79 protein-coding genes and 2 pseudogenes (1 of these 81 running past the window's edge) are annotated in these 91786 nt (G+C 71.7%); 38 read left to right on the top strand and 43 right to left on the bottom strand.

The genetic code is table 11. The features are described from left to right. Nucleotides 1–202: pseudogene (locus ACFXKG_RS27115) on the top strand (hypothetical protein); the annotation flags it as partial. Here the strand turns inward: ACFXKG_RS27115 and ACFXKG_RS27110 are convergent. Continuing rightward, nucleotides 128–2995 carry a twin-arginine translocation signal domain-containing protein gene (locus ACFXKG_RS27110; RefSeq protein WP_384844252.1) on the bottom strand — a complete coding sequence of 956 codons (2868 nt, stop codon included), beginning with the start codon at nt 2993–2995 and terminating at the stop codon, nt 128–130. The pseudogene ACFXKG_RS27115 and the gene ACFXKG_RS27110 sit on opposite strands and share 75 nt — an antisense overlap. A 189-nt stretch (nt 2996–3184) precedes the next feature. Here ACFXKG_RS27110 and ACFXKG_RS27105 point away from each other — a divergent pair, with 189 nt between their 5' ends. Next, nucleotides 3185–5089, top strand: coding sequence for a glycoside hydrolase family 97 catalytic domain-containing protein (locus ACFXKG_RS27105; protein ID WP_384844249.1), 1905 nt, complete (start codon nt 3185–3187; stop codon nt 5087–5089). 127 nt (nt 5090–5216) lie between these two features. Here ACFXKG_RS27105 and ACFXKG_RS27100 read toward each other — a convergent pair whose 3' ends face one another. Both ACFXKG_RS27100 and ACFXKG_RS27095 read right to left on the bottom strand, forming a co-directional pair. Then, nucleotides 5217–6224 carry a glycoside hydrolase family 43 protein gene (locus tag ACFXKG_RS27100; protein WP_384844285.1) on the bottom strand — a complete coding sequence of 336 codons (1008 nt, stop codon included), beginning with the start codon at nt 6222–6224 and terminating at the stop codon, nt 5217–5219. Between the two features lie 234 nt (nt 6225–6458). Next, nucleotides 6459–8873, bottom strand: a complete 2415-nt coding sequence (locus ACFXKG_RS27095) for a HelD family protein (protein ID WP_384844246.1) — start codon at nt 8871–8873, stop codon at nt 6459–6461. 280 nt (nt 8874–9153) lie between these two features. Between ACFXKG_RS27095 and ACFXKG_RS27090 the strand changes: the two genes are divergently transcribed. Further along, nucleotides 9154–9672: a hypothetical protein gene (locus tag ACFXKG_RS27090; RefSeq protein ID WP_384844243.1), complete on the top strand. Its 519-nt coding sequence runs from the start codon at nt 9154–9156 to the stop codon at nt 9670–9672. Nucleotides 9673–9692: 20 nt separating this feature from the next. Here the strand turns inward: ACFXKG_RS27090 and ACFXKG_RS27085 are convergent, their stop codons facing one another. The 7 genes from ACFXKG_RS27085 to ACFXKG_RS27055 form a co-directional block, all read right to left on the bottom strand. Continuing rightward, nucleotides 9693–11063 carry an NAD(P)/FAD-dependent oxidoreductase gene (locus ACFXKG_RS27085; RefSeq protein ID WP_384844240.1) on the bottom strand — a complete coding sequence of 457 codons (1371 nt, stop codon included), beginning with the start codon at nt 11061–11063 and terminating at the stop codon, nt 9693–9695. Continuing rightward, entirely contained in the window at nt 11060–12556 is a 1497-nt protein-coding gene (locus ACFXKG_RS27080; RefSeq protein ID WP_384844237.1) for an NAD(P)/FAD-dependent oxidoreductase, read from the bottom strand. Before ACFXKG_RS27080 ends, ACFXKG_RS27085 begins: the two co-directional genes overlap by 4 nt. Further along, complete coding sequence (locus ACFXKG_RS27075; RefSeq protein ID WP_384844234.1) at nt 12553–13998, bottom strand: FGGY family carbohydrate kinase; 1446 nt, start codon at nt 13996–13998, stop codon at nt 12553–12555. The genes ACFXKG_RS27080 and ACFXKG_RS27075 overlap by 4 nt, the downstream gene beginning before the upstream one ends. Further along, on the bottom strand, nt 13995–15635 hold the full coding sequence (locus ACFXKG_RS27070) for an amino acid permease (RefSeq protein WP_384844231.1): 1641 nt from the start codon (nt 15633–15635) through the stop codon (nt 13995–13997). The genes ACFXKG_RS27075 and ACFXKG_RS27070 overlap by 4 nt, the downstream gene beginning before the upstream one ends. A gap of 136 nt (nt 15636–15771) precedes the next feature. Further along, on the bottom strand, nt 15772–16536 hold the full coding sequence (locus ACFXKG_RS27065) for a DeoR/GlpR family DNA-binding transcription regulator (RefSeq protein ID WP_384844228.1): 765 nt from the start codon (nt 16534–16536) through the stop codon (nt 15772–15774). Nucleotides 16537–16776: 240 nt separating this feature from the next. Continuing rightward, the gene (locus ACFXKG_RS27060; RefSeq protein ID WP_384844225.1) at nt 16777–17127 is read right to left on the bottom strand and encodes a thioredoxin family protein; all 351 of its coding nucleotides are present in this window, start codon (nt 17125–17127) and stop codon (nt 16777–16779) included. Further along, nucleotides 17124–17585, bottom strand: coding sequence for a MerR family transcriptional regulator (locus ACFXKG_RS27055; RefSeq protein WP_384844222.1), 462 nt, complete (start codon nt 17583–17585; stop codon nt 17124–17126). Before ACFXKG_RS27055 ends, ACFXKG_RS27060 begins: the two co-directional genes overlap by 4 nt. Before the next feature lie 220 nt (nt 17586–17805). Here ACFXKG_RS27055 and ACFXKG_RS27050 point away from each other — a divergent pair, with 220 nt between their 5' ends. Beyond that, nucleotides 17806–19281: a glycoside hydrolase family 16 protein gene (locus ACFXKG_RS27050; protein ID WP_384844220.1), complete on the top strand. Its 1476-nt coding sequence runs from the start codon at nt 17806–17808 to the stop codon at nt 19279–19281. 181 nt (nt 19282–19462) lie between these two features. Here the strand turns inward: ACFXKG_RS27050 and ACFXKG_RS27045 are convergent, their stop codons facing one another. Next, nucleotides 19463–21127 carry a serine/threonine-protein kinase gene (locus tag ACFXKG_RS27045; protein WP_384844217.1) on the bottom strand — a complete coding sequence of 555 codons (1665 nt, stop codon included), beginning with the start codon at nt 21125–21127 and terminating at the stop codon, nt 19463–19465. Nucleotides 21128–21370: 243 nt separating this feature from the next. Between ACFXKG_RS27045 and ACFXKG_RS27040 the strand changes: the two genes are divergently transcribed. The 4 genes and pseudogenes from ACFXKG_RS27040 to ACFXKG_RS27025 all read left to right on the top strand — a co-directional run. Then, nucleotides 21371–21766 carry a VOC family protein gene (locus tag ACFXKG_RS27040; protein WP_384844214.1) on the top strand — a complete coding sequence of 132 codons (396 nt, stop codon included), beginning with the start codon at nt 21371–21373 and terminating at the stop codon, nt 21764–21766. Between the two features lie 136 nt (nt 21767–21902). Then, the gene (locus ACFXKG_RS27035) at nt 21903–22376 is read left to right on the top strand and encodes a hypothetical protein (protein WP_384844211.1); all 474 of its coding nucleotides are present in this window, start codon (nt 21903–21905) and stop codon (nt 22374–22376) included. A 54-nt stretch (nt 22377–22430) separates the two neighbouring features. Next, nucleotides 22431–22625 carry a hypothetical protein gene (locus tag ACFXKG_RS27030; RefSeq protein WP_384844208.1) on the top strand — a complete coding sequence of 65 codons (195 nt, stop codon included), beginning with the start codon at nt 22431–22433 and terminating at the stop codon, nt 22623–22625. Nucleotides 22626–22640: 15 nt separating this feature from the next. Beyond that, nucleotides 22641–22829, top strand: a pseudogene (locus ACFXKG_RS27025) (TetR/AcrR family transcriptional regulator); the annotation flags it as partial. Between the two features lie 41 nt (nt 22830–22870). Here ACFXKG_RS27025 and ACFXKG_RS27020 read toward each other — a convergent pair. Next, a complete protein-coding gene (locus tag ACFXKG_RS27020; RefSeq protein ID WP_384844282.1) occupies nt 22871–23917 on the bottom strand; it encodes a zinc-binding dehydrogenase in 1047 nt (348 codons plus the stop codon). A gap of 329 nt (nt 23918–24246) precedes the next feature. Here ACFXKG_RS27020 and ACFXKG_RS27015 point away from each other — a divergent pair, with 329 nt between their 5' ends. Beyond that, on the top strand, nt 24247–25443 hold the full coding sequence (locus ACFXKG_RS27015) for a Cmx/CmrA family chloramphenicol efflux MFS transporter (protein ID WP_384844205.1): 1197 nt from the start codon (nt 24247–24249) through the stop codon (nt 25441–25443). A gap of 104 nt (nt 25444–25547) precedes the next feature. On the opposite strand, the gene ACFXKG_RS27010 is transcribed toward ACFXKG_RS27015, so the two are convergent. Continuing rightward, a complete protein-coding gene (locus tag ACFXKG_RS27010; protein ID WP_384844202.1) occupies nt 25548–26186 on the bottom strand; it encodes an SAM-dependent methyltransferase in 639 nt (212 codons plus the stop codon). Next, nucleotides 26183–27274, bottom strand: a complete 1092-nt coding sequence (locus tag ACFXKG_RS27005; protein ID WP_384844199.1) for an NAD(P)/FAD-dependent oxidoreductase — start codon at nt 27272–27274, stop codon at nt 26183–26185. Before ACFXKG_RS27005 ends, ACFXKG_RS27010 begins: the two co-directional genes overlap by 4 nt. Nucleotides 27275–27492: 218 nt before the next feature. On the opposite strand from ACFXKG_RS27005, the gene ACFXKG_RS27000 reads away from it, so the two are divergent. Then, nucleotides 27493–28698 (top strand): cytochrome P450, encoded by a 1206-nt coding sequence (locus ACFXKG_RS27000; RefSeq protein WP_384844279.1) that lies wholly within the window; start codon nt 27493–27495, stop codon nt 28696–28698. Between the two features lie 64 nt (nt 28699–28762). Here ACFXKG_RS27000 and ACFXKG_RS26995 read toward each other — a convergent pair whose 3' ends face one another. Next, a complete protein-coding gene (locus ACFXKG_RS26995; protein WP_384844196.1) occupies nt 28763–29395 on the bottom strand; it encodes a TetR/AcrR family transcriptional regulator C-terminal domain-containing protein in 633 nt (210 codons plus the stop codon). Between the two features lie 57 nt (nt 29396–29452). Here ACFXKG_RS26995 and ACFXKG_RS26990 point away from each other — a divergent pair, with 57 nt between their 5' ends. Beyond that, nucleotides 29453–31054 carry an FAD-dependent monooxygenase gene (locus tag ACFXKG_RS26990; protein ID WP_384844193.1) on the top strand — a complete coding sequence of 534 codons (1602 nt, stop codon included), beginning with the start codon at nt 29453–29455 and terminating at the stop codon, nt 31052–31054. 130 nt (nt 31055–31184) lie between these two features. Here the strand turns inward: ACFXKG_RS26990 and ACFXKG_RS26985 are convergent, their stop codons facing one another. Then, nucleotides 31185–32570 (bottom strand): cation:dicarboxylate symporter family transporter, encoded by a 1386-nt coding sequence (locus ACFXKG_RS26985; RefSeq protein ID WP_384844190.1) that lies wholly within the window; start codon nt 32568–32570, stop codon nt 31185–31187. Nucleotides 32571–32701: 131 nt separating this feature from the next. Between ACFXKG_RS26985 and ACFXKG_RS26980 the strand changes: the two genes are divergently transcribed. From ACFXKG_RS26980 to ACFXKG_RS26960, 5 genes are all read left to right on the top strand, one after another. After that, nucleotides 32702–34393, top strand: a complete 1692-nt coding sequence (locus ACFXKG_RS26980) for an ATP-binding protein (RefSeq protein ID WP_384844187.1) — start codon at nt 32702–32704, stop codon at nt 34391–34393. 5 nt (nt 34394–34398) lie between these two features. Continuing rightward, entirely contained in the window at nt 34399–35100 is a 702-nt protein-coding gene (locus ACFXKG_RS26975; protein WP_382892952.1) for a response regulator, read from the top strand. Nucleotides 35101–35319: 219 nt separating this feature from the next. Further along, a complete protein-coding gene (locus ACFXKG_RS26970) occupies nt 35320–36699 on the top strand; it encodes an extracellular solute-binding protein (protein ID WP_384844184.1) in 1380 nt (459 codons plus the stop codon). Between the two features lie 11 nt (nt 36700–36710). After that, nucleotides 36711–37646: a carbohydrate ABC transporter permease gene (locus tag ACFXKG_RS26965; RefSeq protein ID WP_384844274.1), complete on the top strand. Its 936-nt coding sequence runs from the start codon at nt 36711–36713 to the stop codon at nt 37644–37646. After that, entirely contained in the window at nt 37646–38557 is a 912-nt protein-coding gene (locus ACFXKG_RS26960; RefSeq protein ID WP_384844181.1) for a carbohydrate ABC transporter permease, read from the top strand. Before ACFXKG_RS26965 ends, ACFXKG_RS26960 begins: the two co-directional genes overlap by 1 nt. Before the next feature lie 66 nt (nt 38558–38623). Here ACFXKG_RS26960 and ACFXKG_RS26955 read toward each other — a convergent pair whose 3' ends face one another. Continuing rightward, nucleotides 38624–39997, bottom strand: a complete 1374-nt coding sequence (locus ACFXKG_RS26955) for an aspartate aminotransferase family protein (protein ID WP_384844178.1) — start codon at nt 39995–39997, stop codon at nt 38624–38626. Nucleotides 39998–40084: 87 nt separating this feature from the next. On the opposite strand from ACFXKG_RS26955, the gene ACFXKG_RS26950 reads away from it, so the two are divergent. After that, a complete protein-coding gene (locus ACFXKG_RS26950; protein ID WP_384844175.1) occupies nt 40085–41041 on the top strand; it encodes a LysR family transcriptional regulator in 957 nt (318 codons plus the stop codon). A gap of 74 nt (nt 41042–41115) precedes the next feature. Here the strand turns inward: ACFXKG_RS26950 and ACFXKG_RS26945 are convergent, their stop codons facing one another. Then, the gene (locus ACFXKG_RS26945) at nt 41116–42141 is read right to left on the bottom strand and encodes an ATP-dependent 6-phosphofructokinase (RefSeq protein ID WP_384844172.1); all 1026 of its coding nucleotides are present in this window, start codon (nt 42139–42141) and stop codon (nt 41116–41118) included. Nucleotides 42142–42664: 523 nt separating this feature from the next. On the opposite strand from ACFXKG_RS26945, the gene pta reads away from it, so the two are divergent. The 3 genes from pta (at nt 42665) to pyk (ending at nt 47602) form a co-directional block, all read left to right on the top strand. After that, nucleotides 42665–44740 carry a phosphate acetyltransferase gene (gene pta, locus ACFXKG_RS26940; protein ID WP_384844169.1) on the top strand — a complete coding sequence of 692 codons (2076 nt, stop codon included), beginning with the start codon at nt 42665–42667 and terminating at the stop codon, nt 44738–44740. A 91-nt stretch (nt 44741–44831) separates the two neighbouring features. Continuing rightward, nucleotides 44832–46100: an acetate kinase gene (locus tag ACFXKG_RS26935; protein ID WP_384844166.1), complete on the top strand. Its 1269-nt coding sequence runs from the start codon at nt 44832–44834 to the stop codon at nt 46098–46100. Between the two features lie 74 nt (nt 46101–46174). Further along, a complete protein-coding gene (pyk, locus tag ACFXKG_RS26930) occupies nt 46175–47602 on the top strand; it encodes a pyruvate kinase (protein ID WP_384844163.1) in 1428 nt (475 codons plus the stop codon). Between the two features lie 90 nt (nt 47603–47692). On the opposite strand, the gene ACFXKG_RS26925 is transcribed toward pyk, so the two are convergent. The 4 genes from ACFXKG_RS26925 to ACFXKG_RS26910 all read right to left on the bottom strand — a co-directional run bounded on the left by ACFXKG_RS26925 (nt 47693) and on the right by ACFXKG_RS26910 (nt 52085). Next, nucleotides 47693–49117: a hypothetical protein gene (locus ACFXKG_RS26925; protein WP_384844161.1), complete on the bottom strand. Its 1425-nt coding sequence runs from the start codon at nt 49115–49117 to the stop codon at nt 47693–47695. After that, nucleotides 49107–49685: a DUF6114 domain-containing protein gene (locus ACFXKG_RS26920; RefSeq protein WP_384844158.1), complete on the bottom strand. Its 579-nt coding sequence runs from the start codon at nt 49683–49685 to the stop codon at nt 49107–49109. Before ACFXKG_RS26920 ends, ACFXKG_RS26925 begins: the two co-directional genes overlap by 11 nt. A gap of 97 nt (nt 49686–49782) precedes the next feature. Then, nucleotides 49783–50421: a DUF6230 family protein gene (locus ACFXKG_RS26915; protein WP_384844155.1), complete on the bottom strand. Its 639-nt coding sequence runs from the start codon at nt 50419–50421 to the stop codon at nt 49783–49785. 680 nt (nt 50422–51101) lie between these two features. Beyond that, nucleotides 51102–52085, bottom strand: coding sequence for a tetratricopeptide repeat protein (locus tag ACFXKG_RS26910; RefSeq protein WP_384844153.1), 984 nt, complete (start codon nt 52083–52085; stop codon nt 51102–51104). A gap of 229 nt (nt 52086–52314) precedes the next feature. Between ACFXKG_RS26910 and ACFXKG_RS26905 the strand changes: the two genes are divergently transcribed. Next, nucleotides 52315–53004 (top strand): TetR/AcrR family transcriptional regulator, encoded by a 690-nt coding sequence (locus ACFXKG_RS26905; RefSeq protein ID WP_384844150.1) that lies wholly within the window; start codon nt 52315–52317, stop codon nt 53002–53004. Here the strand turns inward: ACFXKG_RS26905 and ACFXKG_RS26900 are convergent. The 7 genes from ACFXKG_RS26900 to ACFXKG_RS26870 form a co-directional block, all read right to left on the bottom strand. Then, complete coding sequence (locus ACFXKG_RS26900) at nt 52978–53871, bottom strand: ABC transporter permease (protein WP_384844147.1); 894 nt, start codon at nt 53869–53871, stop codon at nt 52978–52980. The two genes, ACFXKG_RS26905 and ACFXKG_RS26900, sit on opposite strands and share 27 nt — an antisense overlap. Beyond that, nucleotides 53831–54694, bottom strand: a complete 864-nt coding sequence (locus ACFXKG_RS26895; RefSeq protein ID WP_384844144.1) for an ABC transporter ATP-binding protein — start codon at nt 54692–54694, stop codon at nt 53831–53833. Before ACFXKG_RS26895 ends, ACFXKG_RS26900 begins: the two co-directional genes overlap by 41 nt. Beyond that, the gene (locus tag ACFXKG_RS26890) at nt 54691–55203 is read right to left on the bottom strand and encodes a MarR family winged helix-turn-helix transcriptional regulator (protein ID WP_384844141.1); all 513 of its coding nucleotides are present in this window, start codon (nt 55201–55203) and stop codon (nt 54691–54693) included. The genes ACFXKG_RS26895 and ACFXKG_RS26890 overlap by 4 nt, the downstream gene beginning before the upstream one ends. Before the next feature lie 112 nt (nt 55204–55315). Further along, nucleotides 55316–57016 carry a methylmalonyl-CoA mutase gene (locus ACFXKG_RS26885; protein WP_384844138.1) on the bottom strand — a complete coding sequence of 567 codons (1701 nt, stop codon included), beginning with the start codon at nt 57014–57016 and terminating at the stop codon, nt 55316–55318. A 220-nt stretch (nt 57017–57236) separates the two neighbouring features. Then, entirely contained in the window at nt 57237–57563 is a 327-nt protein-coding gene (locus tag ACFXKG_RS26880; RefSeq protein ID WP_384844135.1) for a DUF3817 domain-containing protein, read from the bottom strand. A gap of 55 nt (nt 57564–57618) precedes the next feature. Continuing rightward, entirely contained in the window at nt 57619–58125 is a 507-nt protein-coding gene (locus tag ACFXKG_RS26875) for a MarR family transcriptional regulator (protein WP_365811456.1), read from the bottom strand. Nucleotides 58126–58146: 21 nt separating this feature from the next. Further along, complete coding sequence (locus ACFXKG_RS26870) at nt 58147–59502, bottom strand: MFS transporter (RefSeq protein ID WP_384844131.1); 1356 nt, start codon at nt 59500–59502, stop codon at nt 58147–58149. 182 nt (nt 59503–59684) lie between these two features. Between ACFXKG_RS26870 and ACFXKG_RS26865 the strand changes: the two genes are divergently transcribed. Then, nucleotides 59685–60725 (top strand): DUF5937 family protein, encoded by a 1041-nt coding sequence (locus ACFXKG_RS26865; protein WP_384844128.1) that lies wholly within the window; start codon nt 59685–59687, stop codon nt 60723–60725. Nucleotides 60726–60792: 67 nt separating this feature from the next. Beyond that, entirely contained in the window at nt 60793–61911 is a 1119-nt protein-coding gene (locus ACFXKG_RS26860) for a glycoside hydrolase family 6 protein (protein WP_384844125.1), read from the top strand. Nucleotides 61912–62065: 154 nt separating this feature from the next. Here ACFXKG_RS26860 and ACFXKG_RS26855 read toward each other — a convergent pair whose 3' ends face one another. Then, nucleotides 62066–63082: a GlxA family transcriptional regulator gene (locus tag ACFXKG_RS26855; protein ID WP_384844122.1), complete on the bottom strand. Its 1017-nt coding sequence runs from the start codon at nt 63080–63082 to the stop codon at nt 62066–62068. A gap of 178 nt (nt 63083–63260) precedes the next feature. On the opposite strand from ACFXKG_RS26855, the gene ACFXKG_RS26850 reads away from it, so the two are divergent. Further along, the gene (locus ACFXKG_RS26850; RefSeq protein WP_384844119.1) at nt 63261–63698 is read left to right on the top strand and encodes a Rid family hydrolase; all 438 of its coding nucleotides are present in this window, start codon (nt 63261–63263) and stop codon (nt 63696–63698) included. Between the two features lie 25 nt (nt 63699–63723). Here the strand turns inward: ACFXKG_RS26850 and ACFXKG_RS26845 are convergent, their stop codons facing one another. The 6 genes from ACFXKG_RS26845 to ACFXKG_RS26820 form a co-directional block, all read right to left on the bottom strand. Then, nucleotides 63724–64269, bottom strand: a complete 546-nt coding sequence (locus ACFXKG_RS26845) for a TetR-like C-terminal domain-containing protein (protein ID WP_384844271.1) — start codon at nt 64267–64269, stop codon at nt 63724–63726. Between the two features lie 22 nt (nt 64270–64291). Continuing rightward, entirely contained in the window at nt 64292–65137 is an 846-nt protein-coding gene (locus tag ACFXKG_RS26840; RefSeq protein ID WP_384844116.1) for an alpha/beta fold hydrolase, read from the bottom strand. Between the two features lie 122 nt (nt 65138–65259). Next, on the bottom strand, nt 65260–67239 hold the full coding sequence (locus ACFXKG_RS26835; protein WP_384844113.1) for a galactose oxidase-like domain-containing protein: 1980 nt from the start codon (nt 67237–67239) through the stop codon (nt 65260–65262). Nucleotides 67240–67242: 3 nt separating this feature from the next. Then, nucleotides 67243–68994 (bottom strand): glycosyltransferase family 2 protein, encoded by a 1752-nt coding sequence (locus ACFXKG_RS26830; protein ID WP_384844268.1) that lies wholly within the window; start codon nt 68992–68994, stop codon nt 67243–67245. Between the two features lie 236 nt (nt 68995–69230). Next, nucleotides 69231–69524, bottom strand: a complete 294-nt coding sequence (locus tag ACFXKG_RS26825) for an MTH1187 family thiamine-binding protein (protein WP_365811444.1) — start codon at nt 69522–69524, stop codon at nt 69231–69233. Beyond that, nucleotides 69521–69865: a DUF3817 domain-containing protein gene (locus tag ACFXKG_RS26820; RefSeq protein ID WP_382892855.1), complete on the bottom strand. Its 345-nt coding sequence runs from the start codon at nt 69863–69865 to the stop codon at nt 69521–69523. Before ACFXKG_RS26820 ends, ACFXKG_RS26825 begins: the two co-directional genes overlap by 4 nt. A 294-nt stretch (nt 69866–70159) precedes the next feature. Here ACFXKG_RS26820 and ACFXKG_RS26815 point away from each other — a divergent pair, with 294 nt between their 5' ends. The 4 genes from ACFXKG_RS26815 (at nt 70160) to ACFXKG_RS26800 (ending at nt 72857) form a co-directional block, all read left to right on the top strand. After that, nucleotides 70160–70798 (top strand): AIM24 family protein, encoded by a 639-nt coding sequence (locus ACFXKG_RS26815; RefSeq protein WP_384844109.1) that lies wholly within the window; start codon nt 70160–70162, stop codon nt 70796–70798. Then, nucleotides 70798–71448 (top strand): AIM24 family protein, encoded by a 651-nt coding sequence (locus tag ACFXKG_RS26810; protein ID WP_384844106.1) that lies wholly within the window; start codon nt 70798–70800, stop codon nt 71446–71448. Before ACFXKG_RS26815 ends, ACFXKG_RS26810 begins: the two co-directional genes overlap by 1 nt. A 29-nt stretch (nt 71449–71477) precedes the next feature. Then, nucleotides 71478–72239, top strand: coding sequence for an AIM24 family protein (locus ACFXKG_RS26805; protein ID WP_384844265.1), 762 nt, complete (start codon nt 71478–71480; stop codon nt 72237–72239). A 141-nt stretch (nt 72240–72380) separates the two neighbouring features. Further along, nucleotides 72381–72857 carry a MarR family winged helix-turn-helix transcriptional regulator gene (locus ACFXKG_RS26800; protein WP_384844103.1) on the top strand — a complete coding sequence of 159 codons (477 nt, stop codon included), beginning with the start codon at nt 72381–72383 and terminating at the stop codon, nt 72855–72857. 65 nt (nt 72858–72922) lie between these two features. Here the strand turns inward: ACFXKG_RS26800 and ACFXKG_RS26795 are convergent, their stop codons facing one another. Continuing rightward, nucleotides 72923–74449, bottom strand: a complete 1527-nt coding sequence (locus ACFXKG_RS26795; protein WP_384844099.1) for a sensor histidine kinase — start codon at nt 74447–74449, stop codon at nt 72923–72925. Beyond that, nucleotides 74446–75108 (bottom strand): response regulator transcription factor, encoded by a 663-nt coding sequence (locus ACFXKG_RS26790; RefSeq protein WP_365811433.1) that lies wholly within the window; start codon nt 75106–75108, stop codon nt 74446–74448. The genes ACFXKG_RS26795 and ACFXKG_RS26790 overlap by 4 nt, the downstream gene beginning before the upstream one ends. A 116-nt stretch (nt 75109–75224) precedes the next feature. On the opposite strand from ACFXKG_RS26790, the gene ACFXKG_RS26785 reads away from it, so the two are divergent. Beyond that, on the top strand, nt 75225–75953 hold the full coding sequence (locus ACFXKG_RS26785; RefSeq protein WP_384844095.1) for a PepSY domain-containing protein: 729 nt from the start codon (nt 75225–75227) through the stop codon (nt 75951–75953). A 173-nt stretch (nt 75954–76126) separates the two neighbouring features. On the opposite strand, the gene meaB is transcribed toward ACFXKG_RS26785, so the two are convergent. Beyond that, nucleotides 76127–77080 (bottom strand): methylmalonyl Co-A mutase-associated GTPase MeaB, encoded by a 954-nt coding sequence (meaB, locus tag ACFXKG_RS26780; RefSeq protein WP_382892845.1) that lies wholly within the window; start codon nt 77078–77080, stop codon nt 76127–76129. A gap of 148 nt (nt 77081–77228) precedes the next feature. Beyond that, complete coding sequence (locus ACFXKG_RS26775; protein ID WP_384844090.1) at nt 77229–78431, bottom strand: acetyl-CoA C-acetyltransferase; 1203 nt, start codon at nt 78429–78431, stop codon at nt 77229–77231. Nucleotides 78432–78641: 210 nt separating this feature from the next. Between ACFXKG_RS26775 and mce the strand changes: the two genes are divergently transcribed. The 7 genes from mce to ACFXKG_RS26740 all read left to right on the top strand — a co-directional run bounded on the left by mce (nt 78642) and on the right by ACFXKG_RS26740 (nt 88030). Next, nucleotides 78642–79070: a methylmalonyl-CoA epimerase gene (gene mce, locus ACFXKG_RS26770; protein ID WP_365811426.1), complete on the top strand. Its 429-nt coding sequence runs from the start codon at nt 78642–78644 to the stop codon at nt 79068–79070. A gap of 159 nt (nt 79071–79229) precedes the next feature. Next, complete coding sequence (gene scy, locus ACFXKG_RS26765) at nt 79230–82952, top strand: polarized growth protein Scy (protein ID WP_384844086.1); 3723 nt, start codon at nt 79230–79232, stop codon at nt 82950–82952. A 134-nt stretch (nt 82953–83086) separates the two neighbouring features. Continuing rightward, a complete protein-coding gene (locus ACFXKG_RS26760; protein ID WP_384844083.1) occupies nt 83087–84025 on the top strand; it encodes a cellulose-binding protein in 939 nt (312 codons plus the stop codon). Nucleotides 84026–84115: 90 nt separating this feature from the next. After that, nucleotides 84116–85036: an ABC transporter ATP-binding protein gene (locus ACFXKG_RS26755; protein ID WP_384844080.1), complete on the top strand. Its 921-nt coding sequence runs from the start codon at nt 84116–84118 to the stop codon at nt 85034–85036. Nucleotides 85037–85038: 2 nt separating this feature from the next. Continuing rightward, complete coding sequence (locus tag ACFXKG_RS26750; RefSeq protein ID WP_384844077.1) at nt 85039–85818, top strand: ABC transporter permease subunit; 780 nt, start codon at nt 85039–85041, stop codon at nt 85816–85818. A gap of 158 nt (nt 85819–85976) precedes the next feature. Beyond that, nucleotides 85977–87131, top strand: a complete 1155-nt coding sequence (locus ACFXKG_RS26745; protein WP_384844074.1) for an ABC transporter ATP-binding protein — start codon at nt 85977–85979, stop codon at nt 87129–87131. After that, complete coding sequence (locus tag ACFXKG_RS26740) at nt 87128–88030, top strand: ABC transporter permease subunit (protein WP_384844072.1); 903 nt, start codon at nt 87128–87130, stop codon at nt 88028–88030. Before ACFXKG_RS26745 ends, ACFXKG_RS26740 begins: the two co-directional genes overlap by 4 nt. Nucleotides 88031–88049: 19 nt before the next feature. On the opposite strand, the gene ACFXKG_RS26735 is transcribed toward ACFXKG_RS26740, so the two are convergent. Beyond that, nucleotides 88050–88379 carry an ATP/GTP-binding protein gene (locus ACFXKG_RS26735; RefSeq protein WP_365811414.1) on the bottom strand — a complete coding sequence of 110 codons (330 nt, stop codon included), beginning with the start codon at nt 88377–88379 and terminating at the stop codon, nt 88050–88052. Between the two features lie 210 nt (nt 88380–88589). Here ACFXKG_RS26735 and ACFXKG_RS26730 point away from each other — a divergent pair, with 210 nt between their 5' ends. After that, the gene (locus tag ACFXKG_RS26730; RefSeq protein WP_384844069.1) at nt 88590–89618 is read left to right on the top strand and encodes an LLM class flavin-dependent oxidoreductase; all 1029 of its coding nucleotides are present in this window, start codon (nt 88590–88592) and stop codon (nt 89616–89618) included. 161 nt (nt 89619–89779) lie between these two features. On the opposite strand, the gene ACFXKG_RS26725 is transcribed toward ACFXKG_RS26730, so the two are convergent. Next, the gene (locus tag ACFXKG_RS26725) at nt 89780–90172 is read right to left on the bottom strand and encodes an SCO5389 family protein (RefSeq protein ID WP_384844066.1); all 393 of its coding nucleotides are present in this window, start codon (nt 90170–90172) and stop codon (nt 89780–89782) included. A 214-nt stretch (nt 90173–90386) separates the two neighbouring features. Here ACFXKG_RS26725 and nucS point away from each other — a divergent pair, with 214 nt between their 5' ends. Next, nucleotides 90387–91058, top strand: coding sequence for an endonuclease NucS (gene nucS / locus ACFXKG_RS26720; RefSeq protein ID WP_384844063.1), 672 nt, complete (start codon nt 90387–90389; stop codon nt 91056–91058). A 148-nt stretch (nt 91059–91206) separates the two neighbouring features. On the opposite strand, the gene ACFXKG_RS26715 is transcribed toward nucS, so the two are convergent. After that, on the bottom strand, nt 91207–91786 hold the 3' portion of the coding sequence (locus tag ACFXKG_RS26715; RefSeq protein ID WP_384844060.1) for an ATP-binding protein. It continues 2297 nt past the right edge of the window; the window shows 580 of its 2877 coding nt (coding positions 2298–2877); the start codon falls outside the window, past its right edge; the stop codon is at nt 91207–91209.

The following is a 91786-nucleotide window of genomic DNA, read 5'->3' as shown; positions in this document are numbered from 1 at the left end:
GCGTCTGCGCCAGGACGGCACGGTCGAACCGGCAGCGGAACCACAGCCGTTGCTGGGCGTCATGGAGGACCTGGAGCTGTACGAACAGGTGATCGGTCCGGGGCGGCCGCCGCTCTCTCCGGGTCCGTCACTCCTGTTCCAGAGAGAGGGCGAAGACATGCGCCCGTGCCGTCCCGGCGGGAGCGGTCAGGGTGAGCGCGGTCAGCCGCCTCGCCGGGTCGAGGGCGCTCACCTGGTGGAAGATGGCGGCCTTGGTGTCCAGCGGACCGGCGGGGGTGTGGATCTGACCGGTCGCCACGGCCGTCGTCTCCTCGTACGCCGGTCCGGAGGCCAGCCAGTTCGTCAGCCCGACGGTGACGGTCGCGGTCGTCCCGTCGGCGTAGTGGGCCACCGCCGGGACGGTGACGTTGCCGGTGTCCCCCGCGCCCAGCACGTGCAGCCGCGCGTAGCCGCCCGGCGGGACGGCGATCTCCTGGCCCGCGGCGACGACGTTGTTGGCGGAGCCCTCGCTGCCGTTGGTGAAGGAGAACATGATCCCGTCGTCCACCGTCCGCCCCGTCTGGGGCAGTTGGGCCATGGGGTAGGTGCGCCCGGCGCCGTCGAAGTCGCCGTCCTCGTAGTACATCTCCGTGGTGATGGCGTCGTTGTCGAAGTGCGGGACCAGGTCGACCTGGGTGACCGTGCCCGCGTCCGGCAGGGCGGGCAGCCCCCAGGGCTCCGCGGGCCCGTTCGTCCGCACGGGGGCGATCCGGAAGTCGGGCCGGGAGCCCGCCGGGTGGATCACCGCCTCCTGGTCCCGGCCGAGTTCGAGCTCCACCACCCCGTCGCCGAGGTCGCGCCACCGCGGCGCCGGGCCGCCGACCCCGGAGACGGTGAGCCGCCCGGCCAGCGAGTGCCGCACCCGGCACGGCTCCCCGGCCAGGCTGCGCACCCGTACCCAGCGGGTGACGCCTCCCCGGCGGACCGCGCTGACCAGGAACGCGCCCTGGGTACGGAAGTCGTGGAGCGTCACGTCCCGCCACTCCGCCGGCACCCCGGGGAAGATCCTGATGAGGTCGCCCCAGCTCTGGCAGAGCATGTCGTGCAGGGTCTGCGCGCCGGACAGCGGTGTCTCGACGACCGGACCGGCCTCGTAGTACATGGTGTTGGGCTGCACGAACCGCGCGACCAGCTCGCGCAGGTACGTCAGCGCCTCGTCACCGCGGCCCATCTGGGTGCAGATCGAGGCGGCGCCGGTGAAGCTGTAGCCGCGCAGGGCGCCCTCGAAGCTGATCCAGTGGTCGAGCGAACGCTCGATCAGCTCGCGGTTCTCCGGCTGTTCCCAGTTGACGAGGTACAGCGGGTAGACGGCGAGCAGGTGCGAGTAGTGGCGGTGGGACTTGGCGAAGGGCACCCCGGCGCCGATCATGAAGCCGTTGGCGTCCACCGGCGGGTCCACCAGCCGCTCCAGCACCTCCCGCCACTTCGGCTCCAGGGTGTCCTGGACACCGAGCAGCCGGACCGTCTCCAGCAGCGTGGCGCAGCTCCAGCGCAGCAGCGCCAGGTCGTAGTTGCAGTCGGGGGCGCTGCCGTACTCCGGGGAGAAGGTCTTGGGCAGGTGCAGTCTGCCGTCCGCCTGCTCGTGGAGGAAGTGCAGGTAGTAGTTGGTGGAGCGGCGCAGCAGCGGGTAGAGGACGTCCTCCAGCACACCCCGGTCCATGGTGTGCCGGTAGGTGAGCCACACGTTGTGGAGGGTCCAGGGCAGGTCGCCGACCTCGGGGTCGCCGATGCCGGGCACGCCGACCGAGCCCGCGTCGTCGCACTGGGCGTCGGTGCTGCGGCGCAGTCCGGCGGAGTCGTGCCGGTAGGCGGGTTTGAGGGCATCGACGAGGATGTCCGTGTTCTCGGCGAGGGTGCGGGGGATCGCGTCGAGTTCCAGGTGGTTGGAGCCGTGGACGGGCCAGTATTCGAGCTGGACGTTGAGGTTCCACCACACCGAGGGCCACGGGGTCGGTTCGAGCCAGGGCCCGGTGGTCGCCATGACGGGGGCGTGCTCGCGGGCGCCGCAGGCCAGTTTGTAGAGCTGGATCCAGTAGAAGCTCTGGAGCATCGGGTCCGGGACGGACAGGAAGCTCTTGCGGTAGAAGCGGTGCCACCAGTCGCGGTGGGTGCGCAGCAGGCTGGAGACGGGCAGCGCGGAGGCCTTGCGTACGGTGGAGAGGGCGCGGCCCTCGGCGTCGGTGCCGGGATAGGAGTGGGCGACGGCGAGGTGGTACACACGCTGCCCGGCGTGGGTGCGTTCGCGGTACGCGGTGGCCGTCTGCCCGCCGGCGACGAGCGGCTGGACGACGAGGCCGATTCCGCCGGACTCGCGGGTGACGGGGGCGGGGTTGGGGGCGAAGCCGGCGGGCGGGGGTTCGCGGACGATGCGGGGGCTGACGGCGGGCGAGGGGCGGAACTCCCAGCGGAAGCCCTTCTCCCCCGCGCTCGCGTCGACGGTGACGAGCAGCATGGTGCGGTCGTTGTGGACGAGGGCGCGCAGTGCGAGGCGGCCGGCGTCGGTGGTGACGGTGCCGCTGATCTCGGCGTTCCACAGGTCGAGCCGCAGGTCGACAGCGGTGATCTCGCCGACCGGGTGGAGCAGGAGGTTGCCGACGGGGAGCCGGGCCACGCCCCATTCGTTGCCGAAGTCGGGCCGGTGGTCCTGGACTCCGCTGTGGTGCACGGTGAACCGCAGGGCGTTCAGGCCGGGTTCCTGGTAGACGATCGAGCCGAGCAGGCCGTTGCCGAGGAAGGGGCCCTCGTACCAGGTGCGCGGCATGCGTTTCCAGTGGAGATCCTGGTCGGCGAGGAAGGACTGCCATGCGCGGTCGGTGCGCATGCCCGTGAGGGAGACCGGCGGGGCGGCGCCCGGCGGTCGTGCGGCGGCGGGTTCGGCGAACGGGACGCCCGCGGCGGCTCCGGCGGCGGCGCCCGACGCCACCTTTCCCAGGAACCCGCGTCTGCTGACTCTCATCGTCGATGTCCTGTCTGCTCGTCTCGGTGAACTCAGCTCTGATCCGGTGAAGCGCAGATTGATCCGATGAATAAGCTGGACAGGAGCGTAAAAAATCGTCAATCTTGCGTCAACACCCCTGACATATCCGATGACTTGACGCATGGCATTGGCGCACGACATGGCGAGCCGACTTCACCGGGAGGCACGATGCGCTTCGCACGATCCACCGTCACACGAGCCCTGACGGGGGCGGCCTGTCTGGCCGCGTTACTCGTCCCGGGGTCGCCAGGGGCCGCCTCGCAGGAGCGGGACGACTCGGCGGGACAGGCCCGTTCCTGGCGGCTCGAAGCGCCCGGCGGCGGCCAGGACCAGATCGGGGCCGACCTGGCGCTCACCACCTCGGGCGGGCTGACGCTGACGGCCCGGCACGGCCGTACGACCGTCCTGCGCCCCTCCGCGCTGGGCATCCGCACGGCGGAGACCGACTTCACGGGCGGGCTGCGCTACGAGAGCCGGCGCGACCGGCGGATCCACGAGACGTACACGACGACCACCGGCAGCCGGACCCGGCACACCGTGGACGCCACCGAGTCCGTCTTCACCTTCACCAAGCGCGGCCGCGAACTCCGCGTCACCCTGCGGATCTCCGCCGACGGGGTGGCCTACCGCTACGCCCTGCCCGGCAGCGGCACGGTCACCGTGCTCGGCGAGGCCTCGGAGTACGCCGTCCCCGGCACCGCCGACGCCTATCTGCTGCCGTACGACAACGGCCGCCAGGACTACGAGTCGGCGCACCAGCGCAGCACGGTCGCCGCCGCGAAGCCCGCCGACTACGGCTACCCGTCGCTGTTCCGGGTGGGGAGCAGCTGGCTGCTGATCGGCGAGGCCGGTCTCGACAGCTCCTACGGCGGCTCCCGGCTGACCCTCGGCGCCGGTGAGGACCGCTTCCGGCTCACCCTCCCCGATCCGGCGGAGGTGAGCACGGCCCCCTTCGCCACGCCGTGGCGCACGATGGTCATCGGCGACCTCGCCACCGTCACCGAGAGCGATCTGACCACGGACCTCGCCGCGCCCTCGAAGGTCGCCGACACCTCGTGGATCAAGCCCGGCCGGGCCGCCTGGTCCTGGTGGTCCGACGGCAGCAGCCCGGGCAGCCTCGACAAGCAGAAGAAGTTCGTGGACTTCGCCGCCCGCGAGGGATGGGAGTACGTCCTCGTCGACTCGGGCTGGAGCAACGACTGGATGCCCGAACTGACCGCCTACGCGAAGGAAAAGGGCGTCGGCATCTGGCTGTGGGTGCGCTGGCAGACCATCGACGCGCAGAGTGAACTCGACCGGCTGCTCCCGCTGTGGAAGTCCTGGGGCGTCGTGGGCATGAAGATCGACTTCATGGAGTCGGACGGCCAGGACCGCATGCGCTGGTACGACGCGGTCTACCGGGCGACGGCGGAGAACCGGCTGATGCTCAACTTCCACGGCGGCACCATCCCGCGCGGCCAGCAGCGCACCTGGCCCCAGCTGATGAGCGTCGAGGCCGTCAAGGGCGCCGAGGGCACCCGGCCCAGGCCCGGCCGCCAGCCCTTCCCCGCCGCGCACTACACCACCCTGCCGTTCACCCGTAACCTCATCGGCCCGATGGACTTCACCCCCGTCACCTTCACCGGGGTGCGCCCCACCAGCGACGCCGCCGAACTGGCGCTGTCGGTGGTGTACGAGTCCGGGGTGCAGCACTTCGCCGACAGCGTGGAGTCGTACGACGAGAAGCCCCTCGCCCGGCGCTTCCTGCGCGGCGTGCCCACCGTCTGGGACGACACCCGGCTGGTCGACGGCGCCCCCGGGGACCGGGCGGTCCTGGCCCGCGCGGCGGACGGCGAGTGGTTCATGGGCGCGATCACCTCCGGCGGGGCACGCTCCCTGGACGAGCCCCTGCGCTTCCTGGGCCCGGGGAGCTGGCTCGTCGACCTCTACACCGACGCGCCCGGCGGCGGACTGGCGGTCGAGACCCGCAAGGTGACCGCCGGCTCCCGGCTGACGGTCGACGTCCCCGGGAACGGCGGCTTCGCCGCCCGGATCTGCCGCGCCGAGGAGGGGCGCGCGGACTGCGGTTCGTAAGGCGGGCACCGGAGTAGGACCGGTACCGGAGCAGGGCGTCGGAGTACGGCCGTACCGGAGTAGGGCCGTCCCGGAGTGCGGACCGGTGGCTGCCGTGGGGCGCGTTCCCCCACGGCAGCCACCGGGATCACTCGAAGAACTTCAGGCCGAAGCCGGTGTTGCTCGGGTCACCGGGGACGTTGGCCCGGGTGTAGGTGCTGCTCCCCCACCACACGGCCCGGCCGATCATCCAGTCCCGGTTGGACCAGCTGTACGGCGTGCCCTTGGGGACCGCGTGGTACATGATCGGGAAGGTGTTCCCGGACGGCGGGCTGTTCGCGATGTCACCGTTGACCAGCGCGAACGTGTGACTGCCGGGGCCGTCGACGAAGAGGGTGGGGTCCCAGCCCTTCATCATGGTGTCGCGGTGGGAGCCGAACTGGCAGCCGTTGGACTTGTACCAGTCCCATACGTAGGTGGGGTCACCGCCGGAGCGCAGCCGCAGGTCGGCGATGCAGTACCGGTCGCTCCAGGAGCCGTTGGCCGAATAGGCGATGTGCAGCTGGCCGTTGGGGTCCTTGATCGGTATGGGGGCCTCGTTGATGTACGGGTTGCCCACCACCCGCTCCCAGCTCTCCCGGGGCTGGGAGATGATGTGCCGGGAGCCGGTCGGGGTGGTGGGGTCGCTCATCCTGGCGATGTAGAGGTTCTGCTCCACATTGGTGTCGCCGGACCAGCCGGACCAGACGAACCACAGCTGGTTGCCGAAGGTGAAGGCGCTGCCGTCGATCGCCCATTTGTCGTTCGGGAGCGCCAGTTTCCGCTCGGCCCCGTAGCCGCTGTCCGGCGAGTCGGAGCTGATCACATACATCCGGTGGTCCGCGCTCCGCCCGGCCGAGAAGTACACGTGGTAACGGCCGTTGATCCTGGTGATCTTCGGGGCCCAGATCTCGCCCATCCCCGGGTCGAGCCAGATCTGCTTCGGGGGCACGTCCACGAAACCGGCCAGGGTCGCGGAGGCACGGACGGAGATGCCGCCGCCGGTCACCTTCGCCGCGTAGTACGTGCCGCCCACCCGGATGATGCTCGGGTCGGCGCCGGGGAGCGAGGGCGTGGCGGCGGCGAGGCCGAAGTCCGATCCCGTCGCCGACGACATGGCCGCAGGCGGCGCGCCGCCGTCACCGACGCCACCGCCACCGCCATCACCGACGCCGACGCCGACGCCGATGGTCGCGGGTATCGCCGTGGCCAGCAGGAGGCAGGTCATCAGGAGAGCCCTGCGGAGCGATCTCGATAACGCGTTCGCCTTGGTCATATTCCCACCCGACAGTTGTGGATCGACACGGTTGACGAAGGTGCTCCGGGAATCCGCCCTACCACCGGCAGCGGGTCAACGGTCCTCCGTACCTCCGCGTATGTCCAGGGACTTGAGCCGTGAAGGGACCGCCGCGTCGCGGACGATCCCGAGCCGCTGGGTGGCCCGGGTCAGGGCCACGTAGAGGTCGTTGACGCCGCGCGGCGAGCCCTCCAGGACGGCCTCCGGATCGACGACGATCACCGTGTCGAACTCCAGGCCCTTCGCCTGGCGCGGGTCGAGGAGGACCACCGGACGGGTGAGGTCCGGGGTGATCCCCCAGGAGGCGTCCGGGAGTTCTGCCGCCAGCGCGGGCAGCAGGGCGGCCGGTGCGATGACCGCCAGGCGCCCCTCGCCCGGCCGGCCGGTGGTCAGCCCGGCCGCCGTACGGGCCAGCTCGGCGCGGTCCACGGCGCGTACGACCGGGCCCTCACCCGTCGATCGTACGGACCTGGGCGGCTCGAAGAGCGGGTCCGTCAGCCGCCGGACCTCGGCCGCGACCTCCATGATCTCGGTGGGCGTACGGTAGTTGACGCCGAGCTTCGTCAGCTCCCAGCGCTGCTGGACGTACGGCTCCAGGATCTGGTCCCAGGAGTCGCACCCGGCCGCGTCGCCCGTCTGCGCCGGGTCGCCGACCAGGGTCATGGAGCGGCTCGGGCAGCGGCGCATCAGCAGCCGCCAGGCCATCGCGGAGAGTTCCTGCGCCTCGTCCACCACGATGTGGCCGAAGGCCCAGGTGCGGTCGGCCGCGGCCCGCTCGGCGGCGCTGCGGGTGTCGGTCTCCTCGTGGCGGTCCGCGAACCGCTCGGCGTCGATGATGTCGTGCGCGGCGAGGACCTCCGACTCGTCGTCGCCCCGGTCCTCGAACTCCTGGGTACGGGAGCCGTACGACAGCTCCAGCACGCCCTGCGCGTAGGCGACGCGCTCCTGGCGCTCCCGCGCGGCGGCGGCGCGGGCCGCCGCGTCGTCCTCGCCGAGGAGTTCGGCCGCCTCGTCGAGCAGCGGCACATCGGCGGGCGTCCAGTCGACCCGCGCGTCGGCGCCGGTCCTGGGGCGCGGGCGGCGTACGGCGGCGGCGTCCCGCGAGTCGAGCCGTACGGGCGCCGCGAGGACGTCCGCGACGAACTGTTCCGGCGTCAGGCTCGGCCAGAGCGCGTCGATCGCGGCCTGGACATCACGGCTGGCGGCGATCTCCTTGCCGAGCTGGGCGACGTCCGCCGGGTCGAGGAGGTTGTCACCGCCGAGCGGATCGGCGCCGATCCGCTCCGCGAGCTGGGCCGTCAGCGCGTCGATGATCCGGAAGGCGAAGGCCGGCCGGGCCAGGTTGTGCGGCAGGCCGGTGTCCCGGGCGCGCTGCCTGGCCTCGTACGCCGTGTCCCGGTCGAGCGGCAGCGTGCCGTACTCCTCGTGCGGGATCTCCAGCACCGGGTCCGGCAGGGTCTGCCGGTCGCGCAGTTCCTCGGCCAGGATCCGCGCCATCCCGGCCCGGCCCTTGACCTCGGCCGCCTCCGGGGTGTCCGTACCGGTGGCGCGCACGCCGGGGAACAGCTCCCCGGTCGTCGCCAGCAGCACACCGGTCTCGCCGAGCGAGGGCAGCACCTCGCCGATGTAGCCGAGGAAGGCCGGGTTCGGGCCGACGATCAGCACCGCGCGCCGGGCGAGCTGCTCGCGGTGCGCGTAGAGGAGGTACGCGGCGCGGTGCAGCGCGACGGCGGTCTTGCCGGTGCCGGGACCGCCCTCCACCACGAGGACGCCGCGGTGCGGGGCGCGGATGACGCGGTCCTGCTCGGCCTGGATGGTCTGGACGATGTCGCTCATCCGGCCCGTCCGCGCGGAGTTGAGCGCGGAGAGGAGGACGGCGTCGCCGTCCGGGTCCTCGTATCCGGTGCGGGTGGTGTCGTTGAGATCCATGATCTCGTCGTGGAGCGCGGTGACCGTGCGCCCCTGGGTGGTGATGTGGCGTCGCCGGCGCAGCCCCATCGGGGTGTGTCCGGTGGCGAGATAGAAGGGGCGCGCCACGGGGGCCCGCCAGTCGATCAGCAGCGGCGTCCGCTCGGCGTCGTCACGGCGCATTCCGATGCGTCCGATGTGGTGGGTCACGGTGGACGCGGCCGGGGAATTCCCGGTCGCGGTGGACCCGGCGGACGCCTCGTCGTGGAGGTCGGTCTCGTCGCGACGGTCGGCCTCGTCGCGGAGATCGGCTTCGTCGTGGAGGTCGATCCGGCCGAAGCACAGACCGGACTCGACCGCATTCAGGGTGGACAGCCGGCCGGAGTGCTCCGCGACGCGTACGTCCCGCTCGACCCTGGCCTGCCGTACGGTGCTGACCTGGCCGATCGACGCGTCCATGGCCGACTCGGCCTGCTCCCTCAGAGTGTCGAGCCGGTCGTAGAGGAGGGAGACGAATTGCTGCTCGTTCCGCAATTCCTCGGATGATTCGTCGGTTGACAATTCAGCCCCTGTTCGATACTGTGATTCTTGTGCATGTGAATTGATCTGTGAATGTCGTGGATGTTGATCCGCGACTCCAGTTCCTACGCAAGACACGGAAACAATCAATATACGCAGACTCGCACCCCGGCCGTCAATTCGGTTCCGGGGTATTTTTGTGCGCGCACTCCGGGCCGGTTGGAGCGCCTGACGGATCACCGGCGCCGCGTGCGGTTACATCTCTCGAAGCGGATGATCTCCCTCTTCTCCCGGTCCCGCGATCCCTTCGAGAGGCGGCCCCTTGTCCACCAGAGCCCCCGGACCGCTCCCGCCCCGGCGCCGCGGGGAGCCTCTGCAGCGGCTGCTGTTCGGCGGTGTGTACGGGACCGTGCTCGCCAGCGTGCTGGTGGCGGCCCTGGGCCACGACACCGGGCCGACGAGCCCCGGGTACGACGCGGTATGGGTGCTGCTGGCGGCGCTCGCCTCTGCGGCGGCGCACGGTTACGCGCACGCCATCGCGCACCGGGTGCCCGACGGGACCACGGTCACCGCCGGCACCGCGCGGTCGGTGCTGACCGAGTGGCCGCTGGTGGCCGCCGTGGTCCCGACGGTGGCCCTCCTGCTCGGCGCGTACGCCGCGTGGTGGAGCGAGAGCACCGCGATCGATGTGGCGCTGCTCCTCAACACGGGCGCCCTGTTCGGGTGGGGGCTGTGGGGAGCGCGGGCGGCGGGGCGCGGGTGGGCGTCGTCCTGCCGGGCCGGCGGGGTGGACATGCTGCTCGGCTTCCTCATCGTGGGCGCGAACGTACTGATCAAGTAGCGCGTCGCCTCCCCTCCCCCTCAGAGTCCGATCCGTACGGGACCGTTCCGGGGGTCGATGCCGCGCAGCAGGCTCCACGGCACCCGGAACACCCGTCCCGGTGACGCGGGCCAGGGCACCAGCCGCTGGTTGAGGACACGGGAGCCCTGCCGGACCGTCACCCGGGGCGCCCGCACCAGCCGGTCCGTCCAGAGCAGCAGACGGCCGCGCGGCGGCGCCGGGTCGCCGACCCGCAGCAGTCCGGGCGCCACCCAGCGGAACGGTTCGTCGGCGACGATCGGCACGGTGACCGCGGCCGGCACGAGCCCGTCCAGCCAGAGCCGTACCTGCCGGGCGACATGGCGCCCGTCGAGCGCGGCGATGTCGGCGGTGTCGACCGCGTGCAGCAGGTTCCCGGCGGCGAACACCCCCGGGCGGCTGGTCCGCAGCGCGGTGTCCACCAGCGGCCCCTTCGTCCCCGGGTCGAGGTCGAGCCCGGCGGAGCGGGCGAGTTCGTGGTCGGGGATCCAGTCACCGGTGAGGACCAGGGTGTCGCAGGCGACGGTACGGCGCCGGCCGGTGGCGATCTCCTCGATCTCGACCGCCCGCAGCCTGCCGTGCCCGATGATCCGGGTGACCCGGGTGCCGGTCGCCACCGGCACCCCCAGCAGCGCACGTCCCGGCAGGTGGAACGCCGCGTACGAGTCGGGCGTCGGGTACGTGGTGGTCATCAGCTCCGTACGGCAGCCCGCCTCGCGCAGCGTGAGCACGGCGGACCAGCTCACCGGCTCCGCGCCGACGACGACGGCCCGCCGGCCGACCTCGCGGTGGTGCAGGTGGACGAGGTTCTGGAGCTGCCCCGTGGTGTACACACCGGCGGGCCGGTCCCCGGGGATGAGCCGCGCGGAGCGGGGCCGTTCCCGGGCGCCGGTGGCGAGGACGACCGCGCGCGCGTCGACCCGTACCCGCCCCTGAGGCGTGGTCACGTCGAGCGAGCGGTCCCCCGCCCAGCCCGTGACGGTGGCCTCGGTACGGATCTCCGCGCCGGCCAGTTGGGCACGGCCGACGAGCGTACGGGCGTACGCGGGGCCGGTGAGGCACCGCTTGAGGTCACGGATGCCGTAACCGGTGTGGTCGCTGTGGCGGGGGACTCCACCGGCGGACGGTTCGCGGTCCAGGACGAGTACGCCGCCGTGGAGGTGCGGGGCGAGACCGGCGGCGGCGGTGAGCCCGGCCGGGCCCGCGCCGACGATGACGACGTCGGGGGTGAGCACCTCGGGCGCCACCGGCGAGGCCGCGAGCGCGTCGGACGTGTGGGGCGTGTGGCGTGCGTGGGGCGTACCGGACGCATCGGATGTACCGGAGGAGCCGGGCGTACCGGAGGAGCCGGCGCCGGGAAGGGACGTGGTCATGCGGATGTCTCCTGGTCCTGCGTCGGCAGCGGGGTGCCGCGCTCGGCGAGCAGGGCTTCCGTGCGCGCCCCGCAGTAGAAGCCCTGACAGCGCCCGTTCATCACGCGGGTGCGGCGCCGCAGCCCGTCGAGTCCGGCGGGCGGCAGCGGGGAGAGGAAGGCGTCCCTGATCTCGCCCTCGGTCACCCGCTCGCAGAAGCACACGACGCGTCCGTACGCGCTGTCCTTGGCGATGAGCGCGACGTCCTGGTACGGCCGGGTGAACGCCTCGCCCAGGTTGGGCATCGCGGGCGGCCCCGGCAGGTCGGCGCGCGGCTCCAGGGCGAGACCGGCCTCGGCGAGGACCTCCCGTACGTACTCCGCGATGGCGAGCGACGCCGTGAGGCCGGTGGAGCGGATGCCGCCGACCAGCAGATAGCGCTGCCCCGGGTCGGGCTCGATCAGGTAGTCGCCGTGGTCGGCGGCGGCGCGCAGCCCCGCGTACGAGGCGGTCACCTCCTCCTCCAGGAGCGTGGGCATCAGCCGGCCGCCCTTGTCGAGGAGGAACGCGAAGCCGGACTCGGAGGTGCCGGTGTCGGTACGGTCGGTCAGGTCCTCGGCGGTCGGGCCGAGCATGACGTTGCCGTAGATGGTGGGGCTGATCAGCACGCCCTTGCCGACCTTGCTGGGCACCGGCAGCACGATGCGGTCGGCGAGCGGGCGGGCCTGCTTGTCGTAGACGAGGAGTTCGCCGCGGCGCGGGGTGACGGTGAACCGGCGGTGGCCGAAGAGCCCGTCCAGGACATCGGCGCCGAGCCCCGCCGCGTTGACCACCCAGCGGGCGGTGACGGGGCCGCGGGAGGTGAGCAGCGTGGTCGTCGGGCCCGTACCGCCGTGCGCGTCGTCGTCGGCGGCGTTCGCCTCGTACGGATCCCGCCGCACGGACGGGTCCCGCCGTACGGACTCCACCCGGTGGCCGAGGAGCACCCGGGCGCCGCGTGCCTGGGCGTCGGTGGCGAGCGCGAGGGTGGTCGTCCACGTGCAGATGATCGACTCGTCGGGGACGGTGAGGCCGCCCAGCGCGCCGGGGCCGAGCGCCGGGACCTGGCGGTAGACCTCCTCGGCGGTGACGGGTTCGCAGTGCTCGTAACCGTTGGCGACGGCCTTCTCGCGCAGCCCCGGGAGGGCGTCCAGTTCCTCCCGCGTCCAGGCGACGAGGAGCGCGCCGGTGCGTTCGACGGGGATGCCGGTGGCTCCGGCGTACGCGGAGAGCAGGGTGTAGCCGCGCCGGACCAGACGGGATTCGAGGGTGCCGGGCTTGGCGTCGAACCCCGTGTGCAGGATGGCGGTGTTGGCCTTGCTGGTGCCGTCGCCGACGTCGTCGCGGGCGTCGAGCAGCGCGACGGAGAGGGCGTGGCCCGCCAGTTCGCGGGCGATGGCGGAGCCCACGACCCCGGCGCCGATGACGGCGACGTCGTAGAGGGTTTCGGCCGGTGTTCTGCTGTCGTCGGTCATACGGTTCCTCCTGCGGGCCGCGGCGGCGCTGTCGCGTCCACCGCCGCCAGCCAGCGGGCGCGGAAGTCCTGCGCCCGGTCCTCGGACCAGCGGGGTTCGTAGGTGGTGCCGGGCGTCCACTCCGGTACCGCCTGTTCGAGGGTGAGTCCGGGCTCGATCGCCAGCCGCGCCATCGCCGCCGCGCCGAGCGCCGTGGCGTGCGGCGACGAGTAGACGTCGACCGGCATCCGGGCGAGGTCCGCCTGCGCCTGCATCAGTGTGGCGCACCGGGTGAGTCCGCCGTCCGCGCGCAGCCGGGTCAGCGGGGCGCCCAGGTCGGCGGCGACCAGCCCGGTCACCTCCGCGACCTGGGCGGCGATGCCCTGGAGCACGGCGGTGACGAGGTGTTCCCGCCGGGTCGAGAGTGTCATACCGGTGAGCGACGCCGTGGCATCGGGGCGCCACCAGGGCGCGGCGAGCCCGGCGAGGGCCGGTATGCACAGGACGCCCGCCGCGTCGCTCGCCGCCACCTGGTCGAGATCGGCCGCGTCGGCGACGAAGCCCAGGTCCTGGAGCCAGCGCACCGCGGAAGCCGCGGTGTAGACCTGCCCGTCCACGCAGTACGGGGTCCCGCCGCGCGCCCGCCACGCCACGGACGAGGTGAGTCCCGAGGCGGACCGGAGCGCGGTGTCGCCGGTGTGGGCGAGGAGGAAGGCGCCGGTGCCGTACGTGCACTTGGCGGTGCCCGGGGTGAGGCAGCCCTCCGCGAAGAGCGCGGCCTGCTGGTCGACGATCAGCCCGGCCAGCGGCAGCCGCTGCCCGCCGAACGCGTCCGTCGTACCGACGGTCTCGTCGCACGCGACGATACGGGGCAGTTCCTCCCCGTCGAGCCCGAACAGCGCGGTCAGCTCGGGGTCCCAGTCGACGGCGTCGATGCCGAGCAGCAGCGAGCGGCTCGCGGTCGACGCGTCGGTGACGAAGGCCCCGGTGAGCTGGTGCACCAGCCAGGTGTCGGTGGTGGTGACCACCCCGTCGCGGGTGACGTTCTCGCGCAGCCAGGTCATCTTGGGCGCGGAGAAGTACGGGTCGAGGACCAGCCCCGTACGCCGCGCCACCCACTCCTTGGCGTCGGCGCGCTCCGCGCAGAGCGCCTCCGACCTGCGGTCCTGCCAGACGACGGCCTGCGAGAGGGGCCGGCCGGTGCGCCGGTCCCAGGCGAGGACCGTCTCGCCCTGGTTGGCGAGGGCGACGGCCCGCAGGGGGCGGCCCCCGGCCTGGTCGACGGCGCGCCGGCCGGCTTCCAGGACGGAGGCCAGCAACTGCTCGGGGTCCTGCTCCACGCCGCCACCGGGCAGGTGGACGGGGGTGACGGGCACCTCGGCGACGGCGACGACACCGTCCGCCGGGTCGACGACGAGGGCCTTGGTCCCCGACGTTCCCTGATCGATGGCGAGCACGGTCACAGCGCGTCGGCCTCCGGACGGGGCTCGGTTCCGGCGGCGGGCGCGGCCTTGGTGTCCGGACCGGCGGCCGGCGCGGCCTTGGTGTCCGCGGGCAGTTCGTCGCCGATCAGGCCCTCGCCGTCGAGGCTGGGCTGCTGCACCAGCTTCTCGCGGCGGGTGAACCAGACGGACGCGAAGAGCAGGCCGCCGACGACCAGGGTGGCCAGCGCGTACTGCTGGGCGCCGCGGAAGTCGGACGGGATCATGAAGATGCACAGTTCCAGCACGAGCCAGATCGCCGCGCCCGCCACGACGGGCTTCTCCCACTTGCCGAGCTGGAAGTCGTCGGGGCCGGGCGTGTACGTGCGGCGGGTGAGGATGAAGAGCGTGACCGTCCCCGCGTACAGGATGGCGGGCATCAGCGTGCCCGCGCCGAGGAGTTGCGGCAGCGCGTCGGCGTTGCCGGAGAAGACCGCGACGATGGCGACGGACGCGAGGGCGACCGTCAGCGTGGCCCACGTCGGGCCGCCGGTGGGGCGCGGCACCTGGCTGAGCGTCTCGGAGAACGGCAGCCGTCCGTCACGGGCCATGGAGTGCACGAGGCGGCTGTTGCTCACCATGATGACCAGGCCGCAGGCGAAGATGGCGATGCAGACGACGACCAGCATGGCGGTGGCCACGGCGCTGCCGACGGTCGACTCGATGATGGAGGCGACGGGTGCCGAGTCGGCGGTGAGCGCGGCGACGTTGTCGCCGACGCCCGCGGTGATCACGATGAGGAAGAGCATGCCGATGCCGCCGCTGAGCAGGATGGCGCGGACCATGGCCTGCGGGACGACCTTCTTCGGGTTGTGCGTCTCCTCGGCGAGGTTGGCCGCGGACTCCCAGCCGACGAGGGTGAAGGCGCCGAGCAGCGCGGAGAGCATGAACGGGCCGAGGAAGCCGTAGTAGCCGTCGGCCGGGATCGTGCCGTACGAGCCGAGGTTGCTCCAGTCGCCCTTGCCGAAGAAGAGGACGGCGCCCGCGATCAGCACGGTCAGGCCGACCATGGCGATCACCTCGGCGCCCACCGCCATGTTGTTGACCTTGGTGGTGATGGGCGTGGACCAGATGATCAGCGACATCTGGAGGAGCAGCACGATCACGGTGCCGACGGCGCCGCCGGTCGCGGTGTACGTGATGTCGAGCAGCGGGAAGAGCGCGACCTGGGTGAGCCCGTAGTCGACGGCGACGACGACGATCGCGAGGAACGCGAACGACACCCAGCCGAACCACCAGCCCAGCACGGGCGAGGCGAGCCGGCTGGCCCACTGGTAGCTGTAGCCGGAGATCGGGATACGGCTGGCGAGCATGCCGTACACGAGGGCCACGAGGACCGTGCCGAGGGTGACCAGCGGCCAGGTCCAGATGCCGGCGGGACCGGCCGAGCCCAACACGGTGCCGTACGTCGTGAAGAGGCCGGTGGTGATGGAGATGAAGGAGAAGGCGACGGCGAACGACTCGAAGCGGCTGAGCGTACGGGCGAACTGCGGCTTGTAGCCGGTGGCGTGGCCCGTATCCGGTCCCGGGGCGGTCTCTTTTCCGTCATTTCTTGTGGATGTGCCAGGGGCGGACGGGGAAACCGCCGCGTTTTCCGCCGGTGTGGAAGACTGGGGCACGATCGACTCCTTTGCGTTGATAGGTAGGGATTTCGGTCATGGCCGGATGACGTAGCCGCGTCATCCGGCCACCTTTTCGTTTCCGCTGTCGCGCGTCTCCGCTGTCCCGCGTCGCGAGGCGTTGCGCGTCCCGCGACTACGCGACGACGACCACACCACCCGAGCGTTCCATCCCCGACTCCAGCGTCGAGGAGGGGCGGGCGTCCGTGATCAGGCCGTCGACGTCCTCAAGACCGCAGACACGGTGCGGCGCGACGCGGCCGAACTTGCTGGAGTCCGCGAGGATGTACGAGCGGACGGTGTTGGCGAGCATCAGCCGCCGCGTGGCCACCTCGTCGAGGTGGAAGTCGGTCAGACCGGCCGACGCGTCCACCCCGCCGGAGCCGAGGAACGCCACATCGGCGCGGAGGTCCGCGAAGAACGCCAGCGCCTGCGCGTTCGAGCAGGCGAGATCGCCCGACCGCAGACGGCCGCCGCTGACCAGGACCTCGACATGCGGGCGGCCGGCCAGTTCGGCGGCGACCAGCAGCGAGCAGGTGGCGACGGTGCCACGGTGATCGACGGGGAGGGCGCGGGCGACCTCCACCGCGGTCGTACCGATGTCGATCACCACGGTCTGGCCCGGACGCACCAGCGCCGCCGCGGCGGCGCCGATGGCGGCCTTGGCCTGCCGCTCCATCCCGGACCGTTCGTCGAACGGCGCTTCCTCGCCGAACCCGCCCGCGGTATTGGTCGCCCCGCCGTGCACCCGCACCAGCAGGCCCCGGCGTTCGAGGGTGACCAGGTCCCGCCGGACGGTCTCCTGGGAGACGTCCAGCATGCGGGAGAAGTCCTCCGTGGAGACGATCCGCTGTGCGCGCAACGCCTCACAGATACGGCGATGCCGCTCAGCGGGCAGCACGGCGGATGACCGTTTCTGTGGATTGCTGACCGTTCATGAGGAGGAGTGTGGAGGCTCATATCGGGGCACGTCAAGGGCCGTTCCGCCCAACTGGAGCCTCGTAACCATCACTTAATCAGGCGGCCGCCCAACACGCCCGAACCCACCGGGGGAACGTATCCGGTGGACCGCATAAGACGCACAAGGGGCCGACGGCACAATACCGTCGGCCCCGCCCGAAGTCCCGCCCCGTGCCGGGCTTCAGAGCAGCGCGTCCGCGATCTCCTCCAGCAGCCGGCGCTTCGGGCGGGCGCCGACCATCGACCGTACGGGCTCGCCCGCGCGGAACAGGATGAGCGTCGGCATGGCGAGCACGCCGTACCGGGCCGTGATCACCGGGTTGATGTCCACATCGATCTGTACGACCCTGAGCCGGTCCCGCTCCTCCTCGGCCACGGCGCTCAGCACGGGCGCGAGCTGCCGGCACGGCGGGCACCAGTCGGCCGTGAACTCCACCAGAACGGGCCGGGCGGCGCCCAGCACCTCCGTGTCGAAGTCCGCGTCGGTCACTTCGTCGACCCCTGCGGCCCTGGCACCTGAAGCCTTGATCATTTCCCTGCCCCTTCGTGAGGTGTCCGTCCGTGGTTCAGCGCGTGCGTCAGCTCGCACCCCGGCTCCGGCCCGCCCGGCAGCTCCGCCTCGGCGGCGAGCCCGGCCCGCGCCGCCTCGGCGCGGTCGAGCTGCTCCCCGACCCTGGCCCGTACGGACACGAGCTGGTCGATCAGTCCGTCCAGCTCGGTGAGCTTGCGCCGGTACACGGCGAGCGAGGCGGGGCAGGAGTCCCCGGCCGGATGCCCGGCGCGCAGGCACTCGACGAACGGCCGGGTCTCCTCCAGGTCGAACCCGACGTCCTGGAGCGTCCTGATCTGCCGCAGGAGGCGTAGGTCGGCCTCGTCGTACGCGCGGTAACCGTTCACCGCGCGCCGGGCGGGCAGCAGCCCGCGCGACTCGTAGTACCGCAGGGCCCGGGTGGTCGTCCCGGCCCGCTTCGCCAGCTCACCGATGCGCATGTCGTCGACGGTAATCCTTGACGCCGGCGTCAAGGCAAAGCCCGGAAGGGGCGCCGGAAGGGGCGAAGGGCCCCGAACAATTGACGATCCGCCGGTGTCCCGTTACAAGACGTACTGAGGGCGGACTGAGAGCGCTCTCATTCTGCTCTCGGCCTGCCCTCGATCCCTCGATTCCCTCTCGCGATCTTTCCCCGGCACCATCCGCACCGGAGGTGTTTCCTTGAGAACGAGCCGTACGACCACGACCCCAGGCAGACGCGGGCACCGCACCCCCGTCCTCGCCGCACTCGTCGCCCTCACCCTCGCCCTCGCGGGCTTCGTCGGCGTCACCGGCGCCGGCACCGCGCAGGGCGCCATCCCGCCCGCTCCCGGCTGGAACCTCCAGTGGAGCGACGACTTCGACGGCGCGGCCGGCGCCCCGCCCGCCGCCGCCAACTGGCAGATCGACACCGGCCACAGCTACCCCGGCGGCCCCGCCAACTGGGGCACCGGCGAAGTCCAGAACTACACCGCGAACGCCGGCAACCTCGGCCTCGACGGCAACGGCAACCTCCGCATCACCCCCCTCCGGGACGGCGCGGGCAACTGGACCTCGGCCCGGATCGAGACGCAGCGCGCCGACTTCAAGGCTCCGGCGGGCGGCACGCTCCGCATGGAGGGCCGCATCCAGATGCCGAACGTCACGGGCAACGCCGCGCTCGGCTACTGGCCCGCGTTCTGGGCGCTCGGTTCCCCGTACCGGGGCAACTACTGGAACTGGCCGGGCACCGGCGAGTTCGACATCATGGAGAACGTCAACGGCCTCAACTCGGTCTGGGGCGTGCTGCACTGCGGGGTGAACCCCGGCGGTCCCTGCAACGAGACGACCGGCCTCGGCGCCAACCGGGCCTGCCCCGGGTCGAGCTGCCAGTCCGCGTTCCACACCTACCGCTTCGAGTGGGACCGCTCGGTCACCCCGAACCAGCTGCGCTGGTACGTGGACGACCAGCTCTTCCACTCCGTGGGCCAGAACCAGATGGACGCCGCGACCTGGTCCAGCATGACCGACCACGCGGGGTACTTCATCCTCCTCAACGTGGCCATCGGCGGCGCCTTCCCCAACGCGCTCGGCGGCCAGACACCGACCGCCGCGACCGTCCCCGGCCACCCGATGCTCGTCGACTACGTGGCCGTCTGGACGCGGGGCGGCGGCTCGACCACGCCGCCGCCCACGGACCCGCCGTCCGGCTCCGCCACGCTGTACGCGCGTACGGGCGGCGGCCTGGGCGACTCCACCGGCTCGGCCGCGACGGCCACGATCGCCTCGGCGGGCGGCGCCAACCACGACGGCACGGTGACCGATCCGCAGGTCTTCACCTCCGGCGCCATCACCCGGGCGTACAACGGCGGCGCCACCCAGTTCGACCTCTTCGTGGACGCGGGCACGTCGGTCGCCAACGGCCAGCAGGTCCGGGTGAGTTACGACCGTACGGGCGACGGCACCTGGGACCGCACCGAGACGTACCAGTACTTCGCCACCGATCCCGTCGCGGGGTACGAGCACTACACCCAGGCGAGAGGACTCAAGTCGGCCACCGGAAGCCACGGCGACCTCGTCAACGGCAAGGTCCGCGTCGAGGTCTGGAACGCCATCGGCAACGGAACGAGCACCCTCGGCATCGGCAACCAGTCAGTGGTACGGATCCCGTTCGGCTGAGCCCGGGGCCGCGTACGCCGAGGCGGTGAGCTGCCCCCTGTACAGCTCACTCCCCCGGCGTCCGCCGCCCCTCCGCCCGGCGGGCCGCCGGGGCATGACATCGAGGATGCCCGGCCGCAGCCCTGCTGTGTTCGCATTCCGTGCACGGTTCTTTGACACTGCGTCTACCGGCGTCCTCATCTCAGGACGCCGCCGGGTACACCCGCGTGACCTTGCCCTTGCTGTCCGCCTCCAGCCGCCCGCCGCCGTACGCGTTCGACAGGTAGAGCGTCAGACCGGTGGAGGAGCCGAGGAGCGCGTTCGGCGGCTTGGCCAGGAGATAGCGCGAGGTCGGCTGCTCCACGTTCAGGTCCTTCTCCGCCCTCTTCAGCAGCGCGGGGATCGCGTCCCAGTCGAACGCGTCCATGCTGAACGGCAGTTGACCGCCTATGAGCGTCCCACCGGCCGGGCCCTTGGTCACGCCCTCGCCCGCGCGGTACGTGTACATGTCGTACCGCTTGTCGCTGCCCTTGACCATGCCCTGCACGGTGATGAAGTCCGGGTACACGGAGAAGCTGCCCACCTGATCGGTGCCCATCTCCGCCTTGAACGCCTTGACCGCCGCACGGACACCGGCCGGGGTCAGCAGGTCCTTCGCCTTCTCCGGTTTCTCCCCCCGCGCGGAACCCGCCGAAGCGGACGCGTCCGCCGACCGCGAGGCCCCGGGCTCCCCGGACGAGCCGGGTGCGTTCCACAACCTGGAGACGTCGTCGATGCCGGGCAGCTGCGTCCAGAGCAGCACGCCCGCCAGCGCCGTACCGAGGAGCGAGGCGCCGACCGCGACCCGCCGCCCCGCCCGCGACCGCACACCGCCGGGAGCGGTCCCCGGCGGAACGGCGTCCTGGGGCGTGGTCCGGGGCGGGCTCAGGTGGTACGACGTGGTGGCGGACGCCCCGGAACCGGCTCCCCCCGGCACCGCCGACGCCTCGGCCGGGGCGGGGGCCGGTGCCGGAGCCGGTGGCGCCGTCCCGCCCGCCACGGCGGCGAGCATGCCGTCCACGGTCTCCGCGTCCGGCCGCTCGGCCGGATCCCGTACGAGCACGGCGTTGAGCACGCCGGTCAGCGGCCCGGCCTTGGCGGGCGGGGGCAGGGGCTCGCTGAGCACGGCGGCGAGCGTGGCCAGCGTCGAGCCCCTCCGCAGCGGATGCCGGCCCTCCACGGCCACGTACAGCATCATCGCCAGCGACCACAGGTCGGAGCCGGGACCGCCGTCGTCCCCGCTGATCCGCTCGGGGGCCATGTAGTCGGGTGTGCCGATGATGGACCCGGTCGGGGTCAGCGCGGTCGCCTCACGGATGGCGGCGATACCGAAGTCGGTGAGGACGGGGCGCCCGTCCGGCCGCAGCAGTACGTTCGGGGGCTTCACGTCCCGGTGCTGGATGCCCGCACCGTGCGCCGCCCGCAGCGCGGCCAGCACCTCCCGCCCCAGCCCGGCCGCCTCGACGGGGTCCATCGGCCCCCGGGCCAGCCGATCGTGCAGCGTCCCGCCGGTCACCAGCTCCATCACGAGCCACGGGTAGGGGTGTTCGGCGCCGTCCACGACATGGTGGATGGTCACGACGTTGGGATGGTCGACCCGCGCCAGGGCACGCGCCTCCCGCAACACCCGGGCCCGCAGCAGCCGCGCGGCCTCCGGGTCGTACTCGGCGAGATCCGGATCGAGCGGCCGCACCTCCTTCAGCGCGACGGCCCGGTCCAGCACCAGATCCCGCGCCCGCCACACCGTCCCCATCCCGCCCCCACCGAGCCGCGCCTCCAACTCGAACCGCCCGTCGATGACCCGTCTGCCGCTCACCCCGTCGCTCATGGCGGGGAGCATACGAGACACGGGTGTCCGGCCGGGTGGGGGTTGCAGGGTTGGACGAACGCGGGGCCGTGGGGGTCCTTGGAGTCGCGTACGGCCATGGCGCCACCGGGGAGGCGGGCGCCTTCGACGGGCGGTTTCCTGTTCCTGCAGACCAAGCCCGTGTGATGTCCCTGGTCAAAAAGATCTCGGATCTGTCGGGCAGGCGACCTACGCTGGGCCCCGTCCGCACTATCGGGGAGAAGCATGACAAGCAGGTTCACCGAGTTGACCGTTGACTGCCATGACCCGGAGAGGCTCGCGGCCTTCTGGTGCGAGGTCCTGGACTTCACGGTGATCGACCGGAGCGAGGGCAAGGTCGAGATCAGCTCCTGGGTGCCGACCGTCGAGGATGTCCGGGCCCGCCAGATGCCGCCCACCCTGGTGTTCATCCGCGTGCCCGAGGGCAAGACCGTCAAGAACCGGCTTCATCTCGACATCAGCCCGATCGACGGCAGCACCGAGGACGAGGTGACCAGATTGCTCGGTCTCGGCGCTCTCAAGGTGGACGTGGGTCAAGGCCCGGAACGGAGCTGGGTGGTCATGGCCGACCCCGAGGGCAACGAGTTCGACGTCCTGCGCACCTTGGCAGCGCAGAAGTAGGGCCTGTCGTCCGGATCATGTCGGGCTCGTCGCCGACGAGCTACGGCCCTCGGGGCGGGCCGTGGTGTTTTCGGCATGCTCGCGACACCGTCCGCGACGGAACGTTCGGCGGCCGGTGAGCGTCTCATCGGGTGTGATGGATCTTCCTGTGAACACACCCCCCGTCGACACCCAGGACGAGCACGAGGACGAGCGAGTGCGGTCCGGCCCGCTGTGGCGCCATGCGCTGTGGGCGACGCTCGTCACCGCCGCCGGAGTGACGCTGGGGTGGTTGGGCGCCCTGTTCCGCATTGGCCCGGAGGAGTACGGCCTGCCGCCCGCCGCGCCAGGAGCGCTCTGGCCCTATCTGCTCGCCTGGGCCGTCATCGGCCTGGGGCTGGGCGCCATCCTGCGGTTCGTGGCGGCCAAGGTGCCGGTCTACTCCCCGTCGGAGGTCCTCCTCGGCACCGTCATGATCGGCACCCGGCTGTCCCTGGGCTGGCGGCCGGAGCCCCTCGAAGTCGCGGGCCTGGCCGCGGCCGCGCTGCTCCTGGTGGCCTTCTGGTGCGCCGTCGCACTGCGCGGGGCGGCCGTCGTGCGACGGTCCCAGGACGCTTCCGGGGACGCCTAGGCCGGTTCGCTCGGATCACTTCCGCCGGCCGAGGTTGTCGTTGATGATGTCCATGTGACTCACCGCATCAGCGCCCTGATCTCGGCCTTTGGCGTCCTTGCCAGCGTGATGCTGCTCGTTCTCGCCGTTCGTGAGTACCGCTCCGGGGCCTCGTTTCTCTGGCTCGTGGCTGGATCCGTGATCTTCCTCGGCGCTACGTACACGCTCATGCGGGACGCGCGGCGGCTCCGCACCGGGCCGACCGCCTGACGGGCGTTCGGCGAGGCGCAGCGCGGCGGCTTCGTCACCGCCTCGATCGACCCGCAGGATGTGCTCGGGCTGGTCATCTCCATGGTGCTGACCTGGTCGTCCGTCGGCCTGTCCGGCGCCGCCACGGAGGACGCGACACCCGCCGAGCACGCACGCCGCCGGGAGGCGCCGGCCTCGGTGGTGTCGCGGGCCATTCTCGTGTGACGGCGCGGAAGGAAGACAGCGCGGCGGTACGCGTAAGCCGGTCAGCCGGTCTCGCCGTGCGGGGTGATGACCGTCATGCCCGTGGTCGAGGCGTCGCTCAGCGCCGCGAGGGCGGCCGGGGCCGCGTCCAGCGGGATGGTGGTGGACACCAGCAGGTCGGGGCGGAGCGTGCCCGCGGCGATCTGGCGCATCATCTCGGGGTAGGCGTGGGCGGCCATGCCGTGGCTGCCGAGGAGTTCGAGTTCGCGGGCGACGACGCGGGCCATCGGTACGGGCGTACGGTCCGCCGCGAGCAGGCCGACCTGGACGTGCCGGCCCCGGGTCCGCAGGCTCTCGACGGACGCCGCGCAGGTCACCGGTGAGCCGAGCGTGTCGAGGGAGAGGTGTGCGCCGCCGCCCGTGGCCGCCCGTACCGCCGCCGCGGCGTCGGGCTCCGTACCGGCGTCCACGCACACGGCCGCGCCGAGGCTCCTGGCCAGTTCCAGCGCGCCCGGGGCGACATCGACCGCGACGACGCGGGCGCCCGCCGCCACCGCGATCATGACGGCGGAGAGGCCGACGCCACCGCAGCCGTGGACCGCGACCCACTCGCCGGGGCGGGCGCGGCCCTGCGGGACGACGGCGCGGTAGGCGGTGGCGAAGCGGCAGCCCAGGGCGGCGGCCGTGGTGAACGGCATGGTGTCGGGAACGGCGACGAGGTTGGTGTCCGCGCGGGGCACGGCGACGTACTCCGCGAACGACCCCCGATAGGTGAACCCCGGCTGCTCCTGGCGTTCGCAGACCTGCTGGTCACCGGCGGCGCACGCGGCGCACGTACCGCAGGCGCAGACGAAGGGGACGGTGACCCGGTCCCCCACCCGCCAGTTCGTGACGCCCCGGCCCACGGCCGCCACCCGCCCGGCCAGCTCATGGCCGGGTACGTGGGGCAGGGCGATCCCGTCGTCGTGGCCCATCCAGCCGTGCCAGTCGCTGCGGCACAGGCCGGTCGCCTCGACCCGTACGACCACCCCGGCGGGGGCGGGCTCCGGGTCGGGTACGTCCCGTACCTCCGGCAGCCGCCCGAACTCCTCGAACACCACGGCCCGCACGCGCACCACTCACCTTTCCTGTCTCGTCTCACGTCGGGCGCCCAGTGGACGGCACTCGCCCGCGCTGTCTAAGGTGCCCGTATGTCCAGCCCCGAGGCGTCAAGACTCTAGCCACCGGCCGTCCGGTGGCGAGTTCGCGGGTGACCGGCCGTGGTGCCGGCACTTCTCCATGTACCCACGCGTACAGGCGCTTTCGCGACTCCCGCACCTTCACACTTCACCGGATCCGCCGGGCCCATGCGCATCTGCCGTTCGTCGGCCGGTGCGCCATGACGCGCGTCATTTCCGCGCATTCCATGCATTCCATGATGTGGTGACGGAGTCCTGCTGTGCCTTTTGCTCTTCATCTGCTCGGACTGGCGGTCTTCGCCCAGGGCACGTCCGAGTTCATGCTCGCCGGCCTCGGGCCGGACATCGCGCGCGACCTACAGGTGTCCATTCCGGCCGCCGGGGCCCTGACCTCGGCGTTCGCCGTGGGCATGGTGGTCGGCGCGCCGTTGATGGCGCTGGCGGGCCGGCGCTGGTCGCAGCGTCGCGCGCTGCTGCTCTTCCTGGTGACGTTCCTCGTGGTCCATGTCGTCGGGGCGGTCACCACGAGCTACCCGGTGCTGCTCGGCACGCGCTTCGTCGGGGCGCTGGCCAATGCCGGGTTTCTGGCGGTGGCGTTGGTGACGGCGGTCGGGATGGTCGACCGTACGGCGAAGGGCCGGGCCACCTCCACGCTGCTCGGGGGTGTGACCATGGCGTGTGTCGTGGGCGTGCCCGCGGGCGCGGTGCTGGGGCAGGTCTGGGGGTGGCGTTCGGCGTTCTGGGCGGTGGCCCTGGTGTCGGTGCCCGCCGTCTTCGCGATCCTGCGGGCCGTACCGGCCGGTGCGGGTACGGGCGTTGGTGCGGGTACGGGCGTTGGTGCCGGTACGGGGGTCGGTGCGGCGGATGAGCTGCGGTCGCTGCGCGCACCGCGGCTGCTGGTGACCCTCGTGCTGGGCGCCCTGGTGAACGGGGCGACCTTCTGCACGTTCACCTATCTGTCGCCCCTGGTCACCACCGTGACCGGGCTCGGCGCGGGGTGGGTGCCCGTGGTGCTGGCACTGTTCGGGGTGGGCTCGTTCGCCGGGGTCACCGCCGGGGGCCGGATCGCCGACGTACGCCCCGTCCCGCTGCTGGTGTACGGGGGCCTCGCGCTGGCGCTCGGCTGGATGCTCCTCGCGGTGACGGCGGGGAGCCCGGTGGCGGCGACGGTGCTCGTCCTCGTCCAGGGTGCCCTGTCGTTCGCGGTCGGCTCCACCCTGATCTCGCAGGTGATGTACGCCGCGACGGGTGCGCCCACCCTGGCGGGCGGGTTCGCGACCGCGGCCCTCAACGTGGGTGCCGCCGCGGGTCCTTGGTGCGGCGGGCTCGCCATCGCGGCGGGGCACGGGTTCCGCGCGCCGGTGTGGGTGAGCGCGGCGCTGGTGGTCCTGGCGCTCGCCACCGCGGGAGTGGCGGCGACCGCGGCAACGGTCATGGCGCGCCGGGAGTATGTCTGACGTCCCCCGCGTGCCGGGTGGCGGGTGCCGTGCCGTACCGCCGAGCGTGGTGGTACGGCACGGCGCTCCCGCCCCACCCCGCCCCGCCCCGCCTCGCCGGACCGTCAGACGGGCAGGCGGCGGACCTTGAGGGCGTTGTCCGTGCGGGTGATCTGCCGGCCGTCACGGTCGGTCTGGTGGCGTTCGTGTTCCTCGCTCAGCAGCACCTCCCAGTCGCCCTCCGGGAGTTCGAGGGAGGCCAGGACCTCCTCGGTGGTGGGGAGTCGCAGGTCCGTCGGCTCGTGATGGCCCGCGTGGCCGACGATCAGGAGGGTGCCGCCCGGGACCACGGCCGCCGCGGCGGTCCGCAGGATCCGTTCGCGCGGGAAGCTCTCGGTGGGCGCGTGCAGGAAGTGGGCCGAGACGAGGTCGAAGCCGCCCGTCGGGAACGTCGCCGTGAGGTCGTGCCACTGGCAGTCGACCCGGTCGGCCACCCCCGCCTCCCGCGCGTGCCGGGCCGCGCGGCCCAGGGCGACGCGGGAGATGTCGGTGGCCGTGACCCGCCAGCCGCGTTCGGCGAGCCAGACCGCGTCGGCCCCCTCGCCGCAGCCCAGGTCGAGAGCGCGGCCGGGCGTCAGGCCGGTGGTTTCGCGGACCAGGACGGTGTTGGGCTCACCGCTCCAGATCCGCTCGCTCATCTCGTAACGTTCGTCCCAGAACTCCTCGTGCGACGCGCCCGGGGCGATGGTCCGGTGATCGCTCATGCGACAACTCCCTTGGTTACCTGGCGGGCGGCCACCGCGCGGGCCGTCTCTTCTTCGATCAGGTCGGCGTTGATCATCGACGCGGCGCGTACGCCCGCCGCCGCGGCCCCGATGACGACCTCCGCCAGGTTGGTGACGTTGCCCGCCACCCACACCCCGGGAACCGCGGTCGCGCCGGACGGGTCGGCCGGTACGGCGCTGCCGACGACGTGTCCGGCCATCTCCTGGTCGACGGCTTCCAGGCCGAGCCCCGCGAGGAAGTCCGCGCGGGCGGTGAAGCGCGGCCCGGCGACGAGGGCGTGGCGGGGGATCACCCGGCCGCCGGCCAGGGTCACGCCGGTGAGCCGGTCGGCGGTCACCTCCACGCCCGTCACCTCGCCCTCCACCACGGCGATGCCCCGGGCCGCGAGCTTCTCGTACTCCTCGTCGGAGGGCTCGGGCCCCGTGTGGGTGAACAGGGTCACGTCGTCGCTCCACTGACGCCACATCAGCGCCTGGTGCACGGCGAGCGGGCCGGTCGCCAGGATGCCGATCGGCTCGTCGCGGACCTCCCAGCCGTGGCAGTACGGACAGTGCAGGACCTCGCGCCCCCAGCGCTCGGCGAGCCCCGGTACCGGCGGCAGTTCGTCCACCAGGCCGGTGGTCACCAGCAGCCGGTCCGCCTCGACCGCGGTGCCGTCGGTGAGGACGACGCGGAAGCCTCCGACGGAGGACGGGGTGGCCTGCGACGTGGCGGCCGACGGAGCCGGAGCCGGCAGGCGTTCCGCCGTGGCCACCTCGCCGGTCAGGATCTCGGCGCCGTACCCCGTCGCCTCCTCGCGGCCCAGTGCCAGCAGCCGCGCCGGGTCCGTCCCCTCCCGGCCCAGGTAGTTGTGGATGTGGGCCGCCGGTGCGTTGCGCGGGTGCCCCGAGTCGATCACCAGCACCGAGCGGCGGGCCCGGGCCAGGGTCAGCGCGCCGCTGAGGCCCGCGGCGCCGCCGCCGATGATCACGACCTCGTACCGTCGCGCCCGCCCGGGCCGTTCGGGCCTGCCCGTCCGTCCTTGCGGCTCGGTCACTTCCGGCTCGGTCACTTGTGGCTCAGTCATGTGCAGTACCTCCGTTCACCGGAGATGGTCCGACCGTACCGGAGCATTCGGCAAACACTCTTGCCGATAGCGCAAAAACCGACGAAACCGCCGTGGCCATTTCCCCCATAGCAGGCATATACGCGAAACGGGGAGGTACGTATCCCTCGTTGATCTTCCGCCCCGCATCCTCCGTCCCGCGGAGCATGCCACCGACCGACCCCGCGCTGGAGTACGTGATGACCGAGACCGGTACGACCCCCACCTGCCCGTTCGACTTCAGCGAGGGCCTGGAGTTCGATCCGTCGCTCGCGGAGCTGATGAGCCGGGGATCCGTCACCCGGATCCGGCTGCCGTACGGCGACGACGACGCCTGGCTCGTCACCGACTTCGACGGGGTACGGCGGGTGACGACCGACCAGCGGTTCAGCCGCGCGGGCATCATGGAGCACGACTACCCGCGGATGACCCCGGAGCCGATCGTCTCCGCCGAGTCGATCAACGTGCTGGACCCGCCGCGTTCCACCCGGTTGCGCCGACTGGCCTCGCAGGCGTTCACCAAGGGGCATGTGGACCGGATGCGGCCCGCCGTCGAGGGCGTCGTGGCCGGACTGCTCGACGCCATGGCCGAGCAGGGTCCGCCCGCCGATCTGGTGAGCCATCTGTCGGACCGGCTTCCGCAGGAGACCATCTGCGCCCTGCTCGGCATCGCGCCGCCCGACCGGCCGGCCATGCAGCGTTACGCCCATCAGCTGCTGTCGACGGCCCCGGAGGCGCGGCAGGCCGCCGCCACCGCCAAGAAGGAGCTGCGCGCGTACTTCGGCGGCCTGGTCGCCGAGCGGCGGCGCGCCCCGGGGGACGACCTGATCAGCACACTGGCCGCAGCGAAGGAGGGCGAGGACGTCTTCGACGACCAGGATCTGGCGGTCATGTCACTCACCCTGATGCTGAGCGGACACGACACGGCGACCTGCCAGATCAGCGACATCGCGTTCCTGCTGCTCACCCGCCCCGAGCTGATGGAGCGGGCGCGCGGCGGCGCGGAGAGCCTGTCCCGGCTGCTGGACGAGCTGCTGCGCTACATCCCGTTCCGCAAGGGCGTCGGCATTCCGCGCGTCGCGCTGGAGGACGTGGAACTGGGCGGGGTGACGATCCGGGCGGGCGACTTCGTCCATGTCTCGTACCTGACGGCGAACCGCGATCCGGAGCGGTTCGCGGAGCCGGACGTCATCGACCCGGACCGCCCGGCGACCCCGCACATGACGTTCGGCTGGGGCGGCCACCGGTGTATCGCCGCTCCCCTGGCCACGGCCGAGCTGGAGGCGGCGTTCGGCGGGCTGCTGGCGCGCTTCCCGGAGCTGCGGCTGGCCGTGCCGGCCGAGGACCTGACCTGGGACACGGACACCATCCGGCGCTTCCCGCACGCGCTGCCGGTGGCCTGGTAGCGGACGCCGGGGTAGCCCGGCCCCGGGGCAGCGGACCCCTGGGGCAGCGGACGCCGGGGCCGGGCTACCCGCGCTCCCTGAGTGAACGAAGGATCAACTCCAGCCCGTAGTCGAAGCGTTCGTCGAACGTCGCGGCGGCCAGATGGACCGCCGAACGGCTCAGCTCCGGGTACGCGCCGGTGGCGAGCGCCCGCGCGAGACCGGCGGTGGACGCGTCCGCCGCCGCCTGCTCCTCCTGCGTCAGCCCGAGCACGTAGTAGACGAGGGTGAAGCAGGCCCACGCCGCGTCACGCTCCGCGAGCCCGCCCGCGCGCAGAGCCTCGACCAGCGCCTCCGCACAGCTCAGCGTCGCGGGCTCGGCGGCGTACGTGCCCGCCACGATCGCGGCCCCGTCGCGGTGGGCGAGCAGCGCGCGGCGGTAGCGGACGGCCAGCTCGCGGGCCTGGTCGTCCCAGGCTTCCGGCAGCCCGTCCAGGGACATCCCGCCGACGATCGCGTCGGCCATCAGCTCCAGCAGCCCGGCCTTGGTCTTGACGTGCCAGAGCACGGTGTTCATCCGGACGCCCAGCCGGTCGGCGACGGCGCGTACCGACACGGCGTCCGCGCCCCGCTCCGCCAGCAGATCCAGCGCCGCGCGCGCCACGGCGGCGCGGTCGAGCCGGGTCCCGCAGGGGCGGTCCGCTTGCTTTTTGGTCACTGACCAAGTCTACTCATCCGAGAGGCATTGGTCAGTGACCAAGAGAGGAACGGAATCATGGAACAGGTCATCGTCGTCGGCGGCGGCCCGGTCGGGCTCTGGCTGGCGGCGGAACTGCGGCTCGGCGGCGTGTCCGTCACCGTCCTGGAGGCGCGGGCGGCCAGGGGGCCGCACTCCAGGGCGCTCACCGTCCATCCGCGCACCATCGAGAACCTGGCCTTCCGCGGGGCGGCGGAGCCGTTTCTCGCGGAGGGCTTACGGATCCCCCGCGGACACTTCGCCGGGCTGAGGGAGCTGATGGACTTCGCGGTGCTGGACACGCCGTTCCCGTTCACCCTCGCCCTCCCCCAGACCCGTACGGAGGAACTGCTGGAGGCACACGCACAGGCGGCCGGCGTACGGATCCTGCGCGGGCACCGGGTGACCGGGCTCTCCCAGGACGCGGACGCGGACGCAGACGCGGGCGCGGACGCAGGAGACGGGGCCGGGGCCGACTCCGGGTCCGGGTCCGGCCCGGTGACGGTGCGGGTCGAGGGGCCCGACGGCCCCTACGTCCTGGAGGCCGCGTACGTCGTCGGCTGCGACGGAACCCGCAGCGCGGTGCGCGCGGCCGCGGGCATCGGCTTCCCCGGCACCGACGCGACCGTCCGGGCGTGGCTCGGCGACGTCGTGGTCGACGACCCGCCCGCCGAGCCCGCGCTGAGCGCGTCGGGCCCCCGGGGCGCCCTGCTCGCCGTTCGGCTCCCCGGTGGCCTGTACCGCTTCGTCGGCACCACCCCGGAGGACGTCGGGACCGGGCCGGCCGGGGCGCCGACCCTGGCGGAGCTGCGCGCCAAGGTCACGCGGATCACCGGCCGGGACTTCGGCATGCGCGACCCGGTCTGGCTCTCGCGGTTCGACAACGCGACCCGGCAGGCCGCGCGCTACCGCTCGGGACGGGTACTGCTCGCGGGCGACGCCGCGCACATGCACTTCCCGGCCGGCGGCGTCGGGCTCAACGTGGGCATCCAGGACGCCACCAACCTGGGGTGGAAGCTGGCCGTGGTCGTCCGGGGCGCGGCGCCCGCGACCCTGCTGGACAGTTACCACGACGAGCGCCATCCGGTCGGGGCCGAACTGCTGGAGAGCACACGGGCGCAGACCGCCCTCATGACGGCCTTCTCGACCGAGGGACAGGCGCTGCGCGCGTTCCTGGGCGGGCGGATCGCGTCCGTACCGGCCTTCTCCAAGGATCTCGCCGAGCGGCTGTCCGGGCTGGCCGTGGCCTATCCGCCCGCGCCGGGCGAGGCCGTACACCCGCTGACCGGGCGGCGCGCCCCCGACCTCGAACTGGAACTGGAGGTGGAGGTGGAGGTGGAGGTGGAGGTGGACCGTACAGACGCAGACGCCGACGGCCAGTCCAGCCTGTTCCGTCTGCTGCGCGACGGCCGGCATGTCCTGCTCGACCTCGCGGGCACGGGCCCCGGCACCAACCCCGGCACCGGCTCACTCGCCGCGTACGGCCCGGCCCTGCCGCCCGGCACCGCCGTGTACCGCGCCCGGCTCACCTCCGGCCGCCCCGGCTGGTCCGGGCTGCGCGCCGTGCTCGTCCGCCCCGACGGCCATGTGGCCTGGGCGGCCGACGCCGACGCAGACACCACCCCGGTCACGGCCGGGTGAACAGCCGACCGGCCCGTACGGAAGGCGTCTCCGTACGGGCCGGTCATTCGCTCGGCCGGGGTCGGTGGGGCGTGGGGGGTGCCCCCGGCCGTGGTACCTCGCGGCTCCTCGTGGTGCTACCGGGCGGGGGTCAGACGCCCGCCTTCTCGCCGTCGCGCGGCGCCGCCGGAGCGGACTTCTCCGGCGCGGTGTCGGCCGGAGCGTCGTCCCCGTGGCCGCCGCCGTGGCCGTCGTCCACCAGGGTCTTCTCGTCGAAGGGCCGGTTGCCCGCCAGTACCTGGGCGACCTGCTCCTGGTCGATCTCCTTCGTCCACGTACCGATCAGTACCGTGGCGACCGCGTTGCCCGCGAAGTTCGTCATCGCGCGCGCCTCGCTCATGAAGCGGTCGATGCCGACGATCAGGCCGACACCGTCGACCAGCTCGGGGCGGTGCGACTGGAGCCCGCCGGCCAGCGTCGCCAGACCCGCTCCGGTGACGCCCGCCGCGCCCTTCGACGCGATGATCATGAAGAGCAGGAGTGAGACCTGCTCCCCGATCGACAGCGGGTTGCCCATCGCCTCGGCGATGAAGAGCGAGGACATCGTCAGGTAGATGGCGGTGCCGTCGAGGTTGAAGGAGTAGCCGGTCGGCACGGTGATACCGACGACGGGCTTGCTGACACCCAGGTGCTCCATCTTCGCGATGAGGCGCGGCAGCGCCGACTCGGAGGAGGAGGTGGAGAGGATCAGCAGGAACTCGCGGCCCAGGTACTTCAGCAGCGAGAAGATGTTCATGCCCGCGACCAGGCGCAGCAGCGCGCCGAGGACCAGGAAGACGAAGAGCGCGCAGGTGACGTAGAAGCCGATCATGATCATCGCGAGCGACTTCAGGGCGTCCAGGCCCGTCTCGCCGACCACGGCGGCGATGGCGCCGAAGGCACCGACCGGCGCGGCCCACATGATCATGGCGAGGATCCGGAAGACCAGGCGCTGGATGTGCCCGATCCCGCGCAGGATCGGCTCGCCCGACTTGCCCATCGCCTGGATCGCGAAGCCCGCGAGCAGGGCGATCAGCAGGGTCTGGAGGACGGAGCCCTCCGTGAAGGACGAGACCATCGTCTTCGGGATGATCCCGAGGAGGAAGTCCACCGTGGACTCGCTGGCGCCTTCGGCCTGCGCGGCGCCCGCGCCCTTGTTGGCCTCCGTGATGTGCAGGCCCGCACCGGGCTGCAGGATGTTGCCGACGATCAGGCCGATGGCGAGCGCGGCGGTCGACATCACCATGAAGTAGCCGAGGGCGAGCCCGCCGACCGCGCCGACCTTGGCGGCCTTCCTGACCGATCCGACCCCCAGCACGATGGTGCAGAAGATGACCGGCGAGATCATCATCTTGATGAGGTTGACGAAACCGGTTCCGAGCGGCTTCAGCTCGACGGCCACCCCGGGAGCCGCGAAGCCCACCGTGATACCGAGCAGTACGGCTGCGATCACCGCTATGTACAGATAGTGGGTACGGTCCCGCTTTGCTGCGGCCACGGGTCCTCCTTGACTCGTCCCTGCGCCCCCGTCCCTGTCCCGGGGGTCCCGGTGACTATCCACCACCGTGTGACACCGGTCACCCTTACGTTCATTTCGTTCATATGAATCAGGCCAGGCATTCTTGTTTCATGCATCTGCCCCGCCCCCGCAGTCTCGCCGCGCAGCTCTTCGCGATGCAGGTCGTCCTGGTCGCGGCCGTCGTCGTGGGGTGCTCGTTCTTCGCGTACGTGACCAGCCGTACCCACGCGGACGAGACCGCACGCAAGCAGGTTCTGGCCACCGCGCACGCGCTGGCCGACTCGCCGTCCGTGCGGGAGGCCATCCGTACGCCGGATCCGAGCACCGCGCTCCAGCCGTACGCGGAGCGGGTCCGGCGCGACACCGGCATCGACTTCATCACGATCATGAACCCGCAGGGCATCCGCTGGACGCACCCCGACCCGGGCCAGATCGGCCAGCGCTTCCTGGGCCGTACGGCGCCCGCGCTGCGCGGCCGGGCGTTCACGGAGACCTACACGGGCACGCTGGGCCCCTCCATGCGGGCGGTGGTCCCGGTCCGGGACGGCGGACGGATCACCGGCCTGGTCAGCGTCGGGATCACCGTGCAGCGGATCTCCAGCGAGGTGACCCAGCAGGTCAAGGTGCTGGCGCTGGCGGCGGGCGCGGCGCTGGCGCTGGGCGGGCTCGGTACGTACGTGATCAACGCGCGGCTGCGGCGGCACACCCATGGCATGAACGCGGCGGAACTGAGCGCGATGCACGACTACCACCAGGCGGCGCTGCACGCGGTGCGCGAGGGGCTGCTGATGCTGGACGGCGCGCGCCGGATCGCATTGGTGAACGACGGCGGGCGGGAGCTGCTGGGGCTCGACGAGTCCGCCGTGGGGCGCCCCGTCGCGGAGCTGGGGCTGCCCGCGCCGCTGACGGGCGCGCTGCTCGCCTCGGAGCCGCGGGTGGACGAGGTGCACATGACCGCCGACCGGATCGTGGTCGTCAACACGCGTCCGGTGGTCGGCGGGGAGCAGCGCGGTACGGTGATCACCTTGCGCGATCACACGGAACTCCAGGCGCTGTCGGGTGAGCTGGACTCGGAGCGCGGGTTCACCCAGGCACTGCGCTCGCAGGCGCACGAGGCGGCCAACCGGCTGCACACGGTGGTCTCGCTGATCGAGCTGGGACGGGTGGAGCAGGCGGTGGAGTTCGCCACGGCGGAGCTGGAGCTGGCTCAGGAGCTGACGGACAAGGTGGTGGGCGCGGTCGCCGAGCCGGTGCTCGCCGCGCTGCTGCTGGGCAAGGCCGCGCAGGCCAACGAGCGGGGCGTGGAGCTGGTGCTCGCCGAGGACAGCCGGATCGACGACGGGGTGCTGCCGCCGACGCTGCCGGCCCGTGACCTGGTGACCATCCTGGGCAATCTGATCGACAACGCGGTGGACGCGGCGCAGGGCGCCGAGGGCGCACGGGTGACGGTGACGGCACTGGTCGACGCGGCGGCCGGCGAGCTGCTGCTCGGGGTGCGCGACACCGGGGCGGGGGTCGATCCGGACGACCGGGACGAGGTGTTCCTGCGCGGCTGGTCCACGCGCGGCCCCGGGCGCGGGCTGGGGCTCGGCCTCGTACGGCAGGCGGTGCACCGCGCGCGCGGGACGGTGGAGCTGACGCGGGGCGCGGAGGGCGGCGCGGAGTTCACCGTACGGCTGCCGCTGGGGCCGCGGCCGGACCGTACGGGCGCGTCGAAGGCAGCCCCTTCCGCCGCTCCCGGCGGGCCCGGAGCCCCCGGCGCCCCCGCCGCTCCCGGCGCCCCCACGGAGGTGCCCCGGTGAGTGCCATGAGCCCCCCGGGTGCGGCGGGCCCGCTGATCCGGGTGCTGGTCGTCGAGGACGACCCGGTCGCCGCCGACGCGCACCAGCTCTACGTGGGCCGCGTACCCGGCTTCTCCGTCGCGGGCGTCGCCCACTCGCGCTCCGAGGCGGGCCGGCTGCTGGACCGTACGGAGATCGATCTGATCCTGCTGGATCTGTACCTCCCCGACGGGCACGGCCTCCAGCTGCTGCGCAGCCTGCGCGCCGCCGGGCACCACGCGGATGTCATCGCGGTCACCTCGGCCCGCGATCTCACGGTGGTGCGGGAGGGCGTCTCCCTCGGTGTCGTCCAGTACGTCCTGAAGCCCTTCACGTTCGCGACGCTGCGTGACCGGCTGACCCGTTACGCCGAGTTCCGCGCGGCGGCGGGCGAGGCCAGCGGCCAGGAGGAGGTGGACCGGGCGCTGGGCGCGCTGCGGGCGCCGCAGCCGTCCTCGCTGCCGAAGGGTCTGAGCGCGCCGACGCTGGAGGCGGTGACCCGTACGCTCCGCGCCTCCGCGACCGGTCTGACCGCCAGCGAGATGGGCACCGAGGTGGGCATCTCGCGGATCACCGCGCGCCGCTATCTGGAACACCTGGTGACCAACGGGCGGGCGGTGCGCAGCCCGCAGTACGGACAGGTCGGGCGGCCCGAACTCCAGTACCGCTGGCTGTCCGCGGCCCACTGAGCGGGAGGTCACACCGAGCGTCACGCCGGGGGCCGCGCGGGAGGTCACACCGGGGGCCGCTCCGGGCATCACGCCGGGTGTCACGCCGGGGGGAGCCAACTAATGGCCCCTGCACGGGGATTGACCTTGCGATTGGGCCGGTCCTACGGTCGCCGGGCAGCCCCCCGCGGCTTGGACCGACCGGCAGACGGGGGGCGGTCTCCTGAGGAGGTCGTGCCCGTGCGCCCCACCGCCCCGCTCATCCTCGCCTCTGTCCTCGCCACCGTCCTCGCGGCCGGATCGCTCACCGCGTGCGGCAGCGGTTCCGGCAGTGATCCGGACACCGTGAAGGTGGCGTACAACCGCTCCACCGACAACAAGATCCGCTTCAAGGACCAGCATCTGGAAGCCGTGAAGCGGCAGTTCGAGAAGGCCCACCCGGGCAAGAAGGTCAAACTGATCCCGATCCAGGCGCCGGACAACGACTACGCGACCAAGGCGCAGCAGATGATGCGCTCCGCGAAGACCGCCCCGGACCTGGTCTACGAGGACACCTTCCTGATCAACGCCGACATCAAGGCGGGGTATCTGCGTCCGCTGGACGCGTACGTGGCGGAGTGGGACGCCTGGGACCAGTTCGTCGACACGGCGAAGGCGGCGGCCAAGGCCGAGGACGGCAAGACGTACGGCATCCCGGACGGCACCGACACCCGGGGCCTCTGGTTCAACAAGAAGATCTTCGCGCGGGCCGGGCTGCCCGCCGACTGGGCGCCGAAGAGCTGGGCGGAGGTCCTGGACGCGGCGCGCACGGTCAAGGAGAAGGTCCCCGGGGTCGTCCCGCTCAACGTCTACACGGGCAAGGGCCCCGGCGAGGCGGCGGTGATGCAGGGCTTCGAGATGCTGCTGTACGGGACGGGCGCGGACCCGCTCTACGATCCGGCCGCGAAGAAGTGGGTGACGGGCGGCCAGGGGTTCCGGGACGCGCTGGGCTTCGTCCGTACCGTCTACGCGGAGAAGCTGGGCCCGGACATCTCGGACGCGCTGGACCCGAACATCACGACGCGGGTCGCCACGGAACTCCTCCCGGAGGGGAAGCTGGCGATCTCCCTGGACGGCTCCTGGATGGGCCAGAACTGGATCAACAAGGGGCCCAAGGAGTGGCCGGAGTGGTCACAGGAGCTGGCGCAGACACCGATGCCCACGCAGCGCGGGCAGGCTCCGGGCGCGGTGTCGATGTCCGGCGGATGGACGTGGGCGATCCCCCAGAAGTCCAACAACCCTGATCTGGCCTGGGAGTTCATCAAAACCCTGCAGACCGCGGAGAACGCCGTCACCTGGGATGTCGCCGCCGCGCAGATCGCCGTACGGAAGGATGTGGCGGCCGACCCGCGCTATCTGAAGTCCATGCCGGGCATCCGGTTCTTCACCGGGCTGGTGGAGTTCACCCACTACCGGCCCGCGCTGCCCGTCTATCCGCAGGTGTCGACGGCGATCGGCGAGGCGATGGAGACGGTGACGACGGGCGGCACCCCCGACGAGGCGGCGAAGGCGTACGACGAGCAGGTGCGGACCATCGTCGACGGCGCGGTCACCGGCGGCGGCGCGGTGACCGGCGAGTGAGTACGGCGGAGCTGCGGGCCGGTGCGCCGGAAGGGCCCGGCGCGCCGGCCGGAGCCGCCGGCCGGCCGCCCGGCCTCCGTGCGGAGCGGCCGCGGGGCAGGGGGTGGCGGTGGCTGCCGCTCGCCCCGGCCACCGTCCTGCTGCTGCTCTTCCTGGCCGGACCGATCGGCTACTGCGTCTGGATCGCCTTCACCGACACGCAGTTGACCGGCTCGTCCTCCTCGGACTTCGTCGGTCTCGCAAACTTCCGCCGGGCCTTCGCCGACGACGCGTTCCGCAACGCGGTGTGGCTCACGCTCGTCTTCACGGTCGTCTCGGCCGTCCTCGGCCAGAACACCCTGGGGCTGGCGCTCGCGGGGCTGATGCGCGCCGCCTCACGCCCGGTCCGTACCCTCACCGGAGCGCTGGTGATCGCGGCGTGGGTGCTGCCCGAGATCGTGGCCGCGTTCCTGCTCTACGCCTTCTTCCGGCGCGAGGGCACCCTGAACGCGATCCTGGACACCCTCCATCTGCCGTCCCAGAACTGGCTGTTCACCCTGCCGATCCTGGCGGTGTCGTTCGCCAACGTCTGGCGCGGCACGGCGTTCTCGATGCTGATCTACTCGGCGGCGCTCGCCGAGATCCCGCAGGACGTGACGGAGGCGGCGCAGGTCGACGGCGCGAGCGGGGTGCGGCGGCTGTGGCACATCACGCTGCCGATGATCCGCCGCTCCATCGGCACGAACCTGATGCTCAACACCCTCTCCACGCTCTCCGTCTTCGGGCTGATCTGGGCGATGACCCGCGGCGGCCCGGGCAACCGCAGCCAGACCCTGCCGGTGTTCATGTACGACCAGGCGTTCCTGAAGAGCCTGATCGGCTACGGCACGGCGGTCGCGCTGCTCCTGCTGCTGGTCGGGGCGGTCTTCTCGGTGGTCTATCTGAAGCTGCTGAAGGTGGAGGTCTGATGCGCCCACGGTCCCGCGGCCCGGGGCTTACGAAGGGGTCCCGCGGCCCGGGGCTTACGAAGCGTCCCGGGCCGGCGCGGCTCGCGCTCCCGCGCCGTACGCGGGGCCGGCTGGCCGCGGACGCGGCGCTGCTGCTGACGGCGGCGGCCTTCGCGCTCCCCCTCGTCTGGCTGCTCCTGGCCTCCGTCGACGCGGAGGCCGACCTGCGGGTACGGGTCCCCGCCGCGCCGACGGCGGAGAACTTCGACGCGGTCCTCACCGACGAGATCACCTTCACACCGATGATCAACAGTGTGCTGCTGTGCGGGAGCGCGACGCTGCTGACGGTGGTCTGCGCGGCGCTCGCGGCGTATCCGCTCTCCCGCTACCGCTCCCGCCTCAACCGCCCGTACCTGCTGACGATCCTCTTCACGACGTGTCTGCCGATCACCGCGATCATGGTCCCGGTCTACGGGCTCTTCGTGCAGGTCGACCTGATCGACACCATGCAGGGCACCTCGCTCTTCCTCGCCACCTCGCAACTGCCCTTCTCCATCTGGCTGATGAAGAACTTCATGGACGGTGTCCCGGTCGTCCTGGAGGAGGCCGCGTGGACGGACGGGGCGTCGAGCCTCCAGACGCTGACCCGGGTGGTGCTGCCGCTGATGGGCCCAGGGCTGACCGTGGTGACGGTCTACACGTTCATCCAGCTCTGGGGGAACTTCTTCGTCCCGTTCATGCTGCTGCTCACCCCGGAGCAACTGCCCGCCTCCGTCTCGGTCTTCACCTTCTTCGGCAACTACGGCTCGGTGATCTACGGGCAGCTCGCGGCCTTCTCGATCCTCTACTCGCTGCCGGTGCTCGCCCTGTACATCCTGATCTCGCGCAGGCTGGGCGCCGGCTTCACCCTCGGCGGCGCCGTGAAGGGATGAGCGCCGGTACGGTGCTGGACGGGGCGGTACGGCGCCGCCCGGCCCCGCCCGGCACCGTACGGCCGCTCAGAGAGCCCCGCCGACGTCGGCGATCGCCTGGTCCAGCATCGCCAGACCGAGCGACAGCTCGTTCTCGGTGGAGGTCAGCGGCGGCGCGATCCGCAGGACTCCGCCCATGCCGGGGAGCTGGACGATGTTCATGTGCAGGCCGAGTTCGAGGCAGCGCCCGGTGACCCGCGCGCCCAGCTCGTCCGAGCCCTGCCCCGTCCCCCGGTCCACGACGAATTCGAGCCCGGCGAGCAGCCCCCGGCCGCGGACGTCGCCGACGACCGCGTGGCGCGCGGCGAGGTCCTCCAGCCCCTGGCGGAGGAACACGCCGAGCGACGCCGCCCGTTCGTCGAGCTTCTCCGCGATCAGGACGTCGAGGACGGTGTTGCCGACCGCGGCCACCAGCGGGTCGGACACATGCGTGGTGAAGAAGAGGAACCCGCGCTCGTGCGCCTCCTGCTCGATCTCCGCACTGGTCACCACCGCCGCGAGGGGCAGCCCGGCGCCGAGCGTCTTGGACAGCGTGAGGATGTCGGGGACGACGCCGTCGCGCTCGAAGGCGTACCAGGTCCCGGTGCGGCACAGCCCGGTCTGGGCCTCGTCGAGGATCAGCAGCATCCCGCGTTCCCGGCACTTCTGCCGGAGCGCCGCGAAATACCCCTCCGGCGGCTCGATGACGCCGCCCGAACTGAGGATCGGCTCGACCAGGCACGCGGCGAGGCTGCCGGTGGACTGGGCGTCGATCAGGTCGAAGGCGAGGTCCAGCTGGCGCCGCCAGTCCAGGGAGCCGTCGGCCGCGGTGATGTCGGGCCGGTACGGGTTCGGCACCGGGATCGCGAAGTTGCCGGGCGCGGACGGACCGTACCCCTTGCGCCCCGCGCTGTAGGTGGCGGACGCCGCGGCCTGGGTCATCCCGTGCCAGGAACGCGCGAACGAGACGACCTCGTGCCCGCCGGTGACGAGCTTGGCCATCCGGAGGGCGGCCTCGTTCGACTCGGCACCGGTCGTCAGCAGCAGCACCTTCTCCAGCGGCGCGGGCAGCGAGTCGGCGAGCCGCGTGGCGAGGTCGACGACGGGCCGGCTGAGCATTCCGCTGTAGAGGTGGTCGAGCGTGCCGACCTGACGCCGGACGGTGGCGACGATCTCCGGGTGGGAGTGGCCGAGGATGGCGCTCATCTGGCCGGAGGTGAAATCGAGGATCTTCCGGCCGTCCGCGGTGAACAGGAAGCTCCCGGCGGCCCGGTCGATGATCTCGCGGGTGAAGGCGGGCCCGTAGCGCGTCAGATGACGCTCGGCGTCGGCCCAGAAGGACGCGGAGGACGACGGAGTGGACGGCGGAGTGGACGGCACGGAGGACAGCGGAGTGGACGGCGGGGTGGTCGCATCAGCCATGCGGCCGACGGTAGGCCGCAGCCGAGGCACGCGTCCATCTCACGCTTCCGGACGTGCTGTTCGGCGAATCCGCACAACAATGGCGGCGTGATGAATCCGTGGAGGCTGCGACTGCTCAGCCAGCTGGACACCCTGGGCACCGTCAGAGCCGTGGCGCGGGCCGCCAACCTGAGCCCGTCGAGCGTGTCCCAGCAGCTCGCCGTGCTGGAGGCCGAGACGCGGACGCAGCTGCTGGAACGGACCGGGCGGCGGGTGCGGCTGACCTCGGCCGGGCTGATCCTCGCGCGCCGGGCACGGGCCCTCCTCGACCACATGAGCAGCGTCGAGGCGGAGTTGCGCGGGTTCGGCGAGGAACCGGCGGGGCTGGTGCGGCTGGGCGCGTTCCAGAGCGCGATCCACACCCTGGCCGTCCCGGCGGTGCGCGGGCTGGCGCGCGACCATCCGCAGCTCGACGTCGAGCTGCTCCAGTTGGAACCGCACGAGAGCATGCCCGCGCTGCGGGTGGGCGACGTGGACGTCATCATCACCACGACGGACTTCGGCGAACTGCCGCTCGGCCCTGACCTCGACCTCGTCCCGCTGGCCACGGACCCGATCGTGCTGGTGGTCCCGCCCGGGCATCCGGCGTCCGGCCGCGGGGCCGTGGATCTCGCGGCCCTGGCGGACGAAGCCTGGGCGTTCGACATGCCCCAGTCGTACATGGCCGATCTCGCGCTGCGCCTGTGCCGCCGGTCGGGGTTCGAACCGCGCGTGGTCTGCCGGTTCAGCAACTACATGATGACGCTGGAGCATGTCGAGGCCGGGCTGTCGATCGCGCTGCTGCCCGGACTCGCGGTCGGCCGCACCCGCTACGACATCGCCATCGGGGAGCTGGCGGCCCCGGTGACCCGGAACATCACGGCGGCGATCCGCCGCGGCACACCGCCCCGCGCGGCACTGCGCACGGTGCTGGACGCCCTCCGCGACCGGGGCGGCGACGGCGCCGACTGTCGCTGGAAGACCGACTACCCCCAGGAGACCGACCACCGCCAGGAGACCGCCTGACGCCAGGAGACCGCCTGGTGCCAAGAGACCGCCTGGTGCCAAGAGACCGCCTGGTGCCAGGAAACCGACTCCCCCTAGAAGACCGACTCCGCCTCGAACATCCGGTCCTCCGGCACGGTCTTCAGCCGCGTGACCGCCTCCGCCAGCGGCACCATCTCGATCGCCGTGCCGCGCAGCGCCGTCATCCGGCCGAACTCGCCCCGGTGCGCCGCCTCCACCGCGTGCCAGCCGAACCGCGTCGCCAGGACCCGGTCGTACGCCGTCGGGGTGCCGCCGCGCTGGACATGGCCGAGGATGACCGGCCGGGCCTCCTTGCCGAGCCGGCGCTCCAGCTCCGAGGCGAGGACGTTGCCGATGCCGCGGAACCGCTCGTGCCCGAACTGGTCGATCTCGCCCTTGCCGTACTCCATCGAGCCCTCGGCCGGGTGCGCGCCCTCGGCGACACAGATCACCGCGAACTTCTTGCCCCGCGAGAAGCGCTCCTCGACCATCTTCACCAGGCTGTCGACCTCGAAGGGGCGCTCCGGCAGACAGATCCCGTGCGCGCCGCCCGCCATCCCGGACTCCAGCGCGATCCAGCCCGCGTGCCGGCCCATGACCTCGACGACCATCACCCGCTGGTGGGACTCGGCGGTGGTCTTGAGACGGTCGATGGCCTCGGTGGCGACCGTGACGGCGGTGTCGAAGCCGAAGGTGCGGTCGGTGGAGTAAATGTCGTTGTCGATGGTCTTCGGTACGCCGACGACCGGCATGCCCGCGTCGGAGAGCAGCCGGGCCGCGGTCAGCGTGCCCTCGCCGCCGATCGGGATGAGGGCGTCTATGCCGTACCGGCGGGCCAGCTCGGCACAGTTCTCGGCGGCCTCGCGCAGCCGGCCGCGCTCCAGCCGGGCCGAGCCGAGGATCGTGCCGCCGCGCGCCAGGATGCCGCTGACCGCGTTGAGGTCGAGGGGGCGGAAGTGGCCGTCGAGCAGCCCCTTGAAGCCGTCCTCGAAGCCGATGACCTCGTCGCCGTGGCCGGTCATGGCGCGGTGCACGACCGAACGGATCACCGCGTTCAGGCCGGGGCAGTCGCCGCCTGCCGTGAGAACTCCGATACGCATCGTGCTGTGTCTCCCGCTCGCTCGTGTCGCCGTGTGCCGCGCCCTCGCTCCGTACCGCTCGTGGCGCCGCGTACCGCGTCGTGTCCGTCACGTCGCGCGCACTCCTTCGTGCGCGCCCCCGGACGCGTCCTCCTGCGCCTCCGATCCTCCCACGGGTGATCGGGGCCACGTACCGGCCATCCGCCTTGTTGACCGCGTCACTGTTCGTTTCGCCCCCGGGCTCCGGGGTAGTCGTCCCAGGCACCTCAAGCAGTCGGCAGAAACGCTCCGACCTGGGCTTTCTTCCGCCCCGTGGCCCACCGTACGCCCCGGGGATCCCCGGGCGCACTATCCATCGCCGCAGGTATTGTCAAGAGGGAATGGCCACCCCAACGGGATCGCGCCATCCACGCTCCATTCACCGGGGGGCGTGAACTCCCCCGGTGCTTCACACGAACCGGGACCCGTCACCCGCGGGCCCACGGGGACGATCCCCTCACCACGCGCCGCGGGGCGGACCACGAACAGGAACGGGAGAGCACGCGTGACGCGCAGCGTGTACGTGACCGGGACCGACCGGGGCGACGGCCGCCAGGTCGTCGAGCTGGGAGTCATGGAGCTCCTGACCCGCCAGGTGGACCGGGTGGGGGTCTTCCGCCCCCTGGTCCACGACGGCCCCGACCGCCTCTTCGACCTGCTGCGCGCCCGCTACCGGCTGTCGCAGGACGCGTCCTCCGTGTACGGGCTCGACTACCACGAGGCCGCCGCGCTCCAGGCCGAGCGGGGCACCGACGAGCTGGTGTCGCGCCTGGTCGAGCGCTTCCACGCGGTGGCGCGGGGGTACGAGGTCGTCCTCGTCCTGGGCACGGACTTCGCGGCGACCCAGCTCCCCGACGAGCTGTCGCTCAACGCCCGGCTGGCCAACGAGTTCGGCGCCTCCGTGATCACCGTCGTCGGCGGCAAGGGCCAGAGCGCCGAGTCCGTACGCGCCGAGGCGCGCAACGCGTACCGCGCCTACGAGGTGCTCGGCTGCGACGTGCTGACCATGGTCGTCAACCGGGTCGCCGCCGAGGACCGGGCGCCCATCGCCGAGGCCCTGTCCGCGCAGCTCCCGGTCCCCTGCCACGTCCTGCCGGACGAGCCGGCGCTCGCCGCCCCGACCGTCGCGCAGATCACCCAGGCGCTCGGCGGCACGGTGCTGCTCGGCGACGACTCCGGGCTGGCCAGGGACGCGCTGGACTTCGTCTTCGGCGGTGCGATGCTGCCGAACTTCCTGGGCGCGCTCACCCCCGGCTGCATGGTGGTCACCCCCGGCGACCGGGCCGATCTGGTGGTCGGCGCGCTGGCCGCGCACTCGGCCGGCACCCCGCCCATCGCGGGCGTCCTGCTCACCCTCGACGAGCGGCCCGACGACACGGTCCTCACCCTGGCCGCCCGGCTCGCCCCCGGCACGCCGGTGGTCTCCGTCCCCGGCCGCTCCTTTCCCACCGCCACCGAACTCTTCGGCCTGGAGGGGAAGCTGAACGCGGCGACGCCCCGCAAGGCGGAGACCGCGCTCGGCCTCTTCGAGCGCCATGTGGACACCGCCGATCTGCTGGCGCGGATGTCGGTGGCGCGCAGCGGGCACGTGACGCCGATGATGTTCGAACACGATCTGCTGGAGCAGGCGCGCGCCCACCGCCGCCGCGTCGTCCTGCCCGAGGGCGCCGAGGAGCGCGTGCTGCGCGCCGCCGATGTGCTGCTGCGCCGCGACGTGTGCGACCTGACGCTGCTCGGCGATGTCGACGTGATCCGCAAAAAGGCCGCCGACCTGGGCATCGACCTGTCCCCCGCCCAGCTCGTCGACCCGGCCACCTCGGACCTGCGCCAGGACTTCGCGGAGCGGTACGCGCAGTTGCGCGCGCACAAGGGCGTCACGGTGGAGCTGGCGTACGACGTGGTGTCCGACCCGAACTACTTCGGCACGCTCATGGTCCAGCAGGGCCTCGCGGACGGCATGGTCTCGGGCTCGGTCCACTCGACGGCGGCGACGATCCGCCCGGCCTTCGAGATCATCAAGACCAAGCCGGAGGCGTCGATCGTCTCGTCCGTCTTCTTCATGTGCCTCGCCGACAAGGTGCTGGTGTACGGCGACTGCGCGGTCAACCCGGACCCGAACGCGGAGCAGCTCGCGGACATCGCCGTCCAGTCGGCCGTCACGGCCGCCCGGTTCGGGGTCGAGCCGCGGATCGCGATGCTCTCGTACTCGACGGGCACCTCGGGCTCCGGCGCGGACGTCGACAAGGTGCGCGAGGCGACGAAGCTGGTCCGCGAGGCCCGGCCGGAGCTGCGGATCGAGGGCCCGATCCAGTACGACGCGGCGGTCGAGCCCTCCGTCGCCGCGACGAAGCTGCCGGACTCGGAGGTGGCCGGGCAGGCGACGGTGCTGATCTTCCCGGACCTGAACACCGGCAACAACACCTACAAGGCCGTGCAGCGCTCGGCGGGCGCCGTGGCCGTCGGGCCGGTGCTCCAGGGGCTGCGCAAGCCGGTCAACGACCTGTCGCGCGGCGCCCTCGTCCAGGACATCGTGAACACCGTCGCGATCACGGCGATACAGGCGCAGGACGCCCCGGCATGACCACGCCGCCCCGCACTCCCCGCACCGCCCCCCTCCGCGTAACCGTCCGCGTACCCATCCATGTCCCCATCCAGCAGAAGGCCGGCAGCCAGTGACTCCCCGCCCCACCCGTGTCCTCGTCCTCAACTCCGGTTCCTCGTCCGTGAAGTACCAGCTCCTGGACATGGCCGACGGCTCCCGGCTCGCCGTGGGACTGGTCGAGCGCATCGGCGAGGAGAGCTCCCGTCTGGTGCACACCCCGTCGGCTGCCGGCCTCGGCGGGAAGCGCGAGCGTACGGGCAGGATCGCGGACCACGCGGCGGCGCTGGAGGCCGTCTCGGCGGAGCTGGCGCGCGACGGGCTCGGTCTCGACTCCCCGGAACTGGCGGCGATCGGCCACCGGGTGGTGCACGGCGGGCTGAAGTTCAGCGCGCCGACGATCGTGGACGACGCCGTACTGGCGGAGATCGAGCGGCTGGTGCCGGTCGCGCCGCTGCACAACCCGGCCAATCTCACCGGGATCCGTACCGCCCAGCGGCTCCGCCCGGACCTGCCGCAGGTCGCCGTCTTCGACACCGCGTTCCACACGACGATGCCGGAGCACGCGGCGCGGTACGCGATCGACACGGCGACGGCCGACGCGCACCGTATCCGCCGCTACGGCTTCCACGGCACGTCGCACGCGTACGTATCGCGCCGGACGGCCGAGCTGCTGGGCAAGGACCCGTCCGAGGTCAACGTCATCGTGCTGCACCTCGGCAACGGCGCCTCCGCGTCGGCGGTCGAGGGCGGCCGCTGCGTGGACACGTCGATGGGGCTGACGCCGCTGGAGGGGCTGGTGATGGGCACGCGCTCCGGGGACGTCGACCCGGCGGTCACGTTCCATCTCAAGCGGGTGGCGGGCATGTCCGTGGACGAGATCGATGAACTTCTGAACAAGAAGAGCGGTCTGGTCGGCCTCTGCGGGGACAACGACATGCGCGAGATCCGCCGGCGGGTGGACGAGGGCGACGAGCGGGCGCGGCTCGCGTTCGACATCTATATCCACCGGTTGAAGAAGTACATCGGCGCTTATGCGGCGGTACTCGGCCGGGTGGACGCGGTGGCGTTCACGGCGGGCGTGGGGGAAAACGCGGCGGCGGTACGGGAAGCTGCGGTGGCGGGCCTGGAGAACCTGGGCCTGGCGGTGGACGCCGAGCGCAATACCGTACGTTCCGACGAGCCTCGGGTCATCTCACCGGACTCCGCCCGAGTGGTGGTGGCCGTGGTGCCGACCGACGAGGAACTGGAGATCGCGCGGGGGACCTTCGCGCTGGTGGAACGGCCGGTGGAACAGGCGGGCGACGACCGGAAGTCCACCATTCGAACCCCTATCGCCTGAGCGCACACCCGCCCATTTGTACTTTCCACCAGACGGAATATTCCGCATCGAAACAAACCGATAGGATCCGCCTCATGCGCCGTTCCAAAATCGTCTGCACCCTGGGCCCAGCCGTCGACTCGTACGAGCAGTTGAAGTCGCTCATCGAGGCCGGCATGAATGTGGCCCGTCTGAACATGAGCCACGGGAGCCACCCGGAGCACGAGGAGCGGTACCACCGCGTCCGCAAGGCCGCGGAGGACACCGGTCGCGCGGTCGGCGTGCTCGTCGACCTCCAGGGCCCCAAGATCCGCCTGGAGACCTTCGCCGAGGGCCCGGTCGAGCTGGTGCGCGGTGACGAGTTCACCATCACCACCGAGGACGTCGCCGGCGACAAGTCGATCTGCGGCACCACCTACAAGGGCCTGCCGGGCGACGTGTCCAAGGGCGACCAGATCCTCATCAACGACGGCAACGTCGAGCTGCGGGTCGTCGAGGTCGAAGGGCCCGAGGTCAAGTCCATCGTCATCGAGGGCGGGGTGATCTCCGACCACAAGGGCATCAACCTGCCCGGCGCGGCGGTGAACGTCCCGGCGCTCTCCGAGAAGGACATCGACGACCTGCGCTTCGGGCTGCGGATGGGGTGCGACATGGTCGCGCTGTCGTTCGTCCGCGACGCGCACGACGTGCTGGACGTCCACAAGATCATGGACGAGGAGGGCCGCCGGGTCCCCGTCATCGCCAAGGTCGAGAAGCCGCAGGCGGTCGCCAACATGGAGGCCGTCGTCGCGGCCTTCGACAGCGTCATGGTGGCCCGCGGCGACCTGGCCGTCGAGTACCCGCTCGAAAAGGTCCCGATGGTGCAGAAGCGCCTCATCGAGCTGTGCCGCCGCAACGCCAAGCCGGTGATCGTGGCGACCCAGATGATGGAGTCGATGATCACCAACTCCCGCCCGACCCGCGCCGAGGCGTCCGACGTGGCGAACGCGATCCTGGACGGCGCGGACGCGGTCATGCTCTCCGCGGAGTCGTCGGTGGGCGCGTACCCGATCGAGACGGTCAAGACGATGTCGAAGATCGTCGTGGCGGCCGAGGAGGAGCTGCTCTCCAAGGGCCTCCAGCCGCTCGTCCCCGGCAAGAAGCCCCGTACGCAGGGCGGTTCCGTGGCCCGCGCGGCGTGCGAGATCGCGGACTTCCTGGGCGGCAAGGCGCTGGTCGCCTTCACCCAGTCCGGCGACACCGCCCGCCGGCTCTCCCGCTACCGCGCGGAGCAGCCGATCCTGGCGTTCACGACGGACGAGTCGACCCGTAACCAGCTCGCGCTGAGCTGGGGCGTGGAGTCCTTCATCGTCCGCTGGGTGCACAGCACCGACGAGATGGTCGACCTGGTGGACGAGGAGCTGCTGAAGCTCCAGCGCTACAGCGAGGGCGACTCCATGATCATCACCGCGGGCTCGCCCCCCGGTGTCCCCGGCACCACCAACATGGTCCGCGTCCACCACCTGGGCGGCGCCTCCACCTGACCCGCGCGCACGTCCCGTGGCCCCGTCGGCGCTCCGCCGGCGGGGCCACGGCGCGAGCGCCGGGCGGGATCCGGAACGGGAGGCCCGGGGTCAGCCGGTGATGTAGTTACGCAGGCCGTCGAGGGTCAGGGTGCCGCCGAACTGGCCTGCCTGGGTGACCTTGACGTCCGTGAAGAAGGCGAAGGGGACGTTCAGCGGGGGCGGGGTCTGCGGGCTGAAGGTGATCGGGATCAGGCCGAAGAGGTTGCCCTTCAGCTCCTCCGTGTACATCGTCACCTCGCCGTCGCGGATGGTCGACGTGGAGCCCGGTGTCGTCTCCACATGGGCGGTACGGCCCTGGGGGTAGACGACGGTCTGGTTCAGATCCTTGATGTCCAGGGACGAGGCCGTGAACTTCAGGACCTTCTTGACCTTGCCGCTGTAGGTCCGTACCTCGACGATGCCCTTGTAGTCGAGACCGTTCAGCGTCAGCAGCGAACTGTGCAGCGTCCAGGGGTCGTCGGGGAGCAGCGGGAGACCCGGCTCCTCCGTGGCCGCGGCGAGGGCATCGGGGTCGGCCGTCGGGCAGGGGAAGGGTTCCTTGCCGTTCGCGCCCGCCGGGATGTCGTCGTCCTCGCGGGCCGTGAGCCCTTTGGCGTCGTCGTCGAGCTCCTCGACCTCGGCGCCGGCCTTCCGGGCCGCTTCCTCGATCGCGTCCTTCGTGGCCTTCGCGTTCTCGTCGTCGCCCGAGGCGGAGTCGTCCGAGGGGGAGTCGGCGGCCCTGGAGTCGTCGTCCTTGGCCGAGCCGTCCTTCCCGCTCTCGTCCTTCTCGTCCTTCTCGTCCTTGTCCTTCTCGTCCTCGGCTTTCCCCTTCGCGGAGGAGTCGGCGTCCGGCGAGGGGCTGCCCGTAGCGTCCTCGTCCTTCTCCTTCTCGTCCTTCTCCTTGTCCTTCTCCTTCTCCTTCTCCTTGCCGGACACCCCGAGGAGGTCGCCCAGCGCGTCACCCAGCCCCAGCGGGTCCAGCGGGTTGGTGGACTCCGACGGGGCGGGCGTGGCGGTGGAGCCCGCGCCGTCCGTCGGCTCCGGGTCGACGGGCCGCTGGGCGTCGTTCTCGCCGCCCCCGCCGCCGGAGCCGGGCTCCGACGCCGACGGACCCGGCTCGGCCTCCGCGGTGTCCGAGGCCGAGGGCGACGGGGACGTGCCGGGCTTCTCCGCGTCCGCGTCCTCGCCCGGCTTCGTCGCGGACGGCGACGGCGAGGGCGTCTCCGACGCCGAGGCGGACGGTTCGTCCGAGCGGGTCACGCACGGGCCCGGTGCGAAGGGGATGTCGTCGCTGCCCTCGGCCATCGCGAGCCGCGGGGTCAGCCCCATCCCCACGAAGACCGCCGTCGGCATCGCCGCCAGGGCCATCGCCTTGCCGGCGGGTATCTGGAACTTCGTCAGAAGGGACTTCTTGGGAGCCGCGTGCCGCGGCCCCTTTCTCACCCTGGGACCATCGCCACCGACCGCGTTGCGCTGAGCGTCGTCACCCCGCACTGTTCCTCCCGCCGTTGGCGTGGGCAGTCGTTTCCGTCACGTTCGGGTCCTCCCCGCCCCGCGAACCGGGGAAGGGGGAGCGTTCACCGGCGCCGTCCGGCCCGTGCTCCCCCTGGGGAGTGCGCTGCTCGGCGTCGGGAGCGGCCGGTACGCCGGGCATCCAGGAGATCGAGAGCGCGCCGCCGAGCAGGGCGAGCAGGAAACCGACGACAAAGCCACCGAGGTTGGAGACCGGGAGCGACACCAGGGCCAGCAGGATCGTGGCGACGCCCGCGAACACCCTGACGATGGCGTGGAACCACATCGTCAGACCGAGTGTCACCAGCAGTACGCCGATGATCAGCGACCCGGCGCCGGCCGTCGTCGCCATCGCCAGGGTGAGAGCCCCGATCTTCACTTCCGCGTAGGGGAAGTACGCGATCGGCAGCCCGCTGAGCAACGTGAACAGCCCCGCCCAGAAGGGCCGGGTACCGCGCCAGGCCCGGAAGCGCAGGCGCCAGTACGTGAATGGGCCGGGAGAACCGGGGGAATCCGAGGAGCCTCGGGGATCTGAAGACTCGGCGCTCATGGAAAACAGCTCCCTGGTACCGGTGTTGCCGTGAGAAAGAGTTCGGAGTGGGCGGACGGGCCCCTGCCGTGCCGGAGCCCGCCCGCCCGGGCGGTGCCTAGTAGCACTCCTTGACGCCCTTGTGCAGCTTCAGGCTCAGATTGCTCAGCGTGAAGGTGCCGGCTGTGGTCGCCCATGCCGTCTGCTCCACCTTGGTGAACGTGGCCTTGCTCGAACGCTGGCCGAAGCCGAACTCGTTGGCCTGGTCACCGGGGTTGATGCCGGTCTTGTTGCTCTTGTCGCCGGCCGCCACACCGATGTCGATGTTCTCGAACTTGGCGTTTTCCGCGTCCAGTTGGGCGATGTCGATGTAGATGTTGGTCGCCTTGACCGGATTCGTCGCGTTCGTGCCGGCCCGCAGCTCCAGGCTGACGGAGCCGAAGATCGGCACGTCCGGCGTGACCACCGACTGGCACATGTTGGTGATCGTGGCCGAGCTGAACCCGGAGACGGCGACCGGGTGGGCCGTCTTGTTCCCCTTGAGGTCCGTGCCCGCGTCGATGCTGCCGTACTGAATGAAGTCGTAGCCGACCAGCTGGTCCGCGCTGACCTTGAAGCTCTGGCCCGACACACTGAACGAGGCGGCGAGTGCGCCCTGTGCCAGCGCGACACCTATCGCTGCCGTCGCGGCCACACTCGGCACCATGACGACGGCGAACCGCCTCCATCTGGTCCCGCCACGAACTTGGGACTCCATGAATGTCCTCCTTCTCGGACGTACATCTCCGGATCGGGTGGGAGCCCGTCCTGGGATGGGAGAAGTGCTACGTCCTCGGGAAGGAGAGCGCCTGCTCCGGAGGCGTCAACCGCGTCCGAAATCACCGGCGATCACCCCCGAGCGACAACCACTGGCCACGCGTTCGCGCAACCTCTGGACAGGCCCTGCCGGGTGGGCAGGAACCCCCCTGTCCGGGCCGGCGGCGCTGCCGCCGGACCGCTCGGTGGGGACCCACGGACCGAGGGCGCGACTGGCTGCCGTGCTGATACGGAAATGGACCGAGCGTCGCCGATCGTGGTGCATTCCCGCTGATGACACAAGGGGGTTCGTTACTGGCTAGTAACGGCCTGATAACCGGTACGCGACCAGGCGGTACCGCGCGACCACACAGGGTGCCGCGCACCGATGCGTCACAAGCGGCGATTGCCCCCCATAGCGGGACAGAGCAAGGGAGTTGATTTACTGTGGGTAACAGTAGCTGCTTTTACCAAGTTTTGGTAAAGCGTGTCTCCTGTTGCCGTTTTGTTGACGTGTTGCCAAATCCGCAGCGTGACCACGGAGTCGGCCCTCCCGCCGTACGGGACGGCAGACTCCGTGCTCGGCCTGTCGGCCGTCCCGCCGTACGGGACGGCCGGACCGGACACGTCAACACCCTGGAATCAGAAGAGGACCCGGGCGAGGGCCGACCGCGCCGCGGTCACTCTCGGGTCGTCCCCGCCGATCACCTCGAACAGCTCCAGCAGCCGGACCCGGGCCGCCTCCCGGTCGTCACCGGCCGTACGGCGCACGGCCTCCACGAGCCGGCCGAACGCGTCCTCCACATGCCCGCCGACCAGGTCCAGGTCGGCGGCGGCGATCTGCGCCGGCACATCGGCCGGCCGGTCCGCCGCGTCCTTGCGCACCTGCGCCTGGTCCATCCCCTGGACCCGCGCGAGCAGTTCGGCCTGGGCGAGGCCGAGCTTGGCCTCGGGGTTGCCCGGGTCGTCGGCCAGGACACTGCGGTACGCCTCGACGGCGGCGGGGAAGTCATTGGCGTCCAGCGCCTGTACGGCCGTCTCCAGCAGGGCGTCGTACGGCCCTTCCGGTACGGCGTCCTCCTGCTCCGCGCCGTCGTCGCCCACGCCCTCGGCGTTCGCGTCGACCGCGATTCCGGTGAGCCCGAAGCGCTCCTCACCGACCTGGATGAGCTGGTCCAGCGTCTGACGGATCTGGGTCTCCGGGGCGGCGCCCTGGAAGAGCGGCAGCGCCTGCCCGGCCACCACGGCGAAGACCGCGGGGATGCCCTGGATCCCGAACTGCTGCATCAGCATCTGGTTGGCGTCGACATCGATCTTGGCGAGAACGAACCGGCCGTTGTACTCGCGGGCCAGCCGCTCCAGTACGGGGCTGAGCTGCTTGCACGGTTCGCACCACTCGGCCCAGAAGTCGATGACGACCGGGACCTCGGTGGAACGCTGGAGGACATCGCGCTCGAAGCCGGCTTCATCGACGTCGATGACCAGGCTGGACGGGGGTACGGCGCCGGTGCCGCCCTGCCGGGCGGCTTCGGCGCGGGCCTGTTCCGCCTTCGCCTTGGCCTCACCGGCCGCCTTCACCGCGGCGAGGTCGACGACGCCGCTCATGGACATGTTCCTAGGCTGCATGAGTACATCCTCCCCCCTCCGCGCGCACTTGAGAAAAGCGGTGGGCCGACTCCGGCCGCGCACCGGGCCCGGACCCGCCCCGCACCGGCCGCACGCAGGTCGTACTCCGGCCGCGTACCGGTCGCGTACGGCTTCCGCTACGGGTCGTAGCGTAACCGGCGCGTCAGCGACGTGTACAGGCTCCCCCGGTGAGGCGGCTCACACCCCTACCGGCCGGTATGGTCGCGGCATGTGCGCGGACAGAGGCGGCGACGGCCGCCCCGGACACGGCGAGAGCCACTCCGGGCCGCGCGGGGGCCGCCCGCGCAGCACCGAGGCCGACGCCGCGATCCTGGAGGCGACCCGGGCGGCCCTGGGCGAGCTGGGCTGGACGAAGCTGACGATGGGCGATGTCGCGACCCGCGCGGGCGTGGCCAAGACGACGCTCTACCGGCGCTGGCCGTCCAAGAACGAGCTGGTCCTGGACGCCGTCGCGGTCCTCTTCGACGGGATGGAACTCGCCGACCGGGGCAGCCTGGCCGCCGATGTCGAGAGCGCCGTCCTCCAGTTCGCGGCGCTGCTGGAGCGGCCGGAGAACAAGACGTCCCTCATGGCGCTGGTCGCGGAGTCCACCCGGGACGAGGCGCTGCGGCGGCGCATCCGGACCTCGATCGTCGACCGCCAGAAACGCCTGGTGCTGCTGGGCCGCGAGCGCGCCCAGGCCCGCGGCGAACTCCCCCGTGAACCGGACACCGCGACGGCGGCACGCACGGCGGACCTGATCTTCGACGTGATCGCCGGCGCGGTGGTCCACCGCACACTGGTGAGCGCGGAACCGGCGGACGAGGAGTGGGCCCGCACGTTCACGGCACTGCTGCTGAACGGCCTGACCCCGGGGTCCCCCACCCCCGGGTCACCTCGCCAGTCGGCCCAGCAGTGACGAGGCCGCCGCGATTCCCAGCACCGCCGCCCCCAGCAGCACCCCGTAATCCAGGGCGAGATGCGAGGGCGTGCCGAGCAACAGCCCGCGCAGGGCGTCGACCTGGTAGCTCAGCGGGTTGATCCGGCTGACCGTCTGGAGCCAGCCGGGCATGATCGCCACGGGGTAGAGGGCGTTCGAGGCGAAGAACAGCGGCATCGTGATGGCCTGCCCGATGCCCATCAGCCGGTCGCGGGTCAGCACGATCCCGGCGATCGTCATGGACAGACAGGAGAAGAAGGCCGAGCCGAGGATCACCGCGACGGCCACTCCGAGCAGCCGCAGCGGGTTCCAGGTGAGCCCCACCCCGAGCGCCGCCGCGATGACGATCACCACGACCGCCTGGATCAGCGCCTTCACCCCGGACGCGAACGCCTTGCCGCTGATCAGCGCGGCTCTCGGGGTGGGCGTGACCAGGAGTTTGGTCAGGATGCCCGCATCTCGCTCCCAGATGATCATGATCCCGTAGAAGATCGCGATGAACATCGCGGACTGGGCGATGATGCCGGGCGCGAGATAGTCGATGTACGGGATGCCGCCGGTCGGGATGGCCTTGATCCGGGTGAACGTCTCGCCGAAGATCAGCAGCCAGAGCGCGGGCTGGACGGCGCGGGTGTACAGCTCGGTCTGGTCGTGGCGCAGCTTCTGGAGCTCCACGACGCACATCGCGACCACCCGGGCGGGCAGCACCCGCCAGCCGGTACGGGCCTTCGGCGGGGCCAGCAGCAGGGCGAACCGCCCGGGATCGGGGCCTGAGTCCGGGCCCGTGCCCGCGCGCTCGACCGTCTCAGCCGACGCGGGACGCGGTGCGGCGGGTCGACCTGACATCACGGAAGTCGCCTCCCTCTTCGTCCAGACCGCTGCCGGCGACGTCCCGGAAGACGTCCTCCAGCGTCGGTACGGGGTCCCCCCGCCCCGCGGTGCCCCCGGCCACGCGGCGGGCGCGCAGGTCGGCCCGCAGTTCGTCGGGGGTGCCGAGGGCGTGCACGCGCCCGCGGTGCATCAGCGCGACCCGGTCGCAGTACTGATCGGCCTCGTCCATGTAGTGCGTGGTGACGAGGACGGTCATGCCGGTGGCATGCCGTACGGCGTTGATGTGCTCCCACACACTGGTGCGGGCGATCGGGTCGAGGCCGATCGTCGGCTCGTCGAGCATGAGCAGCCGGGGCGCGCTGACCAGGGCCTGCGCGAGTTCGAGACGGCGGATCATGCCGCCGGAGTACGTCTTGGTCATCCGGTCGGCGGAGCCGGTCAGGCCGACGGCCTCCAGGGCCTGCGTGACGCGCTCGGCCCGCTCGCGGCGCGGTACGTCGAAGACACGGGCGAACAGGGTCACGTTCTCGCGGCCCGTCAGCGCGGCGTCGGCCGAGAGCTGCTGCGGTACGTACCCGAGCAGCCTCCGGACGGCCATCTTCTCCTTCGCCGCGTCGTGCCCGAAGACCCGGACCATGCCCGCGGGGACGGGCAGGAGCGTGGTGATGCAGCGGATCGCGGTGGTCTTGCCCGCGCCGTTCGGCCCGAGCAGTCCGAAGACCTCGCCCGCGACGACCGAGAGGTCGAGCTCGGCGACGGCCTTGGTCTCGCCGAAGGAGTAGGCGAGCCCTTCGCACCGCACGGCGGACGGGGCGCCGGAATCGGGGGTGTCGCTCATATGTCCTCCTTCTTTTCCCCTCCCCCGGGTTCTCCCCCTCCCCCGGGTTCCTCGGGTTCCCCGTGGAGGTTGCGCGCGAGTCTGCGCAGCGCCGGGAGGGCCGCCGCCAGGGCCTCGCGGTCCTCGTCCGTCAGCCGCGCCACTTCCTCCCGTACGAGAGCGGAACGGCGCGCCCGCCAGTCGCTGAGCCGGGCCGCGCCGGCCGGGGTGGGCAGCAGCAGCGTGGAGCGCCGGTCGGCCGGGTCGGTCTCCCGGCGCACGCATCCGGCCGCCACGAGCTGGTTGACCAGGGTGGAGACCGAGTTGCCCGCGAGCCACAGCTCCTTGGCGGCGTCCGACACCCGGATCCCCGGGCACGCCGCGACCAGCCGCAGCAGCTCGACCTGGGTCCCGCGCAGCGGCGCGGCCGCCATGGGGCCGCGCAGCCGCCGCCGGATCGTGCGCTGGACTCCTGCCAGCGCGTCCGCGAGGGAGTCGGGGAACTCCCCGGAGGACTCCTCGGTGGCCATACCACCTATTTTAGCTCTCACTCCGAGGTAATTCACCCGCACGAGTGAACGCCGCACCCCTGGGGCCGTGAACCGCACCCCTGGAGCCGTAAAAACGGGCGACCGGCGCTCCCTAGAAGCCGGGCGGTTCGGTGTACGTCCCCCACTCGTCCCGCAGCGCGTCGCAGATCTCGCCGAGCGTCGCCTCCGCCCGTACCGCCTCCAGCATGGGGGCGATCATGTTGGAGCCGTCGCGCGCCGCCGTCAGCATGGCCGCCAGCGCCGTGCGCACCCGCGCGTCGTCCCGCGCGGCCCTGCGCGCCGCCAGGACCTGGACCTGGTCCCGCTCGACCTCGTGGCTGACCCGCAGGATCTCCAGGTCGCCGGTGACCGAGCCGTGGTGGACGTTGACGCCCACGACCCGCTTGTCGCCCTTCTCCAGCGCCCGCTGGTACTGGAACGCGGATTCGGCGATCTCGCCGGTGAACCAGCCGTCCTCTATGCCGCGCAGAATGCCCGAGGTGACGGGGCCGATCGGGTGACGGCCGTCCGGATGGGCCCGCAGGCCGCGCTCCTTGATCTGCTCGAAGATCTTCTCGGCGTCGGCCTCGATCCGGTCGGTGAGCTGCTCGACGTACCAGGAGCCGCCGAGCGGGTCCGCCACGTTGACGACCCCCGTCTCCTCCATGAGCACCTGCTGTGTGCGCAGCGCGATCTCGGCGGCCTGCTCGCTGGGCAGGGCGAGGGTCTCGTCGAGCGCGTTGGTGTGCAGGGAGTTCGTGCCGCCGAGGACGGCCGCCAGCGCCTGCGCCGCCGTCCGTACGACGTTGTTGTACGGCTGCTGCGCGGTGAGCGAGACGCCCGCGGTCTGGGTGTGGAAGCGCAGCCACTGCGCCTTGTCGGTGCGCGCCCCGTACACCTCCCTCATCCAGCGCGCCCAGATCCGCCGGGCCGCGCGGAACTTGGCGATCTCCTCGAAGAAGTCGAGATGGGCGTCGAAGAAGAAGGAGAGCCCCGGCGCGAAGGTGTCGATGTCCATCCCCCGGCTGAGCCCCAGCTCCACGTAGCCGAAGCCGTCCGCGAGGGTGTACGCGAGCTCCTGCGCGGCCGTCGCGCCCGCCTCACGGATGTGGTAGCCGGAGACGGAGAGCGGCTTGTACGCGGGGATGGTGGTGGCGCAGTGCTCCATGAGGTCGCCGATCAGCCGCAGATGCGGCTCGGGCTGGAACAGCCACTCCTTCTGGGCGATGTACTCCTTGAAGATGTCGGTCTGAAGGGTCCCGTTGAGGACGCCCGGGTCGATGCCCTGGCGCTCCGCCGCCACCAGGTACATGCAGAAGACGGGGACGGCGGGGCCGCTGATCGTCATCGAGGTGGTGACGTCGGCGAGCGGGATGTCCGCGAAGAGGATCTCCATGTCGGCGGCCGAGTCGATGGCGACCCCGCAGTGGCCGACCTCGCCGAGCGAGCGGGGGTCGTCGGAGTCGCGGCCCATGAGTGTGGGCATGTCGAAGGCGACGGAGAGCCCGCCGCCGCCCGCCGCCAGGATCATCTTGTAGCGCTCGTTCGTCTGCTGTGCGTTGCCGAAGCCGGCGAACTGGCGGATGGTCCAGGTCCGGCCGCGGTAGCCGGTCGCGTGCAGGCCGCGGGTGTACGGGTACTCCCCGGGCCAGCCGATCCGTTCGAAGCCTTCGTAGGTGTCGCCGGGCCGGGGCCCGTAGACCGGGTCCACGGGGTCCCCGGAGAGTGTCGTGAAGTCCGCGTCACGCTTGCGGGCCTTGTCGTACCGGGCCTGCCAGCGCCGGCGGCCCTCCTCGATGGCGTCAGCGTTCATACGACCAATTTACTAGGACGTCCAAGTAAATGTCGATGACGGCAGGGGGACGAGGGGAGGAACGATGCCGAAATCACAGAGGGAGCGGCGAACGAAGGCGGAGGAACACAGACAGAACGGCCGCCGGCAACGAGTGCGGGCGGCCGGTGAGCCGGGTGAGCGAGATCAGCGGATCGGCCGGCCGGTCGGCCGACCGCAGAGGCGCTACGCCTTCGACGCGCTACGCCTTCGCGGTCTCCGGGGCGCGGTCGGTCAGCAGGGGCTGGATCTCACGGGTGATCTTCGGCTCGACGAAGAACGACGCGACGGGGATGCAGCCGGCGGCGAGCACCCACAGCAGCTTGCCGAACGACCACTTCGCCTTGGAGCCCAGATCGAAGGCGAAGATCACGTAGATGATGAAGAGCACACCGTGGATCTGCGAGATCACCATCGTGTTGCCGGTATCGAACCCGTACTTCAGGATGATCGCCACGGTGAAGACCAGCAGCCATACGGCGGTGACGTACGCCATCACCCGGTAGCGGGACAGCACATTCGACTTCATACGGCTGAGCCTAACCGGGCACAAGGGGCGATCTTCCGGCGCCCCTCCCCCGTACTCAGTCCTCGAAGTCCTGGGCGGCCACCCGCAGCGGGCGCAGCATCGCGAAGATCTCCGCGCACTCCTCCGCGTCGTAGACACCGAGTCCGAAGTCCATCTCCATCAGGTCGAGGGTGGCGGCCTCCACCACCTCGCGGCCCTTGTCCGTGATGGAGGCGAGCGTGCCGCGTCCGTCGTTGGGGTTGGGCCGTTTGTCGACGAGACCGGCGGTCACCAGCCGGTCCACGGTGTTGGTGACGGAGGTCGGGTGGACCATCAGCCGCTCACCGATCTTGGACATCGGCAGTTCGCCGGCCTTGGAGAAGGTGAGCAGCACCAGCGCCTCGTACCGGGCGAAGGTGAGGCCGTACGGCTTGACGACGGCGTCCACCCCGGCGAGCAGGATCTGATGGGCACGCATGATCGAGGTGATCGCGCCCATGGAGGGAACGGGTCCCCAGCGCTGCTGCCAGAGTTCGTCGGCGCGCGCGATGGGGTCGAAAGGCAGGCTGAGCGGCTTGGACACGCCGTCGACCTTACCCACTGGTTACTCGCGGGTCAGCACCGTCTCGCCCTTCGGGCGTACGCTCCGCCGCCTGCGGCGGGGCCGGCTCCGCCGGGGGCGGCCCGTCCGTCCGCGCGCCTCCGTCGCCGTGCCGTGCGGCCCGGTGCGGTGGGCCTCCCGTACCAGGACGAGGCAGCAGAGCGTGCCGAGCGCGCCCGCCCCGGCCACCACCTGATGTACGGGAAGGAACTCGGCGGCCGCTCCCGCCGCCGCCATGCCGAGCCCCTGGAGCGTCATCAGACCGGCCGTGAGCAGCGTCATCGCCCGGCCGCGCAGCTCCTCGGGGACCGCCGCGACGAACCACTGGTCGAGGCCGATGACATACGCGGCCGCCGCCCCGGACAGCGCGAGCGCGGCCAGCGCCCAGCCGAGGCCGGGCTCGGCCCCGTACACCAGCAGGGGCAGCAGTCCGAGGGCGGCGCCCGGCAGGACGACGCGGGAGCGGGCGCGCGGGGAGAGCACCGTACCGACGTACAGCTCCGCCACGATGTGCCCCACGGGCATCGCGCACATCATCAGCCCCAGTGCCGCCGGGCCGAGCCCGAGGGAGTCCGCGTACGGGGCGGCCAGGGCCTCGGGCGCGACGACGAACATCGCGGGGAGCCAGAAGAGCAGCAGCAGCGCCCGCGTACGCCGGTCGCCCAGCAGCAGCCGGGCGCCGCCGAGTGATTCCCGCAGCAGGGAGCCGCCGTGACGGCCCGCCGGCCCGGCGGCCCCGGCGTAACCCGAACGTGCGGTGGCGTGGGGCGGGCGGTCGGCCGTCCCGAAGCGCAGCAGCGCGGCCGAGCAGAGGAACGTGACCGCCGTGACGCAGATCGCGCCGCGCGCGGGCACGACGGCGAGCAGCACCCCGCCCAGCCCGAACCCGGCGAGCTGCGCGCTCTGCGAGACGATCCGCAGCAGGGAGCGGCCGAGTACGTACAGATCGCCCTCGCCGAGGATGTCGGTCAGCGCGGCCATCCTGGTCCCGGTGAAGACGGGCGCGATCGCGGCGACGGCGCAGCGCAGGGCCAGCAGCCCGGCGATCGGCGTGCCGGGCAGCACCATCACCCCCACGCAGAGGGCGCAGAGCAGATCGCAGACCACCAGCACCCGGCGGGCGGGGTAGCGGTCGGCGACCCCGGCGAGGAGGGTCCCGCCGACGAGGTACGGGAGCAGCCCGAGGGCGAAGGTGAGGGCGCTGAGCAGCGGGGATCCGGTGAGGTCGTAGACGAGGAAGGTCAGCGCGATCTCGCTGACGACCACGCCGAGGAGCGAGAGGAGGTGCGCGGCGAAGACGAACCGGAACTCACGGACGGCGAAGACGGCGCCGTACCCACGGGGAGCGTGCTGGGGCATGGGGGCAGACTGACGGGGTAGAAGCCCCGGCCACAGACATTCGGACGAGTCCGAATCTTCGGCGGCCCGCACGGTCCGGAAGGACAGGAGCCTCCGGGCGACAGGAGCCTCCGGAGGGCAGGGGAGTCGGCCACCGGAGGTACCGGGGCCTTCGGACCGAACGAGGGGAGGCCGCCCGCACGATGCCGTTCCAGCTCCACTTCGACGAGAGCGATCTGCTCCGCTGCCGGTTCGCCGTGTCGCCGCTCTGGGAGACGCAGGAGGCGGTACGCACCCTCGCGCGCCCCGAGCGACACGGGTACCACCTGCCGTGGCTGCGCCGGATCCGGGCGGCGGTGGCGGGGATCGATCTCGCGCCGCTGCATCTCCTGATGCCCGAGCACGGGCACAACCCGGACTTCCTGAGCCGCCCGCCGTCGGTTCCCCTCCCCACCTTCGAGGAGGAGATCGCGGCCGTCCGCGCCACCGATCCGGAGCTGGTCAGAACCGACATCACGCTGGCGCTCGCCGACACCCCGCGCGGCGCGGCGAGCCCCGAGGGCCGGGCGATGGCGGCGGATCCGGTGGGGGCGGTACGGAGGCTGGCCGGGCTGCTGGAGCGGGTGTGGCACGAGTTGGTGGAGCCGGAGTGGCCCCGGCTGCGCACCCTGCTGGAGGCCGATGTGGCGTACCACTCGCGGCGGTTGGCGGAGAACGGTCTCCAGGGGCTGCTGGGGGAGCTGAGTCCGCAGCTCTCCTGGACGGACGGCTCCACGCTGACGATCACGGGAACCAACGGCAGCCACACGCGGGTACTCGGCGGCGAGGGGCTGGTCCTGATGCCGAGTGTGTTCTCCTGGCCGCGCGTGGTCAGCGGCTATCTGCCGCCGTGGCAGCCGGCCGTGATCTATCCGGTGCGCGGCATCGGCGGCCTGTGGACGCGGCCGTCGGACCGTACCCCCGACGCACTGGCCCGGCTGCTGGGCCGGGCGCGGGCGGACGTGCTGTGCGCGCTGGACGAGCCGTCCGGGACGACGGCGCTCGCGCGGCTGCTGGGACTGGCCCCGTCCTCGGTGTCGGCGCATCTGTCGGCGCTGCGCGGGGCGGGGCTGCTGACGTCGCGGCGGTACGGGCACCAGGTGCTGTACGAGCGGACGCCGCTCGGCATCACGCTGTCGGCGACGGCTTCGGCTTCGCTGTCGGCGTCGGTGTCCGCCCCGGTGTCGCAGAGCACAACCGATTGAGCGCTATGTAACGATATGCCGGTCTTGCCATTCCCATCGCCGCCCAGTCGACTTCCGAGGGGCCTGGATGTCCGGCCGCAGACCGCAATCACCGTCTTCGTCGTCGCCGTCGCCGTCGTCGTCACCGCAGCCGTCGTCACCGCAGTCGTCGCGCCGCGCGCGTCCCGCGCCGACGACCGTCGTCGCGGCCCTGCTCACCCTCGCCGCGCTCGTGAGCTGCGCCCCGTCCGCGCCCCGGCCCGAGGCGCCGGTGACGCGCGCCGCGCGGACGGCCCCGGCGGTCCAGGGCGAGGCGGCCCCGACGGCGGCGTCACCCTTCTGGATCGACCCGGACAGCGACGCGGCCCAGCAGGTCAGCCGGTGGGAGCAGGAGGGGCGTTCGGCCGACGCGAAGGCGCTCAAGCGGATCGCGGACCGCGCGGTCGCCGTCTGGCCCGCCGCCGAGAACCCCGAGCCGCAGATCCGCCGGGCGGTACGGGGCGCGACCGCCGGCAAGCGGACGGCGGTCTTCGTCGCGTACAACATCCCGCACCGCGACTGCGGGCTCTACTCGGCGGGCGGCGCCCCCGACGGGCAGTCCTACCGCGACTGGATCGACGGCTTCGCGGCGGCGATCGGCGACGCCGAGGCCATCGTCGTACTGGAGCCGGACGCGGTGCCGCATGTCGCGGACGGCTGCACCCCGTCCGAGCACCACGCCGAGCGGTACGAACTCCTCACCCACGCGGTCGGCCGTCTGAAGCGGCAGCCGCACACCCGCGTCTACGTGGACGCCGGCAACCCGGACTGGATCTCCGACCCGGCCAAGATCGCGGACGCGCTCCAGCGGGCGGGGGTCGGCGCGGCGGACGGTTTCTCGCTCAACGTGTCCAACTTCCAGAGGAACGAAACCGTCAAGGCGTACGGGACCCGGCTCGCCGGCCTGCTCGGCGAGACCCACTTCACGGTGGACACCAGCAGAAACGGCGCGGGCCCGCTCCCCGGCAACCGCGACGAGGCCTGGTGCAACCCCCCGGGGCGCGCGCTGGGCACCCCGCCGACCACGAACACCGGCAACGAACTGGTCGACGCGTTCCTCTGGATCAAACGCCCCGGCGAGTCGGACGGCCCGTGCCGTGGCGGCCCGGCGGCGGGCACCTGGTGGCCGGAGTACGCGCTGGGCCTGGCGCGCCGCGCGAAAGGCTGACGCAGCAAGCGGAGCTGGCGCAGCATGCGGGGCTGACGCAGCACGCGGGGCTGACGCAGCACGCGGGGCTGACGCAGCACGCGGGGCTGACGCAGCACGCGGGGCTGACGCAGCACGCGGGGCTGGCGCGCGACGGATCCCTCCTTTTCCCGCCTCAACCGCCGTGCGCCTTGCGGTAGGCGCTCGGTGTCATTCCCACTTCCCTCCGGAAAAGGTTCCGGAAATTCGAGGCCGTGCCGAAGCCCGCCGCTCCGGCGACCCTCTCGACGGACCAGTCGGATGTTTCGAGGAGCCGGCGCGCAGCGAGAATCCGCTGCGCGGCGACCCATTGCATGGGCGGCATTCCCGTCTCGCTCACAAAACGCCGGACGAGGGTTCTCCGTGAGAGCAGGCTGTGGTCCGCCATCCGCTGCACGGTGACGGGCGATCCGATGTTCTCCCGTACCCATTCCCGTGTCGCGCCCAGGTCGGCGCGCGGAGGGGTGGGCGCGTCCGTGTACTGCGGCTCGTGCGGGCCGCGGGCGGCGGGGAAGACGACGTCCTTCGCCACGCCGTCCGCGGCGGTGGTCCCGAAATCGGTCTGGACGACGTGGAGACAGGCATCGATTCCCGACCCCGCGCCGGCGGAGGTGATGACCGCCCCGTCCTCGACGAAGAGCCGGTTCTCGACGACATCGACCTCGGGGTATCCGGCGCGGAGCTGACCGATGTTGCGCCAATAGGTCGTAGCCGTCCTGCCGTTCAGCGCCCCTACGGCCGCGAGCGCGAATACGCCCGTGCAGACGGCGAGGACCCGCGCGCCCCGCTCGACGGCTGTCCGCAGCGCCGTCAGCTGGTCCTCCGGGACGGGGACACTCAGGTCCTCGTAGCCCGGGACCACGACGATATCGGCCTCCTCCAGAGCGGCGGGGGAGCGGGTCGGCCTGATGTCCGCGGCCACGTCGACGCGCGACGGCATGCCGTCCGCGTCAAGGGCCGGGGCCGGATCGCGATCTCCGCAGACGAAGACGCGATAGCCCGGATGCCGGCCGAACACATAGGCCGGAATGCTGACGTCGAGCGGATACGCCCGCGGTACCGCGAGGATCGCGACGACCGTCGTCCCGCCCTCCCCGTTTCCCCATCCATTCCGCGATCCATTCCGCGATCCGTTCCGCGATCCGTTCCGCAAGTGGACTCCCTCGCCTCCGCGCTTCCTGTCCACCCTACGTACGCGACCGTCCGACCGGGCACCCCCGTGCTGGCACGATCCTTGCGGTAGCTGGCACAACCGCGCCTGGCCCGCCCCGGCATGGCTTCCTATCGTCTTTTCCGTACCGGTGGAATTCACTTCTGATGATCGGAGCGCCATGAGCGACGCGGATCAGGTCGAAAGCTTCGGAGTCCCTTGGGAAAAGGGTTACGGATACGTTCAGGCGGTCCGGCGCGGCGACACCATTTATCTCTCCGGCCAAGTCGCCCACGACGGAACGGAACTCGTCGCCCCCGCGCCGGTCGACGCAGCCGGATCGGTCACCGATTTCGCCAACACGGGCGAGCAGATGCGCCGGTGCTATGCCAACGCGGCGGAATTGCTGCGGCGTTTCGGGGCATCACTGGACGATGTCGTCGAAGAAGTCATCTACGCGGTCGATGTCGACGCGGCCGACGCGGCGGCGGGGCCGGTGCGCAAGGAAGCGTACGGCCGGCCGGACCCGCAGGTGGCGAGCACCATGATCGGCACCCCGCGGCTGGCCTTCCCCGAGCTGCTGGTCGAGGTGAGATTCACCGCCCGGGTCCGGGGCTGATTCACCGCCCGTCGGACTCTCCGGCTCAGCGCTCGGGTCCGGCGGCGCGCAGCCCCCGGTCCGCGAAGGCGATCAGCCACTCGAAGCTCTCGTCGATGTCGGCGCTCCACTGGAAGCCGTTCGCCACCTGCAGCGTGGCGAAGCCGTGGCAGAGGCTGCGGAGCATGCGCAGGGCGTGGTCCACGTCGGGCTCCGCGATGTCGTAGCCGCGCAGGACCGCCGAGAACGCGTCGAGCAGCCGCTGGGCCGCGGCGGCCATGGGGTCGTCCGGTCCCGTCGGTTCCACGCCGATCGTCGCGGCGTACCGGCCGGGGTGCTCCAGGACGAAGGCGCGGAAGGCGGACGCGGCGGCCACCAGCGCGTCGCGGCCCGCGTACCCCTGGGCGGCGCCGCCGACGGCGTCGGCGGCCTGGCTCAGCGCCAGGGCCGCGATGCGCCGGTTGAGGTCGTCCAGGCCGCCCACGTGCTTGTAGAGGGACGGGGTGCGCACGCCCACCCGTTCGGCCAGCAGTCCCATCGTCAGGCGGGCGAGGCCCACCTCGTCGGCGAGGTCGGCGCCGGCCGCGACCACGGCCGCCGGGTCCAGGCCGGCCCTAGGCACGGGCGGTCTCCGACCGGAGAAAGGCGAGCAGGAGGGAGACCACCTCGTCGGGGAACTGGTCGTGCGGGTAGTGGCCGGCGCCCTCGATCATCTCCAGGCGGCCGAGGCCGGGCCGCAGGGCGTCGACGATCGCCGAACCCTCGGCGTGCGGGTCGGTCCAGTCGGGGTCGAGCGTGCCCATCACGACCAGGACCGGGCAGCGGACGTCGCCGAGCCGCGCGCCGGCGTCGGCCGGGTCGGCGCGGCCCATGCCCTGGAAGGCCTTCATCCGGCCCGGTTCGCGGAGCAGGGAGTCGATACGGCCGAGCCGCTCGGCCCAGTCGGCGGGCTTCGCGCCGGGGTAGGCCACATCGAGGTACGAGCGCCAGAGCGCGGCGCTGCCGAGCACCCCCGCGCCGAGCAGCCGCAGCATGCCCTGCCGGAAGCGCCGTACCCGCAGGTCGCCGAGGCGGATGGACTGCTTGCGGGTGAACGGCGCCAGTTCGGCGACCGCGGAGACCAGGGAGGGCTCGCGCGCCGCGGCGATGGTGGCGGCGCCGCCGGAGATCGAGTGGCCGACGAGCACCGCGGGGCCGCCCAGGTGGCGGATCACGGCGAGCAGGTCGTCGGCGAGGGCGGTGCGGCTCCAGGCCGGCCAGTCGGTGCTGGACTCGCCGCAGCCGCGCAGATCGACCGCGGCGACCCGATGGCCCGCGGCCACCAGCTGCGGGATCACCGCGCGGTAGGCGGCGCGACTGTCGCCCATGCCGTGCGCGAGCACGATCAGCGGGCCCGAACCCGCCGCCCCCGCCACCTCGTAGGCGAGGGTGCCGCCGTCGACGGCGAGGTACTCGGTCATGATCCCTCCAGGTCTGGCTAACGTCATTAGCTAAAAGCTAATCCCATTAACCAGACCTGTCAACGAGGCGATCCTCTCCCCGGCTCCCCCTGTCTCCCTCTGGCGCCGAACGCCGCCCGCGCTCACTCCACCTTGATCCACTTGGCTTCGGACGGGACGCCCGCCGCGTCCGTGACGAAGAGCATGTACCAGCCGGGCGGCACCAGAGCGCGGTCCTTGGGGACCTCCACCGTCACCGAGTTCTTCGTCTTCACCATCGTGAGATCCACCGAGCGCTGCTCGACGTCCGTCGTGTGCGTGACCGCGCTCGGGCGCATCAGCCGCGCCGTGGCGATCGCCTCCGGGCGGTCCGTACGGAACGTGGCCCGGCCGTCCGCGCCGACCTGCCGCGGGCCCCCGCCGAGCTTCGGGCGCTTCTGCTGGGCCCGGTCGCCCTGGAGGTACGGCGGGGTGTAGATCTCCACGCGCTGCTCGAACGTGCCGAGCTTGGTGTTGTCCGCGTCGTCGAAGAGCGGGTCGGAGCCGAAGGTCACCACCCGGCCGTCCGGCAGCAGCAGCGCCTCCGAGTGGTAGTTGCGGCCCACGGTCGGGTCGGCGGCCGGACGGAAGGTGTTGGACTTCGGGTCGTAGAACTGCGCCTTCAGGATGTCGCTGGCGCTGCGGCCCCGGTAGTCGGAGGAGCCGCCGGTGGTGAACACCGAGTCGTCCGGCAGCAGCACGCTGCTCAGGTACCGGGTGCCCTGCGGGAGCCTCGGGCCCTCCTGGAAGGCCGGGTTGTCCGCCTTCAGGTCGACCACGGCCGTACGGGCGGTGGCCTTGGAGGACTCGCCGACCCCGCCGCCGCCGAGCACCATCACCCGCTGGTCCTGCACGGGCGGCAGCAGCAGGGACGCCGAGGTCTCGGTCTGGTCGAGGTCGGTGAGCCCGCCGATCCCGGTGAACGTGTTGGTCCTCACGTCCCACAGCCCCGGTTGGCGGCCCTGGTCCGCGGGGCCGTACCCGGCGTTGGAGCCGGAGTAGAAGAGCTTGCCGCCCTTGGTCAGGAAGAGCGCCGGATAGGTCGGGAAGTAGCGGGTGGGGCCCTTGGACCATTCCTTGGTCTCCGGGTCGTACAGCTCGTTGTCCCCGGTGAGTACGGCGCCCACGTCGTCCAGGCCCGAGACGGCGAGCACCTTGCCGTCCTCCAGGGTGACCAGCGTGGGGTACCAGCGGGCCTCCTTCATCGGGGCGACGGGGATGTACTTCTCGGCCCTGGGGTCGAACTCGTACGCGGCCTTGATGCCCTGGAAGTCCTGCTTCTCCGTGGTGATCTTCTGGGCGAGGCCGTAGAGGTTGTCCGCGTCCTTGCCCTTGAGGCCGACGATCCGGTACTGCGCCGCCTGGGTCGTCAGCGCCCGCGGGCCCTTCTCCGCCGCCTCCACGAAGACGCGCGCCTCGCCGGCCGTGATCTTGGTCTTCCAGGGCAGCATCCGGCCGCCGGACCCGTACGCGATCTTGAACTCGCGCTTCGCCCTGGGGACGGTGACATCGAACTTGCTGATGTACTCGACGCCCGACGGGGAGCGGAAGCGTGTGCCTTTCCTGAACGTGTGGTCACGGTCCGGGTTCTCGTTCTTGACGCGCATCCCGCCGCCCGCGCGCTCGATCGAGCCGTCGAGCACCTCGTAGCGCGCCGTGCCGCCCGCGACCAGCAGCCGGCCGTCGGGGAGCTGCGAATGGCCCGAGCAGAAGAAGTCCTCCGGGGTGGGGATCTTCTTGAACGAGTTGTCGGCCGGGTTCCACAGGATCGTGTCGAACGACCCCTTGTCGAACTTCTTCTGGTTGTTGCCGGAGCCCGCGATGATCAGGACCTTGCCGGTGTGCAGCAGGGCCGCGTGGATCGCGTTCGTACGGTACTCCTTGGGCACGGCGAGGGGCTCCCAGGAGCCGTACTGCCGCTTGTAGCCGGGCTGGGCGATCTTGTACGCGTGGTACTTCTCCTGGGCGAAGGAGACGGCCGCGGGGGCGTTGAGGCCCACGAGCACCACCAGCGCTCCCCCGCCCATCAGGGTCTTCCTGAACTTGTTCGACGGCCGGCGCCGGGGCCGGTACTGCTCGGGCATCTCTCAGTTCCCTCCGGTCGTCGTCTTGGGCGGGATCGCGGGCACCGCCGCGGGCTGGGGCGCGGGCTGCGGGACGTGCCGTGTCTCGGGGGCCGCGAGGGCCATGAGGGTCGTCGCGGCCCGTGCCGCCTCGGCGCGCTCCTGACGGGCCGTCCACGCCCAGACGGCGACGGGGGCCAGCGCTGTCGCGAGCGCCAGGAGGGCCCAGGTGCGCATCGCCACATGGGAGTGGCCGAGGAGGAAGGAGGCGAGGAGCGAGGCGACGAGCACGCCGGCCCAGAAGAAGTGCACCCGGAACGTCAGCAGCCGGTCGGGGCTGGCCTCACCGCCCTTGGGGGTGACGACGAAGCGGCCATGGGTACGCAGCACGGCCGCCCCGAGCGACTTGAGGTAGATCGGCGCGGAGAGCGCGGACATCGCCATCCCCGCGAGTCCGCCGGAGCCCTCGGGCTCGTGGGGCGAGACGTTGTGGCGCCGGTTCCAGAGGTAGAGGCCTATCTGGAGGGCGGCGGCGTCGCTGTAGAGCATCAGCAGGACCGAGGAGGAGACCTGGGTGCCGGAGGCGCCGAGGCAGAGGAACAGGACGCAGCTCAGGATGCCCAGGAACCAGTTGACCGCGGTCATCGGGTAGTAGACGAGCATCATCGTGTAGCTGAACAGCCGCCCCGGCGGCACTCGGAAGGGTGCCTTCCAGTACTGCTTGAAGAGGGTTTCGTACGTCCCCCTGGACCAGCGCAGCTGCTGGGTGAAGAAGTCCGTCCAGGAGGCGGGCCCCTCGCCGACGGCGAGCACGTCGGGGGTGTAGACGGAGCGCCAGAACCGGCCCGTGAGCGGGTTCCTGCGGCGGTGCAGCTCGAAACCGGTCGCCATGTCCTCGGTGATCGAGTCGTACAGGCCGCCCGCCTGCTTGAGCGCGGTGATCCGTACGGCGTTGTTGGTGCCGACGAACATGGGCGCCCGGTAGCGGTTCCCGGCCCGCTGGATCAGCGCGTGGAAGAGGAACTGCTGGGACTCGGCGGCCTTGGTGACCGGCGAGGTGTAGTTCCCGTACACCTGGGGGCCGACGACGAAGGCGATGTCCGGGTCGCGGAAGTAACCGAGCATCCGCTCCAGGAAGTTGGGGAGCGGTATGTGGTCGGTGTCGACGGAGGCGAAGAAGTCGTAGTCGTCGCCGTGCATCGCGATCCAGGCGTTGTAGTTGCCGTGCTTGGTGCGGGCCTTGTGCACACCGCTCGGGCGGTTCCACTCGGGCACCCCGCGGCGGGTGAAGTGGCGTACGCCCAGCTCCGCGCAGAGCGCCCGGGCGGCGGGGCTGTCGCCCTCGTCGAGCAGCCAGACGTCGAGCGGGCCGCTGTGGCGCAGGCGCCCGGCGCCTTCGAGGGTGTCCCGCACCATGGCGAGCGGTTCCTTGCCGGGGACGTACGTGGTGAGGAACGCGACGCGGGTGCCCGTCTCGGCGGGTACCGGCACCGGGTCCTGGGCGACCATCGTGGCGTGGGCCACGGAGACCACGTTGACCAGCATGAAGAAGGCGATGAGCCCGATCGAGCCGAGCATCACGTGGTCGAAGACGATGAGCCAGCGGTCGCCGCCCTCGCGGACGGTGCGGTGGGTGGGCCAGACCAGGTAGACGAGGAGGACCCCGGAGAGCAGCGGCGCCAGGGCCATCAGCAGGACGGCACGTATTCGGCGCGGTTCCCGCGAGAGCAGGCTCCGGTACTGCACCCGGTAGGCGGTCTTCCGGCCCGGCTCCATGAGGGGGCCGGCCAGACAGCTGTGGACGTCGTAGTCGTACTCGAAGCTCTCCGGGCGCACGATGCCTCCAGCGTTCTCGCGCGGTCAATGACCCCACAAAAGGGGACATTTACCGGCGTGTCGACTGGAGGCGTCCGTGCGGGGGGCCATACGTTCGAGGGTTCGCCCGTACGGAGGCCGCGTCCGGCGGAGCGGCGGGGCCCGGTGGAGAGACGGCCCCGAGCGGAGAGGCCGCGTCAGGCGGAAAGGTGACGCTCCACCGTCTCGACCTTCGAGGTGAGGCCGTCCGTGACACCGGGCCTGATGTCGGCCTTGAGGACGAGCGAGACGCGTCCGGCGCGGGCCTCGACGGCGGCGACGGCACGCTTGACCACGTCCATCACCTCGTCCCACTCCCCCTCGATCGAGGTGAACATGGCGTCCGTACGGTTCGGCAGTCCGGAGGCGCGGACGACGCGGACGGCGTCGGCGACGTACTCGCCGACGTCCTCCCCGACACCGAGGGGCGAGACGGAGAAGGCGACGATCATGCGCTCACCGTACCCTCGCGGCGGGCGCGGGAGGCGATGACCGCGTCGTCGGCGGCGCGCTTGAGCTTGCGCTCGGCGAAGAAGCCGCCGGCGGGCAGGACGGAGAGCACGAAGTAGAGGGCCGCCGTGCCGAAGGACCACTTGGTGCGGTTCCAGGCGTCCAGCCAGAAGATCACGTAGAGAACGAAGAGCAGGCCGTGGACGGCACCCATCACGGGGACCGCGTTGAACTCCGTCGTCCGCTTCAGGACCGAGCAGACGAGCAGCAGGAGGAAGGAGACGGCCTCCGGCGCGGAGACCAGGCGGAGGCGGTGGAGGGAGGAGGCGGTCTTGATGTCCACGAGGAAGGCACCTTCGTCTTCGGGGCAACGTGAGGGCAGGAGCAGCACGCTCCGTGGCGCACACGATCTTGTGAATGCGCGCACAAGCGTTTCCTCATTGTGACAGCCCCGCTTTGCCCGACCGTTATCAGGGGTCGGGTCGCCTCCTGTCGGGGTCGGGTCGGGTCGGGTCGGGTCGGCCCCTGCCAGGGTGGGGCGGCCCGTCTCAGGGTCGGGTCGCCTCCGGGACCGTTCCGGGACGTGTCGGGGGCACGGGCCCTGTTCCGGGTCGGCGGCGCCGGATACCGTCGACGCGTGGCTCAGTTCCGACTGCAAGGCAGCAGGGTGCTCGCCGTCGACCTGACCGGCGACGCCGTGAAAGCGAAGAACGGCTCGATGGTCGCGTACGACGGCCGGATGACCTTCAAGAAGATGACCGGGGGCGGTGACGGACTGCGCGGGATGGTGACGCGCCGGCTCACCGGTGAACAGATGACCGTGATGGAGGTGAAAGGCCAGGGCACGTGTTTCTTCGCCGACCGGGCGAGCGAGATCAGCCTCGTCTCGCTCCACGGCGACAAGCTCTATGTCGAGGCGAGCAATCTCCTCTGCACGGACGCCGGACTGCGGACGGGCACGGCCTTCACGGGGCTGCGCGGGGGCGCGACGGGAAATGGCTTGTTCACGACCACGGTCGAGGGCACGGGGCAGGCGGCGATCATGTCGGACGGTGAGGCGGTGGTCCTGCGGGTGGCACCGCAGTACCCGCTGTACGTCGACCCCGGTGCGTACATCGCGCACCAGGGCAACCTCCAGCAGAAGTTCCAGTCGGGGGTGAACTTCCGGACCTTCATGGGCGAGGGCTCGGGCGAGTCCTTCCAGATCCGTTTCGAGGGCGACGGTCTGGTCTATGTGCAGCCGAGCGAGCGGAACACGATCGGGGGCGATGTCTGATGCCGTTCCGCGAGATCAACTCGAAGATGGTCGAGGCGACGGTGGCGCCCGGGCAGAAGCTGTTCAGCCAGCGGGGCGCGATGCTCGCGTACCGGGGCGAGGTCAGCTTCACACCGAACATCCAGGGCGGCCAGGGCGGGCTGATGTCGATGATCGGACGGCGGGTGGCCAACGAGGCGACCCCGCTGATGACGGTCGAGGGCAGCGGCACGGTGATGTTCGGGCACGGCGGCCACCACATCCAGGTGATCAACCTGGCGGGCGACACCCTGTACGTGGAGGCGGACCGGCTGCTCGCCTTCGACGGCACCCTCCGGCAGGGCACGATGTTCATGGGGTCGCAGGGCGGCGTGATGGGCATGGTGCGCGGTCAGGTGACCGGTCAGGGGCTCTTCACGACCACACTCAAGGGCCACGGCGCGGTCACGGTGATGGCGCACGGCGGCGTGATCGAGGTGCCGATCTCTCCGGGGCGGGACGTCCATGTGGACCCGCAGGCGTACGTCGCCCACCACGGCGATGTACGGAACAAGCTCTCCACCGCGCTCGGCTGGCGCGACATGGTGGGGCGGGGCTCGGGTGAGGCGTTCCAGTTGGAGCTGAGCGGCAGCGGTGCGGTGTTCGTCCAGGCGTCGGAGGAGAAGCTGTGAGCGGGCGGGACACGCGCGCCGGTTGGGGTATCCCCAGGGCCCCTGGGCCCGAGGGGACTTTTGATCCGGTGACGCTGCCGAGCGACGACAACGTCAACGCGTACATCTTCTGTGTGGAGTTGAAGGGGAGCCAGTGGTTCCTCCAGAAGGGCAAGATGATCGCCTACTACGGGCAGATCAACTTCGACGGGATCGGCCACGGCCGCTTCGAGCCGCTGGTGCGCAGCAGCTTCCACTCGCCGCTGCACGCGGCGGACTGGGTGGTCGCGGAGGGCAGCGGGAAGATGCTGCTCGCCGACCGCGCCTTCGACGTCAACTCCTTCGACCTGGAGGAAGGCAATCTGACGATCCGTTCGGGGAATCTGCTGGCGTACCAGCCGTCGCTGGCGCTCAAGCAGTCGATCGTGCCGGGCTTTCTGACCCTGATCGGGACGGGGAAGTTCGTGGCGGCGTCCAACGGGCCGGTGGTCTTCATGGAGCCGCCGCTGCGGGTGGATCCGCAGGCACTGGTCGGCTGGGCGGACTGCCCCTCCCCCTGCCACCATTACGATCATGGCTATATGTCCGGTGTGCTCGGCGGCATCCGCTCGCTGACGGGGATCGGGGGCGTCTCGGGTGAGGAGCATCAATTCGAGTTCGTGGGGGCCGGTACGGTGCTGCTGCAGTCGACGGAGACGCTGATGGCGGAGCAGCCGACGGGTGCGGCACCCCCGGAGCAGGGGGTGCCCGGCGGCGGCCATTCCCCCGGACAGGGAGGACTTGGTGATCTCCAGCGCCGCTTCGGTCTGTGAGCGGTAGTCTGCGGAGTGTGACGTCGAACGCGTGCGCCCCTCCTGCGGTGCGTCCGCGCGGCGCTCCGGGTGCCTGGCGTCACACGTACCACCCCTCTTATATTTCGTCCAGAATTCAACTTCTTAGGTAGAATCGATTACATGGAGACCGAGACGGCCACCCGCTGGCTGAGCGATGCGGAGCAGTGCGCCTGGCGCACCCACCTGGATGTCAGCAAGCTGCTGACGCACCAGCTGGAGAAGGATCTCCAGCCGTTCGGACTGACCATGAACGACTACGAGATCCTGGTCAATCTCTCGGAGTCGGCGGAGCGGCGCATGCGGATGAGCGATCTCGCCGCCATCACCCTCCAGTCCAAGAGCCGGCTCTCCCACCAGATCACCCGGATGGAGAACGCGGGGCTGGTGCGCAGGGAGAACTGCGAGTCCGACCGGCGCGGGCTCTTCGCGGTCCTGACCGACCAGGGCATGGAGACGATGCAGCGGGTCGCCCCGCACCATGTCGAGTCCGTACGGCGCCACTTCATCGATCTGCTCTCACCGGAGGCGCTGGCGGAGCTGCGGACGTCGCTGGCCCCGGTCGCGGAACAGCTCCGCGGCCGGCGCGGCAAGATCTGAGCCCGCGGGAGCCGCCCCCGGCCCCGTCCGCCGCCCGCGTCCCTGTCCCCGGCGTGCGACGGGGCCTACGCGCCGGCCTCGCCGGGGCCGGTCACGGCGGGCAGCCGGAGCTCGAAGAGGGCGCCGCCGGACGGCGCCCGGCCGACGGTGAGGGTGCCGCCGTGCCGCTCGGCCACATCGCGGGCGATGGCCAGCCCGAGACCGGCCCCGCCGTCGTCACGGCTGCGGGCGTCGTCGAGCCGGACGAACCGTTCGAAGATCCGCTCGCGCTCCGCCTCCGGCACCCCGGCGCCGTCGTCGGCGACCGCGAGCACCACCCAGGCGCCCACCCGGCGCACCGAGGTCTCGACCGAACCGGCCGCGTGCCGCTGGGCGTTGTCGAGGAGATTACCGAGCACCCGCGCCAGCTGACCGCGCGAACCCACCACGTCGAACCCCTCCCGGGCCCGCACGGCGACCGGGAAGCGGTCCGCCGCCCGCTGTGAGACCTCCTCGCGGACCAGCGCGCCCAGGTCGGTCCTGGTACGCCCCGGCCGCTCCCCCGCGTCCAGCCGCGCCAGCATCAGCAGGTCCCCGGCGAGTTGCTGGAGCCGTACGGTGTCCGCGACCGCGCCCGGCACGTCCAGCAACCCCGGGTGCGCGTGCCCCACTTCGAGCTGGGTGCGCAGGGAGGCGATGGGGCTGCGCAGTTCGTGCGAGGCGTCCGCGACGAAGCGGCGCTGCCGTTCCACCGCGGCCTCCAGCGCGGTCAGTGTCTCGTTGGTGGTCCGGGCCAGCCGGGCCACCTCGTCCCGGGTGGCGGGTTCGGGTACCCGCCGCGACAGGTCCTCGGAGGCGGTGATGGCCGCCATCTCGCTCCGGATGCCCTCCACCGGCCGCAGCGCGCGCCGCGTGACCAGCCAGGTCACTCCCCCGACGACCAGCAGCAGGACCGGCAGGCCCAGCAGCATCGCGACGGCGGTCGTGTTGACCGCGCTCTGCCGGTCGGCGAGGGTCGCGCCCGCGTGCACCACGACCGTCCGGCCGGTGCGGTCGGTGGCCTCGACCGTCGCGAAGCGGTAGTCGCCCGCCGTGCCCTCGACCGTCGCGCTCCCGTCGCTGTACGCCGTGGTGTCGTCGATCTCCCCCACGGCGGGGTCGTCGTCCCCGCCCTTCCCGCCGCCGTGGTCGTCGCCGCCGTCATCGTCGGAATCGTCGTCATCATCGGAGCTGCCGGAGCCACCCGTGCGCGCGGTCCCCGCCGGATCCGGTGCCGACCGCGCCGTGTCGACCGCGGGGACACCGGAGCCGCTGATCCGCTGCAGCCCCTCGCTGAGGGTGAGCAGCCGCCCGTCCTCGTCGGTCACCAGTACGGGGCTGTCCTCGGCGTCCGGCAGCTCCAGCTTGGCGTACGGGGTCCGGTCGGGGGCCCGGGCCGCGATGTCCAGGGCGACCTCGCGCGCCGCCCGGTCCCCGGCGCGCTCCGCCTGGCCGGTGAGGTTCACGCGCAGCGAGAGCAGGACGGCGACGCCCGCGGCCACCAGCGCCACCGCGACGACGGCGGTCGCGCCGAGCGACGCCTTGGCGCGTACCGACGAGAAGCGGCCGCTCACCGCGCGACCAGCCGGTATCCGGCGCCGCGCACCGTCTGGATGGACGCGGCGCCGAGCTTGCGGCGCAGCGCGCTGACGTAGACCTCGATGATGTTGGGATCGCCCTCGTAGGCGAAGTCCCAGACGTGCTCCAGGATCTCCGGCTTGCCGACGACCTGCCCGGCCCGTACCGCCAGTTGCTCCAGTACGGCGAACTCCTTGGCGGTGAGCGCCACTTCCGTACCGTCGCGGAAGACCCGGCGCGCGGCCGTGTCGACGCTGAGGGCGCCGATGCGCAGCACGGGCGAGGCACCGGCCGTACCGCGGCGGCGCAGCAGCGCCTTGACCCGGGCGACGAGGACGACGTAGGAGAACGGCTTGGTCAGGTAGTCGTCGGCGCCCGTGTCGAGCCCCTCCGCCTCGTCGTACTCGCCGTCCTTCGCCGTGAGCATCAGGATCGGTACGTCGTGGCCGGCGGCGCGCAGGGCGGCGCAGACCCGGTAGCCGTTCATGCCCGGCAGCATGATGTCGAGGACGACCAGGTCGTAGACGCCCTCACCGGCGCGGTGCAGCCCTTCGAGGCCGTCGTGGACGACATCGACGGCGAATCCCTCTGCGGTCAGGCCCTTGGCGAGTGACACCGCGAGCCGCTTCTCGTCCTCCACGATCAACAGGCGCATGCGCACAGCTTCGCAAACGGAACCTGAAGATCACTTCAGCTGACTTCAGCCTGGCTTCAGGTTCCGTACGGCAGATTGAAGGCGTTCGACACGGACCGACTCGGGAGGCCCTCCTCATGAAGCGCAACATCGTCATCGCAGCGATCACCGCGGCGGCCCTGATCGGCGGGGGTACGTACACGGCCGCGGTCGCCCTGAGCAGCGACCGCGGGAGCGACGACGCGGCACCGGTACTGCCGGTGGTCACCGCGACGCCGTCGCCCTCGGACAGCGCGTCGGACGACCCCGGGGACGACCGCGGCGGCCGGGGCGGCGGCGCGGACGACGACTCCTCGCCGGCCCCCGCCCCGACGCGGACGGCGACCGCGGCACCGGCCCCCGCGCCGACCGCGCCCCGGCCGGACCTCTCCGCGGCCCAGGCCGTCGCGGTGGCGCTCGCGGCGCATCCGGGTGCGGTGTCCTCGGTGGAGGCGGACGACGACGTGGCGGCCGGTGCCGCCGACCGGTGGGAGGTCGATCTGCTCGCCGAGAACGGCCGCTGGCTGGAGCTGCGGATCGACGCGGCGACGGGGACGGTCCGAGTGGTTCCCGACGACGATGATGACGATGACGACAGCGACGACCGCGCGGCCCTGCGCGCCGCCACGGTCGACGTCCGGCGGGCGATGACCGCCGCGCTCGCCTCCGTACCCGGAACGGTGACCTCGGCGGAGCTGGACGACGACCGGGGCGGGCCCTGGGAGGTCGACGTACGCGGCAAGGACGGCCGTACGCACGAACTGAACGTCAACTCGACGACCGGCAAGGTGACGGTGGACCGCGACGATGACCGGGACGCCGACTGACACCGACTGACGCCGGCTGACGCCGACTGACGTCATCGGGAGTCGGCCGGCGTCATCCGACGACGGCCGGCATCGGCCGGCTTCGGTTGACGGGGAGTCGGCCGAAGCCGGCCGATGGGCCGGACGGGCGGGCCGGACGCACCGGAAGGGCCGGGCACACCGGGCGGGCCGGGTTACGAGGTGATCCCCGCGACCAGTTCGTCCGCCGCCGTGTACGGGTCCAGCTCCCCCGCCACGATGCGCTCGGCCAGCGCGTCCAGGCGCCGGTCGCCGTGCAGGTCGCCGATGCGCCTGCGCAGCGCGGTGACCGCGATGGTCTCCACCTCGTGGGCCGCGCGGCGGGCCCGGCGCTCGGCGAGGACGCCGTGCTCCTCCATCCAGGCGCGGTGCTTCTCCAGCGCCTCCACCACCTCGTCGATGCCCTCGCCCCGCGCGGCGACGGTCTTCACGATCGGCGGGCGCCAGTCGCCGGGGCCCCGGGACTCGCCGAGGCCCAGCATGTGGTTGAGCTCGCGGGCCGTGGCGTCGGCCCCGTCGCGGTCCGCCTTGTTGACCACGTACACGTCGCCGATCTCCAGGATCCCCGCCTTGGCCGCCTGGATCCCGTCGCCCATGCCGGGCGCGAGCAGCACCACCGAGGTGTCGGCCTGCGAGGCGATCTCGACCTCCGACTGGCCGACCCCCACGGTCTCCACGATGATCACGTCGCACCCCGCCGCGTCCAGCACCCGGATCGCCTGCGGGGCCGCCCAGGCCAGCCCGCCGAGATGGCCGCGGGTCGCCATCGAGCGGATGTAGACACCGGGGTCGGAGGCGTGCTCGGACATCCGGACCCGGTCGCCGAGGAGCGCGCCGCCGGAGAACGGGGAGGAGGGGTCGACCGCCAGTACGGCGACCCGCCGGCCCGCCCGGCGGTACGCGGAGACCAGTGCCGAGGTCGAGGTCGACTTGCCGACGCCCGGCGATCCGGTCAGGCCGATGACGTACGCGTTGCCCGCGAGCGGGGCCAGCGCCGCCATCACCTCGCGGAGCTGCGGGGACGCCCCCTCGACGAGAGAGATCAGCCGGGCCACGGCTCGCGGCCGGCCCTCGCGTGCCTGAGCCACCAGTCCGGGGACGTCCTGCATCACAGCTCCGTTCCTGTCGTTCTCCGGTACGGCCGGCCGACACGTGGCCCGTTCGGGTCAGGCCTGTTCGGGTCAGGCCCGTTCAGGTCACGCTCGTTCGGGTAAGGCTCGTTCGGGTAGGGCTCGTCCGCGTACGGCCCGCGTCCCGTCAACGGCGCGGCACGCTGACGATCAGCGCGTCCCCCTGGCCGCCGCCCCCGCACAGCGCCGCCGCGCCGGTGCCGCCGCCGCGCCGCTTCAGCTCCAGCGCCAGGTGGAGGACGAGCCGGGCGCCCGACATCCCGATCGGGTGGCCGAGGGCGATCGCGCCGCCGTTCACGTTCACCTTTTCCGGGGACACCCCGAGGTCCTTCATCGACTGCACGGCGACCGCCGCGAACGCCTCGTTGATCTCGATGAGGTCCAGCTCGTCCACGCCGAGACCGGACTTCTCCAGGGCGTGCCAGATCGCGTTCGACGGCTGGGACTGGAGGGAGTTGTCCGGGCCCGCGACATTGCCGTGCGCGCCGATCTCGGCCAGCCACTCCAGGCCCAGCTCCTCGGCCTTCGCCCGGCTCATGACGACGACCGCGGCCGCGCCGTCGGAGATCTGCGAGGAGGTGCCCGCCGTGATCGTGCCGTCCTTCGCGAACGCGGGGCGCAGCCGGGCCAGCGACTCCACGGTGGTCTCGGCGCGGATCCCCTCGTCCTGCGAGAAGAGCACCGGTTCGCCCTTGCGCTGCGGGATCTCCACCGGGGTGATCTCGGCATCGAACACGCCGTTCTTCTGGGCGGCGGCGGCCCGCTGGTGGGAGAGCGCGGCGAACTCGTCCTGCGGGGCGCGGGCGATACCGAGGCGGGTGTTGTGCTTCTCCGTGGACTCCCCCATGGCGATGGACTCGAAGGAGTCGGTCAGCCCGTCGTACGCCATCGAGTCGAGCATCTCGATGGCACCGTACTTGTGGCCTTCGCGGGACTTGGTCAGCAGGTGTGGCGCGTTCGTCATCGATTCCTGGCCACCCGCGACGACGATGTCGAACTCGCCCGCGCGGATGAGCTGGTCGGCCAGCGCGATCGCGTCGAGCCCGGAGAGGCAGACCTTGTTGACGGTGAGCGCGGGAACGTCCATCGGGATGCCGGCCTTGACGGCGGCCTGGCGGGCGGGGATCTGCCCCGCGCCGGCCTGGAGCACCTGGCCCATGATCACGTACTGCACCTGGTCGCCGCCGATACCGGCCCGCTCCAGGGCGGCCTTGATGGCGAATCCGCCCAGGTCGGCGCCGGAGAAGGTCTTGAGCGAGCCGAGGAGCCGTCCCATGGGGGTACGGGCGCCGGCGACGATCACGGAGGTGGTGGTGTTCGTTCCAGACATGGGACGCGATCCCCTTTTGTGTGCGGCTGCGTGCGGTGTGAGGAGGGAGCTTGCGGGAGAGGACGGAAGGAGGGGGAAGGAAACGAGCGGACAGTCGTGTGAACGACGGTTCACTTCAAATGTACTGAGCCGCATACCTTCGGGTCACCCGGCGGCGCGTGTGATCGCGCGCACGTTGCGTAATCACCCCCGCACCGCTGCACTGTCATCATGCTGACGCGAATCGACCACATCGGAATCGCCTGTTTCGACCTCGACGCGACGGTCGAGTTCTACCGGGCCACCTACGGCTTCGAGGTCTTCCACACCGAGGTCAACGAGGAGCAGGGCGTACGCGAGGCCATGCTCAAGATCAACGAGACCTCCGACGGCGGGGCTTCGTACCTTCAGCTCCTCGAACCCGTCCGGGAGGACTCACCCGTCGGCAAGTGGCTGGCGAAGAACGGGGAGGGCGTCCATCACATCGCGTTCGGGACCGCGGACGTGGACGGGGACGCCCAGGCCGTGCGCGACAAGGGCGTACGGGTCCTCTACGACGAGCCGCGCACCGGCTCGATGGGGTCGCGCATCACCTTCCTCCACCCCAAGGACTGCCACGGTGTACTCACAGAACTGGTCACCTCCCGCCCGGAGCACTGACCTTAAGGATTCCCGGCCCGGTAGAGTGGCGCTTCCGGGCCGGGGCCGGGCCGGGGCCGCGCCCCTGTCGTCTATCTGTCACCATTCCCCCGGGGGTCCGTTCGCCGAGAACGGTGCCCAATAGGGCAGTTGCGACCAGGGGACGGATGGGACCGCGCAGTGCGGGGCTACGAAAGCCAGCAGGGCCACCGAGCTGAGGACGACCACCTCTCGCGGTTCGAAGCCGAGATGGACCGGCTGAAGACCGCGCGGGAGAAGGCCGTCCAGCACGCCGAGGACCTCGGTTACCAGGTCGAGGTGTTGCGCGCCAAGCTCCACGAGGCACGGCGCGCTCTGGCGACCCGTCCTTCGTCCTCGTACGACAGCGGCGACCTCGGGTACCAGGCCGAACAGCATCTGCGGAACGCCCAGATGCAGGCCGAGCAGATGCGCCAGGAGGCCGAGCGCGAACTGCGGGAGGCGCGCGCCCAGACGCAGCGCATCCTCCAGGAACACGCCGAGCACCAGGCGCGGCTCCAGGCCGAGCTGCACACGGAGGCCGTCCAGCGGCGCCAGCGGCTCGACCAGGAACTGGCGGAGCGCCGGCAGACCGTCGAGTCCCACGTCAACGAGAACGTCGCCTGGGCCGAGCAGCTCCGCGCCCGTACGGAGGCCCAGGCCAGGCGGCTGATGGACGAGTCACGCGCCGAGGCCGAGCAGTCGCTCGCCGCGGCGCGCGCGGAGGCCGCGCGGGTCGCCGACGAGGCGCGGCGCCGGCTGGGTTCCGAGGCCGAGTCGGCCCGGTCCGAGGCCGAGGCGCTGCTGCTGCGGGCCCGCAGGGACGCCGAGCGGATGCTGAACGCCGCGTCCACGCAGGCGCAGGAGGCCAGCAGCCACGCCGAGCAGCTCCGCACCTCCACCACCGCCGAGGCCGACCAGGCCCGCCAGCAGGCCACCGAGCTGAGCCGCGCCGCCGAGCAGCGGATGCAGGCCGCCGACGAGCGGATGCGGGAGGCCCGCGCCGAGGCCGACAAGGTCGTCACGGAGGCGAAGGAGACCGCGGCCAAGCGGCTGTCGGGCGCCGAGTCGCAGAACGAGCAGCGCACCCGTACGGCCAAGTCCGAGATCGCCCGGCTGGTCAACGAGGCGACCAAGGAGGCCGAGGCCACGAAGGCGGAGGCCGAGCAGGCCCTCGCCGACGCCCGCGCCGAGGGCGAGAAGCTGGTCGCGGAGGCCGCCGAGAAGGCCCGTACGGTCGCCGCGGAGGACACCGCGGCCCAGCTCGCCAAGGCGGCCCGTACCGCCGAAGAGGTCCTGACGAAGGCGTCCGACGACGCGCAGGCCACCACCCGCTCGGCGAGCGAGGAGGCCGACCGGATCCGCCGCGAGGCGGAGGCCGAGGCGGACCGGCTGCGCGGCGAGGCGGCCGAGCAGGCCGACCAGCTCAAGGGCGCGGCCAAGGACGACACGAAGGAGTACCGCGCCAAGACGGTCGAGCTCCAGGAGGAGGCGCGCCGGCTGCGCGGCGAGGCCGAGCAGCTCAGGGCCGACGCGGTCGCCGAGGGCGAGCGGATCCGCGGCGAGGCCCGCAGGGAGGCCGTCCAGCAGATCGAGGAGGCGGCCAGGTCCGCCGAGGAACTGCTGACGAAGGCGAAGGCCGACGCCGACGACGTACGCAACGGGGCGACGACCGAGAGCGAGCGGGTACGCACCGAGGCCATCGAGCGCGCCTCGACGCTGCGCCGCCAGGCCGAGGAGACCCTGGAGCGCACCCGCGCCGAGGCGGAGCGGCTGCGCGAGGAGGGCGAGGACCTCGCCGAGGTGATGCGGGCCGCCGCCGAGCAGGCCGCCACGGAGCTGCGCGAGGAGGCCGAGCGGGGTGTCGAGGCGCGCAAGGCCGAGGCGGCCGGCGAGCTGACCCGGCTGCACACCGAGGCCGAGCAGCGCTTCGCGTCCGCCGAGGAGGCGCTGGCCGACGCGCGCGCCGAGAGCGAGCGGATCCGCCGTGAGGCGGCCGAGGAGGCCGAGCGGCTGCGCGCCGAGACCGCGGAGCGCAGCCGTACGCTCCAGGCGCAGGCCGAGGAGGAGGCGGAGCGGCTGCGCACCCAGGCGGCCCAGGACGCCTCGGAGTCCCGCGCCGAGGCGGAGAACGCGGCGGTACGGCTGCGTACGGAGGCCGCCACGGAGGCGGAGCGGCTCAGGACCGAGGCGCAGGAGACCGCCGACCGGATCAGGGCGGAGGCGGGCGCCGCCGCGGAGCGGGTCGGCGCCGAGGCCGCCGAGGCGCTCGCCGCCGCGCAGGAGGAGGCGAGCCGCCGGCGCCGCGAGGCCGAGGAGACCCTGTCGGGCGCCCGCGCGGAGGCGGAGCAGGAGCGCGAGCGCGCCCGCGAGCAGAGCGAGGAGCTGCTCGCGTCGGCCCGTAAACGCGTCGAGGACGCGGGCACCGAGGCGCAGCGGCTGGTCGGCGAGGCCGACTACCGCGCCACGGAACTGGTGGCCGCCGCGGAGCAGACCGCCCAGCAGGTACGGGACGCGGTCGCGGGGCTGCACGACCAGGCCGAGCAGGAGATCCTGGCGCAGCGGGTCGCCGCCGAGCAGGCCGCGGACCAGCTCAGGGCGGAGACGCGCGAGGAGTCGGAGCGGGTCCGCGCGGAGGCCTACGCGGAGCGCGAGCGGGCCGCCGAGGAGGCGCACCGGCTCCGTACCCGCTCCCAGGAGGAGTCGGAGGCCGCGCAGGCGCTCGCCGAGCGCACGGTGGGCGACGCGATCGGCGAGGCGGAGCGGATGCGCGCCGACACCGCCGAGTACGCGCAGCGGGTACGGACGGAGGCGTCGGACGCGCTGGCGGCGGCGGAGCAGGACGCGTCCCGCAGCCGCGCCGAGGCCCGCGAGGACGCCAACCGGATGCGGAGCGACGCGGCCGGGCAGGCCGACCGGCTCATCGGTGAGGCATCGGGCGAGGCCGAGCGGATGCGCGCGGAGGCCGCGGAGACGGTGGGCGCCGCGCAGCAGGCGGCGCAGCGGATGCGCGCCGAGGCGGAGCAGCACAAGCGGGAGAGCGAGGCCACGGCCGAGCGGGTCAGGAACGAGGCGCAGGAGGAGACGGACTGGCTGCTGGACGAGGCGCGCAAGGACGCGGCGAAGCGCCGTTCCGACGCGGCCGAGCAGGCGGACCAGCTCATCAACAAGGCCCAGGAGGAGGGGCTGCGCGCCGCCACCGAGGCCGAGAAGCAGGCCGACGCGCTGGTGGGCGCGGCCCGCAAGGAGGCGGCCCGGATCACCTCGGACGCGACGGTCGACGGCAACTCCCTGGTGGAGCAGGCCCGTTCGGATGCGAACGAGCTGCTGGTCGGGGCGCGCCGGGACGCGACGGCGATCCGGGAGCGGGGCGAGGAGCTGCGCCGGCGCGTCGAGAACGAGATCGAGCAACTCCACGAGCGGGCGCGACGCGAGACGTCCGAGCAGCTCAGGACGGCGGGCGAGCGCGTCGACAAGCTGATGAAGGCCGCCGACGAGCAGCGCGCCGAGGCCGAGCAGAAGGCCAAGGAGCTGGTCGCGGACGCCAATTCGGAGGCGAGTTCGGTCCGGATCTCGGCGGTGCGCAAGGCGGAGGGGCTGCTCAAGGAGGCCGAGCAGAAGAAGGCCACCTTGGTCAGGGAGGCCGAGCAACTGCGCGCCGAGGCGGCCTCGGAGGCGAAACAGATGGTGGACGAGGGCAAACGCGAGCTGGAAGTCCTGGTGCGCAGGCGCGAGGACATCCAGGCCGAGATCTCCCGTGTCCAGGATGTGCTGGAGGCGCTGGAGTCGTTCGAGGCTCCGTCAGGAGGCGGGAAGGACAATCCCGTCAAGGCGGGCGCTACGGCCGGAACCACCCGTTCGAGTAGCAAGTCTTCCGACAGTTAGTGCCTCAGGGGGGCGACTTGCCACTCAAAAGGCTGGACATTCTCCATATCAAACCTGCATCGGCTCGATGACACGCCGCTTAGGCCCCTAGGATTCCCCCTATCACCTCACCGGTCTCATTCGACAGGAACCCCATGAGCGACACTTCCTCCCCATTCGGCTTCGAGCTCGTGCGGCGTGGTTACGACCGCGGTCAGGTGGACGACCGCATTACCAAACTCGTCGCCGACCGTGACAGTGCACTGGCCCGCATCACCGCTCTCGAAAAGCGCATCGAGGAACTCCACCTTGAGACGCAGAACGCCCAGGCCCAGGTCAGCGACGCGGAGCCGTCGTACGCCGGCCTCGGCGCCCGCGTCGAGAAGATCCTCCGCCTCGCCGAGGAGGAGGCGAAGGACCTGCGCGAGGAGGCCCGTCGCGCGGCGGAACAGCACCGTGAGCTCGCCGAGTCGGCGGCCCAGCAGGTGCGCAACGACGCCGAGGCGTTCGCCACCGAGCGCAAGGCGAAGGCCGAGGACGAGGGCGTCCGTATCGTCGACAAGGCGAAGGGCGACGCGCAGACGCTGCGTTCGGACGCGCAGAAGGACGCGCAGTCCAAGCGCGAGGAGGCGGACGCGCTCTTCGAGGAGACCCGTGCCAAGGCCGCCCAGGCCGCGGCGGACTTCGAGACGAACCTCGCCAAGCGGCGTGAGCAGTCGGAGCGCGACCTGGCGTCCCGTCAGGCGAAGGCCGAGAAGCGCCTGGCGGAGATCGAGCACCGCGCCGAGCAGCTTCGTCTGGAGGCCGAGAAGCTGCGTACGGACGCGGAGCGCAGGGCCCGTCAGACCGTCGAGACGGCGCAGCGTCAGTCCGAGGACATCGTGGCGGACGCGAACGCCAAGGCCGACCGGATCCGCAGCGAATCGGAGCGCGAGCTGGCGGCGCTCACGAACCGCCGCGACTCGATCAACGCCCAGCTCACCAACGTCCGCGAGATGCTGGCGACGCTGACGGGTGCCGCGGTGGCCGCCGCCGGTTCCCCGGCGGACGACGAGCCGATCTCCCGCGGGGTCCCGGCGCAGCAGTCGCGCTGAGCACCCGGGCCCGCCGCGTACGGGCCCGATCGCACGAAGCCCCCCGTCACTCCGGTGGCGGGGGGCTTCGTGCGCGCTTAGGTTGGCCGCATGATCGAGGTAGAGGGGCTGACCAAGCACTTCGGCCGCAAGGTCGCGGTCGATCACCTCTCCTTCCAGGTCCGGCCCGGGGTGGTGACGGGCTTTCTCGGGCCCAACGGGGCGGGCAAGTCGACCACGATGCGGATGATGCTCGATCTGGACAATCCGACCGGCGGCTCGGTCCGGATCGACGGAAGGCACTACCGGGAGCTCGCGGAACCGCTCAAGCACATCGGGGCGCTGCTGGAGGCCAGGTCCGTGCACGGGGGCCGCAGCGCCGCCAACAACCTCCGCTGCCTGGCGCAGAGCAACCGCATCCCGGAGAGCCGGATCGCCGAGGTCCTCGACGTGGTCGGGCTGACCGCGGTGGCGCGGAGGAAACCGAAGGGGTTCTCCCTGGGGATGGGGCAGCGGCTCGGTATCGCGGCGGCGCTGCTCGGTGATCCGAAGATCTTGATGTTCGACGAGCCGGTGAATGGTCTGGACCCCGAGGGAATCCACTGGATCCGCAATCTTATGAAGGCGCTCGCACATGAAGGACGCACGATCTTCGTATCCAGTCATCTGATGAGTGAAATGGCCCTGACCGCAGATCACTTGATCGTCATCGGGCAGGGCAGACTGCTCGCGAACACCTCGATGGCGGACTTCATCCACGCGAATTCCCGGAGTTACGCGCGCGTGCGTTCCCCGCAGCGTGAAGAGTTGAAGGACATGCTGCACGGGGCGGGTTTCCGGGCGCTCGACGCGGGCGGCGGCGGGCTGGAGATCGACGGGGCGACGACGGAGGAACTGGGCGAGCTGGCCGCCCGGCACGGGATCGTGCTGCATGAGCTGAGCGACCGGCGCGCCTCCCTCGAAGAAGCGTTCATGCGGATGACCGCGGAGTCGGTGGAGTACCACTCCCGCGGGGCCGGCGAGGGGGCCTGACCATGGCATCGGTTCCCGCGGTCCTCCGCTCCGAGTGGACCAAGATCCGTACCGTCTCCTCCACGACCTGGACGCTGATCAGCGCCCTCATCGTGACGGTGGCCCTGGGCGGGGCGCTCTCGGCGGTGCTGAACTCCCAGTTCGGCACCCTCTCCGAGATGGAGCGGGCGGCCTTCGACCCGACGTACACCAGCTTCTCCGGGATGGTGCTCGGACAGCTCGCGATGGTGGTCTTCGGGGTGCTGGTGGTCGGCTCCGAGTACAGCTCGGGCATGATCCGCGGTTCGCTGGCGGCCGTGCCGCGGCGCGGCACGTTCCTCTTCTGCAAGATCCTGGTCGCCGGGGTACTGGCCCTGGTGGTCGGGGTGATCACCGGCTTCGCGGCGTTCTTCCTCGGCCAGGCACTGCTGGGGAGGCACGGCACGGGCATCGGCGAGCCGGACGTCCTGCGCGCGGTGATCGGCAGCGGTCTCTACATGACCTTGATCGCGCTCTTCGCGATGGGGGTCACCGCGATGCTGCGCAGCTCGATCCTCTCGCTCGGCATCCTGATGCCGTTCTTCTTCCTCGTCTCGCAGATCCTGGCGGCCGTCCCGGGCACCAGGACCGTCGCCCGCTACTTCCCCGACCAGGCGGGACGCCAGATCACCCAGGTGGTACCGGGCGCCGTGAACTCGTCCGCGGCGCCGTACGGCCCGTGGGAGGGGCTGGGGATCATGGCACTGTGGGTGGTGGCCGCGCTGGCGGGCGGCTACGCGGTACTGAAGAAGCGCGACGCGTAGGGGGGCGGGGCGCAGGAGCCGCCGGGGCGGGCCGACTCTCCGCCGGAACGACTTGGCCGGAACCGTCAACGCGTGGATATCCTCCTTACTCAAACGGGGGCCTTCGGCCCGGACCGGCGACTGCCCCGATGACCTGACCTGTCGATGGGGCTGGAAGAATGATCGAGGCAGTCGGCCTGACGAAGCGCTACGGCGCCAAGACAGCCGTGTACAACCTTTCCTTCCAGGTACGACCGGGTCATGTCACCGGGTTCCTGGGCCCCAACGGCTCCGGCAAGTCCACGACGATGCGGATGATCCTCGGCCTCGACCGGCCCACCAGCGGCCATGTCACGGTCGGCGGCCACCCCTTCCGGCAGCTCCCGAACGCGCCCCGGCACGTCGGCGCGCTCCTCGACGCCAAGGCCGTGCACGGCGGGCGCAGCGCGCGCAACCACCTCCTCTCGCTCGCCCAGCTCTCCGGGATCCCCGCGGCCAGGGTCGACGAGGTCCTCGGCGTCGTCGGCCTCCAGGACGTCGCCAAGCAGCGCTCCAAGGGCTTCTCGCTCGGTATGGGGCAGCGGCTGGGTATCGCGGCGGCGCTCCTCGGTGATCCTCAGGTGCTGCTCTTCGACGAGCCGGTCAACGGTCTCGACCCCGAGGGCATCCTCTGGGTCCGCAATCTGATGAAGAAGCTCGCGAGCGAGGGCCGTACGGTCTTCGTCTCCTCGCACCTCATGAGCGAGATGGCGGTGACCGCCGACCACCTCATCGTGATCGGCCGTGGTCAGCTCCTCTCCGACATGAGCGTCAAGGACTTCATTTCGGCCAACTCGGCCGACTTCGCCAGGGTCCGCACCCCGGAGGACGACGGGCCCGAGCAACGGGAGAAGCTGACCTCGGCGCTCACCGGCGCGGGCGGCCAGGTGCTCTCCGAGCCGGACGGCGCGCTCCGGGTCACCGGGCTGCCGCTGCCCCGCATCAGCGAGCTGGCGCACGGCGCGGACGTACGGCTCTGGGAGCTCTCCCCGCACCAGGCGTCGCTGGAGGAGGCGTACATGCGGCTGACGCAGAGCGCCGTGGACTACCGCTCCACGGCCGACGCCCTCGCCGGCTTCGTCCCGCCGCCCCAGCCGCCCGGCTACGGGCCTCCGCAGGGGTACGGGGCTCCCGTGCCGGGTCAGCACGGGGCCGTGACGCCGGTGGTCCCCGAGGTGCCCCAGCAGGGCTGGTTCCCCCCGCCGCCGCCCGCCCCGAACCCGTACCAGCAGGACGTCGCGGCCCCCGTCGCGGAGCCGATGCCGAAGCGCGACAGCAGCGAGGACACCCAGTGACCACTCCGCCGGCCCCGTACCAGCAGCCGCAGCAGCCCCAGGCCCCTCAGCAGACCGTCCCGTCCCAGGGATACGTTCCGCACCAGCCGGTGCCGTACATCTCGCCGATCCCGGCGCGGCGGGCCCACCTCGGCGACGCCCTGGCCTCCGAGTGGACGAAGCTGCGCTCCGTACGGTCCACGATGTGGTCCCTCGGCGTGATGATCCTGCTGATGGTGGGCATCGGGCTGCTCGCGGCGGCGGTCGTCGCCGCCACGCGGGACGCCGGTGGCGGCGACGTCGACGCCACCGGCGAGAACGTGCTCACGCTCGGCTTCTTCGGGGTGCTGCTCGGCTCACTCTGCGTGATGACGCTCGGGGTGCTGACCATGTCCTCCGAGTACGGCACGGGCATGATCCGTACGACGCTCACCGCCTGCCCCAGCCGGGGCCGGGTGCTCACCGCCAAGGCGCTGGTCTACTTCGCCGTGGTCTTCACCGTCTCGACCCTGACCACGCTGGTCGTCGCCGCGCTCCAGACCACGATCATCGACGCGACCGCGCCCGCCACCTCCGAGTGGCTCCGCGCGACGGTCGGCGTCAGCCTCTACCTGTCGCTGCTCGGGCTGCTCTCGATGGCGGTCGGCGCGCTGGTCAAGCACTCGGCGGGCGCGATCACCGTGATGGTCGGCCTGGTGCTGGTGCCGCTCGTCCTCGCGATGTTCATGTTCTCCAGGTCGCTCAGGGGCGTCCAGGATTTCCTGTTCGCGTACTCGATCCCGAGCCAGCTCATCCAGTTCTACGGGACCGCCTTCGTCGGCCGGGGGCCGCACGGCTGGACCCCGCTGTGGATCATCCTGGGGATGACGGCGATCGCGATGGCGGGCGCGTACTTCTCACTGGACCGGCGCGACGCGTAAGCCCTTCCACCGACCCGGTCTAGTACTTCGGCGCGTTACGGGACCGCTGCACCCGCGAGGTGCGGCGGTCCTTCGCGTTCCAGCAGGACTGGTGCCAGTGCCGCCGGTCGTCGACGCCGCCGTACTCGGGCCAGGCGACCACGTGGGCCACGGCGGAGGGGATCTCCTGGTCGCATCCCGGGCAGCGGTACCGCTTGCCCACGGCACTTGCCCCGGCCACGTGGCGAACTGACCAATTCTCGCCCTGCCAGGTTTCCGATCGCTGGAAGCCGCCGTACCGGTCGCCGGACTCGGCGGCTCGGTCGGTCGGGTTCTCGCCGCCTCGGGGGCGGTTGCGACGCGGGGACACGGGACACCTCACGGGGCAGACAGCACGGACCGATTCCAGCCTACGGCCCGCTCCACCGGGCAGACGCCCTCCGAGACGCCCGGACCTCGCCTCCACAGAAGCCACTTACCGGACAATCGCACGAGTTTTGCGTCCGGCCGTGCCTTTGGCACGTGTCAGGCGTTGTTGCCAGTAGGGGGAGTCGCGTCGGCCGCAAGGAGGCAGTAGGCGATGCGTGTTGGAGCTTTTGTACTGGCCGCCCAGTTCCCGGGCCAGGGACAGGGGGAAGCACTGCACCGGGCGGTGCGCACCGCGGAGCAGGCCGAGGATTCGGGGCTCGACGCGGTCTGGCTCGCCGAGCACCACTTCGTGCCGTACGGCGTCTGCCCGTCGGCCGTGACGCTGGCCGCGCTGCTGCTCGGCCGTACGCGACACATCCGGGTGGGTACGGCGGTCAGCGTGTTGCCGAACGTGCATCCGGTGGCGCTCGGCGAACAGGCCGCGCTGCTCCATGTCCTCTCCGGCGGGCGCTTCACCCTCGGGGTGGGACGGGGTGGCCCCTGGGTCGACCTGGAGGTCTTCGGGACGGGGCTGAGCGCCTACGAGCGCGACTTCCCGGAGGCCCTGGAGCTGCTGCTGCGCTGGCTGCGGGAGGCGCGGGTGGCGGCCTCCGGGGAGCGGTACGCCTTCCGTGAGGTCCCCGTCGTACCGCGCACCGACGAGCTGACGCGCCCCGGCCGGGGACCCGAGACGATCATGGCCTGTACGTCACCCAGGAGCGTACGGCTGGCCGCCCGGCACGGGCTCCCGATGCTGCTCGGCATGCACTGCGGCGACGAGGAGAAGGCGGAGATGGTCGCCCTGTGGCGCACGCACGCACGCGCGTGCGGCCTGCCTCCCGCCGAGATCGAGCGTGCCCCGCATGTGTCGGCCGGCGTGGCACAGATCGCCGACGCCCGTGCCGGGGCGGTGGAAACGCTGGTCAAGGCGATGCCCGGCTGGCTGCGCCAGGGGCTCGGCGCGCATGTGACGGTCGACGGCCGGGCGCGTTCGATGCGCGACCCGCTGGGGTACACGGAACTGCTCTGCGCCCTGCACCCGGTGGGCTCGCCGAGGCTGGCGGCGGACCGGCTCGCGGCCACGGCGGAGCGTACGGGCATCAGGCGCTTCGCGCTGCTCGTGGAGGGCTCCGGCGATCTGGCCGCGACGGAGGAGAACGTACGGCGCCTGGGGACGGAGGTGCTGCCGCTGCTCACCTAGGGAACGACAGACCCTGGCGGGGAGCGGCTCCGGAGGACCGGCGGATACGCAGGGGACGGGGAGGACCGGGGGCGGCGTACGGAGTACTCACGGGACGTCAGGGACGCTGCCGCTCCGGCACCGTGGTCTCACCCACGGCGCGGGAGCGGCAGCCGAAACCGTCAGCAGTCCCGGAGTTCAGGGGACTGGTTGAGCAACTGCGCCCTCACGGAGGTGAAGAGGGCGAGCCGCTCGTCGACCGAGGGGTCCAACGGGAACACCGCGACGCGGTGGCAGTTCTGGAACGCGAGCCGCACTCCGAAGTGACGCTGGAGCGCACCGCGAATGGCATCACTCGCGAGCGCGCGCAGCAGTTGACCACGTGCCTGCTCGTCCGGCGGAGGCGTCTGGTTGTCGGCGAACTGTCCACCGTCCACCTTCAGCTGAGCCACCAGAGAACTGATCATCTCCCAGGCGTAGGGCAGGGAGGTCCGGACGCAGTCGACGAATTCCGATTCGTCGACCTCGCCTCGCTCGGCCTGATCCAACAGTGCCGGTGAGACGTCGAGCGACATGGGTTCTCCTCTCGCGACCCCGCGGGGCACGGGGCCTTACGGGCAGGGAAGGAGGCGACGACGACGCAGCGTGCACGACCGGCGACCTCCCGCATCCACGTTAGGCGCGCCGGGGGGACGGCACCAGGAGAACGGGACCACAACCGGCCAATAACGAACGGGGGCTTCCAGGGCGAATCGCGCGCGGCGGCGGCAGTCGAGTAGCGTTCCGACCATGCGTCTCGTCATTGCCCGCTGCTCCGTCGACTACGCGGGCCGGCTCACCGCCCACCTGCCCTCCGCCCCCCGTCTCATCCTGGTCAAGGCGGACGGCAGTGTGTCCATCCACGCCGACGACCGGGCGTACAAACCGCTCAACTGGATGTCTCCGCCCTGTACGTTGAAGGAGGGTACGGACGAGGACACCGGCGTCTGGACCGTCATCAACAAAGCGGGCGAGAAATTGATCATCACGATGGAGGAAGTCCTCCACGACTCGTCCCATGAGCTGGGCGTCGACCCCGGTCTCATCAAGGACGGCGTGGAAGCACACCTCCAGGAACTGCTCGCCGACCGCATCGAGACGCTCGGCGAGGGATACAGCCTCATCCGCCGCGAGTACCCGACGGCGATCGGCCCCGTGGACATCCTCTGCCGTGACGCCGACGGCGCCACCGTGGCGGTGGAGATCAAGCGGCGCGGCGAGATCGACGGGGTGGAGCAGCTCACCCGTTATCTGGAACTGCTGAACCGCGACCCGCATCTGGCGCCGGTGAAGGGTGTGTTCGCGGCGCAGGAGATCAAGCCACAGGCGCGGGTGCTGGCGACGGACCGGGGCATCGGCTGCGTGGTGCTGGACTACAACGGTATGCGGGGCATCGAGGACGACAAGCTGCGCCTGTTCTGAGCCGCCCGGCCGGCTCGTACGTACGGACCGGCTCGCACCAACTCGTACGGCGGGACGCCCGGCCGGGCGCGCACACCGCGCCCGGCCGGGCCTCCCGCCGTTGTGCCGTAGCGGCGTATCAACGCCTCAGCGCCAGGCCCTCACTCCGTCACGCGACGACGCTCGGCTCGGCGGTCCTCTCCTCGCTCAGGCTCGGGACCGGGCCGCTCACCGTGGTCTGCGGGGCCGACGGCGGGGGCGCCGTGTCCGAGTCCGGCGGCTCGTCGGTGGGCTCGCCCGTCGGCGGGGTGGTGGGCGTCGAGGGGGACGGGGCCTCCGAGGACTCGCTGGGCGTGTCCGACGGCTCGCCGGAGGGATCGGCCGGCTCCTCCGAGGTGGACGGGGAGCCGCCGGGGGACGAGCTGGTGTCGTCGGACGGGGTGCCCGAGGGCGAGGACGAGTCGGAGGGCGACGCGCTGTCCGTGGGGCCCGTCGGGCTCGGGGACTCGGGTCCGGCCGGGACGCCACCGGGGTTACGGGTCGAGGTGTCGACCGGCTGCTCGGCGGGCCGGCCGTCGTCGCCGTTGCTGTCGTCCGGTTCCGTGGACTGTTCCGTACGGACCTTGTCCGGCGGCGCGTCGTCGCCGCCGGAGGTCGCGCCGAGGGTCACCACCGTGCCCAGCACGGCCGCGAGTACGGCGCCCGCGCCCGCGGCGACCAGGTTACGGCGGGCACCGCCCAGCGCCGGG

The sequence above is a fragment of the Streptomyces sp. NPDC059255 genome (assembly GCF_042752355.1).
In the GTDB taxonomy this organism is placed as follows: Bacteria; Actinomycetota; Actinomycetes; order Streptomycetales; family Streptomycetaceae; genus Streptomyces.
The sequence above is the reverse complement of the archived record's forward strand: the minus strand, read 5'-3'. Positions and strand labels throughout refer to the sequence as shown.

Excerpts from the sequence above, each read along its gene's own strand:
- ACFXKG_RS27045 (WP_384844217.1), bottom strand. The coding sequence starts at position 21,127 with ATGAGCGACGGGGTGAGCGGCAGACGGGTCATCGACGGGCGGTTCGAG.
- ACFXKG_RS26975 (WP_382892952.1), top strand. The coding sequence starts at position 34,399 with ATGAGCCCCCCGGGTGCGGCGGGCCCGCTGATCCGGGTGCTGGTCGTC.
- ACFXKG_RS27110 (WP_384844252.1), bottom strand. The coding sequence starts at position 2,995 with ATGAGAGTCAGCAGACGCGGGTTCCTGGGAAAGGTGGCGTCGGGCGCC.
- ACFXKG_RS27105 (WP_384844249.1), top strand. The coding sequence starts at position 3,185 with ATGCGCTTCGCACGATCCACCGTCACACGAGCCCTGACGGGGGCGGCC.
- ACFXKG_RS26800 (WP_384844103.1), top strand. The coding sequence starts at position 72,381 with ATGGAGACCGAGACGGCCACCCGCTGGCTGAGCGATGCGGAGCAGTGC.
- ACFXKG_RS27000 (WP_384844279.1), top strand. The coding sequence starts at position 27,493 with ATGACCGAGACCGGTACGACCCCCACCTGCCCGTTCGACTTCAGCGAG.
- pyk (WP_384844163.1), top strand. The coding sequence starts at position 46,175 with ATGCGCCGTTCCAAAATCGTCTGCACCCTGGGCCCAGCCGTCGACTCG.
- ACFXKG_RS26830 (WP_384844268.1), bottom strand. The coding sequence starts at position 68,994 with ATGGAGCCGGGCCGGAAGACCGCCTACCGGGTGCAGTACCGGAGCCTG.
- ACFXKG_RS26730 (WP_384844069.1), top strand. The coding sequence starts at position 88,590 with ATGCGTGTTGGAGCTTTTGTACTGGCCGCCCAGTTCCCGGGCCAGGGA.
- ACFXKG_RS26840 (WP_384844116.1), bottom strand. The coding sequence starts at position 65,137 with ATGACCGAGTACCTCGCCGTCGACGGCGGCACCCTCGCCTACGAGGTG.
- ACFXKG_RS27040 (WP_384844214.1), top strand. The coding sequence starts at position 21,371 with ATGACAAGCAGGTTCACCGAGTTGACCGTTGACTGCCATGACCCGGAG.
- ACFXKG_RS26880 (WP_384844135.1), bottom strand. The coding sequence starts at position 57,563 with ATGAAGTCGAATGTGCTGTCCCGCTACCGGGTGATGGCGTACGTCACC.
- ACFXKG_RS27060 (WP_384844225.1), bottom strand. The coding sequence starts at position 17,127 with ATGATCAAGGCTTCAGGTGCCAGGGCCGCAGGGGTCGACGAAGTGACC.
- ACFXKG_RS26790 (WP_365811433.1), bottom strand. The coding sequence starts at position 75,108 with ATGCGCCTGTTGATCGTGGAGGACGAGAAGCGGCTCGCGGTGTCACTC.
- ACFXKG_RS26895 (WP_384844144.1), bottom strand. The coding sequence starts at position 54,694 with ATGAGCGACACCCCCGATTCCGGCGCCCCGTCCGCCGTGCGGTGCGAA.
- ACFXKG_RS26955 (WP_384844178.1), bottom strand. The coding sequence starts at position 39,997 with ATGGCTGATGCGACCACCCCGCCGTCCACTCCGCTGTCCTCCGTGCCG.
- ACFXKG_RS26825 (WP_365811444.1), bottom strand. The coding sequence starts at position 69,524 with ATGATCGTCGCCTTCTCCGTCTCGCCCCTCGGTGTCGGGGAGGACGTC.
- ACFXKG_RS26835 (WP_384844113.1), bottom strand. The coding sequence starts at position 67,239 with ATGCCCGAGCAGTACCGGCCCCGGCGCCGGCCGTCGAACAAGTTCAGG.
- mce (WP_365811426.1), top strand. The coding sequence starts at position 78,642 with ATGCTGACGCGAATCGACCACATCGGAATCGCCTGTTTCGACCTCGAC.
- nucS (WP_384844063.1), top strand. The coding sequence starts at position 90,387 with ATGCGTCTCGTCATTGCCCGCTGCTCCGTCGACTACGCGGGCCGGCTC.
- meaB (WP_382892845.1), bottom strand. The coding sequence starts at position 77,080 with ATGCAGGACGTCCCCGGACTGGTGGCTCAGGCACGCGAGGGCCGGCCG.
- ACFXKG_RS26915 (WP_384844155.1), bottom strand. The coding sequence starts at position 50,421 with ATGGAGTCCCAAGTTCGTGGCGGGACCAGATGGAGGCGGTTCGCCGTC.
- ACFXKG_RS26810 (WP_384844106.1), top strand. The coding sequence starts at position 70,798 with ATGCCGTTCCGCGAGATCAACTCGAAGATGGTCGAGGCGACGGTGGCG.
- ACFXKG_RS26990 (WP_384844193.1), top strand. The coding sequence starts at position 29,453 with ATGGAACAGGTCATCGTCGTCGGCGGCGGCCCGGTCGGGCTCTGGCTG.
- ACFXKG_RS26900 (WP_384844147.1), bottom strand. The coding sequence starts at position 53,871 with ATGTCAGGTCGACCCGCCGCACCGCGTCCCGCGTCGGCTGAGACGGTC.
- ACFXKG_RS26750 (WP_384844077.1), top strand. The coding sequence starts at position 85,039 with ATGGCATCGGTTCCCGCGGTCCTCCGCTCCGAGTGGACCAAGATCCGT.
- ACFXKG_RS26905 (WP_384844150.1), top strand. The coding sequence starts at position 52,315 with ATGTGCGCGGACAGAGGCGGCGACGGCCGCCCCGGACACGGCGAGAGC.
- ACFXKG_RS27080 (WP_384844237.1), bottom strand. The coding sequence starts at position 12,556 with ATGACCGACGACAGCAGAACACCGGCCGAAACCCTCTACGACGTCGCC.
- ACFXKG_RS26870 (WP_384844131.1), bottom strand. The coding sequence starts at position 59,502 with ATGCCCCAGCACGCTCCCCGTGGGTACGGCGCCGTCTTCGCCGTCCGT.
- ACFXKG_RS26980 (WP_384844187.1), top strand. The coding sequence starts at position 32,702 with ATGCATCTGCCCCGCCCCCGCAGTCTCGCCGCGCAGCTCTTCGCGATG.
- ACFXKG_RS26785 (WP_384844095.1), top strand. The coding sequence starts at position 75,225 with ATGAAGCGCAACATCGTCATCGCAGCGATCACCGCGGCGGCCCTGATC.
- ACFXKG_RS27055 (WP_384844222.1), bottom strand. The coding sequence starts at position 17,585 with ATGCGCATCGGTGAGCTGGCGAAGCGGGCCGGGACGACCACCCGGGCC.
- ACFXKG_RS27010 (WP_384844202.1), bottom strand. The coding sequence starts at position 26,186 with ATGAGCGATCACCGGACCATCGCCCCGGGCGCGTCGCACGAGGAGTTC.
- ACFXKG_RS26775 (WP_384844090.1), bottom strand. The coding sequence starts at position 78,431 with ATGTCTGGAACGAACACCACCACCTCCGTGATCGTCGCCGGCGCCCGT.
- ACFXKG_RS26910 (WP_384844153.1), bottom strand. The coding sequence starts at position 52,085 with ATGCAGCCTAGGAACATGTCCATGAGCGGCGTCGTCGACCTCGCCGCG.
- ACFXKG_RS26745 (WP_384844074.1), top strand. The coding sequence starts at position 85,977 with ATGATCGAGGCAGTCGGCCTGACGAAGCGCTACGGCGCCAAGACAGCC.
- ACFXKG_RS26890 (WP_384844141.1), bottom strand. The coding sequence starts at position 55,203 with ATGGCCACCGAGGAGTCCTCCGGGGAGTTCCCCGACTCCCTCGCGGAC.
- ACFXKG_RS26960 (WP_384844181.1), top strand. The coding sequence starts at position 37,646 with ATGCGCCCACGGTCCCGCGGCCCGGGGCTTACGAAGGGGTCCCGCGGC.
- ACFXKG_RS27085 (WP_384844240.1), bottom strand. The coding sequence starts at position 11,063 with ATGACCACGTCCCTTCCCGGCGCCGGCTCCTCCGGTACGCCCGGCTCC.
- ACFXKG_RS27035 (WP_384844211.1), top strand. The coding sequence starts at position 21,903 with ATGGATCTTCCTGTGAACACACCCCCCGTCGACACCCAGGACGAGCAC.
- ACFXKG_RS26945 (WP_384844172.1), bottom strand. The coding sequence starts at position 42,141 with ATGCGTATCGGAGTTCTCACGGCAGGCGGCGACTGCCCCGGCCTGAAC.
- ACFXKG_RS27100 (WP_384844285.1), bottom strand. The coding sequence starts at position 6,224 with ATGTCGTCGGCGACGGGATCGGACTTCGGCCTCGCCGCCGCCACGCCC.
- ACFXKG_RS26885 (WP_384844138.1), bottom strand. The coding sequence starts at position 57,016 with ATGAACGCTGACGCCATCGAGGAGGGCCGCCGGCGCTGGCAGGCCCGG.
- ACFXKG_RS26755 (WP_384844080.1), top strand. The coding sequence starts at position 84,116 with ATGATCGAGGTAGAGGGGCTGACCAAGCACTTCGGCCGCAAGGTCGCG.
- ACFXKG_RS26920 (WP_384844158.1), bottom strand. The coding sequence starts at position 49,685 with ATGAGCGCCGAGTCTTCAGATCCCCGAGGCTCCTCGGATTCCCCCGGT.
- ACFXKG_RS26860 (WP_384844125.1), top strand. The coding sequence starts at position 60,793 with ATGTCCGGCCGCAGACCGCAATCACCGTCTTCGTCGTCGCCGTCGCCG.
- ACFXKG_RS26760 (WP_384844083.1), top strand. The coding sequence starts at position 83,087 with ATGAGCGACACTTCCTCCCCATTCGGCTTCGAGCTCGTGCGGCGTGGT.
- ACFXKG_RS26725 (WP_384844066.1), bottom strand. The coding sequence starts at position 90,172 with ATGTCGCTCGACGTCTCACCGGCACTGTTGGATCAGGCCGAGCGAGGC.
- ACFXKG_RS26865 (WP_384844128.1), top strand. The coding sequence starts at position 59,685 with ATGCCGTTCCAGCTCCACTTCGACGAGAGCGATCTGCTCCGCTGCCGG.
- ACFXKG_RS26850 (WP_384844119.1), top strand. The coding sequence starts at position 63,261 with ATGAGCGACGCGGATCAGGTCGAAAGCTTCGGAGTCCCTTGGGAAAAG.
- ACFXKG_RS27005 (WP_384844199.1), bottom strand. The coding sequence starts at position 27,274 with ATGACTGAGCCACAAGTGACCGAGCCGGAAGTGACCGAGCCGCAAGGA.